A 98,552-nucleotide genomic window follows, 5' to 3' on the forward strand; every position below is an offset into this window, starting at 1 on the left:
TGGGTGTTCAGGTGGAACGCCACGCTCGCCATGCTGCCTTTGTGGCCTTCGCGCGGCCCGTAGACGTTGAAGTAGCGGAAGCCAACAACCTGGGAGTTTGCTTCTGGCAGGATCTGACGCACGTACTCGTCAAACAGGAACTTGGAGTAACCGTAAACGTTCAGCGGCTGCTCATATTCGCGGGATTCGATAAAATCTGAAGTGCGCCCACCATAGGTTGCCGCGGAAGAGGCGTACAGGAACGGAATTTCACGCTCCAGGCAGTAGTGCAGGAGCTCTTTGGAGTACTGATAGTTGTTATCCATCATGTACTTGCCGTCCCACTCGGTGGTGGAGGAGCACGCACCTTCGTGGAAGATGGCTTCGATCTCGCCGAACTCTTCACCCGCCATAATCTGGATAAGGAAGTCTTCTTTATCCATGTAGTCAGCGATGTTCAGATCCACCAGGTTAACGAACTTGGTGCCGTCTTTCAGGTTGTCCACCACCAGAATGTCGGTGATGCCTTTGTCATTGAGGGCCTTAACAATATTGCTGCCGATAAAGCCCGCGCCGCCAGTAACGATGATCATAACTGTAACCTTTGAAGTATGAGTCGGGGAATATCCCGAACGCTAATCTCTTTATCATATCATCACAATGCTCAGGCTTCAGCCATTCACCGATATGCAGCAGGGGTACGCGTGATTTATGCTGCAAAAACGAGAAGAGATACTGCGTCATCTCGTCATGAACTATTGGTTTGGGTAATATGTGCCAAAATTTGCCGAGTCTGGAGAATTGCAATGCGTGGTGATTTTTACAAACAGTTAAACAGCGACCTCGACACCGCACGTGCGGAAGGGTTGTTCAAAGAAGAGCGTATTATCACGTCTGCGCAGCAGGCGGACATCACCGTTGCCGACGGCAGCCATGTGATCAACTTTTGCGCGAACAACTATTTAGGTCTTGCGAATCACCCTGAGCTAATTGCCGCGGCGAAAAACGGCATGGACACCCACGGTTTCGGTATGGCCTCCGTTCGCTTTATCTGCGGTACGCAGGACAGCCACAAGCAGCTTGAGCAAAAGTTGGCGAACTTCCTCGGAATGGAAGACGCGATTCTGTACTCCTCCTGCTTCGACGCCAACGGCGGTCTGTTTGAGACCCTGCTCGGCGCAGAAGACGCGATTATCTCCGACGCCCTGAACCACGCCTCCATCATCGACGGCGTACGCCTGTGCAAAGCGAAGCGTTTCCGCTACGCCAACAACGACATGGTGGAGCTGGAAGCGCGCCTGAAAGAGGCCCGTGAAGCAGGGGCTCGCCACGTCCTGATCGCCACCGACGGCGTGTTCTCCATGGACGGTGTGATCGCCAACCTGAAGGGCGTGTGCGATCTGGCGGATAAATACGACGCGCTGGTGATGGTGGATGACTCTCACGCGGTCGGTTTTGTCGGCGAAAACGGTCGTGGCTCCCACGAATACTGCGACGTAATGGGCCGCGTGGATATCATCACCGGTACGCTGGGCAAAGCGCTCGGCGGCGCGTCTGGCGGCTACACCGCCGCGCGTAAAGAGGTGGTCGAGTGGCTGCGCCAGCGCTCCCGCCCGTATCTGTTCTCCAACTCCCTGGCGCCGGCGATTGTGTCTGCCTCCATCAAAGTGCTGGAGATGGTGGAGTCCGGCGCTGAACTGCGCGACCGCCTGTGGTCCAACGCCCGTCTGTTCCGTGAAAAAATGAGCGCCGCAGGCTTCACCCTCGCCGGTGCTGACCACGCCATCATTCCGGTGATGCTGGGGGATGCGGTTATCGCGCAGAACTTTGCCCGCGAACTGCAAAAAGAAGGGATTTACGTGACCGGGTTCTTCTTCCCGGTGGTACCAAAAGGTCAGGCGCGTATCCGCACCCAGATGTCTGCGGCGCACTCGCCTGAACAAATTGAACGTGCGGTGGAAGCCTTTACCCGCATCGGCAAACAGCTGGGCGTAATTGCCTGAGGACGTGTGATGAAAGCGTTATCCAAACTGAAAGCGGAAGAAGGGATTTGGATGACCGACGTGCCGGAGCCGGAAGTCGGTCATAACGATCTGCTGATCAAAATTCGTAAAACCGCCATCTGCGGTACTGACGTTCACATCTACAACTGGGACCAGTGGTCACAGAAAACCATTCCGGTACCGATGGTTGTCGGTCACGAATATGTCGGCGAAGTGGTTGGCATTGGTCAGGAAGTGAAAGGCTTCAACATTGGCGATCGCGTCTCCGGTGAAGGCCACATTACCTGCGGTCACTGCCGTAACTGTCGCGGTGGGCGCACCCACCTGTGCCGCAACACCGTCGGCGTGGGCGTGAACCGTCCGGGCTGCTTCGCGGAATACCTGGTGATCCCGGCGTTTAACGCGTTCAAAATCCCGGACAATATCTCTGACGATCTGGCCTCCATCTTCGATCCGTTCGGCAACGCGGTACACACGGCGCTCTCCTTCGACCTGGTGGGTGAAGACGTGCTGGTTTCCGGCGCGGGCCCAATCGGCATTATGGCGGCAGCCGTGGCGAAGCACGTGGGTGCGCGCAACGTAGTGATCACCGACGTGAACGAATACCGCCTGTCGCTGGCGCGCAAAATGGGCGTCACCCGCGCGGTGGATGTCTCGAAAGAGAGCCTGACCGACGTGATGGAAGAGCTGGGCATGACCGAAGGCTTTGACGTGGGTCTGGAGATGTCCGGCGCGCCACCGGCGTTCCGCACCATGCTCGACACCATGAACCACGGTGGCCGTATCGCGATGCTGGGTATTCCGCCGTCAGATATGTCCATTGACTGGAACAAAGTCATCTTCAAGGGGCTGTTCATTAAGGGCATCTATGGCCGTGAGATGTTCGAAACCTGGTACAAGATGGCCGCGCTGATCCAGTCCGGTCTGGATCTGTCCCCGATTATCACTCACCGTTTCTCCATCGATGAGTTCCAGCAGGGCTTTGACGCAATGCGGTCCGGCCAGTCAGGGAAAGTGATCCTGAGCTGGGATAAGTAATTAAAAAGGGGCCAGCGGCCCCTTTTTTTACTGATTCTTTTTCTCTTCGTCCGTCAGGTAACGCACCTTGCGGGTGTAATCCTGGCCTTTGAACAGCAGTTTGTTATCCGGCGATTCCAGATACTTCTGCCATTCGGAAAGCGGGAAACCACCGTGCGCGCCAATCACCTCTTTCGGCACAACGGCTTCCTGACCGCCGATCTTCTTGGAGACCGGCCAGTTCATCCAGTCGCCCAGGTTAACCGTTTTTACATCCAGCATGTCCAGCAGCGCAGCGAGCGGCAGCTGATCGGTCGGCGGCTGCGTATCGTCCATCAGCTCCCAGGTATCCTGGAACAGCGTCAGCCACAGCGGGCAGATACGGCGCCAGGTCTTTTTGGTGGCGGCAAGAAACGCGCCGTTAACGTGATCGACCAGATACGGACGCACCGTTTCTTTATAATATGCCGGCACTTTCTCCGCTGGCGCGCCGTCCAGCTTGGCAATCATTTTGCCCTGACGGAAGCTGGAGTAGATGTGCATATCCGCCATGTTGATCTCTGGCATTTTAAGCAGGTTGAGATCGGAGTCGATCATCAGCACACCTTCACCGCGCGACTGCAACGGAGCGTTAAGCTTCACCAGACGACTGAGGTAGATCTGCTTATAGCGGTAACCTTCTTCACGTTTTGGAAGCGTGAGGGTAACAACGCGGGTTTTTGGCGGCAGCTCGCCGAAAGCGGATTCTGGCTGATCGCTGACAATAACAATCTCGCTGACGTCGGTGGCATAACGCTCTGCAAAGGTCGCTGACAATAACGCCTCTTCGACGAAATCCGCGCCCGTACACGGGATCACAATGGAATCCACCGCAACGAGATCGCGCGTGACCGGAAGGGAAGCGTAAGGAATGTTATGACGCCCGGTAATGTGGCGGTAGCGAGCATTCAGGAATTTAAACATGTTCTTCTCGTTTGGTTATTGCGCGCCAAGAACGGCCTCGACACCGTTAACATAGCTTTCAATGGCATACATGTTGCAGACATTCTGGTGTGCGGCAGCGGCGAGCCGGGCGCGCAGAGCAGGATCCTGCCAGATATTATCCAGATGTTGAGCAAGTTGCGACACGTCGCTCCAGGGGAACAGCAGGCCGGTTGACTCATGAACGATCAATTCTGCCGTGCCGGTCACTTTTGAACCAATCACGGGAATATTCAGCAGCATCGCCTCCAGCACGACGCGCGGCAGGCCTTCGCTCTTCGAGGCCAGAATAAATGCGTCAAAGGTGGCGAGATAGTCAAAAGGCGTGTTCTGGAAACCGGTAAAAATGACGTGTTCAGCAATACCTGACGCATCAGCCTGTGCCGCCAGTGCGCCGCGCTCCGCCCCTTCACCGACCAGCACCATCTTCCATTTTGCCTGCGGGTGCCTCTGGCTGAACTGGGCCAGCGCCTCCAGCGTGTGGTGGTTGGCCTTGCGAGGGATTAGCGAGCCAATGCTGCCGAACACAAACGTGTCGTCATCAATGTTCAGGCGCTGGCGCATCGCGCGTCGGTCGGGCAAAGGCTGGTGGATGTCGATGGCGTTGTTGACCGTGGTACACAGCTCGGGCCGGACGCCATGCTGAAGTAGCACGCGTTCAACGCCGTGCGAGACGGCGATAATTTTTGTGGCATGGGTATTCACCAGCTTCACCAGCGGCGGGGTCAGCACCGGTTCAATCCGGCAGTGCTGGATTATCCGCGCATGCAGGTTTGCGCCCGCCAGATACCCTTCTTCGTTAGAGCCTGGCTGGTTGTTCATATACAGCGTATCGAAACCACCTTCTCTAAAAATAGTCTCGATCTTGCTGACGTTGGGGCGAATGCGCCACAGGGTATCGATATGCCGCGTAAATGCTTTGCGCGCCGAACGCGAGAAAAACAGCAGACCACGTCCCGCTTCTTTCAGGAGTTTTGCCCATGCCGGTTGCTTACGTTGAGGGATAACCAGTAGCGGGATCCCAATGCTATTGAGCACCTGGCCTATCGTTTCACCTTCAGCACGACTATAATCACTGTAAAAACAACAAGTAATGTCGAATTTGTCGCGGTTGATTCGCTTCAGAAGCTCAAGCATACTGTTGGTACCTCCCCCCCATTCTTTGCCCGTGTCCAGGAGGAGGATTTTACGTTTTTGCGGCATGTCTGAATCCGTATGCTACCCTTCATCTGACCGCATTATAGAGAATTTGTTGAAATAAAATAGATTTTTTGTATTTCTTTGTCTTTTTATAAGAAAACATTTTAAACACGCTTATTTTAAAAGTGTGATTTAAGACTTTAATCGCCTCTTCTCAATTAGATACTATTAGCGCAAAAATTTATGTTGTTATTGAGAGAGTGAGAATATGTTTAAAATAACGGTCTGCTTATTAACGTTTAACTCCGAAAGAACGTTGCACGATGTTATTCCTCCTCTTTTAAAAATAGCGGATGAATTCGTTGTAGTTGATTCCGGAAGTACAGACTCAACGATATATATTTGCCAGAGTTATGGATTGTCGCCCGTATTCAAAAAATATAGCTGGCACGGCGAGCAGATGAACCATGCCGTATCCCATGCGCACAACGACTGGGTGCTGTGCATGGACAGCGACGAAATACTCGATCAAGAAACCGTTGATGCTATTTTAAAATTAAAAATGGGCGATGAACCCGAACCGGATATGGCGTGGCGGATATGTCGTCACTGGTTTGTTCTGGGAGAAAATGTACGAACGATTTATCCCGTCTCATCACCGGATTATCCTGTGCGTCTTTTTAACCGTACGCAGTCGCGATTTAATAACCGGCCAGTAGACGATCAGGTTGAAGGTTTTCTCCGCTCTGAACGTATTCCAGGTTATGTCAGACATGATACGTTTCATTCGCTGCATGAACTTTTTAATAAATTAAACGGATATACCACTCGCCTGGTTCAATATCAGACGATACGTCCTTCTCTTGGCCGCGGAGCGATCAGCGCTATCGGCGCATTTTTCAAATGGTATCTGTTTAGCGGTGCCTGGCGTCAGGGAAAAGTGGGTGTGGTGACAGGGTTTTATGCCACGGCGTACAGTTTTTTGAAGTATTTCAAAGCCTGGTATCAGGATCGGGAAAAGAGAGAGTCCGTTGCAAAAGAGCAGTCGGACTCTTACATAGCAGAATAGGCGTTAGCCGATCAGGCTTTTTTTCCCCAACCCTGCCACTGTTGCTGGACGTATTTAACCAGCGTACTGCTGCTGATGCTTTCGCCAATCACCGTGAAGAAGCGGGTAGCATAGACCGGTTCAGGCGGCTTTTTCAGCGTGCAGTTCTTCACGCCGCGGAATGGATTGCGCGGCTGCGTTGCGGGTGGTTGCGCGCTACCCGGACGAGAAGTATCCACCTGAGGTTCATTGAGCAGATCGCTCGGACGCACCAGCGTGATATCGGCGGATAAGCCCGGCAACATTTGCTGCAAAACGCGAACGGTAGACGGATGCGGATGCCCAATGGCAATCGCCGAACCGTTACGGCGCGCCAGCTGAACCGCGCGGTTGAACTGCACGCGGATATCCGCTTCGTTCTGGGAGTCATCCAGGAATACTTTGCGCTTGATGACTTTCACGCCCGTCCCCTGAGCGGCACGCATCGCCTGGCTGTTGCCGATGGTCATGCTGTCGAGGAAATAGAGATTGTAACGCTCCAGCGCCTGCATCACTTTCAGCATACCGTACAGGCTGGAGGTCATCGCGCTGCCCATATGGTTATTCAGGCCCACGGCATACGGCACTTTATTGTACGCATCGCGGATGATGCGATCGATCTCGTCGCTGCTCATGTCCGGGCGCAGAGTATCTTTTTCCAGCGGCTGCTTGCTGAGGGGGGCCATCGGCAGATGGATGAGGACCTGATGGCCGCCATTGTGCGCTTTGGTCGCCATTTCATGCGCGTGAGGCGCATTAGGCAGGACGGCGACAGAGATGGCTGGCGGCATCGCCAGCACCTGATTTTCATAGTGTGGTCGGTAACCGAAGTCATCAATCACAATCGCGAGTTTGCCTGCATAAACCGGTACAGCCAGCGCCAGTGCGCTGACTACGGAAAAAACAATTCGACGAAATTGAAGCAAAACCTATCTTCCCAACCACGGCTGTGGATTGACCGCCTGACCCTGACGACGAATTTCGAAATAGAGTGACGGGCGGCCCTGACCGCCACTGCTGCCCACAAGGGCAATGGGTTGACCCGCGCGCACCTGAGTGCCCACGCTGACCAGCGCGCTCTGGTTGTAGCCGTAAAGACTCATGTCGCCTTTACCGTGTTCAACCACCACCACGAGCCCGTAACCCTGTAGCCAGTCGGCCAGGATCACGCGGCCATCGGCGATGGCTTTCACTTCGCTACCTTCAGACGCACCGATAACGATCCCCTTCCAACGTAGCTCACCCTGCAACTGTTCGCCATAGCGATGCAGGATCGTACCGCGAACGGGCCAGTAAGCCTGACCACGCGGGGAGCCGAGGCCGCCGGTACGCGACATCAGGGAACGTTCATTTTCAGTCGGTTTGTAGGTGGTGCCTTTCCGGGAGGCTTCCTGCTGCTTATTACGCACCGCCTGCGCTTCGCGCGCTTCTTTTTCGGCGCGCGCTTTGGCCGCGGCTTCTGCCCGGGCAATGCTGTTACGCAGTCTGGATTCGTTGGCGCGCATTTCGCTCAGCTGGCTTTGTCCTTCCTGGATAGAGGACTCCAGCCCGGCGAGCGTCTTCTTACGCTCATTGCGCGCCTGCTCAAGCTTCTCCTGCTGCGCCTGCTGATCGTAGAGCAGCGTTTGCTGCTGGCTCTGCTTCTCTTCCAGCTCGGCTTTTTGCGTGGTGACTTCTTCGCGCGTCTGTTTCAGCTGCGCAATGGTCTCCTGTCGCGCCTGGTTAAGATAGCCGAAATAGGCCTGTAAACGCTGACCTCGCTGGCTCTCTTCACCGCTGAGGATCAGCTGAAGGCCTGTGTGCTCACCCTGACGGAAAGCGGCATCAAGCTGTGCAGCAAGGTTCCGCTCCTGGGCATCGCGCTGACGCTCCAGTTTCGCAATCGACGCGTTCATTTCATCGATTTGCTTATTGAGCTGGGCAAGGGTGTTTTGTGTTTCACGCAGCTTACGCGCGGCGGCGGAAATGGCCTCTTCCTGCTTTTTAAGCTGGGCGAGCAGGGTGGCGCGCTGCTGTTGCTGCTGACGCACCGCACGCTCTTTGGCGGCGATATCGGCCTGAATGGATTTAAGCTGATCGCGGTCATCCGCGTGGGCGGATGCGGCGCACAGCAATACGCCAGCGCTGAGTGCGCTGGCGCAAAGCAGAGGTCTGACTGATAACCGAAGCGGCTTCACGACCCATGTGATTGAAAAAATCGCCTTTCCCCTCATGGGGAGCGATTATTCCACGATGAACAGCGGCTTGCCAGTCATCTCTTCAGGGATTTCCATACCCATCAGCGACAACATGGTTGGCGCGATGTCGGAAAGCTTGCCGCCTTCCACAGCTTTCACTGATTTATCACCCACATAAATCAGTGGAACAGGCAGGTTGGTATGGGCGGTATGCGCCTGACCGGTTGCCGGGTCACGCATCTGTTCTGCGTTACCGTGGTCAGCGGTGATCAGCAGTTGGCCGCCTACGGATTCAACCGCCTTCGCAACCTGCTCAACGCAGTGGTCCAGCGCTTCAACCGCTTTAACGGCTGCTTCCATCACGCCGGTGTGGCCCACCATGTCGCCATTCGGATAGTTACAGATGATGGTGTCGTATTTACCGCTTTCGATCGCGGCCACCAGTTTTTCGGTCAGCTCCGCAGAGCTCATTTCTGGCTGGAGATCGTAAGTGGCGACTTTCGGCGAGTTAATCAGGATGCGGTCTTCGCCTTCAAACGGCTCTTCTACGCCACCGTTAAAGAAGAAGGTCACGTGCGCATACTTCTCAGTTTCGGAGATGCGCAGCTGCGTTTTATCGTTTTTCGCCATCCACTCGCCGAAGGTATTTTCCAGGGAAGCGGGTGGATACGCGCATGGCGCTTTGATATCCGCTGCATATTCGGTCAACTGGATGAAATCGATCTTCGCCACTTTCTTACGGGCGAAACCGTCGAAATCGCTGTTGACGAAGGCGCGGGTGATTTCGCGCGCGCGGTCAGCACGGAAGTTCATGAAGATCAGCGCATCGCCATCTTCCATGGCGGCATCGGCCTGGCCTTCAGCGCGGATCACGGTTGCCTTCACAAATTCGTCGTTTTCATCACGCGCGTAAGCCGCTTCCAGGCCTTCAACGGCGGTCGGGAACTGGAACTCGCCTTTTGCCAGGGTCAGCAGATCATAGGCTTGCTCAACGCGGTCCCAGCGGTTGTCACGGTCCATGGCATAGTAACGGCCAATGATGGACGCCACGCGGCCTTTGCCCATTGCGGCAAATTTATCTTCAAACGCTTCAAGAGAACCTTTTGCGCTGCGTGGCGGCGTATCGCGACCATCCAGGAAGGCGTGCAGATAGATTTTTTCCGCACCGCGCTCGGCGGCCAGTTCTACCATCGCCATGATGTGATCTTCGTGGCTGTGAACGCCGCCCGCAGAGAGCAGACCCATAATGTGAACGGCCTTGCCTGCGGCAACGGCTTTATCAACCGCTCCGGTGAGCGTTGGGTTGGCAAAGAATGTACGTTCTTTGATTTCAACGTCCAGGCGCGTCAGGTCCTGATAAACGATACGGCCCGCACCCAGGTTAACGTGACCCACTTCAGAGTTGCCCATCTGACGATCCGGCAGACCCACTTCCAGGCCAGACGCATCAATCAGGGTGTGGGGACGTTTTGCCCATAGCGCATCCATAACCGGGGTTTTGGCGTTGAAAATGGCGTTATCCTGTTGATCTTCACGGTAGCCATAGCCATCCAGAATCACCAGTACCATAGGTTTTTTAGAAACCGACATTGCGACAACCTCATGCTCAAGAGACAAAAAATTTGCGTAATTTTACTACAGCTGAATCGATAAAATAGCCGCAGAAGATCAAAGAAAGCGCGGGGGCAATGCTGTTCTCAGGCCATTTTGAGGCTTTTTTTACGTGGCATGCCGCAGAAAATAGATTAGCTTTATGTCGCTGGCTGTATTTGCCACAGCGCACAGGTATACTCCTGTCCTGGTTTTTTTAATCACTTAGTCGGGAGTTGTTACCCCCCATGCAAGAAATTATGCAATTCGTTAGCCGCCACCCGGTTCTGAGCATCGCGTGGATTGGCCTGCTGGTCGCTGTACTGTTCACCACATTTAAGGGACTGACGTCTAAAATTAAGGTGATCACCCGCGGTGAAGCGACACGTCTGATCAACAAAGAGGACGCCGTGGTTGTCGATCTGCGTCAGCGCGACGATTTCCGCAAGGGCCACATCGCAGGTGCTATCAACCTGCTGCCAGCGGAAATTAAAGCGAACAACATTGGTGAGCTGGAGAAGCATAAAGCCCAGCCGATTATTGTTGTTGACGGCACTGGCATGCAGGCGCAGGAATCTGCCAACGCACTGCATAAAGCAGGCTTTGAAAACGTAATGGTGCTGAAAGAAGGCATCTCCGGATGGAGCGGGGAGAATCTTCCTTTAGTGCGCGGTAAATAAGGAGTTAAGTGATGGCCAATATTGAGATCTACACCAAAGCAACGTGCCCGTTCTGCCACCGAGCGAAAGCGCTGCTGTCCAGCAAAGGCGTAACGTTCAAGGAACTGCCGATCGATGGTGACGCGATTAAACGCGAAGAGATGATCCAACGCAGTGGTCGCACAACGGTTCCACAGATTTTTATTGATGCGCAGCACATTGGCGGCTGTGATGACTTGTATGCGCTCGACGCCCGTGGTGGACTCGATCCGCTGCTGAGCTAGAGACTTTAGGACAATTAAAAAGGGTTTTTCCATGTCAGAACAAAATAACACCGAGATGACTTTCCAGATCCAGCGCATCTACACCAAGGATGTCTCTTTCGAAGCGCCAAATGCGCCGCACGTTTTCCAGAAAGACTGGCAGCCAGAGGTTAAACTTGATCTGGATACCGCATCCACCCAGCTGGCGGATGATGTGTATGAAGTCGTACTGCGTGTCACCGTGACTGCCTCTCTGGGCGAAGAAACTGCATTCCTGTGCGAAGTTCAGCAGGGCGGTATCTTCTCCATCGGCGGCATCGAAGGCAACCAGATGGCACATTGCCTGGGTGCATACTGCCCGAACATCCTGTTCCCGTATGCGCGTGAATGCATTACCAGCCTGGTTTCTCGCGGTACATTCCCGCAACTGAACCTTGCGCCAGTAAACTTTGATGCGCTGTTCATGAACTATCTACAGCAGCAGGCTGGCGAAGGTGCCGAACAACATCAGGATGCCTGATGAGCACTGTTAATGCGTCAATGACTGTGATCGGTGCCGGCTCTTACGGCACCGCTCTTGCCATCACGCTGGCAAGAAATGGTCACGACGTGGTCCTGTGGGGCCACGATCCAAAACATATCGCGACGTTGCAACACGACCGCTGCAACGTGGCGTTTCTCCCGGACGTTCCGTTCCCTGACTCTCTGTATCTGGAAAGCGACCTCGCGACCGCGCTGGCGGCCAGCCGCAATATTTTGATTGTGGTGCCAAGCCACGTGTTTGGCGAAGTCCTGCGTCAGATTAAGCCGCTGATGCGTGCGGATGCGCGTATTGTATGGGCGACGAAGGGGCTGGAAGCGGAAACCGGACGTCTGTTGCAGGACGTTGCCCGCGAAGCGCTGGGAACCGCGATCCCGCTGGCGGTGATCTCGGGGCCGACGTTTGCCAAAGAGCTGGCTGCGGGCTTGCCGACGGCGATTTCGCTGGCGTCCACCGACCAGGCATTTTCCGACGATCTTCAGCAACTGCTGCACTGCGGCAAAAGCTTCCGCGTGTACAGCAACCCCGATTTTATCGGCGTGCAGCTGGGCGGCGCGGTGAAGAACGTCATTGCCATCGGGGCCGGGATGTCTGACGGCATCGGTTTCGGCGCGAATGCGCGTACTGCGCTGATCACCCGTGGCCTGACCGAAATGTCCCGCCTGGGCGAAGCGCTGGGTGCCGATCCGGCCACCTTTATGGGAATGGCAGGGCTGGGCGACCTGGTGCTGACCTGCACCGATAACCAGTCGCGTAACCGCCGCTTTGGCATGATGCTCGGACAGGGCAGCGATGTAAAAAGCGCGCAGGAGAAGATTGGTCAGGTGGTTGAAGGCTATCGCAATACCAAGGAAGTTCGCGAACTGGCGCACCGTTTCGGTGTTGAAATGCCAATAACCGAGGAAATTTATCAGGTATTGTATTGCGGAAAAAATGCGCGCGAGGCAGCATTGACCTTATTAGGTCGTGCGCGCAAGGACGAGCGCAGCAGCAATTAGCCGGGAAGTATCGTCACCTGAATGACCCAGCCAGCGCAGAACTGGCTGGTCATTAACTATCGTCTGGAGCAAGCAATGCCGTGTGAAGAACTGGATATCGTCTGGAATAATATTAAAGCCGAAGCCCGAGCTTTGGCCGACTGTGAGCCCATGCTGGCCAGTTTCTATCACGCGACGCTACTCAAGCACGAAAATCTCGGCAGCGCCCTGAGCTATATGCTCGCCAATAAACTGGCTTCCCCTATCATGCCTGCTATTGCCATTCGCGAGGTGGTGGAAGAGGCCTACGCCGCAGATCCGGAGATGATTGCTTCTGCCGCCTGCGACATCCAGGCCGTGCGCACGCGTGACCCGGCGGTGGATAAATATTCCACGCCGCTGCTGTATCTCAAAGGCTTCCATGCCTTACAGGCGTACCGCATCGGCCACTGGTTATGGAATGAGGGACGCCGCGCGCTGGCCATCTTCCTGCAAAACCAGGTGTCCGTGACCTTCCAGGTCGATATTCACCCGGCGGCGAAAATTGGCCGCGGGATCATGCTCGATCACGCCACCGGCATTGTTGTCGGGGAAACGGCGGTGATCGAAGATGACGTGTCGATCCTGCAATCCGTTACGCTGGGCGGTACCGGTAAAACCAGCGGCGATCGCCATCCGAAAATTCGTGAAGGGGTGATGATTGGCGCGGGTGCTAAAATCCTCGGCAATATTGAAGTCGGACGCGGCGCGAAGATTGGCGCGGGGTCGGTTGTGCTCCAGCCTGTACCGCCGCACACCACCGCCGCTGGCGTCCCGGCGCGCATCGTCGGTAAGCCAGACAGTGATAAGCCGTCGATGGATATGGATCAGCACTTCAACGGTATTCACCACACCTTCGAATACGGCGACGGTATCTGAACGCCGGAACACCTAAATAAAAAAGCCCGGTGAGTCAATGCACCGGGCTTTTGATTAGTTGCGGTATAACACTTTGATAATGTGATAGCCGAATTGTGTGTGCAGTGGGCCAGTTGGCTCCAGCACCGGGCAGGAGAAGACCACTTTATCAAACGCCGGGACCATCTGGCCCTGGCGGAACTCGCCTAAGTCACCACCGCGTTTGCCTGACGGGCAAATCGAGTGTTTCTTCGCCAGTTTGCCGAAGTCGGCGCCGTTTTTAATCTGTTCGAGCAGATCCTGTGCCAGTTTCTCTTCTTTAACAAGGATATGCAGTGCTGCTGCTGTTTTTGCCATGATCGTGCCTTGAGTCGACTAGTTTACGATCGGTATACTACCACGCGTTTTTCCTCCTCTCCCGACTTTCATTGAGTGACCATTTATGCGTTTAAACCCCGGACAACAACAAGCTGTCGAATTCGTCACCGGACCCTGCCTGGTGCTGGCGGGAGCGGGCTCCGGTAAAACACGCGTGATCACCAACAAAATCGCCCACTTAATTCGGGGTTGTGGATACCAGGCGCGCCATATCGCGGCGGTCACCTTTACCAACAAAGCGGCGCGTGAGATGAAAGAGCGCGTCGGCCAGACGCTGGGCCGTAAAGAGGCGCGCGGGCTGATGATCTCCACCTTCCACACGCTGGGTCTGGATATCATCAAGCGCGAATACGCGGCGCTGGGCATGAAGTCCAACTTTTCTCTCTTTGATGACACCGACCAGGTGGCGCTGCTTAAAGAGCTGACGGAAGGGCTGATCGAAGATGACAAAGTGCTGTTGCAACAGCTGATCTCGACGATCTCGAACTGGAAAAACGATCTGATGACGCCGGCCCAGGCAGCGGCAAGCGCTAAAGGCGAGCGCGACCGCATCTTTGCCCACTGCTACGGTCTGTACGACGCGCATATGAAAGCCTGCAACGTCCTGGATTTCGACGATCTGATCCTGCTGCCGACGCTACTGCTTCAGCGGAATGAAGAGGTGCGCGAGCGCTGGCAGAACAAAATTCGTTACCTGCTGGTGGATGAATACCAGGATACCAACACCAGCCAGTACGAGCTGGTGAAGCTGCTGGTAGGGCAGCGTGCACGCTTTACCGTCGTAGGCGATGACGATCAGTCGATTTACTCCTGGCGTGGCGCACGTCCGCAAAACCTGGTGCTGCTGAGCAAAGACTTCCCGGCGTTGCAGGTGATTAAACTGGAGCAGAACTACCGTTCCTCCGGGCGTATCCTGAAGGCGGCGAACATCCTGATTGCCAATAACCCGCACGTCTTTGAGAAGCGCCTGTTCTCCGAACTGGGTTACGGTACAGAGCTGAAAGTGCTCAGCGCCAACAACGAAGAGCACGAAGCGGAGCGCGTAACGGGCGAGCTGATTGCCCATCACTTCGTCAACAAAACTGAATACAAGGATTACGCGATCCTCTATCGCGGAAACCACCAGTCGCGCGTCTTTGAAAAGATGCTGATGCAGAACCGCATTCCCTACAAAATCTCCGGCGGTACGTCGTTCTTTTCGCGTCCGGAAATCAAGGATCTGCTGGCCTATCTGCGCGTGCTGACCAACCCGGATGACGACAGCGCTTTCCTGCGCATCGTGAATACGCCGAAACGTGAGATTGGCTCTGCGACGCTGCAAAAGCTGGGTGAATGGGCGATGACCCGCAACAAAAGCCTGTTCACCGCCAGCTTCGATATGGGGCTGAGCCAGACCCTGACCGGGCGCGGTTATGACGCCTTAACCCGCTTTACCCACTGGCTGGGTGAGGTGCAGCGTCTGGCTGAGCGCGAGCCGGTGGCAGCTGTGCGCGATCTGATCCACGGCATTGATTACGAATCCTGGTTGTATGAAACCTCCGCCAGCCCGAAAGCAGCCGAGATGCGCATGAAAAACGTTAACCAGCTCTTCAGCTGGATGACCGAAATGCTTGAAGGCTCTGAGATTGACGAGCCCATGACCCTGACGCAGGTGGTCACCCGCTTCACGCTGCGCGATATGATGGAGCGCGGCGAAAGCGAAGAAGAGGCCGATCAGGTTCAGCTGATGACGTTACATGCCTCGAAAGGGCTGGAGTTCCCCTATGTCTATCTGGTGGGGATGGAAGAGGGCCTATTGCCGCACCAGAGCAGCATTGATGAAGATAACGTCGACGAAGAGCGCCGTCTGGCCTACGTGGGGATCACCCGTGCGCAGAAAGAGCTGACGTTTACACTGTGCAAAGAGCGCCGTCAGTATGGTGAGCTGGTGCGCCCGGAGCCGAGCCGTTTTCTGCTTGAGTTGCCTCAGGACGATCTTATCTGGGAGCAGGAGCGTAAAGTCATTACCGCTGAAGAGCGTATGCACAAAGGGCAGGCAAACGTGGCAAACATTCGCGCGATGCTGGCAAAAGCCAAAGAGAAGGGATAACTATTTGCAGGCCGGGAAAGGCAAAGCCGCCACCCGGCACGCTTCAAAGGGTCACTTCACATCAAGCGCCCAGTGCACATAGCTCTGCCACTGGTACTCCTGCTCAATCAGTTCCGCCCCAAGCGGATGATCCTCAAGCCAGTTTTCCGGCAGCGTCAGCGTCAGTTTCTCATCGTCTGCCGCCAGCGTAATGGCGGGCAGCAAATCATCACGACGCCGACTGGCAAACAGGATCGCCAGCCGAAGCAGACGACACAGATGCTCCGCCACGCGCGGCGGCACAGCGTTCTGCTGGTGAAGGGAAGAGAGATCGACGGCGTTAGTCTGATTTAGCAGCAGGGTAGCCAGCAGCTTCTTCTGGGCGGGCGTATAGCCCGGCAAATCGAGATTACGCACCAGCCAGGCCGCGTGCAGCGGTGCCTGCTTGTACTCCACGCTGAGACCAATTTCATGTAGCGCACAGGCGCTTAGCAACAGATCGCGGCTTAACGGTTCAATATCCCAGCTTTTTTTCACCTGATCGGCAAACTGTGACGCCAGTTGACTCACTCTCTGTGCCTGGTCGGTATCCACAATAAAGCGGCGCTGAACGTTACGCAGCGTACGGCTACGGATGTCCTGATCGACCGACTGGTGCAGCATTCCGTAGACCAGACCTTCGCGCAACGCACCGCCTGCCAGAGTCATACACTGGATATTCAGTTCAGTAAAAATGGCGATCAGAATGGCGAGCCCACTGGGGAAAACCAGCGCGCGTTCGAGCGTCAGCCCTTCTATTTCAAGCTCTTCCAGACGACCACACTGGATGGCGCGCTGTTTAAGCTGCTGGAGTTTGGCAAGCGTGATCCGCTCGTCCATTCCCTGTGCCATCATGATTTCCTGCAACGCCTGAACGGTCCCGGACGCGCCGACACACACTTTCCAGCCGTGATAGCGCAGTTCGTCCATGACCGGGCGCAGGACCGCGCGCGCCGCGTTTTCCGCCTCGTCAAAATTCTCTTTGGCAAGGTTTCGATCGGTAAAGTAGCGTTCCAGCCAGGTCACACAGCCCATCGACAGGCTGAAGAGCGACGTCGCCTGCGCGCCTGTACCCGTGACCAGTTCGGTACTGGCACCACCGATATCGACCACCAGACGGCGATCGTCGCCGCCGGTCGTGTGCGCCACACCCTGATAAATCAGACGCGCTTCTTCTTCACCGCTGATGACCTGCACCGGACAGCCCAGAATTTCCTGTGCTCTGGCAATGAAATCGCCAGCGTTAACCGCCAGACGAAGGGTCGCCGTGGCAACAACGCGAATTTGACTGAGCGGGATATCCTGCAAACGTTCTGCAAACAGACGCAGACACTGCCAGCCACGTTCCATGGCTTCCGGGGAGAGGTGATTATCGCTGCTCAGGCCCGCCGCGAGGCGGACCTTGCGCTTAATGCGCGTCAGCGTTTGTATGCTTCCCGCCACCTCGCGCACAACCAGCATATGAAAACTATTCGAACCGAGATCAATTGCCGCATAAAGCGAGGTGGAGCTGAGCATATTTTTTAACCTGAACGACGACGATTACGCGGTGCACCGCCGGAACGACGCGGACCATTGCCGGAGCGTGGACGGGTAAGGCGCTTAGGTGGCGGCAGCTCGCTCAACAGCGCGTCCGGATTGTATTTGCTCTGTGGAATAGAGTGACCGATGTAGGTCTCAATGGCCGGAAGATTCAGCGCATACTCTTCACACGCAAGGCTGATGGAGTGACCGCTTGCGCCGGCACGACCGGTACGACCGATACGGTGTACATAGTCTTCACAGTCATCTGGCAGGTCATAGTTAAAGACGTGCGTCACGGCTGGAATGTGCAGGCCACGGGCCGCCACGTCGGTCGCGACCAGAATATCAAGGTCGCCACGAGTAAATTCGTCGAGAATGCGCAGGCGTTTTTTCTGCGCCACGTCGCCGGTCAGCAGGCCCACACGGTGACCATCTGCCGCCAGGTGACCCCAGATATCTTCACAGCGGTGTTTGGTGTTCGCGAAGATAATCGCGCGATCCGGCCACTCTTCTTCGATCAGGGTTTGCAGCAGGCGCATTTTCTCTTCATTAGAAGGATAGAAAAGCTCTTCTTTAATGCGGTGCCCGGTTTTCTGCTCCGGTTCTACTTCCACATATTCCGCATTGTTCATCTGCTCGAATGCGAGTTCACGTACGCGGTATGACAGGGTTGCGGAGAACAGCATGTTCAGACGCTGGTTTGCCGCAGGCATACGGCGGAACAGCCAGCGGATGTCTTTAATGAAGCCCAGATCGTACATGCGGTCTGCTTCATCCAGCACCACGACCTGGATTGCGCCGAGGTTGATATGGTTCTGTTTGGCGTAGTCGATAAGACGGCCGGTGGTCCCAATCAGGATATCGACGCCGCTTTCCAGCACTTTCAGCTGTTTATCGTAGCCGTCGCCGCCATAGGCCAGGCCAAGTTTCAGGCCGGTGGCTTGCGCCAGGGGCTCAGCGTCTGCGTGGATCTGTACCGCCAGTTCTCGCGTCGGGGCCATAATTAGCGCGCGCGGCTGGTTAACTTTGCGGTCTGCAATCGCCGGGTGAGAAAGTAAATAATGAAACGTTGACGTTAAAAACGCCATCGTTTTGCCAGTACCGGTTTGCGCCTGCCCTGCAACGTCGCGACCGGCCAGCGTCAGCGGCAGGGCGAGAGCCTGAATGGGCGTGCAGTTATGAAACCCTTTAGTTTCAAGGGCTTCGATCACCTTTGGGTGCAGGGCGAAGTCGGAAAACTTCTGTTCTGTTAAATGTGTTTTGCTCATAGTGTGGTAGAATATCAGCTTACTATTGCTTTACGAAAGCGTATCCGGTGAAATAAAGTCAACCTTTAGTTGGTTAATGCGACATCAACACGTCGTTGGTGGAGACAAAACCAACGTACCAGGCTTATTCCTGTGGAGTTATATATGAGCGATAAAATTATTCACCTGACTGACGACAGTTTTGACACGGACGTACTTAAAGCTGACGGGCTGATCCTCGTTGATTTCTGGGCTGAATGGTGTGGTCCTTGCAAAATGATCGCTCCGATTCTGGATGAAATCGCTGACGAATATCAGGGCAAACTGACCGTTGCCAAGCTGAACATCGACCAGAACCCGGGCACCGCGCCAAAATACGGTATCCGTGGCATCCCGACCCTGCTGCTGTTCAAGAACGGTGACGTGGCGGCGACCAAAGTGGGCGCACTGTCCAAAGGTCAACTGAAAGAGTTCCTGGACGCTAACCTGGCGTAAGGTTTCTCAGCTGAGCGTCCAGAGCGCCTAATTAACGGCGAGATCTGGACGCCCGGCTTTAGTCGTGCTAAGTTAGCTATGACTACGTTTTAAACATATCTTGTTGTTTGAATCTTGTTTTACCCGATACTTCCCGTTGTTAACTTAAACAGTGCGTGAAGTTGCTAGATTCCGGGCTTGTCACTCAATCCGTCTTGTCGTTTCAGTTCTGCGTTCTTTCCCTGTGACCAGACAGCGAACAGACATGAGGTGATGGCCGCTAAACAGGCATGGATGACCCTGCCATACCATTCACAACATTAAGTTCGAGAATCACCCCGAGTTTAAGAACCCACACCATTATGAATCTTACCGAATTAAAGAATACGCCGGTTTCTGAGCTGATCACTCTCGGCGAAAATATGGGACTGGAAAACCAGGCTCGTATGCGCAAGCAGGACATCATTTTCGCCATCCTGAAGCAGCACGCTAAGAGTGGCGAAGATATCTTTGGCGACGGTGTGCTGGAGATACTGCAAGACGGATTTGGTTTCCTCCGCTCCGCAGACAGCTCCTACCTCGCCGGCCCTGACGACATCTACGTATCCCCTAGCCAAATCCGCCGTTTCAACCTCCGCACTGGTGACACCATTTCAGGTAAGATTCGTCCTCCAAAAGAGGGTGAACGCTACTTTGCGCTGTTGAAGGTTAACGAAGTTAACTACGACAAACCGGAAAACTCCCGCAATAAGATCCTGTTCGAGAACTTAACGCCGCTGCACGCGAACTCTCGTCTGCGCATGGAGCGTGGTAACGGGTCTACTGAAGACTTAACTGCGCGTGTGCTGGATCTGGCATCGCCAATTGGTCGTGGCCAGCGTGGTCTGATTGTGGCGCCGCCAAAAGCCGGTAAAACCATGCTGCTGCAAAACATCGCGCAGAGCATTGCTTACAACCATCCAGACTGTGTGCTGATGGTGCTGCTGATTGACGAACGTCCGGAAGAAGTGACCGAGATGCAGCGTCTGGTGAAAGGGGAAGTGGTTGCGTCTACCTTCGACGAGCCTGCTTCTCGCCACGTTCAGGTTGCGGAAATGGTTATCGAGAAGGCAAAACGCCTGGTTGAGCACAAGAAAGACGTGATCATCCTGCTCGACTCCATCACCCGTCTGGCGCGTGCCTACAACACCGTGGTGCCAGCTTCCGGTAAAGTACTGACCGGTGGTGTGGATGCCAACGCCCTGCATCGTCCGAAGCGTTTCTTCGGTGCGGCGCGTAACGTGGAAGAGGGCGGTAGCCTGACCATTATCGCGACGGCGCTGATCGATACCGGCTCCAAAATGGACGAGGTTATCTACGAAGAGTTCAAAGGTACAGGCAACATGGAACTGCACCTTTCTCGTAAAATCGCAGAAAAACGCGTCTTCCCGGCGATCGACTACAACCGTTCCGGTACCCGTAAAGAAGAGCTGCTTACCACTCAGGAAGAGCTTCAGAAAATGTGGATCCTGCGTAAAATCATCCATCCAATGGGCGAAATCGACGCAATGGAATTCCTCATTAACAAACTGGCGATGACCAAAACGAACGACGATTTCTTCGACATGATGAAACGCTCGTAACGCAAATAATCCCAGTAAACGCCACGTTTTTACGTGGCGTTTTTTATTTATGGACTATACGCTATTACCATACACTCCCAATTTTGACCGGTCGGTGCGAGAATGAGATAATTCGCACAGTAAAAATATTAATAGCTTGAATAATAAACAAATGGGTCGCAAGAGGTATGCTTTATGCCTTCTGGCTTGATGCCATCATGGTTATACTTCTTTGACTAACATATGTTGAGAACATCCATTGTGAACCTATTCGATACGTTTGCTGAACTAACCAGTATTTTTTTGTTTACTACTTGCTTTCTTTTTTTCGCGCGCAAGGTGGCAAAGTATCTGGGGTTAGTGGATAAACCCAATTTTCGTAAACGGCATCAGGGTATGATCCCCTTGGTGGGTGGTATCTCCGTTTTTGCAGGTGTCTGTTTCACTTTTGCTATCGCTGATTACTATATCCCTCATGCAAGGTTATACCTCAGCTGCGCGGCGGTTCTGGTTATTGTGGGGGCACTGGATGATCGTTACGATATCAGTGTAAAAATTCGAGCTCTCGTACAGGCTGCTGTTGGTATTGCCATGATGGTGGCAGCAAAACTTCACTTGAGCAGCCTTGGTTACATTTTTGGTTCCTGGGAGATGGTGCTCGGACCATTTGGTTACTTCCTCACACTCTTTGCCGTATGGGTTTCAATCAATGCCTTTAATATGGTCGATGGGATAGATGGTTTATTGGGCGGATTATCTTGTGTCTCATTTGCTGCTATTGGCATTATCCTATGGTTTGATAGTCAATACAGCCTGGCAATGTGGTGTTTCGCCATGATTGCGGCCATTCTACCCTACATCCTGTTAAATCTTGGGGCGCTGGGCCGTCGCTATAAAGTCTTTATGGGCGACGCGGGTAGCACATTGATTGGTTTCACTATTATCTGGATCTTGTTGGAAACTACGCAGGGTAAAACTCACCCTATCAGCCCGGTAACGGCTCTCTGGATTATCGCCATCCCGCTGATGGACATGGTCGCTATTATGTACCGCCGTCTGCGTAAAGGGATGAGCCCGTTTTCTGCCGATAGGCAACATATTCATCACCTGATTATGCGCGCCGGCTTCACGTCTCGTCAGGCATTTGTGTTGATTACGCTTGCGGCTGCTATTCTGGCTGCGATTGGCGTTGCCGCGGAATACGCACATTTCATTCCTGAATGGGTAATGTTGGTATTATTCTTGCTAGCATTTTTCATGTACGGTTACTGCATCAAGCGTGCATGGAAAGTCGCGCGTTTTATTAAACGTTTAAAACGCAGGATGCGTCGGAACAGTGGCAAAAACACAACATTAACTAAGTAAAACCGGGACTATGATGACTCAACCGTTGGCGGGAGCGAAATCAGTGGGCACTGAGAACGAGCTGGATATTCGTGGTTTGTTTCGCGTGTTATGGCAGGGCAAACTGTGGATTGTGGGGATTGCCCTGGGGTTCGCGCTGTTAGCGCTTGCCTACACCTTCTTTGCAAAACAAGAGTGGAGCGCCACGGCGATCACAGACCGACCAACGGTGAATATGCTTGGAGGCTACTACTCCCAGCAGCAATTCCTGCGTAATCTTGATATCAAGGCCAATCTGGCGACCCCGGATCAGGCCTCGGTGATGGATGAATCCTACAAAGAGTTTGTGATGCAGCTGGCGTCGTGGGATACACGTCGCGATTTCTGGTCCCAGACGGACTATTACAAGCAGCGCATGGTCGGTAACAGCAAAGCGGATGCCGCGCTGCTGGATGACCTGATTAATAACATTCAGTTTATGCCTGGCGATGTGCTTCGTAACGTTAGCGACAGCGTGAAGCTGATTGCGGAAACGGCGCCGGACGCCAACAACCTGTTGCGTCAGTACGTTGCTTTTGCCAGCCAGCGCGCGGCCAGTCATCTGAATGACGAGCTGAAAGGCGCCTGGGCTGCGCGTACTATTCAGATGAAAGCGCAGGTCAAACGTCAGGAAGAGGTCGCTAAGGCCATCTTCGCCCGTCGCGTGCATAATATTGAGCAGGCGCTGAAGATTGCGGAACAGCACAATATTTCCCGTAGCGAAACGGATGTTCCGGCTGACGAACTCCCGGATTCAGAAATGTTCCTTCTTGGTCGCCCAATGCTTCAGGCGCGTCTGGAAAATATCCAGGCCGTTGGCCCTGACTTTGACCTTGATTACGACCAAAACCGCGCCATGCTCAATACGCTCAACGTCGGTCCAACGCTGGACCCGCGTTTTCAGACCTATCGTTATTTAAGAACGCCTGAAGAGCCTGTAAAACGCGATAGTCCGCGTCGCGCATTCCTGATGATCATGTGGGGGATTGTGGGCGCACTGACTGGCGCTGGCGTAGCGTTATTGCGTCGCCGCACAAACTAAGAACGCCGTCTACGATGAAGGCTGCGGCCTTCATCGTCTAATCGAAGAGAATCGATGTGAAAGTACTAACCGTATTTGGCACCAGGCCGGAGGCCATCAAGATGGCGCCTCTGGTTCATGCGCTGGCCAGAGATCCTGATATCGAAGCGAAAGTGTGCGTGACTGCCCAGCACCGTGAGATGCTCGATCAGGTCTTAACCCTCTTTTCTATCGTCCCGGATTACGATCTCAATATAATGAAACCGGGACAGGGACTGACGGAAATCACCTGCCGTATTCTGCAAGAATTAAAGCCTATTCTGGAGTCGTTCAAGCCGGATGTGGTGCTGGTGCACGGCGACACCACCACCACCGTGGCGACCAGCCTGGCTGCGTTCTATCAGCGTATCCCCGTTGGTCATATTGAAGCGGGTCTGCGTACCGGCAATCTCTATTCCCCGTGGCCGGAAGAGGCCAACCGTACGCTCACCGGTCACCTGGCGATGTACCATTTTGCGCCAACCGAGAACTCACGCCAAAACCTGCTGCGCGAAAATATCAGCGACAGCAAGATCTTTGTCACCGGCAATACGGTCATTGATGCGCTGATTTGGGTGCGTGACCGCGTGCTGGCTAACAGCGAGCTTCAGGCAGAACTCGCTGCGCGCTATCCGTTCCTGAACAACGGCAAGAAAACGATTCTGGTGACGGGCCACCGCCGCGAAAGCTTTGGCCGTGGCTTTGAGCAAATCTGCCACGCGCTGGCTGAAATCGCCGCGCAGAACGAGGATGTGCAGATTGTCTATCCGGTGCACCTCAACCCGAACGTCAGCGAACCGGTCAACCGTATCCTCGGCCACGTGGAAAACGTGCTCCTGATCGAGCCGCAGGATTATCTGCCCTTTGTCTGGCTGATGAACCACGCCTGGCTGATCCTGACCGATTCAGGCGGCATTCAGGAAGAGGCGCCTTCACTCGGTAAGCCGGTACTGGTGATGCGTGAAACCACCGAACGCCCGGAAGCGGTTACTGCCGGTACCGTGCGTCTGGTGGGAACGGATCCGCGTCGTATTGTCGAAGAGGTCACGCGCTTACTGCATGACGATGAAGAGTATCAGGCGATGAGCCGGGCCCACAATCCGTACGGTGACGGGCAGGCTTGTGGTCGTATTTTGCACGCACTTAAACACAATCGGGTAACGCTATGAGTTTTTCTACCATCTCTGTTGTTGGTCTTGGCTATATCGGGCTGCCTACTGCGGCGGCCTTTGCCTCTCGTCAAAAGCAGGTCGTTGGCGTAGATATCAACGCGCACGCGGTGGAAACCATCAATCGTGGCGAAATTCATATCGTGGAGCCCGATCTCGATCGCGTGGTGAAAAAGGCGGTGGACGGTGGCTTCCTGCGCGCCAGCACCACGCCGGTAGAAGCCGATGCGTACCTGATTGCGGTTCCTACGCCCTTTAAAGGCGATCATGAGCCTGACATGGTTTACGTCGAGGCGGCGGCAAAATCCATTGCGCCTGTGCTGAAGAAAGGGGCGCTGGTTATCCTTGAGTCCACTTCACCTGTTGGGGCTACCGAGCAGATGGCGCAGTGGCTGGCCGAGGCGCGTCCCGATCTCAGCTTCCCGCAGCAGGCGGGCGACCAGGCCGATATCAATATCGCCTACTGCCCTGAGCGCGTACTGCCCGGCCAGGTGATGGTGGAACTGATCAAAAATGACCGCGTGATTGGCGGCATGACGCCAGTCTGCTCCGCGCGCGCCAGCGAGCTGTATAAGATCTTCCTTGAAGGCGAATGTGTGGTGACTAACTCCCGCACCGCCGAGATGTGCAAACTGACCGAAAACAGCTTCCGCGACGTTAACATCGCGTTTGCGAATGAACTGTCGTTGATTTGCGCCGATCAGGGGATTAACGTCTGGGAACTTATTCGCCTTGCCAACCGTCACCCCCGCGTGAACATCCTTCAGCCGGGGCCGGGCGTGGGCGGGCACTGTATCGCGGTCGATCCGTGGTTTATCGTGGCGCAGAACCCGGAACAGGCACGCCTGATTCGTACCGCGCGCGAAGTAAACGACCACAAACCGCACTGGGTCATCAACCAGGTCAAAGCCACGGTCGCGGATTGCCTGGCCGACAGCGGCAAACGCGCCAGTGAGCTGAAAATTGCCTGCTTTGGTCTGGCATTCAAACCGAATATTGACGATCTGCGCGAAAGCCCGGCGATGGAAATTGCCGAAATGATCGCTGCCTGGCACAGCGGTGAAACGCTGGTGGTGGAACCGAATATTCATGCGCTGCCGGCAAAACTTGCCGGTCACTGCACCCTTACCGCCCTGGATGACGCGCTGGCGACGGCGGATGTGCTGGTGCTGCTGGTGGATCACAATGCGTTTAAAGCGGTCTCCGGTGATGCCGTACGTCAGCAGTATGTTGTTGATACCAAAGGCGTGTGGCGTTGAGTACCCTCAACGGCGTGCTGGAGTCCCTTGAGTGGGAAAGCGCATTCTTTGCGCGTCCCTCAGCGATAGTGCGTCTGCGCGACAATGCCCCTGCATTGCAGGAAGCAGACTTCAGCGCCTGGCAGCGCGTACAGGCTAAGATCCCGGCGGACCGCGCCGATCTGCTGGACGCCCTCCAGCAGCACGGATTCCGGCTGGTCGAGGGTGAGGTTGATCTCTCTGTTACCGTGGCTCTCCACGCCTCACCGGGCGCGGAAATTGCAACGGAGCAGGATATCTCCGTGCTGCGCAAGATGGCGGCGCTGGCCTTCGCTCAGAGCCGTTTCCGGGCGCCCTGGTATGCGCCTGATGACAGCGGTCGCTTTTATGCTCAGTGGATAGAGAATGCGGTCAAAGGCACGTTTGACCACGTCTGTCTGGTGTTCCGTACCGCCGGGGGGCAGATTCAGGGTTTTGTTTCGCTTCGCAGGCTCAACGAGCACGAGGCGCGCATCGGATTGTTAGCCGGGCGCGGCATGGGCGAGAAACTCATGCAGGCGGCGCTGCACTGGGCGGAGCAACAACAGGTATCGACGCTGCGGGTCGCAACCCAGATGGGCAACACCGCTGCGCTTAAACGTTATATTGCGAGTGGTGCCAGCATCGACGCCACCGCCTACTGGTTATACAGGTGACAAGATGATTCCATTTAACGCGCCTCCCGTTGTGGGCACTGAACTTGATTACATGCAGTCTGCTATGGGTAGCGGCAAGCTCTGTGGCGACGGCGGTTTTACCCGCCGCTGCCAGCAGTGGATGGAGCAACGTTTTCACAGTGCCAAGGTACTGCTGACGCCGTCCTGTACCGCATCGCTAGAGATGGCGGCGCTGCTGCTGGATATCCAGCCCGGCGATGAAGTGATCATGCCGAGCTACACCTTCGTCTCCACGGCGAACGCGTTTGTCCTGCGCGGGGCGAAAATCGTGTTTGTGGATATCCGTCCGGATACCATGAACATCGACGAAACGCTGATTGAAGCGGCGATCACCGATAAAACGCGGGCGATTGTGCCGGTACATTACGCGGGCGTAGCCTGTGAGATGGACACCATCATGGCCATCGCTAAAAAGCACAACCTGTTTGTGGTGGAAGACGCCGCGCAGGGCGTGATGTCCACCTACAAAGGACGCGCGCTGGGCACCATTGGTCATATCGGCTGCTTTAGCTTCCACGAAACCAAAAACTACACCGCAGGCGGCGAAGGCGGCGCGACGCTGATTAACGATCGTGCCCTGGTGGAGCGTGCGGAAGTGATCCGTGAAAAAGGGACCAACCGCAGCCAGTTCTTCCGCGGTCAGGTGGATAAGTACACCTGGCGCGATATCGGCTCAAGCTACCTGATGGCGGACTTGCAGGCCGCGTATCTCTGGGCGCAGCTGGAAGCGGCAGAGCGCATCAATCTGCAACGCCTCTCCCTGTGGCAAACCTACTACGACGCGCTGGAGCCGCTGGCAAAAGCCGGACGTATTGAACTGCCGACCATTCCGGCAGACTGCATCCACAACGCCCACATGTTCTACATCAAGCTGCGCGATAACGACGATCGCAGCAAGCTGATTGCCTGGCTGAAAGAGGCGGAAATTATGGCGGTATTCCACTATATTCCGCTGCACTCCAGCCCGGCGGGCGAAGCCTTCGGGATGTTTGCCGGTGAAGACCGCTACACCACCAAAGAGAGCGAACGTCTGCTCCGCCTGCCCCTGTTCTACAACCTCGCGCCGGTGAACCAGCGTACGGTGATCAATTCGCTTCTGAGTTATTTCGCCTGATATGTCTCTGGCAAAAGCGTCGGTGTGGACGGCAGCGTCCACGCTAGTAAAAATTGGCGCCGGGTTACTGGTCGTCAAGCTGCTGGCCGTCTCATTTGGTCCGTCAGGCGTTGGGCTGGCAGGGAACTTCCGCCAGCTGGTCACGGTGCTTGGCGTGCTGGCGGGGGCCGGGATATTCAATGGCGTCACCAAATACGTCGCGCAGTATCATGACGATGCCGAAAAGCTTCGCACGGTGGTGGGCACCTCCTCTGCTATGGTGCTGGGCTTCTCTACGTTGCTGGCCATCGTCTTTTTGCTGGCGGCGGCACCCATCAGCCAGGGGCTGTTCGGACACACGCATTATCAGGGGCTGGTGCGCCTGGTGGCGCTCGTTCAGATGGGGATCGCCTGGGCGAACCTGCTGCTGGCGCTGATGAAAGGCTTCCGTGATGCCGCCGGGAATGCGCTGGCGCTGATCCTCGGCAGCATCATCGGCGTTGTCGCCTATTACTTTTGCTATCGGCTGGGCGGCTATGAAGGCGCGCTGCTGGGGCTGGCGCTGGTGCCTGCGCTCGTTGTCATTCCGGCAGCGTTTATGCTGATGCGCAGAGGCAATGTCCCGCTGAGTTACCTGAAACCGCAGTGGGACAAGATGCTGGCGGGGCAGCTCGGTAAGTTCACCCTGATGGCGCTCATCACTTCGGTAACGCTTCCCGTTGCCTACGTGATGATGCGAAACCTGCTGGCAGCGCATTACAGCTGGGATGAAGTGGGGATCTGGCAGGGCGTGAGCAGCATTTCAGATGCTTACCTCCAATTTATTACGGCTTCCTTTAGCGTCTATTTGCTGCCAACCTTATCGCGCCTGACTTCCAGGCAGGATATTACCCGCGAGATTTTTCGCTCCCTGCGTTTTGTGTTGCCGGCGGTTGCGATCGCCAGCTTTACCGTCTGGTTACTGCGTGATTTCGCCATCTGGCTACTGTTTTCGGCGAAGTTTACCGCCATGCGCGATCTGTTTGCCTGGCAACTGGTCGGCGATGTGCTGAAAGTGGGGGCCTACGTTTTCGGCTATCTTGTGATTGCGAAGGCTTCGCTGCGGTTGTATATCCTGGCAGAGATCGGCCAGTTTGCGCTGCTGACGGCATTTTCTCACTGGCTGATCCCCACCCACGGTGCGCTGGGGGCGGCTCAGGCCTATATGGCAACTTATATCGTTTATTTCGCTGCCTGTTGCGGCGTATTTTTACTTTGGCGTAAACGCGCATGACTGCACTGATACACATACTGGGATCGGATATCCCGCATCACAACCAGACCGTTCTGCGGTTCTTCAACGATGAACTGGCGTCCGGCACGCCCGATGCGCGCGAGTTTATGGTCGTGGGACGCGATAACGGCCTGAGCGCGGCGTGTCCGGCATTGCACATCACCTTCTGGCCAGACAAAGCGGCCCTGACCAAAGCCGTTGTCGCGAAAGCCAAAGCGGACCGAAGCCAGCGTTTCTTCTTCCACGGACAATTCAATACCGGGCTGTGGCTGGCGCTGTTAAGCGGCGGGATAAAACCTTCCCAGTTCAGCTGGCATATCTGGGGAGCGGATCTCTACGAAGTCTCCCGTGGCTGGAAATTCCGTCTTTTCTATCCGCTGCGTCGTCTGGCGCAGGCGCGCGTGGGCTGCGTTTTTGCTACCCGTGGCGATCTCAACTATTTTGCTAAACAGCACCCGAAGGTTCGCGGGGAGCTGCTCTATTTCCCAACCCGTATGGATCCGGCGCTGAACACCCTGGCGAATGACGCGGTTCGTGAGGGCAAACTGACTATCCTGGTGGGAAATTCCGGCGATCGCAGTAACGAGCATGTCGCGGCGCTGCGGGCGGTGCATCAACAGTTTGGCGATACGGTGAACGTGGTGGTGCCGATGGGCTATCCCGCCAATAACGACGCCTACATCGATGAAGTTCGCCTGCAGGGGCTTGCGCTGTTTAGCGCGGAAAATCTGCACATTCTCAGCGATAAGCTGGAATTTGATGACTATCTCGCACTGCTGCGAAAATGCGATCTGGGCTATTTCATCTTTGCCCGTCAGCAGGGGATTGGTACGCTGTGTCTGCTGATTCAGGCGGGCGTGCCGTGCGTGCTCAACCGCGAAAACCCGTTCTGGCAGGACATGGCCGAACAGCATATTCCGGTGCTGTTTACCTCTGACACGCTTAATGTCGAGGTGGTGCGGGAAGCGCAGCGTCAGCTCACGCTGGTGGATAAAAACAGCATCGACTTTTTCAGCCCGAACTACCTCACGCCGTGGCACCGCGCGCTGCGTATTGCTTCAGGAGACAACGCATGAGCCAGTTGCAATTTAGCGGCTTGCTGGTGGTCTGGCTGCTGAGCACGCTGTTTATCGCCACGCTCACCTGGTTTGAGTTCCGGCGCGTACGTTTTAATTTCAACGTATTCTTCTCGCTGCTGTTTTTGCTGACCTTTTTCTTTGGCTTCCCGCTGACCAGCATCCTCGTGTTCCGCTTTGATGTGGGCGTCGCTCCGCCGGAAATCTTGTTGCAGGCGCTGCTCTCTGCGACCTGCTTCTACGCGGTGTACTACGTCACCTATAAAACGCGCCTGCGCGCGGCGAAAGATACCACACCCCGTCGTCCGCTGTTTACCATGAACCGGGTAGAAACCCATCTGACGTGGGTTATGCTGATGACTATCGCCCTCGTCAGCGTGGCGATTTTCTTCATGCATAACGGCTTTTTACTGTTTAAGTTGCAGTCCTATAGCCAGATTTTCTCCGCCGAAGTCTCCGGCGTCGCGCTCAAGCGTTTCTTCTATTTCTTCATTCCGGCGATGCTGGTGGTCTTTTTCCTGCGTCAGGACAGCAAAGCCTGGCTGTTCTTCCTGGTCAGCACCGTCGCATTTGGCATTCTGACCTACATGATCGTCGGCGGCACCCGCGCCAACATCATTATCGCCTTCGCGATTTTCCTGTTTATCGGCATTATTCGCGGCTGGATCTCGCTGTGGATGCTGGCGGCGGCAGGGGTCTTTGGCATTGTGGGGATGTTCTGGCTGGCGCTGAAGCGCTATGGGCTGAACGTGGCGGGCGACGAAGCGTTTTACACCTTCCTGTATCTGACGCGCGACACCTTCTCGCCGTGGGAAAACCTGGCATTACTGCTGCAAAACTACGACAAAATCGAATTCCAGGGGCTGGCGCCGATTGTTCGCGATTTCTATGTCTTTATACCGACGTGGCTGTGGCCCGATCGTCCCGGTATTGTCCTGAACACGGCGAACTACTTTACCTGGGAAGTGCTGAACAACCATTCGGGCCTGGCGATTTCCCCAACCCTGATTGGCTCGCTGGTAGTGATGGGCGGAACGTGGTTTATCCTGCCTGGCGCGATCGCGGTCGGGCTGATCATAAAATGGTTCGACTGGCTATATACGCTGGGTAACGAAGAGACCAACCGCTACAAAGCCGCTGTTTTGCACAGTTTCTGTTTCGGTGCCATTTTCAATATGATCGTTCTGGCGCGCGAGGGGCTGGATTCGTTCGTCTCACGCGTGGTGTTCTTTATGGTCGTTTTCGGTCTCTGTCTGCTGCTGGCAAAACTGCTGTACTGGTTGTTTGACAGTGCAGGGCTTGTGCACAGACGTGAGCCACAGGGCAGCACAACGCTGTCGCAAGTCTGAGTAGGGATTATCATGACGGATACAACTTCAGCCCCGCGTTACGCGCTGCGTGGGCTACAGCTTATTGGCTGGCGTGACATGCAACACGCGCTGGATTTCCTGTTCGCGGACGGGCAGATGAAATCGGGCACGCTGGTGGCCATCAACGCAGAAAAAATGCTGGCGGTTGAAGATAATGCGGAAGTGAAAAGCCTGATTGAAGCCGCGGAGTTTAAATACGCAGACGGTATTAGCGTGGTGCGTTCAATTCGTAAAAAGTTTCCAGGCGCTAATGTGTCTCGCGTGGCGGGAGCTGACCTCTGGGAACGGCTTATGGAACGCGCAGGCGCTGAAGGCACGCCGGTATTTTTGATCGGCGGCAAGCCAGAGGTGCTGGCGCAGACCGAACAAAAGCTGCGTAGCCAGTGGAATGTTAACATCGTGGGCAGTCAGGATGGCTATTTCAGGCCGGAAGATCGCCAGGCGTTATATGAGCGCGTGCGCGACAGCGGGGCGAAAATTGTCACTGTCGCCATGGGGTCGCCGCGCCAGGAAATTCTGATGCGCGATTGCCGTCTGGTCAGCCCGGATGCGCTCTATATGGGCGTTGGCGGCACCTACGACGTCTTTACCGGCCACGTTAAGCGTGCGCCCAAAGTCTGGCAAAACCTGGGGCTGGAGTGGCTCTACCGCCTGCTTTCTCAACCGACGCGTATCAAACGACAGATTCGTCTGCTGCGCTACCTCGCCTGGCACTACACCGGGAAAATGTAATCAATATGCAGCGCGTTCTGCTGTTCGCGCTGCAACGCCCCCTGCAAAGCTGCTGAATTTCTGTGCAATGCATTCATTTTTTTAATGCATTGTTTGCCATTTGCCAGAATTTAAGAAACCATTCGCTCCGTATTTCAGTACCCCTCAAAACAATACCCGGCAATAAGTCGGGAAACAGCAAACACAACCGAGGAATTATGGCAGAGAAAAAACCGGAGCTTCAGCGTGGGCTGGAAGCTCGACATATTGAATTGATCGCGCTGGGCGGGACTATTGGCGTTGGCCTGTTTATGGGCTCGGCAAGCACGCTGAAATGGGCGGGGCCTTCCGTTCTGCTGGCGTATATTATTGCCGGACTGTTCGTCTTTTTCATCATGCGCTCAATGGGCGAAATGCTGTTTCTGGAGCCGGTAACGGGCTCTTTCGCCGTTTACGCCCACCGTTATATGAGCCCGTTCTTTGGCTATCTCACGGCCTGGTCGTACTGGTTTATGTGGATGGCCGTCGGGATTTCGGAGATCACAGCCATCGGGGTCTACGTGCAGTTCTGGTTCCCGGACATGGCACAGTGGATACCCGCGCTCATCGCCGTAGGGCTGGTGGCGCTGGCGAACCTTGCCGCCGTTCGCCTTTACGGTGAAATCGAGTTCTGGTTTGCGATGATCAAAGTCACCACCATTATCGTGATGATTGTTGTGGGTCTGGGCGTCATCTTCTTTGGTTTCGGTAACGGCGGGCACGCGATTGGTTTCGGTAACCTGACCGGGCACGGCGGCTTCTTTGCCGGCGGCTGGAAAGGCTTCCTGACGGCGCTCTGTATCGTTGTCGCCTCCTATCAGGGCGTTGAGCTGATCGGCATTACCGCCGGTGAGGCGAAAAACCCGCAGGTCACGCTGCGTAGCGCGGTAGGCAAGGTGCTGTGGCGTATCCTGATTTTCTATGTGGGCGCGATCTTCGTTATCGTGACCATTTTCCCATGGAACGAGATCGGCACCACCGGCAGCCCGTTTGTCTTAACCTTCGCTAAGATTGGCATCACGGCGGCAGCCGCCATTATCAACTTTGTGGTGCTGACGGCGGCGCTCTCCGGCTGTAACAGCGGAATGTACAGCTGCGGGCGTATGCTTTACGCGCTCTCGCAAAACAAACAACTGCCGGCGGTGATGGGTAAAGTCTCCCGCGTGGGTGTACCGGTGGCGGGCGTAGCGGTGTCGATTGTGATTCTGCTGATTGGTTCTTGCCTGAACTACATCATTCCGAATCCGCAGCGCGTGTTTGTTTACGTCTATAGCGCCAGCGTGCTGCCGGGGATGGTACCGTGGTTTGTCATTTTAATTAGCCAGCTGCGTTTCCGACAGGCGCACAAAAAAGCGATCGCCAGCCATCCGTTCCGCTCCATTCTGTTCCCGTATGCGAACTATTTGACGATGGCGTTCCTGATTTGCGTATTAATTGGAATGTACTTTAATGAAGATACCCGCATGTCGCTGTTTGTCGGGATGATCTTCCTGGCTGCCGTCACAGCTGCATATAAACTTTTTGGCCTGGGCCGCCGTGGCTCCGCCCATAAAGTGGAGGAATAAGCGGCAAAATGTGCAAACCATAACCAAACGCGCATTTTTTTCAAAAAAGCACTAGACAGCGGGGACGGAGGTACGTAATATCCAGCCCCGCAACGGCGCTAAGCGCCCGTAGCTCAGCTGGATAGAGCGCTGCCCTCCGGAGGCAGAGGTCTCAGGTTCGAATCCTGTCGGGCGCGCCATTTTAGTCCCGGCGCTAGAGCTGCGGTGGTCTGAGAAGTAGTCAGAACCGCGTGAAAGAATACAGTGGTGGCTATAGCTCAGTTGGTAGAGCCCTGGATTGTGATTCCAGTTGTCGTGGGTTCGAATCCCATTAGCCACCCCATTATTGAAAGAGTTGTGAATTGCGAAGGTGGCGGAATTGGTAGACGCGCTAGCTTCAGGTGTTAGTGTTCTTACGGACGTGGGGGTTCAAGTCCCCCCCCTCGCACCACGACTTTTAATGAGTTGAACTAAAAATTCAAAAAAGCAGTACATCGGCGAGTAGCGCAGCTTGGTAGCGCAACTGGTTTGGGACCAGTGGGTCGGAGGTTCGAATCCTCTCTCGCCGACCAATTTTGAACCCCGCTTCGGCGGGGTTTTTTGTTTTCTGCGTTTTTTATCCTGTAGCCTTTCCCCGACAACACTCTATATCTTTGTCGCGATTCAGCGACATATAACCCGTTAATATTAAAGAATTTATTATTTTACCTCTTAACCTGTCTCCTGGTGACGACATATCGCCGCCTTCAGCGCGATGTTGTATGGCTTCAGGCGGTTCTTAAGAGCATAATTTCCTTTTATCTTAAAATGTTGCGCGATGTAAAAGTTCTGCGTGTAAACCTGGCACATTACATGCAATAATATGCGTGTAGATGCTCATTCCATCTCTTATGTTCGCCTTAAGGCCTCATAAACTCAGGAATGACGCAGAGCCGTTTACGGTGCTTATCGTCCACTGACAGATGTCGCTTCGGCCTCATCAGACACCATGGACACAACGTTGAGTGAAGCACCAAATATGTTGTCTTACAGACCTGTTTTAACGCCTGCTTTTATAGCAGGCGTTTTTTTATGGGCGTAAAAAAGGAGGCCATCTGGCCTCCTGTTAATTACTGCTGCGTTCCGTTATTTTGCAACGTCAATAACAGCCCATCACGGCGCATAGCTGCGGCCTCTTCCGGCTTGTGCTGCTTGTCCAGCGAATCAGCAAGCCAGGCGTAATCAAATGCGTCCGGGCGTTGCTTCAGCGCGGCGCGGAAGGCGAGACTCGCCTCCTGCCACTCGCCGTGTTTCATCAGAGACTGGCCCAGCGTACTCCACAGCAGCGGACGATCGCCCACGGTTTTGATCTGCTGGCGCAGTGCTTTTTCAATTTGTTCCGGATTATTGGTTTTCAGACGCGGGATAACCATCACCAGGCGGTCATCATACTGTCGCTTGAGGCCGTCGAGGAGGATCTCCTGCGCGGTGTCATGGTCGTCACACTCAATCAGATGTTCTGCCATCGCCACCTGAAGAGGAACCTGCTGGCGCGTTTTGCGGCTCTGGTTTTTCCACCAGGTTTTCAGGCCGTCGCTGCCGAGATCGGCGCGCGCCTGATCCATCAGGCCAATCCAGGCCAGACGCTGAAGTTCATCACGATGTTCATCATCGCCCACGTCGGCTTTCGCCATGGAAGGGATAATGTCCAGCAGCGAGCCCCAGGCACCGGTCCGAATATATGCCTGCTCAGCAAGACGCAGCACTTCCGGGTGACGAGGGGTAATTTCCAGCAGACGGTCAACGCCGTGACGTGCGGCATGGTTTTCATTGCGCGCCAGTTGCAGACGAACGCGGGTGATCTCAACCGGAATCGGATCCTTAGTAGAGAGCTCAGACGCGCGTTCAAGATGCTGATTGGCGCGGGCCTCATCGCCTCGCTGTTGCGCCGCTTCAGCGGCCAGCAGATAGTTAACAACCGGCTGTTCTGCATGGTCGGCATTTTTCGACATCAGCTTTTCAACCTGCTGATAGTCGCCTTCGGCCAGCTTCAGCAACGCCTGCTCGGTCTGCTTGCGGGCGCGACGGCGCTTACGGCCAACGAACCAGCCGCGCGTATGTACGCCGGTACGGAAAATACGACGCAGGAGCCACTCCACGGCCAGCAGAACGACCACACCCAGAATCAGGATAATCACCAGCCCTGTTACGCTGGTTTCGATGTTGTAGTTATCGGTCTGGATCAATACATAACCCTGGTGACCCGCGAGCATCGGCCCCAGTACAATCCCGGCGATCAGCAGGATGAAGAGTAAGAAGACTTTTAGCATCATTACTCTCCTTGCGGCGCGCTTTCAGGCGCTGGCGCGGCGGCAGGTGCTTCAGCCGGACGCTCTGCCGGTATGCCCGGCTGGGCCAGCAGGTTACGCACGCGCGTCTGCATGATCTTCTCCAGAATCGGCTGACTTTCCAGCTTGTCCGGCACGTTCATGGTGATGTTTTGCTGGCTCAGCTTGTCGATATCTTCAAGGAACGCGGTCGTGGTGGCGTCATTGGTATCGTAGTAAGCACGTACCCAGGTTGAAACGTTATCCAGCGCCTGTTTGTAGGTCTCTTCCTGGTGACGCGGCACGGCCTGGGCAGCCACCAGCAGGCGGGAGCGAATGTTTTCGCGCAGATAGACGTCCTGGTTCGGCGCCAGCAGCGGCACGGCAGTTTCATCGCGGCGGCGAATGGTAATAAAGCTGTCCATAAAGTTCTGCCAGCTCTTTTGCAGGTTGATACGCCATTCGCTCAGGGAGCTGGACAGCTCGGTGCCGTCAGAATCCATCGGGGAGTCATCGTCGTTGTTATCGGCCAGCTGAAGGTTATCAATCTGGTTGGAGAGCTGATTTACCTTAAGGATGATACCGTCGTAATCGACCTGAGAAACCGCGGACAGGCTGGCGATATCTTCCGTAATAGCGCGGCGAGCGTTGATGAGGCTCGGATCGTTCATGTCCGCCAGGCTTGCGTCGGCGCTTTTCAGCAGCGCGGCGGCGGTGGTGACATCCTGATCGCTCCAGAGCTTGCGCCCGGCCAGTTTCACCAGAAAATCGGCCTGTGAAAGTAGCCAGGTTTTGGCATCGGTTCCCGAAATTGTGGCGACTTTTTCCTGCACTTCGCTCAGCTGTTTGGTCAACTCTTCACGTTTGCTGTTCGCGTCGGCGAGGGCGGCAGCCTGCTGTTTGATCACGCCTTCCAGCTCAGCTTTTTGCGTCTCCTGCGCTTTCTGTAGGGCAGTGATTTGGTTAACCAGCGCGTCGCTGGTGGCCGTCTGGTTGGTGCCTTGTTTCTTCACCAGTCCGTAGAGTCCCACGCCTGCGGCCAGCGCAATCGCGATGGCAATCACGCTCAGCGTGAGGCTGGTTTTATTGCTGCCGTTTTTCTTCTCAACGGTTGTGTCTGTCGTCTCTGGCTGTGACGTGGTGTCCACAGTCTCCCTGGTCTCTTCAACCACGGCGGAGGATTTTTCGTGTTCCGTCATTATGGCTTCCCATTTGAGAGTTATTGTAATGCGCGCAGCAGCGCATCGTTGTCGGCGTTTTCAGCGATCCGAATATCCTGCCAGCCCAGTTCCCGGGCGTGGTTCGCCAGACGCTCACTGACGACCAGAAGCCGACAGCGGAGTAACCAGTTTTCGCGATACCAAAGCGGAATCAGCGACCAAAGCTGTTGTAACATTTCACCGCTGGTGACCACTAGCGTATTAATGCCGCGCGCGTGCCAGCGCATTGCTTCTTCCGCGCCATCATAGTGTTTCGCACAGCGCTGATAGCACTCCACAAACGTCACGTCTGCGCCGCGTTCGCGCAGCGTTTCGCCCAGCAGTTCGCGGCCACCGTTGCCGCGCAAAATGAGCGCGCGCTTTCCGGCAATGGTTTGTAATTCAGGTAATTGTAGCAAGACTTCGCTGATTTCCCGATCTAACGGGTAACGAACATCGATTCCGCTCGCGGTATGTAAGGCCAGCGCCGTGGTGCGCCCAATGGCGAAATAGCGGGGGGCGTGAGGCCAGGTAACGCCCTGTTGTTGCAGCTGCGCATGAGCAAATTCCACGGCATGCTGCGATAGCGCAAAGAGCAGATCCCCTTCCTGCAAGAGACGCATCTGGTCAGCGAGCGCAGGCAGCTCGCGACCGGGGGAGAATTCAATTAGCGGAAAACTCCAGGCCACCTGCCCCAGTGCGCGCAGACGGCTCACTAACTGCTCTCCTGCGGGAGAAGGGCGGGTGACAAGTATGCTCATGCAGGGGGCTCTCCGTTATAGACCTCGGCCAGAATTTCACGCGCGCCGTTATTCAGCAGCTCTTCCGCCAGCGATACGCCAAGCGCCTCGGCATCTTGCGGTTTGCCGCGACGTTCACCGCGAACCATCTGCGAGCCGTCCGGCGCGCCAACCAGCGCACGCAGCCACAGCTCACCGTCAGTTAATTCAGCATAGCTGCCAATTGGCACCTGACAGCCTCCTTCGAGGCGAGTATTCATCGCGCGCTCGGCTTTTACGCGAACGGCGGTATCGTCATGATTCAGCGGCGCGAGCAGTGCCTGAGTGCGCGCATCATCCAGACGACACTCAATGCCGACGGCGCCCTGGCCGACGGCGGGCAGCGACAGCTCCGGCGGCAACGCGACGCGAATACGTTCTTCCAGCCCCAGGCGTTTCAGGCCCGCAACCGCAAGAATAATGGCATCGTAGTCGCCGTTATCCAGCTTGCCAAGGCGTGTGCCGACGTTCCCGCGCAGTGAACGGATCACCAGATCCGGGCGACGTTCAGCCAGCTGACACTGGCGGCGTAAACTTGACGTGCCGACCACGCTGCCTGCCGGCAACGCATCGAGCGAGTCATAGCGATTAGAGACAAACGCATCGCGCGGATCCTCGCGCTCGCAGATGGTCACCAGCCCCAGCCCTTCCGGGAACTCAACGGGCACATCCTTCATCGAATGCACGGCGATATCGGCGCGGTTCTCAAGCAATGCCAGCTCCAGCTCTTTGACAAACAGACCCTTTCCGCCCACTTTGGCCAGCGGCGTATCCAGAATGACATCGCCACGCGTGACCATTGGCACCAGTTCAACGCGTAATCCGGTGTGGCAGGCTTCCAGGCGCTGCTTAACATAATGTGCCTGCCAGAGCGCAAGAGGACTTTGGCGTGTGGCAATTCTCAAAACATTGTCTAACATGCTTGTTACCGTCATTATCAATCGCTAACCATCCTAACATTGTTGACACTCGGATGGCAGTTTTACGGTTGATGAAGAGTGAGAGGGACAGGGCGGCGTATTCGTCAGCCATCGCCGTATTCAGGAATTTACACGTACAGAACGGTGCTACACTTGTATGTAGCGCATCTTTCTTTACGGTCAACCGGCAAGGTGTTAAATTGATCACGTTTTAGACCATTTTTTCGTCTGTACCACCAGAAAAGCAAAAGGCGAAAAAAGGGTAACGGTTATTTTTGAAATACTGCGGGTCCGCTGCTTTTTCTGTTCTGACTGGCGTGCGACACCCGGAAACATCAGGCGATACGTCTTGTACCTCTATATTGAGACTCTGAAACAGAGACTGGATGCCATCAATCAATTGCGTGTGGATCGCGCGCTTGCTGCCATGGGCCCTGCTTTCCAGCAGGTATACAGTCTACTGCCGACATTGTTGCACTATCACCATCCGCTAATGCCGGGTTACCTCGATGGTAACGTTCCCCAGGGCATTTGCCTCTTCACGCCTGATGAAACCCAACAGCACTACCTGACTGAACTTGAACTCTACCGTGGTATGCCGCCGCAGGATTCGCCGAAAGGCGAGCTGCCGATTACCGGGGTTTACTCTATGGGCAGCACGTCATCGGTTGGGCAAAGCTGCTCTTCTGACCTGGATATCTGGGTCTGTCATCAGTCCTGGCTCGACAATGAAGAGCGCCAGCTGTTGCAGCGTAAATGCAGCCTGCTGGAGAGCTGGGCGGCGTCGCTCGGCGTGGAAGTGAGCTTCTTCCTGATTGATGAAAACCGTTTCCGCCATAACGAAAGCGGCAGTCTGGGTGGTGAAGACTGCGGCTCGACTCAGCACATCCTGTTGCTGGATGAGTTTTACCGTACTGCCGTTCGCCTGGCCGGGAAACGTATTCTGTGGAATATGGTGCCGTGCGATGAAGAAGAGAATTATGACGACTACGTCATGTCGCTTTACTCGCAGGGTGTTCTGACGCCAAACGAGTGGCTGGATCTGGGCGGCCTGAGCTCCCTGTCCGCCGAAGAGTACTTTGGCGCAAGCCTCTGGCAGCTTTATAAAAGCATTGATTCACCGTACAAAGCGGTGCTGAAAACCCTGCTGCTGGAAGCCTACTCCTGGGAATACCCCACGCCGCGCCTGCTGGCGAAAGATATCAAACAGCGTCTGCACGACGGGGAGATCGTCTCCTACGGGCTTGATGCCTACTGCATGATGCTGGAGCGCGTCACCGAATACCTGACAGCCATTGAGGACGCCACGCGTCTTGACCTGGTGCGTCGATGTTTCTATCTCAAAGTCTGTGAAAAACTGAGCCGCGAACGCGCCTGCGTGGGCTGGCGTCGTGAAGTCGTCAGCCAGTTAGTCAAAGAGTGGGGATGGGACGAAGAGCGTCTCGCCATGCTCGACAACCGCGCCAACTGGAAGATCGATCAGGTGCGTGAGGCGCACAACGAACTGCTTGATGCGATGATGCAGAGCTACCGCAACCTGATCCGCTTTGCCCGCCGTAACAACCTTAGCGTTTCTGCCAGCCCACAGGATATCGGGGTGTTGACCCGTAAACTGTACGCCGCGTTTGAAGCGTTGCCGGGCAAGGTCACGCTGGTTAACCCACAGATTTCGCCTGACCTGTCTGAACCGAACCTGACCTTTATCTACGTGCCGCCGGGCCGCGCGAACCGCACCGGGTGGTATCTGTACAACCGTGCGCCAAGCATGGATTCGATCATCAGCCATCAGCCGCTGGAGTATAACCGCTACCTGAACAAGCTGGTGGCCTGGGCCTGGTTTAACGGCCTTCTCACCTCACGCACCCGGTTGTTTATCAAAGGCAACGAGGTGGTCGATTTAGCCAAGTTGCAGGAGATGGTGGCGGATGTCTCGCACCACTTCCCGCTGCGTCTGCCTGCGCCGACGCCAAAAGCGCTCTACAGCCCGTGTGAGATTCGCCATCTGGCGATCATCGTCAACCTGGAATACGACCCGACGGCGGCCTTCCGCAATCAGGTCGTTCACTTTGACTTCCGCAAGCTGGACGTCTTTAGCTTTGGCGAGCAGCAAAACTGCCTGGTGGGCAGCGTGGATCTGCTGTACCGCAACTCGTGGAACGAAGTGCGTACCCTGCACTTTAACGGCGAGCAGGCGATGATCGAGGCGCTGAAAACGATCCTCGGCAAGATGCACCAGGACGCCGCGCCGCCGGACAGCGTGGAGGTGTTCTGCTACAGCCAGCACCTGCGCGGCCTGATTCGTACCCGCGTGCAGCAGCTGGTGTCTGAGTGCATCGAACTGCGTCTTTCCAGCACCCGTCAGGAAACCGGGCGCTTTAAAGCGCTGCGCGTTTCCGGCCAGACCTGGGGGCTGTTCTTTGAGCGCCTGAACGTGTCGGTGCAGAAGCTGGAGAACGCCATTGAATTCTACGGCGCGATTTCACACAACAAACTGCATGGCCTGTCGGTTCAGGTGGAAACCAACCACGTTAAGCTGCCGCAGGTGGTGGATGGCTTTGCGAGTGAAGGGATTATTCAGTTCTTCTTCGAAGAGTCGGGCGATAACGCCGGGTTTAACATCTACATTCTGGATGAAACCAACCGTGCCGAGGTGTATCACCACTGCGAAGGCAGCAAAGAGGAGCTGGTGCGCGACGTCAGCCGCTTCTATTCGTCCTCGCACGATCGCTTTACCTACGGCTCAAGCTTTATCAACTTCAACCTGCCGCAGTTCTACCAGATTGTGAATGTGGATGGGCGAGCGCAGGTGATCCCGTTCCGTACGCAGGCGATTACCCCTGCGGCGCCTGCTAACCAGGAAACTGCGCCGCTGTTGCAGCAGTATTTCTCCTGAGGCTTTTCGACGGGTGGCGCTGACGCTTACCCGGCCTACGGTCCGAGCCGTTGTAGGCCCGGTAAGGCGTAGCCGCCACCGGGCAACGAAACTACCTGAAACTCACGTCCTCGCCCGCCTGTGCCGTCGCCGCCTGTTCCAGCAGATCCCAGAACGTTTCGCCGCTGCGATCGCAGACCCACTCGTCACCTTTCAGATCAAAGTGATAACCGCCCTGTTTCGCCGCCAGCCACACCTGGTGAAGCGGCTCCTGACGGTTAATAATAATCTTGCTGCCGTTTTCGAAGCTTAAGGTCAGGATCCCGCCGTTGATTTCACAATCGATATCGCTGTCGCCGTCCCAGTCGTCGATACGCTCTTCGATGGTCATCCACAGGGTATCGGCAAGGCGATGAAATTCACTGTCGTTCATGGTTTTATTCCTGTTTTTCGTGATGGCGGCAGTATAACGCTAAATAATTCCCGTTGCAGGAAAGCGGCAAACTCTTGCTTTTGTGTCTTCTCCTGCGATGATAGAAACAGATTTGAACTTACGGGCAACCTCTACATGAAAAACGTCTTCCGAACGCTTGTCGTTCTTGTCACTCTGTTTAGTCTGACCGGCTGTGGACTGAAGGGACCACTGTACTTCCCGCCAGAGGATAAAAACGCACCACCGCCGACAAAACCGGTGCAAAGTGGTATCGAGTCATCTACGCCGGATACCAACGATCGCGGCAATAACGGCGGCCCGACTCAGGTCAATCTCTGACAATTACGTTCTGTACCCGCGCAATGGAGCAAATGATGCAGTTCTCTAAAATGCATGGCCTTGGCAACGACTTTATGGTCGTCGACGCGGTAACGCAGAATGTCTTTTTCTCCCCGGAACTGATCCGTCGTCTGGCGGATCGACACGTGGGCGTGGGGTTTGACCAGCTGCTGGTGGTGGAGCCGCCTTACGATCCTGACCTGGACTTTCACTACCGCATTTTTAACGCCGACGGCAGCGAAGTTTCCCAGTGCGGCAACGGCGCGCGCTGTTTTGCCCGCTTTGTTCGGCTGAAAGGGCTGACCAACAAGCGCGATATCCGCGTCAGCACCGCCAATGGCCGGATGGTGCTCAGCGTCACCGACGACGAACTGGTGCGCGTGAACATGGGCGAGCCGAACTTCGACCCCTCTGCCGTGCCGTTTCGCGCCAACAAAGCGGAAAAGACCTATATTATGCGTGCCGCCGAGCAGACAGTATTGTGCGGCGTCGTCTCGATGGGTAACCCGCACTGCGTGATTCAGGTGGATGATGTGCAAACCGCGGCGGTTGAAACGCTCGGCCCGGTGCTGGAAAGCCACGAGCGCTTCCCGGAGCGGGCGAACATCGGTTTCATGCAGGTGGTGAAGCGTGAACACATTCGCCTGCGGGTTTACGAGCGCGGCGCGGGCGAAACCCAGGCCTGCGGAAGCGGTGCCTGTGCGGCGGTGGCCGTCGGTATCTCACAGGGGTTACTGGCAGAAGAGGTTCGCGTGGAATTACCGGGCGGTCGGCTTGATATCGCCTGGAAAGGAGCGGGTCATCCACTGTACATGACTGGCCCGGCGACACATGTTTATGACGGGTTTATCCATCTATGAAGCAACCAGGGGAAGAACTGCGGGAACCTGTAACGGAGCTGGACGACAGCGCCGTTGTGGATTACCTGCTGCACAATCCTGAGTTTTTTATCCGCAATGCACGCGTCGTCGAACGGATGCGCGTGCCGCATCCGGTTCGCGAGACCGTGTCGCTGGTTGAATGGCACATGGCGCGCTCGCGCAACCACATCAATCAGCTCGAAGAGAATATGACGCTGCTGATGGAGCAGGCCAGCAATAACGAAAGCCTGTTCTACCGTCTACTGCACCTTCAGGCGCGTCTGGCTTCCGCACACAGTCTCGAAGAGTTCCTCAACCGCTTCCACCGCTGGGCGCGCGAGCTGGGGCTGGCAGGCGCGACGATCCGTCTCTTCCCTGACCGCTGGCGCATTGGCGCGCCGTCCGGGTTTACCCATCTGGCGCTGAGCCGTCAGGCGTTCGAACCGCTGCGCATTCAGCGTCTGGGCCATGAGCACCACTATCTGGGGCCGCTTAACGGGCCAGAACTGCTGGTGGTGCTGCCGGAAGCCAAAGCTATCGGCTCGGTGGCGATGTCGCTGATGGGGCGCGATGGTGACCTGGGCGTGATGTTATTTACCAGCCGCGACGCGCATCATTATGAACAGGGGCAGGGCACGCAACTGTTGCAGGAGATCGCCCTGATGCTGCCTGAGCTGCTGGAGCGCTGGATTGAGCGCGTATGACGGACGGACTGCTCGCCACTGACGTCACCCGCTTTCTGCGCTATCTGGGCGTGGAACGCCAGCTCAGCCCTATTACGCTGCTCAACTATCAGCGTCAGCTTGATGCCATCATGCAGATTGCCGATGAAATCGGCCTGAAAAGCTGGCAACAATGTGACGCCGCCACGGTACGCGGGTTCGTCGTGCGTAGCCGTAAAAAAAATCTCAGCCCGGCGAGCCTGGCGCTCCGGCTCTCTGCCCTGCGCAGTTTCTTCGACTGGCTGGTCAGTCAGGGCGGTCTGAAAGCCAACCCGGCGAAAGGGATCGCCACGCCGAAAGCTCCGCGCCATCTGCCGAAAAATATCGACGTCGACGACGTAAACCGCCTGCTGGATATCGATCTTAACGATCCGCTGGCAGTGCGCGACCGCGCGATGCTGGAGGTGATGTACGGCGCGGGCCTGCGTCTCTCTGAGCTGGTGAACCTCGACTTAAAGCACCTCGATCTGGAATCCGGCGAGGTGTGGGTGATGGGCAAGGGCAGCAAAGAGCGCCGCCTGCCGATTGGCCGCAACGCGGTCTCCTGGATTGAGCACTGGCTGGACCTGCGCGGGCTGTTTGGCGCCGACGAAGATGCGCTGTTCCTGTCGAAACTCGGCAAGCGGATCTCGGCGCGTAACGTGCAGAAGCGCTTTGCGGAGTGGGGCATTAAGCAGGGGCTGAACAGCCACGTTCACCCCCACAAGCTGCGCCACTCCTTTGCGACGCACATGCTGGAATCAAGCGGCGACCTGCGCGGCGTACAGGAGCTGCTTGGTCACGCGAATCTGTCGACCACCCAAATCTATACCCACTTAGACTTCCAACACCTTGCCTCGGTGTATGACGCGGCGCATCCACGCGCCAAACGGGGGAAATAATGCGTTTTTACCGCCCACTTGGTCAGATCTCAGCCCTGACGTTTGATCTTGATGACACCCTTTACGACAATCGTCCGGTGATCCTGCGTACCGAGCAGGAGTCGCTGGCGTTTGTGCAGAACTACCATCCTGCGCTGAAAGCGATGCAGAACAAAGACTTCCAGCAGCTGCGTCAGTCCCTGCGGGAAACCGAACCGGAGATTTACCACGACGTGACCGAATGGCGCCGCCGTGCGGTTGAGCAGGCGATGCTCAATGCCGGCCTGAGCGCGCAGGACGCGGCCACGGGTGCCGAAGCGGCCATGGAAAACTTCGCCAAATGGCGCAGTCGGATCGACGTGCCGCAGGAGACCCACGACACGCTGGCGAAGCTCGCCGAAAAGTGGCCGCTGGTGGCCATCACCAACGGCAACGCTCAGCCTGAACTGTTTGGTCTGGGGAACTATTTTCAGTTCGTGCTGCGCGCGGGCCCGCACGGACGCTCGAAGCCGTTCAACGATATGTATCATCTGGCAGCGGAAAAACTGGATTTGCCGCTCGGTGAGATCCTGCACGTGGGCGACGACCTGACCACGGACGTCGCCGGGGCGATCCGCTGCGGCATGCAGGCCTGCTGGATCAAGCCGGAAAATGCCGATCTGATGACTACCCCGGATAGCCGTCTTCTGCCGCACGTGGAAATTTCACGGTTGGCATCCCTCACGACGCTGATATAATCATCAATTGTTCTGTATAAATTAACAGGGTTTTGGCGAATGGAAACATTTGCCTGCCCGCCATGACGTGACGGTGCCAATGGACGTTTCTTACCTGCTCGACAGCCTTAATGATAAACAGCGTGACGCGGTTGCCGCCTCGCGTACAAACCTGCTGGTACTGGCTGGAGCGGGCAGTGGTAAGACGCGCGTGCTGGTTCACCGTATCGCCTGGCTACAGAGCGTGGAGAACTGCTCGCCGTACTCGATTATGGCCGTGACGTTCACCAACAAGGCAGCGGCGGAGATGCGCCACCGTATCGCACAGCTGATGGGCACCAGCCAGGGCGGCATGTGGGTTGGCACCTTCCACGGCCTGGCGCACCGCCTGCTGCGCGCGCACCATATGGACGCTAACCTGCCGCAGGATTTCCAGATCCTCGACAGCGAAGATCAGCTGCGCTTGCTGAAACGCCTGATCAAGGCGATGAATCTCGACGAGAAGCAGTGGCCGCCGCGTCAGGCGATGTGGTACATCAACGGTCAGAAAGACGAAGGGCTGCGTCCGCATCATATTCAGAGCTTCGGTAACCCGGTCGAGCAGACCTGGCAGAACGTCTACAAGGCCTATCAGGAAGCGTGCGATCGCGCCGGTCTGGTGGATTTCGCCGAGCTGCTGCTGCGCGCCCACGAGCTGTGGCTGAACAAACCGCATATCCTGCAACACTACCGTGAACGCTTTACCAACATCCTGGTGGACGAATTCCAGGATACCAACAACATCCAGTACGCCTGGATCCGCCTGCTGGCCGGGGATACCGGCAAGGTGATGATCGTAGGCGATGACGACCAGTCTATCTACGGCTGGCGCGGCGCGCAGGTGGAGAACATCCAGCGCTTCCTCAACGATTTCCCCGGCGCGCAAACCATCCGTCTGGAGCAGAATTACCGTTCTACCAGCAACATTCTGAGCGCGGCCAACGCCCTGATTGAGAACAACAACGGGCGCCTGGGTAAAAAGCTGTGGACCGATGGCGTAGACGGCGAACCGATTTCGATTTACTGCGCCTTCAACGAGCTCGACGAAGCCCGCTTCGTGGTGAACCGCATTAAAACCTGGCAGGAGAACGGCGGCGCGCTGGAGCAGTGTGCCATTCTCTATCGCAGCAACGCCCAGTCGCGCGTGCTGGAAGAGGCGCTGTTGCAGGTGAGCATGCCGTACCGCATTTATGGCGGTATGCGCTTCTTCGAACGTCAGGAGATCAAAGATGCGCTCTCGTATTTGCGTCTGATTGCCAACCGTAACGACGATGCGGCGTTTGAGCGCGTGGTGAACACGCCGACGCGCGGCATCGGCGATCGTACGCTGGACGTGGTGCGTCAGGCCTCGCGCGATCGTCAGCTCACGTTGTGGCAGGCGTGCCGCGAGCTGTTACAGGAAAAAGCCCTCGCCGGGCGCGCCGCCAGCGCATTGCAGCGCTTCCTGGAGTTAATCGACGCGCTGGCGCAGGAAACGGCCGACATGCCGCTGCACGTCCAGACCGACCGGGTGATAAAAGATTCCGGCCTGCGCACCATGTACGAGCAGGAAAAAGGCGAGAAGGGCCAGACCCGTATTGAGAACTTAGAGGAACTGGTGACGGCAACGCGCCAGTTCAGCTACAACGAAGAAGACGAAGACCTGATGCCGTTGCAGGCATTCCTCTCTCACGCCGCGCTGGAGGCGGGTGAAGGGCAGGCCGATACCTGGCAGGATGCGGTTCAGCTGATGACCCTGCACTCCGCGAAAGGTCTGGAGTTCCCGCAGGTGTTCATCGTCGGGATGGAAGAGGGGATGTTCCCGAGCCAGATGTCGCTGGATGAAGGCGGGCGTCTGGAAGAGGAGCGTCGTCTGGCCTACGTGGGCGTGACCCGTGCGATGCAGAAACTGACCCTGACCTACGCAGAAACCCGCCGCCTGTACGGGAAAGAGGTGTATCACCGTCCGTCGCGCTTTATCGGCGAACTGCCGGAAGAGTGCGTGGAAGAGGTGCGCCTGCGCGCCAGCATCAGCCGTCCGGTCAGCCATCAGCGTATGGGCTCGCCGATCTCTGAAACCGACACCGGTTACAAGCTGGGCCAGCGCGTGCGCCACTCGAAGTTTGGCGAAGGCACCATCGTCAACCTGGAAGGCAGCGGCGAGCACAGCCGTTTGCAGGTAGCGTTCCAGGGGCAGGGGATCAAATGGCTGGTGGCAGCCTATGCCAAGCTGGAAAGTGTGTAACTTTCAGAAAAATATCACTATTTTGTAATAATCTGCTAGCCTTATACGTTGAAGGTCAATTAATGCCCTTCAGCGTTCCGTTGCGTGTTGACGCCACAGTTATTGCTGGCGTAACATGCGCGCACGATTACGCTAAGAGGACATTCGCCTTGGACACACCCAGTAGATACTGGCTCAATTCCCTGTCATCCAGGAACAACTCCTAAGGCTATCTCCTCTTGCTGATGGCCTTAGTGGTTGTCAGCGACTGCATCATTCCCGTCGCGCTGAGTCAGGCTGTTTAATGGTCTGAAACCCAATTTGTTTCTGTGTGCCCACCGAACTGTCCGATATTTTTTGCATTGGGAGTCCCGGTCATGTTGAGCGCATTTCAACTCGAAAATAACCGACTGACTCGGCTTGAAGCCGAAGAGTCACAGCCCCTCATTGATGCCGTATGGGTGGATCTGGTCGAGCCGGACGACGATGAGCGCCTTCGCGTACAATCTGAACTGGGGCAAAGCCTGGCGACACGCCCGGAACTGGAAGACATCGAAGCATCCGCCCGTTTTTTTGAAGACGAAGACGGCCTGCACATTCACTCCTTCTTCTTTTTCGAAGATGCCGAAGACCACGCGGGGAACTCTACCGTGGCGTTTACCATCCGCGATGGCCGCCTGTTCACCCTGCGCGAGCGCGAACTGCCTGCGTTTCGTCTCTACCGTATGCGCGCCCGCAGCCAGGCGATGATGGACGGCAACGCCTATGAGCTGCTGCTGGATCTGTTCGAAACCAAAATCGAACAGCTGGCGGATGAAATCGAAAACATCTACAGCGACCTGGAAAAGCTGAGCCGCGTGATCATGGAAGGCCATCAGGGCGATGAGTACGACGAAGCGTTGTCCACGCTGGCAGAGCTGGAAGATATCGGCTGGAAGGTGCGTTTGTGTCTGATGGATACCCAGCGCGCGCTGAACTTCCTGGTGCGCAAGGCACGTCTGCCGGGCGGTCAGCTGGAGCAGGCGCGTGAGATCTTACGCGATATCGAATCCCTGCTGCCGCACAACGAATCCCTGTTCCAGAAGGTCAACTTCCTGATGCAGGCGGCGATGGGCTTTATCAACATCGAGCAGAACCGCATCATCAAGATCTTCTCGGTGGTGTCCGTGGTGTTCCTGCCGCCGACGCTGGTGGCGTCCAGCTACGGGATGAACTTTGAGTTTATGCCGGAACTGAAGTGGAGCTTTGGCTACCCGGGGGCGATTATCTTTATGATCCTCGCCGGGCTGGCGCCGTACCTGTACTTTAAGCGGAAGAACTGGCTGTAAAAATCTGGCGGGTGGCGCTGCGCTTACCCGCCCTACGATCGAATTCCCTCTCCCTGTGGGAGAGGGTTAGGGTGAGGGCAACATCACAGCCCTTTGCGTACCCTGCGCTGGGTATAAATCGCATCCGCAACGAAAATCGCCAGCGCCACCCAGATAAAGGCGAACGTCACCATCTTATCCGCACCCGGCACCTCGCCGTAAAACACCACCGCCAGCAGGAACATCAGCGTCGGGCCAATGTACTGGAAGAAGCCCAGCGTGGAGAGGCGCAGACGCGTTGCCGCGCCGGTGAAGCACAGCAGGGGGATCGTCGTGACCACGCCCGCGGCCATCAGCATCAGGTTCAGCGACCATGGGTTGCTGCCCATATGGCTGGTTGGGCTGTCGGCGATGCCGAAGAGATAAATCGCCGCCACCGGCAGCAGCTACAGGGTTTCAAACAGCATTCCCGTCTGCGCTTCCACCGCAATCTTCTTACGCACCAGGCCGTAAAACGCAAAGCTGAACGCCAGCCCCAGGGCGATAACCGGCAGTGAGCCGAAGGTCCACAGCTGTACCAGCACGCCGCAGAAGGCCAGAATCACCGCCACCCACTGCATCCGGCGAAAGCGCTCGCCGAGGAAAATCATCCCCAGCAAAATATTGACCAGCGGGTTAATAAAGTAGCCCAGGCTGGCTTCGAGCATGTGATGGTTATTCACCGCCCAGATGAACAGCAGCCAGTTGCCGCCGATCAGCACCGCAGAGAGCGCCAGCAGGAAAACCTTTTTAGGGGTTTTTAGCAGCGTTTTGACGCCTGACCACTGACGGCTGATGCTCATCAGCGCGATCATAAAGAAGAACGACCAGATGACGCGGTGAGTGAGGATCTCGTCCGCCGGGACATAGGCGATAAGTTTGAAGTACGCCGGTGCGATACCCCAAATAAAATAAGCGGCAAGGGCGAGTAAAACGCCCTGCCGCGTCTGTTTAGCATCCATCGGGAAAATCCGTTACAAAAAAGTGAAGTAATTTTACCCGAATTTGCCGTCTCAACCCACCATATAAGTGGCGGTTGCGCTGGCGATATAAACCTGCTCTTCGTTATGCAGCTCAACGCGGGCGACGGCAACTTTATTCCCGGCGCGCAGCAGGCTGCTGGTGCAGGTGAAGCGGTTTCCGCGTCCCGGACGCAGGTAGTCGACGCGTAAATCGATGGTGCCCATGCGCGACAGGCGCTGGCGTAACTCATCTTCGTTGATGGTGTCATGGCGCGTCAGCGTGCTGCCCACGCACACCAGACCGGCCGCCACGTCCAGCGCGGAGGCAATCACCCCGCCGTGCAAAATGCTTTGCGCCCAGTTACCGACCATCATTGGCTGATTATTGAAACTCAGCTGAGCGAAGTCTTTTTCGTATCGCTCCAGCTCAAGACCCAGTGCACGGTTGAACGGCATGTGGTACACAAAAATCTCGCCCACGAGCTTTAAGGTTTCTTCGGCGGTGAGTGTCGCTGACATCTGACGTGGCATCCTTGTTGTTAACAAAATGTTGATTTTATGCTTCAGGATAAAGGAATGCCACTTTAAGAAACGAGGAAGCGGAAGTTATCGCAGAAGTCTGTAGAATGCCCGGACAAAACTATTCATTAAATGTCACCATTTCAGGAGAACACCACCGATGCGGACGTATCTGGGTTGGTTACTGGCGGCGGTTGCGCTGCCCCTCACAGCATATGCGCAGGAAGCGACGATCAAAGAGGTGCATGATAAACCTGCCGTTAAGGGCAGCATCATCGCCAATATGCTTCAGGAGCATGACAATCCGTTCACGCTGTACCCGTATGATACAAACTACGTGATCTACACCCAGACCAGCGATCTCAACAAAGAGGCGATAAGCTCCTATAACTGGTCTGATAATGCGCGTAAAGATGAGGTGAAGTTCCAGCTCAGCCTCGCCTTCCCGTTCTGGCGCGGCATCCTGGGGCCGAACTCGGTACTTGGCGCGTCTTACACGCAGAAGTCATGGTGGCAGCTCTCAAACAGCGGAGAATCTTCACCGTTCCGCGAAACCAACTATGAACCGCAGCTGTTCCTCGGTTTCGCCACCGATTATGAGTTTGCAGGCTGGACGCTGCGAGACGTGGAGGTGGGCTATAACCACGATTCCAACGGGCGTTCCGACCCAACCTCACGCAGCTGGAACCGCATCTATACGCGTCTGATGGCGCAGAACGGCAATTTCATGGTGGAAGTGAAGCCGTGGTACGTGGTGGGCAGCACCGATGACAACCCGGATATCACCAAATACATGGGCTACTATCAGCTTAAAGTGGGCTATCAGCTGGGTGACGCGGTGCTGAGCGCCAAAGGCCAGTACAACTGGAATACCGGCTACGGCGGCGCAGAGCTGGGCCTGAGCTACCCGGTGACGAAACACGTTCGTCTCTATACTCAGGTGTATAGCGGGTATGGCGAATCGCTGATCGACTACAACTTCAACCAGACCCGCGTTGGTGTGGGCGTGATGCTGAACGATATTTTCTAAGCTGCTCGAATGTTTTTGCGTTAAACGTTGAAGTTTCTCTCTCAGGCGCTGAAAATAGCGCCTGTTTCATTTCTGGCATATGGGGTTAACGTGGCGCAGGCGGAAGTATTGAATCAGGAATCGCTGGCTAAACAGGTTTTGCATGAAACCTTTGGCTACCAGCAGTTCCGCCCCGGCCAGGAAACCATCATTGAAACCGTGCTGGAAGGCCGCGATTGCCTGGTGGTCATGCCGACCGGCGGCGGTAAATCGCTCTGCTATCAGGTGCCCGCGCTGGTGCTTAATGGCCTGACGGTCGTGGTATCGCCTCTTATTTCCCTGATGAAAGACCAGGTCGACCAGCTGCTTGCCAACGGCGTGGCGGCGGCCTGCCTGAACTCGACGCAGACCCGCGAGCAACAGCAAGAGGTAATGGCCGGGTGCCGCACCGGGCAGATCCGCCTGCTGTATATCGCGCCAGAACGCCTGATGCTGGACAACTTCCTCGATCATCTGGCGCACTGGAATCCGGTGCTGCTGGCGGTGGATGAAGCGCACTGTATCTCCCAGTGGGGGCACGATTTCCGCCCGGAATATGCCGCCCTCGGCCAGCTTCGTCAGCGCTTCCCCGAACTGCCGTTTATGGCGCTTACCGCTACGGCAGACGACACCACGCGTCAGGACATCGTTCGCCTGCTGGGGCTGAACGACCCGTATATTCAGGTCAGCAGCTTCGACCGCCCGAACATCCGCTATATGCTGATGGAGAAGTTCAAGCCGCTGGATCAGCTCTTACGCTACGTGCAGGAGCAGCGCGGTAAGTCCGGCATCATCTACTGCAACAGCCGTGCGAAGGTGGAAGACACCGCCGCCCGTCTGCAAAACCGTGGCTTTAGCGCCGCGGCCTATCACGCCGGGCTGGAGAACCATATCCGCGCCGACGTGCAGGAGAAATTCCAGCGCGACGACCTGCAAATCGTGGTCGCAACGGTGGCGTTCGGGATGGGGATCAACAAGCCCAACGTGCGCTTTGTGGTGCATTTCGACATTCCGCGTAATATCGAATCCTACTATCAGGAAACCGGCCGCGCCGGGCGTGACGGCCTGCCAGCGGAAGCGATGCTGTTTTACGATCCGGCGGATATGGCGTGGCTGCGCCGCTGTCTCGAGGAGAAACCGCAGGGGCAGTTGCAGGATATCGAACGCCACAAGCTTAACGCGATGGGTGCCTTCGCCGAAGCGCAAACCTGCCGCCGTCTGGTGCTGCTCAACTACTTTGGTGAAGGGCGTCAGGCGCCGTGCGGCAACTGCGATATCTGCCTCGACCCGCCGAAGCAGTACGATGGCCTGATGGACGCGCGCAAAGCGCTCTCGACTATCGGACGCGTGAACCAGCGCTTCGGGATGGGCTACGTCGTTGAAGTGCTGCGTGGGGCTAACAACCAGCGCATCCGCGATATGGGTCACGACAAGCTGCCGGTTTATGGCATCGGGAAAGACCAGAGCCACGAGCACTGGGTGAGTATCATCCGCCAGCTGATCCATCTCGGCTTTGCCACGCAGAACATTGCCCAGCACTCTGCGCTTCAGCTGACCGAAGCGGCACGACCGGTCCTGCGTGGCGAGGTTGAACTGAAGCTCGCCGTTCCGCGCGTCGTCGCCCTGAAGCCGCGCGTGATGCAAAAATCCTACGGCGGCAACTACGACCGCAAGCTGTTCGCCAAGCTGCGTAAGCTGCGTAAAGCCATTGCGGATGAAGAGAACATCCCGCCATACGTGGTGTTCAACGACGCGACGCTGATCGAGATGGCCGAGCAAATGCCGCTCAGCGCCAGTGAGATGCTCAGCGTCAACGGCGTTGGCACGCGCAAGCTGGAGCGCTTCGGTAAAGAGTTTATGGCGCTCATCCGTTCCCACGCTGATGGTGATGATGAGGAGTAGTCAGCCGGGCGAAAAAGTGCCAGGATGGTGACTCACTGTATTATTTCCCCGCGAGCTAATTATGTTAATGCTATTTCTCACCGTGGCGTTAGTGCACATCGTTGCGCTGATGAGCCCTGGCCCTGACTTTTTCTTCGTGTCGCAAACGGCCGTCAGCCGCTCCCGTAAAGAGGCGATGATGGGTGTGCTCGGTATTACCATGGGCGTCATGGTCTGGGCGGCGGTTGCGCTGCTCGGTCTGAACCTGATCCTGGCGAAAATGGCGTGGCTGCATAACGTCATCATGGTCGGCGGCGGTCTGTACCTGTGCTGGATGGGCTACCAGATGCTGCGCGGGGCGCTGAAGAAAGAAGAGAAAAAGCCGGAAGAGCCAAAGGTTGAGCTGGCAACGGGCGGCCGTAGCTTTGTGAAAGGGCTGCTGACCAACCTGGCGAACCCGAAAGCGATTATCTACTTCGGCTCGGTATTCTCGCTGTTCGTGGGGGATAACGTCGGCGCGGGCGCGCGCTGGGGGATCTTCCTGCTGATCGTTGTTGAGACGTTCGCCTGGTTTACCGTTGTGGCAAGCCTGTTTGCCTTACCGGCGATGCGTCGCGGCTACCAGCGCATCGCGAAGTGGATCGACGGCTTTGCCGGCGCGCTGTTCGCCGGCTTCGGCATTCATCTCATCATTTCTCGCTAAGCATGACGCGCTGACGCAAGCAGCGCGCCAACCAGCATAAACAGCGAACCAAAGACTTTGTTCAGGGCCTTCATCTGCTTAGGCCCTTTGATCCACGCCGCAATTCGCTGCGCCAGCGTCGCGTAACCAATCATCACAATGATATCGACAATAATGGTGGTCGCGCCCAGCACCACGTACTGCATCACCTGTGGCTGATGCGGCACGATAAACTGCGGGAACAGGGCAGCGAGGAACACGATGCTTTTCGGATTGGTCAGGTTAACGAACACCGCGCGTTTAAACAGGTGGCCGCGCGTTTGCGCCCGGGAGAGCGTATTCAGGTCAATCGAGCCTGCGGCGCGCCACTGCTGAATACCCAGCCAGATAAGATACGCTGCGCCAGCCCATTTCAGCACCTCGAAGGCCAGCACCGAACGGGAGAACAGCGTGCCCAGACCAATCCCCACCAGCACAATATGAATGCCAAGCCCGGTCTGTAAACCGGCGATTGACGCCGCCGCGCCGCGATAGCCGTGATTAATGGAGGTGGTCATGGTGTTGATTGCGCCCGAGCCAGGTGAAAGGCTGAGGATGATGGATGTCAGCAGGTAGGCGAACCACCATTCGAAGGTCATTTGAAACTCCCGGATCGTCTGTTTTTATGCCACAATACGCTATTGTTGAGTCATTTTGTGACCGGTGACGAAAAAAACGATATTCCCTGAATTACGGGGGGTGGAAACCCAATGTTTCAGCAGAAAAAGGACTGGGAAACACGAGAAAACGCATTTGCTGCTTTCTCCATGGGGCCGCTGACCGATTTCTGGCGCCAGCGTGAGGAAGATGAGTTTATGGGCGTCGGGGAAATCCCGGTACGCTTCGTTCGTTTCCGTGATGAAAAAAATGACCGGGTGATTGTGGTCTGCCCCGGGCGCATCGAAAGCTATATCAAATATGCCGAGCTGGCGTATGACCTGTTCCATCTGGGCTTTGATGTGTTAATTATCGACCATCGCGGGCAGGGGCTTTCCGGCCGGATGTTGCCGGATACCCATCGCGGCCACGTGGATAACTTCAGCGATTACGTCGACGATCTGGCCGCGTTCTGGCAGCAGGAAGTGCAGCCCGGACCGTGGCGCAAGCGTTATATTCTTGCCCACTCCATGGGGGGCGCGATCTCGACGTTGTTTTTGCAGCGCCATAAGCACCAGTGCGACGCCATTGCGCTGACCGCGCCGATGTACGGCATTGTGATACGTTTTCCTGACTGGATGGTGCGCCATCTTCTCGACTGGGCTGAGGGCCATCAGCGCATTCGAGAAGGCTATGCCATCGGAACAGGACGCTGGCGGGCATTGCCGTTTGCCATCAACGTGTTAACCCACAGTCGGCAGCGTTATCGCCGCAACCTGCGTTTTTATGCCGATGAACCGCGTCTGCGGGTCGGCGGCCCCACCTGGCACTGGGTGCGGGAAGGTATTCATGCCGGTGAGCAGGTACTGGCGGGCGTAGGCGATGATGACACGCCGACGCTCCTGATCCAGGCGGAAGAAGAGCGTGTGGTGGATAACCGCATGCATGACCGCTATTGTGAACTTCGCGCCGCTGCGGGCCATCCCTGTGAAGGGGGTAAACCGCTGGTCATCAACGGTGCGTACCATGAGATCCTTTTTGAAAAGGACGCTATGCGCTCAGTCGCGCTCAACGCCATTGTTGAATTTTTCAACAGGCATAACTGATTATTGTTTTCCACCAGAGGTTGAAATCCCTATGTACCAGGTTGTTGCATCTGATTTAGATGGCACGCTGCTTTCCCCCGACCACACCCTGTCGCCTTATGCGAAAGAGACCTTAAAACTCCTGACTGCCCGTGGCGTGAACTTTGTCTTCGCCACTGGCCGCCACCACGTGGACGTGGGGCAGATCCGCGATAACCTGGAGATCAAGTCGTACATGATCACCTCCAACGGTGCGCGCGTACATGACACGGACGGCAACCTGATTTTTACCCACAATCTCGATCGCGACATCGCCACCGATTTGTTCGGCATTGTGCATAACAACCCGGATATCGTCACTAACGTTTACCGCGACGACGAGTGGTTTATGAACCGCCACCGCCCGGAAGAGATGCGCTTTTTCAAGGAAGCCGTATTCCAGTACTCACTGTACGAGCCGGGTCTGCTGGAGCCGGAAGGGATCAGTAAGGTGTTCTTCACCTGTGTAAATCATGAGGAGTTACTGCCGCTGGAGCAGGCGATCAACGCCCGCTGGGGCGACCGCGTGAACGTGAGCTTCTCCACGCTGACCTGTCTGGAAGTGATGGCGGGCGGGGTGTCCAAAGGTCACGCGCTGGAAGCGGTAGCGAAACGGCTGGGTTTTGATCTGAAAGACTGTATCGCCTTTGGCGATGGCATGAACGATGCCGAGATGCTCTCCATGGCGGGTAAAGGCTGCATCATGCAGAACGCGCATCAGCGCCTGAAAGATCTGCACCCGGAGCTGGAAGTGATCGGCACCAACGGCGATAACGCCGTGCCTAAGTATCTGCGCAAACTGTTCCTTGAATAATCTTCAATTGATTGTTTATTGTTCAGATGTCAACTAAAGAGTTCGCTACAATGCCTCTCCTTCTTTCTGAGAGACAAGCATTGTGGCGCTACTCATTATCACCACTATCCTGTGGGCCTTCTCCTTTAGCCTGATTGGCGAATACCTTGCCGGATCGGTCGACAGCTACTTCTCGGTGCTGATGCGCGTGGGGCTGGCGGCGCTGGTGTTCCTGCCGTTCCTGCGTACCCGCGGGCAGTCGCTAAAAACCATTCTGCTGTACATGCTGGTAGGCGCGATGCAGCTCGGCATCATGTACCTGTTCAGCTTCCGGGCCTACGTTTACCTGTCCGTCTCGGAATTTTTGCTCTTCACCGTGCTGACGCCGCTCTACATCACGCTGATTTATGACTTGCTCAGCAGGCGCCGCCTGCGCTGGGGATATCTGCTGAGCGCTGCGCTGGCAGTGATTGGCGCGGCGATTATTCGCTATGACAAGGTGAGCGATCACTTCTGGACCGGGCTGATGTTCGTCCAGCTCGCCAACATTAGTTTCGCCATCGGCATGGTGGGCTACAAACGCCTGATGGAGACCCGCCCTATGCCGCAGCATAACGCGTTTGCGTGGTTCTATATGGGCGCGGCGATTGTCGCGGTAGCGGCGTGGTTTCTGCTCGGTAATCCGCAAAAGCTGCCGACCACCCCCGTGCAGTGGAGCGTTCTGGTCTGGCTGGGCGTGGTGGCGTCGGGGCTGGGGTACTTCATGTGGAACTACGGCGCTACGCAGGTAGACGCCGGGACGCTGGGGATCATGAACAACGTGCATGTTCCGGCGGGGCTACTGGTGAACCTCGCCATCTGGCAGGAGCAGCCGCACTGGCCGAGCTTCCTTATTGGGGGAACGGTGATCCTGGCTTCGCTGTGGGTCCATCGCCGCTGGGTCGCTCCGCGCTCCGCACAAACGGAAGATGGTCGCACGCGTGGTTCCGCGCTGAGCGAATAAACGCTTCCGTAATCGGCTGACGCTGCTCGCCGTCGCGCACGGCGGCGTACAGTCGGCTCCACAGTCCTTCCCCCAGGGTTTTGGTGACCACCAGGCCCTGGCGTTCAACCGTCTCGACCACCCAGTGCGGCAGCGCCGCAATCCCCATTCTGGCCGCCACCATCTGAATTAACAGCAGCGTGTTATCCACGCTTTTCAGCTGTGGGCTGATGCCCGCGGGTTGCAGGAAATGGCGCCAGATATCCAGACGACTGCGCTGTACCGGGTAAATCAGCAGCGTCTCCGTTGCCAGATCCTCCGGCGTGATGCGCGTTTTGGCGGCCAGCGGATGGTCCGGAGCCAGCACCAGACGCACCTCAAAATCAAACATTGGCGAATAGTGCAGACCGCTGCGCGGCAGAATATCTGAGGTCATCACCAGATCCAGCTCACCCTGCTGAAGCGACGGCTGCGGATCAAACGTGACGCCGGATTTGAAGTCCATCTCCACCTGCGGCCACTTCTGGCGGAAGTTCTCAAGCGCGGGGGTCAGCCACTGAATACAGCTGTGACACTCAATGGCGATGCGCAGGGTGGTCTGCTGCGGCTCGTTGCAGGACTGCAACGCGCTGGCAATCTGCGGCAGCACCTGGTTCGCCAGCTGAAGCAAAATTTCGCCCTGCGGCGTAAAGCGCAAAGGCTGGCTCTTACGCACAAAAAGACGAAAGCCGAGGCGTTGTTCCAGATCGCTGAACTGGTGAGAAAGGGCAGACTGAGTCTGGTGCAGCGTGGCCGCTGCCGCCGCAAGAGAACCGCAATTCCGCAACGCTTGTAGCGTTTTCAGGTGTTTAATCTCGATCATGAAAGTCCTTCACTTCGGCATGAACATTTTGCGCTTGAGGAATATACAGTACCTGCCAATTATAGAAGTGTAAACATCTGGACGTCTAAATAACGAATTTCTACAAGGGGTATGCCATGACAATCCGCACTCACACTCTCGGTTTCCCTCGCGTTGGCCTGCGTCGCGAGCTGAAAAAAGCGCAAGAAAGCTACTGGGCGGGTAACGCCACCCGCGAAGAACTGCTGGCCGTGGGACGCGAGCTGCGCGCGCGTCACTGGGATCAGCAAAAACAGGCGGGCGTAGACCTGCTGCCGGTGGGCGATTTCGCCTGGTACGACCATGTTCTGACCACCAGCCTGCTGCTTGGCAACGTGCCGGCTCGTCATCAGAACAACGATGGATCGGTGGATATCGATACCCTGTTCCGCATCGGCCGTGGCCGCGCGCCAACGGGTGAGCCAGCGGCAGCGGCGGAAATGACCAAGTGGTTTAACACCAACTATCACTATATGGTGCCGGAGTTCGTTAAGGGCCAGCAGTTCAAACTGACCTGGACCCAGCTTCTGGATGAAGTGGACGAAGCGCTGGCGCTGGGTCACCAGGTGAAACCCGTGCTGCTGGGGCCGGTCAGCTACCTGTGGCTGGGCAAAGTGAAAGGTGAGCAGTTCGACCGCCTCAGCCTGCTGAACGCTATTCTGCCGGTTTATAAGCAGGTGCTGATTGAGCTGGGTAAGCGCGGTATTCAGTGGGTGCAAATCGATGAACCGGTGCTGGTGCTTGAGCTGCCGCAGGCGTGGCTGGATGCCTTCAAACCGGCGTATGACGCGCTCACGGGCCAGGTGAAGCTGCTGCTGACCACCTATTTCGAGGGCGTAACGCCTAACCTCGACACCATTACTGCGCTGCCAGTTCAGGGTCTGCACGTTGATCTCGTTCACGGCAAAGACGATGTGGCAGAGTTGCACAAGCGTCTGCCTGCGGAGTGGCTGCTCTCTGCCGGTCTGGTGAATGGTCGTAACGTCTGGCGTGCCGATCTCACTGAGAAATATGCACAAATTAAGGATATTGTCGGTAAACGTGAATTGTGGGTAGCCTCTTCCTGTTCCCTGCTGCACAGCCCGATCGACCTGAGCGTTGAGACCCGACTCGACCCTGAGGTGAAAAGCTGGTTTGCCTTTGCTCTGCAAAAGTGTGAGGAGCTGGCTCTGCTGCGCGACGCGCTAAACAGCGGCGACACGGCAGCGATTACCGACTGGAGCGCTCCGATCCAGGCGCGCCGTCACTCGACGCGCGTGCATAACCCGGCAGTGGAAAAACGTCTGGCGGCCATCACCGCCCGGGACAGCCAGCGCCAGAGCCCGTATGAAGTGCGCGCCGAAGCCCAGCGTGCGCGCTTTAACCTGCCCGCGTGGCCGACCACAACCATCGGCTCCTTCCCGCAGACTACCGAGATCCGCGGCCTGCGTCTGGACTTCAAAAAGGGCAATCTGGATGCGAATCACTACCGCACCGGCATTGCGGAACACATCAAACAGGCAATCGTCGAGCAGGAACGTCTGGGTCTGGACGTGCTGGTGCACGGCGAGGCCGAGCGTAACGATATGGTGGAATACTTCGGTGAACACCTGGACGGATTCGTCTTTACCCAGAACGGCTGGGTGCAAAGCTACGGTTCCCGCTGCGTGAAGCCGCCAGTGGTGATCGGCGACGTCAGCCGCCCGGAAGCGATCACCGTGGAGTGGGCGAAGTATGCCCAGTCTCTGACCGACAAACCGGTAAAAGGCATGCTGACGGGGCCGGTGACCATTCTCTGCTGGTCGTTCCCGCGTGAAGATGTATCCCGGGAAACCATCGCCAAACAGATCGCCCTGGCGCTGCGTGATGAAGTGGCGGATCTGGAAGCGGCGGGGATTGGCATCATTCAGATCGACGAACCGGCGCTGCGTGAAGGCTTGCCGCTGCGTCGCAGCGACTGGGATGCTTATCTGACGTGGGGTGTGGAGGCGTTCCGCCTCAACGCGGCCGTCGCGAAGGACGACACGCAGATCCACACCCACATGTGTTACTGCGAATTTAACGACATCATGGACGCCATTGCCGCGCTCGACGCCGATGTGATCACCATCGAGACCTCGCGTTCAGACATGGAGCTGCTGGAGTCGTTCGAAGAGTTCGACTACCCGAACGAAATCGGGCCGGGCGTGTATGACATTCACTCCCCTAACGTGCCGAGCGTGGAGTGGATTGAAGCGCTGCTGAGAAAAGCCGCCCGGCGCATCCCGGCGGAACGTCTGTGGGTAAACCCGGACTGCGGCCTGAAAACCCGCGGCTGGCCTGAAACCCGCGCGGCGCTGGCGAACATGGTGCAGGCGGCGCAGAATTTGCGTCAGGCGTAGTGGTGCTGGATTGCCCGGTTGGCGCAGCCGCCACCGGGCTTTTTGTATTACGCTTTCTTCCCGCCGTACTGGCTGAACCACGCCAGCATTCTTTGCCAGCCATCTTTCGCCGATTCTGCGTGATAGCTCGGACGATAATCGGCATTAAACGCGTGTCCCGCATCCGGGTACACCACGATTTCGGCCTTCGCGTTTGCCGCCCGCAGCGCGTGGCGCATGGTCTCGACGGTATCAAGCGGAATGCCGGTATCCTGGCCGCCATACAGCCCTAGCACCGGGGCATTTAAATCGGTGGCGATATCAACCGGATGTTTCGGCGAGTTCAGGGTCTTTTCACCCACCAGTTTGCCGTACCAGGCCACAGCGGCTTTCAGTTGCGGATTGTGCGCGGCATACAGCCAGCTAATGCGTCCACCCCAGCAGAAGCCGGTCACCATCAGACGGTGCGGGTCGCCACCGTTGCGCGCCGCCCAGCTGGCAACGTGGTCGAGATCGGCCAGCACCTGCGCGTCCGGCACTTTGCTGACCAGGTTGCTGAACAGCGTCGGGATGTCGCTGTAATCATTCGGATCGCCCTGACGGAAATAGAGTTCCGGCGCAACGGCCAGGTAACCTTCCAGCGCCAGTCGGCGGCAGAGGTCGCGAATATGTTCATGAACACCAAATATTTCCTGCACCACGATCACGATGGGCAGCGGGCCATCGGCAGATTTTGGCCGCGCGTGGTACGCTGGCATGTTCTCCCCCTGGGAGGGAATGGAGGTCTCGCCTGCGGTAATGGCTTCTTCAGGGGTTGAGACGATGGTTGAAGCGTGCGGGGCCGCAGCAGGTGCAAAACCGGTTTTTTCAGTCATGGCATTCTCCGTACCAATGAATGGATTAGCGCAAAGATAAATATAGACACCAGGTTAACAACCCACAGTGCCTTATAGCGTCTATCTTTTGTGCAGCACCCGGCGATATAACTTGTTAATGTGATGTGAATCACTATTTTATGGAAATTAACTGCAATCATTTTCATTCATGGTGAGGTGTGTCACGAAATAATGCACATTGCTTCTGTAAAGTACCGTTTTACTTCTTCTGACAAACCGACCCACAGAGGAGTCACCTATGTCTAAGTCTGATGTTTTTCATCTCGGCCTCACTAAAAACGATTTACAAGGGGCTACGCTTGCTATCGTCCCTGGCGATCCTGAGCGTGTGGAAAAGATCGCCGCGCTGATGGATAAGCCGGTCAAGCTGGCAGCCCATCGCGAATTCACCACCTGGCGCGCAGAGCTGGACGGTAAAGCGGTGATCGTGTGCTCTACCGGTATTGGTGGCCCGTCTACCTCTATCGCCGTTGAAGAGCTGGCGCAGCTGGGCATTCGTACTTTCCTGCGCATCGGCACCACCGGCGCCATTCAGCCGCACATCAACGTGGGCGACGTGCTGGTTACCACCGCATCCGTGCGTCTGGACGGTGCAAGCCTGCACTTTGCACCGATGGAATTCCCGGCAGTGGCCGATTTCGAATGCACCACCGCGCTGGTTGAAGCCGCGAAGTCCGTGGGCGCCACCACCCACGTGGGCGTGACTGCCTCTTCCGACACCTTCTACCCGGGCCAGGAGCGTTACGACACCTTCTCTGGTCGCGTGGTGAGCCGTTTCAAAGGCTCCATGGAAGAATGGCAGTCGATGGGCGTCATGAACTACGAAATGGAATCTGCGACGCTGCTGACCATGTGCGCAAGCCAGGGTCTGCGTGCCGGTATGGTGGCGGGCGTTATCGTCAACCGTACCCAGCAGGAGATCCCGAACGCTGAAACCATGAAGCAGACTGAAAGCCATGCGGTGAAAATCGTGGTTGAAGCGGCGCGCCGCCTGATCTAATTCTCTCTTCAGTGCTAAAAGGCCGACATGCTCGGCCTTTTCTTTTTTGCGTAACGCCTCGCAGGAAAACCCTTTCAAACTGGACGTTCATACAGCACAATTCTATTTTGTGCGGGTTAGACGTGGATGCAGGGGGCATTGTGGATATCTCAATCCTGGTTTATGCGGTAGTTGCGCTGGTGAGCGTGGGGATTGGCTGGCTCATTTCCGGCTACCAGCATGCGCAGCAGAAAGCCGAGCAACTGGCAGAGCGCGAAGAGATCGTCGCCGAACTCAGCGCGACGAAACAACAGCTTGCGCTGAGTGACCACTGGCGCGACGAGTGCGAACTGCTCAATAACGAACTGCGCAATCTGCGTGATATCAACACCTCGCTGGAGGCCGATCTCCGGGAAGTGACCACCCGTCTTGAGTCCACCCAACTGCACGCCGAAGACAAAATCCGTCAGATGATCAACAGCGAGCAGCGTCTTAGCGAGCAGTTTGAGAACCTCGCGAACCGCATTTTCGAGCACAGCAATCGCCGCGTGGATGAGCAGAACCGCCAGAGCCTGAACAGCCTGCTGACGCCGCTGCGTGAACAGCTGGATGGCTTTCGCCGTCAGGTACAGGACAGCTTTGGTCAGGAGGCCCGCGAGCGCCACACGCTGGCGCATGAAATTCGTAATCTCCAGCAGCTGAATGCACAGATGGCGCAGGAGGCGGTTAACCTGACGCGCGCACTGAAAGGTGATAACAAAGCGCAGGGAAACTGGGGCGAAGTGGTCATGACGCGCGTGCTGGAGGCCTCTGGTCTGCGCGAAGGATACGAATACGAAACGCAGGTCAGCATTGAGAACGATGCGCGCTCGCGGATGCAGCCGGATGTCATTGTTCGTCTGCCGCAGGGCAAAGATGTGGTTATCGACGCCAAAATGACGCTGGTGGCCTATGAGCGCTACTTCAACGCGGAAGATGACTACACCCGCGAAACAGCGTTGCAGGAGCACATCGCCTCCGTGCGTAACCATATCCGTCTGCTTGGCAGAAAAGATTATCAGCAGTTGCCGGGGCTGCGATCGCTGGATTATGTGCTGATGTTCATTCCGGTCGAGCCTGCGTTCCTGCTGGCGCTCGACAGACAGCCCGAGCTGATCACCGAAGCGCTGAAAAATAACATTATGCTGGTCAGCCCCACCACGCTGCTGGTGGCGTTACGTACCATTGCCAACCTGTGGCGCTATGAGCACCAAAGCCGTAACGCGCAGCAGATTGCCGATCGCGCCAGCAAGCTGTACGACAAAATGCGGCTGTTTGTGGACGATATGTCCTCGGTGGGGCAAAGCCTCGATCGCGCGCAGGATAACTACCGCCAGGCGATGAAAAAACTCTCCTCCGGGCGCGGCAATTTGCTGGCGCAGGCGGAGGCGTTTCGCAGCCTGGGGGTGGAAGTTAAACGCGAGATTAATCCGGAACTGGTGGAGCAGGCTACGGCTCAGGACGAAGAGTTTCGTCTGCGTGAAGGCGACGGTGAGCAAAATAGCCGCAATGAAGACAATGGTTTAGCGGCGAGTTTATCCCCCGAAGCACAGCCGGCGCGTTTCTTTCACGGTGGTTGAAACGTAGGGCAAATGCGCCCAATCTGTTACACTTCACGAACATTTGACTGATTAGCAGGCTCTGAGATGGTTGACGATTCACAAGACACAACGCACTTTGGCTTTCAGACTGTCGCCAAAGCGCAGAAAGCTGACATGGTGGCCCACGTATTTCATTCCGTGGCGGCGAAGTACGATGTGATGAATGATTTGATGTCATTCGGCATTCATCGCTTGTGGAAGCGCTTCACTATTGATTGCAGCGGCGTGCGCCGTGGACAAACGGTGCTGGATTTAGCCGGAGGCACAGGGGATCTTACCGCTAAATTCTCCCGTCTGGTTGGCGAAACCGGCCGCGTGGTGCTGGCAGATATCAACGACTCCATGCTGAAAATGGGACGCGAAAAGCTGCGTAACATCGGCGTGGTGGGCAACGTTGAATATGTTCAGGCCAACGCCGAAGCGCTGCCGTTCCCGGATAATATGTTCGACTGCATCACCATCTCTTTCGGTCTGCGTAACGTGACCGATAAAGATAAAGCGCTGCGCTCCATGTACCGCGTGCTGAAGCCGGGCGGCCGACTGCTGGTTCTCGAGTTTTCTAAACCGATTATCGACCCGCTGAGCAAAGCTTACGATGCCTATTCCTTCCACGTTCTGCCGCGCATCGGCGAGCTGGTGGCAAACGATGCAGAAAGTTACCGTTATCTGGCTGAGTCCATCCGAATGCACCCGGATCAGGACACGCTGAAAGCGATGATGCAGGATGCGGAGTTCGAAAACGTGGAATACTTCAATATGACGGCGGGTGTCGTCGCGCTGCATCGTGGTTACAAGTTCTGAGTGGAGGTTTCCCGTGCCCATTAAACCCTTAGTCACCGCAGGCATCGAGAATGTACTGAATGCCTTTCTGTATCGCGCTCCGGCGCTGAAAACCGCACGTCAGCGGCTTAACGGAAAGGTGCTGCGCATCGTTTTAAAGGAGTTCTCGACGCCGCTTGTGCTGGTCTTCAGCGAACGCCAGCTTGACGTTCTGGGGGAGTGGAAAGGCGAGGCGGACTGCTCGGTGATTACGCACATGAGCGTATTGCCAAAACTGCGTGACCGTCAGCAGATGACGGCGCTTATTCGCAGCGGTGAGCTGGAGGTCGAGGGCGATATTCAGGTGGTACAGAACTTCGTTGCTCTCAGCGATCAGGCTGAATTCGACCCGGCGGAACTGCTGGCGCCCTATATCGGCGACATCGCGGCTGAAGGTATAAGCAAAACGCTGCGCACGGGTTCCGCTTTCCTGCGTAAAGGTCTGCTCCGTCAACAGCGCTACGCTGCCGAGGTGCTGACCGAAGAGTGGCGTATGGCGCCGGGGCCTTTAGAAGTCGCCTGGTTTGCAGAAGAGACCGCGGCAGTTGAGCGCGCAGTTGATGCGTTAACCAAACGGCTGGAAAAACTGGAGGGCAAATGACGCCTGGTGAAATTCGGCGCCTCTATTTTATCGTTCGCACCTTTTTGAGCTACGGGCTCGACGAGCTTATCCCCAGAATGCGTATCACCCTGCCGCTTCGGCTTTGGCGTCGCACGCTGTTCTGGATGCCGAATCGCCATAAGGATCAGGAGCTGGGCGCACGCCTGCGTCTTGCGTTACAGGAGCTGGGCCCGGTCTGGATCAAGTTTGGACAGATGCTCTCAACACGTCGCGACCTTTTCCCACCGCAAATTGCCGATCAGCTCGCGCTATTGCAGGACCGCGTCGCTCCGTTTGACGGAGAGAGAGCGAAGAAACAAATCGAAGAAGCGATGGGCAATATCCCCATCGAGACCTGGTTTGATGATTTCGATATTCAGCCTCTGGCCTCTGCCTCTATTGCGCAGGTTCACACCGCGCGCCTGAAGGAAAATGGCAAAGAGGTGGTCATCAAAGTGATTCGTCCGGATATCCTGCCGGTTATCAAAGCAGACATGAAGCTGATTTATCGCCTGGCTCGCTGGGTGCCGCGTCTGTTGCCGGATGGCCGCCGTCTGCGTCCGCTGGAAGTGGTACGGGAATACGAAAAAACGCTGATTGACGAGCTTAACCTGCTGCGTGAATCGGCGAACGCCATTCAGCTGCGTCGAAACTTTGAAGACAGCCCGATGCTGTATGTTCCTGAAGTCTATTCTGACTATTGCAGTCAGAACATGATGGTGATGGAACGTATCTACGGTATTCCGGTCTCGGACGTGGCGGCGCTGGAAAAGCAGGGCACCAACATGAAGCTGCTGGCCGAACGTGGCGTGCAGGTCTTCTTTACTCAGGTTTTCCGCGACAGCTTCTTCCATGCAGACATGCATCCGGGCAACATTTTCGTCAGCTATGAGCACCCGGAAGATCCGAAATACATTGGTATCGACTGCGGTATTGTCGGCTCGCTGAATAAAGAGGATAAGCGTTATCTCGCCGAGAACTTTATCGCTTTCTTCAATCGCGACTACCGTAAGGTGGCCGAGCTGCACGTGGATTCAGGCTGGGTTCCACCAGATACTAACGTGGAAGAGTTTGAATTTGCGATCCGCACCGTCTGTGAGCCGATTTTTGAAAAGCCGCTCTCGGAGATCTCTTTCGGACACGTCCTGCTCAACCTGTTCAATACTGCACGCCGTTTCAATATGGAAGTGCAGCCGCAATTAGTTTTACTTCAGAAAACATTACTTTACGTTGAGGGCGTAGGCCGCCAGCTCTATCCTCAGTTAGACTTGTGGAAAACCGCGAAACCGTTCCTCGAATCCTGGATTAAGGATCAGGTCGGTATTCCAGCCCTGGTTCGCTCGCTTAAAGAGAAAGGCCCGTTCTGGATTGAAAAAATGCCTGAAATTCCTGAACTGGTTTACGACAGTTTGCGTCAGAGCAAGAACCTTCAGCACAGCATGGATAAAATCGCGCACGAGCTTCAATCCAGTCGCGTGCGTCAGGGGCAGTCCCGCTATCTCTTCGGAATTGGCGCGACGCTGCTGATAAGCGGCACGTTGCTGTTGATCAATCGTCCGGACTGGGAAATGATGCCAGCCTGGATTATGGCTGCCGGTGTGGTTGTCTGGCTTGCTGGCTGGAGAAAAACGCGCTGAATTAGCGTCGCTATCGAGGGATTGCATACGTATAATGCGATCTGACTAATTAATCATCTATCACTGGGGAACACGCATGGGTGGTATCAGTATCTGGCAGTTAGTGATCATTGCCGTCATCGTTGTGCTGCTGTTTGGCACGAAAAAACTCGGATCGATTGGTTCCGACCTGGGCGCGTCAATCAAAGGCTTCAAGAAAGCCATGAGCGATGATGAGAATAAGCAGGAAAAAACCAGTCAGGATGCTGATTTTACCGCTAAATCCATCGCCGATAAGCAGGACGAAGCCAAAAAGGAAGAGGCTAAACGTCACGATAAAGAGCAGGTGTAATTCGTGTTCGACATTGGTTTTGGTGAGTTACTGCTGGTCTTTGTGATTGGTCTGATTGTGTTGGGGCCGCAGCGTTTACCCGTTGCGGTGAAAACCGTCGTGGGCTGGGTGCGGGCGCTTCGCTCGCTGGCAACTACCGTGCAGAACGAGCTGGCGCAGGAGCTGAAGCTTCAGGAATTTCAGGACAGCCTGAAAAAAGTTGAAAAGGCGAGCATGGACAACCTGACGCCGGAGCTGAAAGCATCAATGGATGAGTTGCGCGAAGCGGCGGAATCCATGAAGCGCTCTTACAGCATTAACGATCCTGAGAAGGCGAGCGATGAAGCAAACACCATCCACAATCCGGTGGTGAAGGGTAGCGAAGAGCAGCGCGAGGGTGTAACGCCTTCCAGCGCGGAGCATCAGGCTGCTTCGCCAGAGCAATCGCCGCAGGAGCCCGAAGTGAAAAAGCAGGTGCCGCCGGAAGAGCCCGTGGTCAAAACGGCTGAGGTAAAACCCGCCGCGCCCGTTTCCGAATCATCCCCCTCGTCGAGTGATAAAGCGTAAACATGGCAGTAGATGATACTCAACCGCTTATTACGCACCTCATTGAGCTGCGTAAACGCCTGTTAAACTGCATTATTGCGGTTTTCCTCATTTTTTTATGTCTGGTCTATTTTGCCAACGATATCTATCAGGTGGTTTCCGCGCCGCTGATTAAACAGATGCCGCTGGGCGCGACGATGATTGCAACAGACGTTGCTTCGCCGTTCTTTACCCCGATCAAGCTGACCTTCTGGGTGTCGTTGATTGCCTCTGCGCCGGTCATTTTGTATCAGGTCTGGGCATTTGTGGCGCCCGCGCTGTACAAGCATGAACGCAAGCTGGTTATTCCGCTGCTGGTGTCCAGTTCGCTGCTGTTTTATATCGGCATGGCGTTCGCCTACTTCGTTGTCTTCCCGTTGGCCTTCGGTTTCCTGACGCATACCGCACCGGAAGGGGTACAGGTGTCGACGGACATCGCCAGCTACCTCAGCTTCGTGATGGCGCTGTTTATGGCCTTTGGCGTCGCCTTCGAGGTGCCCGTAGCAATTGTCCTGCTCTGCTGGGTGGGGGTGACCACGCCTGACGATCTGCGTAAGAAGCGCCCGTACATCCTGGTGGGGGCATTTGTTGTAGGTATGCTGTTAACGCCACCGGACGTCTTCTCGCAAACCTTACTGGCGATACCCATGTACTGCCTGTTTGAAGTCGGCGTGTTCTTCGCTCGTTTCTACGTCGGAAAGGGGCGTACCGGGGACGAAGAAGACGAGCCGTCTGAAGAGACCACTAAAGAATAAAACCAACCGCCCGTCAGGGCGGTTGTCATATGGGGATACGTATGTTTGATATCGGGCTTAACCTGACCAGCGCCCAGTTTGCGAAAGACCACGATGAGGTGGTGGCGCGCGCCTTTGCCGCTGGCGTGCGTGGGCTGTTACTGACGGGAACGAATCTGCATGAGAGTGAGCAGGCACGGCAGCTGGCGCAACGCTATCAACACTGCTGGTCCACCGCAGGCGTGCATCCTCATGACAGCAGTCAGTGGACGCATAAAAGCGCTGAGGTGCTACATCGTCTGGCACAAACGCCAGAAGTGGCTGCCATTGGCGAATGCGGACTTGATTTCAACCGTAACTTCTCGACGCCTGAAGAGCAGGAGAAGGCATTTACCGCCCAGCTTGCGCTGGCAGCAGAGCTGGAGATGCCGGTGTTTATGCACTGTCGCGATGCGCATGAACGTTTTATGGCGCTACTGGAACCCTGGCTGGAGAAACTGCCGGGCGCGGTGTTGCACTGCTTTACGGGCTCCCGTCAGGAAGCGCTGGACTGCCTGAACCGCGGGCTGTATTTGGGTATCACGGGCTGGGTCTGCGATGAGCGTCGTGGGCTGGAGCTGCGTGAGCTTTTACCTGTTATCCCGGCCGATCGTTTGCTGCTGGAAACGGATGCTCCGTATCTGTTGCCCCGGGATATGCAGCCCAAACCGCCATCACGACGTAATGAACCGGCCTACCTGGGGCATATTGCTGAGCGAGTGGCGCACTGGCGCGGAGAAGATGCGCAGTGGCTGGCAGCACAAACCGATGATAACGTGCGTCGTCTGTTCGGCGTGCAGTTCTAAACTTTGCGGAAATCGGTGTTTTTAACGCTCTGCAACACCTCTTTGTTCAGCAGGTTGAGCAGCAGCATGGAGCGCGCTTCACCGTCCGGCTCAGCGAAAATGGCCTGTAACCCTTCAAAGGCGCCTTCGGTGATCACCACGCTGTCGCCAGCATAAGGGGTTTCCGGATCGGTAATATCTTCAGGCTGCTGGTAGACAGAAAGCTGATGAATAACCGATGACGGTACTCTTGCCGGATGGGCGCCAAAACGCACAAAATGGCTGACGCCGCGCGTGGCGCTGATCGTCGTGGTGTGGATCACTTCGGGGTCGAACTCAACGAACAGGTAATTCGGGAACAGAGGCTCACTGACGGTCGTGCGTCTTCCACGCTGCATTTTTTCAAGCGTGATCACGGGTGTCAGGCAGTTAACAGACTGACGTTCAAGATGTTCCTGCGCGCGCTGAAGTTGCCCGCGTTTGCAATACAGTAAATACCAGGCCTGCATAATCACTCTTCCCATTGTTCGGGGCGCAAGCATATCAAAACCCTGGCGGGATCGCTAAGGTGATTATAATGGCGAAAAAGAGAGTAAGTCGTGGAAGTTCACGCTAATTTAACAAAATTACAGCATCACGCGGTCTTACGCCGTATAATGAAGCGCTTACAGAGAGGCCATGATTAACTGCATGAAATACCACGATCTACGCGACTTCCTGGCGCTGCTGGAAAAGCAGGGCGAACTCAAACGCATTACGCTTCCTGTTGATCCGTATCTGGAAATGACAGAAATCGCTGATCGCACCCTGCGCGCGGGCGGCCCGGCGTTGCTGTTTGAAAACCCAAAAGGCTACGCCATGCCGGTGCTGTGCAACCTGTTTGGCACACCTCGCCGCGTGGCGCTGGGGATGGGACAGGAAGATGTCACGGCGTTACGTGAAGTGGGCAAACTGCTGGCCTTTCTGAAAGAGCCGGAGCCGCCAAAAGGGTTCCGCGACCTGTTCGACAAGCTGCCGCAGTTTAAGCAGGTGCTGAACATGCCCACCAAACGCCTGCGCGGTGCGCCGTGCCAGCAAAAAGTGCTGGAAGGCGATGCGGTTGATCTGACCAAAATTCCCATCATGCAGTGCTGGCCTGACGATGCCGCACCGCTGATCACCTGGGGCCTCACCGTGACGCGTGGGCCGCATAAAGAGCGTCAAAACCTCGGCATTTACCGCCAGCAGCTGATTGGCAAGAACAAGCTCATCATGCGCTGGCTGTCCCATCGCGGTGGGGCGCTGGATTTCCAGGAGTGGTGCGCGGCCCATCCGGGCGAACGCTTCCCGGTTTCCGTCGCGCTGGGTGCCGATCCGGCAACCATTCTGGGCGCGGTGACGCCTGTTCCTGATACGCTGTCTGAATATGCCTTTGCAGGGCTGCTGCGCGGCACCAAAACCGAAGTGGTGAAGTGCATCTCCAATGACCTGGAAGTACCGGCCAGCGCAGAGATTGTGCTGGAAGGTTATATTGAACAGGGCGAGCTGGCGCCCGAAGGGCCGTACGGCGACCACACCGGCTATTACAACGAAGTGGATAACTTCCCGGTGTTTACCGTCACGCACATTACCCAGCGTGAAGATGCCATCTATCACTCCACCTATACCGGTCGTCCACCCGACGAACCGGCGGTGCTTGGCGTGGCGCTGAACGAAGTGTTCGTGCCGATCCTGCAAAAGCAGTTCCCGGAAATCGTTGATTTTTATCTGCCGCCGGAAGGGTGTTCGTATCGCCTGGCGGTGGTGACGATGAAGAAGCAGTATGCCGGTCACGCTAAGCGCGTGATGATGGGCGTATGGTCTTTCCTGCGCCAGTTTATGTATACCAAGTTTGTGATTGTCTGCGATGATGACGTCAATGCCCGCGACTGGAATGACGTCATCTGGGCCATCACCACGCGTATGGATCCGGCGCGTGATACGGTATTAGTGGAAAACACGCCGATTGATTACCTGGACTTTGCCTCGCCGGTTTCCGGCCTTGGCTCAAAAATGGGACTGGATGCCACGAACAAATGGCCTGGCGAAACCGACCGTGAATGGGGGCGCCCGATCGAAAAAGATCCTGCCGTGACCGCGCGAATTGACGCGATCTGGGACGAGCTGGCCATAATGAATAACGGTAAGGCAGAATAAGACCGTTTAGCCCTATAGACTTCCCGACAGAGAGAGCGAATGACAACCTTAAGCTGTAAAGTGACGTCGGTAGATGCTATTACCGACACCGTATATCGCGTCCGTTTGGTTCCTGAAGCGGCATTCTCATTCCGTGCCGGTCAGTACCTGATGGTCGTGATGGACGAGCGTGATAAGCGTCCTTTCTCTATGGCCTCAACGCCAGCAGAGAAGGAATTTATTGAGCTGCATATTGGTGCGTCTGAGCTTAACCTGTACGCGATGGCCGTGATGGACCGCATCCTGAAAGAGCGTGAAATAGTGGTCGATATTCCTCATGGCGAGGCCTGGCTGCGTGAAGACGAAGACCGTCCGCTGATCCTGATTGCCGGTGGCACGGGCTTCTCTTATGTCCGCTCTATTCTGCTGACCGCGCTGGCGCGTAATCCAAATCGCGATATCACCATCTACTGGGGCGGCCGTGAAGAGAAGCACCTTTACGATCTGTCTGAGCTGGAAGCGCTGAGCGTAAATCATCCAAACCTGCGCATTGAGCCGGTTGTCGAGCAGCCGGAAGAGGGCTGGCGCGGGCGTAGCGGTACGGTGCTGACTGCGGTATTGCAGGATCACGGGACGCTGGCCGGGCACGATATCTACATTGCCGGTCGCTTTGAAATGGCAAAAATTGCCCGCGACCTGTTCTGCAACGAGCGTGACGCGCGGGAAGATCGTCTGTTTGGCGATGCGTTTGCGTTTATCTGATTGAGAGACCCGCTTCGGCGGGTTTTTACGCTCGGGCAATAGCCTGGTGAAAATTTAACCTTGAAATGGGCGGCGCATTGCCGTTATTCTTGTTCCCGTTAAATTTCGCCCTCAGGAGCGCCCCCCAAAAATGAACAAACACGACTGATGAATTTCGATCCTTGCTCAACGCACCGCGTCGGCAGGGGATGTTTTGATTTCATTCAGGAGTGCTTATGGCTCATTTTGCGCAGTCCCCCTCTTTTATTTTGCATCAGGTCACCTGTCAGTTTGCGACGGGCGATATCCTTTTTGGTCCACTGAATCTTTCTCTGGATGCGTCAGTGTACGCGCTGGTTGGCCGCAACGGCAGCGGTAAAACACGCCTTCTGCGGCTGCTGGCAGGGGTTGATGAACCCGCCAGCGGTCATATTGAGCGCTTTGGTACACACGTCTATGTGGCGCAACAGCAGGATATTTCTGCGGATACCACGCTTGCCGGACTGCTTGGTTACGACGCGATCTTTGCGGCGCGCACGCGCATCGACAGCGGTCATTATGAACCCGACGATCTCGACACGCTCGACGGTTACTGGGATCTGGCTGAACGGCTGAGCCAGGCTTTTATCGCTGCAAAACTTCCCCCTTTTGACCCGAATAAACGCGCGGCAGAACTGAGCGGCGGCGAGCGCATTCGTGCTTTGCTGTGCAGCGCATTCACCGCAGATGCTGATTACCTGCTGCTGGACGAACCGACCAACCACCTCGACAGGCAAGGCCGCGTGTGGTTCTACGAGCAGCTTTCCCGGTATCAGGGCGGGGTACTGGTGGCCTCTCACGACCGTGAGTTGCTGGCCCAGGTACCGCGTATCCTTGAACTGAGCGCGTTGGGCTTGCGCAGCTACGGGGGGAATTATGCTGACTATCGAACCCAGCGTGATGCTGAGCAACTGGCTGCCCGCGCCGCGCTGGAGCATGCTGCCACCGAGCGCAAGCGTACCCGCGCCCGTATGCATAAAGAGCATGACGACAGCCTGCGGCGTTCAGCCAAAACGCTTCGCACGGTCGACAGCCTTAACATCGCCTCGTTTGAACGGGTCAAATACAAAGGGGCGGCGAAAGAGCGTATTGGTTCCTGGAAAAAACAGCATAGCGATCAAAATCATGCTCTGAACGCTGCGGTCAACCAGGCACGCGAGCGGGTTGAAGAGGATCACGTGGTGATGTTTACCCTGCCGGGCAGTGAAATCCCGGAAGGAAAACAGGTGCTGGTGCTGGAAGAACTGGTGCTTCCGCACGTGCCTGTCTCCCCGATAAACTGGCGAATGGATGGCCCGATGCGCGTGGCGCTACGCGGGCCGAACGGCTGTGGAAAATCCACGCTGTTGAAAGTGATGTTGGGCGAAACCGCCCCTGTTACGGGAACCTGTAAGGTCTCCGTCAGGTGTGCTTATCTCGATCAGCATCTTTCCCGGCTGGATCTGTCGCAGTCGGTGATGAAACACCTTAGCCTGGGCAATACGCCGCTCGAAGAGGGGGCGCTGCGTACCCGTTTAGCGCAGCTTCAGCTGGGCGCAGAGAAAGTGACACTACCACTGGCCGAACTGAGTGGCGGCGAGCGCCTGAAGGCCGCGCTGGCCTGCGTATTGTGGCGTGAAGCGGCAACGCAGCTGTTGCTTCTGGATGAGCCGACCAACCATCTTGATCTGGCCTCTGTTCAGGCCATTGAAGCGGCCTTAGCCGATTACCCCGGCGCGCTGCTGGTGGTGTCGCATGATGAAGCCTTTCTGGCAGGGCTGAAGCTGACGCATGAACTGGTATGGGAAGAGACGGGATGGCGATGTGAAAGCCTGTAAACACAAGCCCCCGCAAGGGCGGGGGCAAACAAACTTTATCAGGCTAACTGCTTGCGAAGGTCAGGGTTTGCCTGGATCAGGCGCATCAGCTTTAGCTCGGCTGGGGTAGGTTTTTCACGTTTTGACTCCCACTCCAGCACCATCGCTACGCTGACACCCATCGCTCTTGCGAATTCATCTGTTTTCAGGCCCGATCCTTTGCGTAAACGCTCAAATTCACTAAAAGGATTGGACTTTTGATTCAGGGTAACCGTCGGCGGTACATCTTTAAAAATAATCTGTTCCAGGCTGCTCAGCAGCTCAAACTCAGGATCTTTTAATTCCATTGAGAACTCCTCATAAATCACACATCGGGATCATGAACATCAGAGAGCCTGTTAAGAATAGTCCCTAAACCAGACACAGGATCGTCACGGCTGTGATTAATTGTGCGATAACGATCGCTTTACGCGTTTCAGCTATATGGATAGTTATGCTAATTACCTGATTAGTCATATGTAGGGATGCACAGGTATTTTTTTGTAAATAGTCAGTACAAAAACGGGAATACCCGTTTTGCATGAAAACTCTATCTTGCAAGGCTGACCTGGACTATCCTTGTCAGCGTTGGGCACGCGTGTGCCGGTGTGCGCTTTTTGGGTGAAAGGAGTAATAAAATGGCGACAGGAAAGTCCTGCTCTCGCTGGTTTGCGCCTATTGCGGCGTTGTTGATGGTTGTTAGCCTGAGTGGGTGTTTCGATAAAGAAGGCGATCAGCGCAAAGCGTTTATCGATTTTTTACAGAATACAGTGATGCGTAGCGGCGAGCGTTTACCAACGCTGACTGCGGATCAGAAAAAACAGTTTGGTCCATTCGTGTCGGATTACGCCATTCTGTATGGCTATTCACAGCAGGTAAGCCAGGCGATGGATTCCGGTATTCGCCCGGTAGTGGATAGCGTGAATGCTATTCGCGTTCCACAGGATTATATGACCCAGCGCGAACCGCTGCGCCAGTCAAATGGCGCGCTTGGGGTACTGAGCCAGCAGCTGCAAAATGCCAAAATGCAGGCTGATGCGTCGCGTTCCGCGTTGAAGCAGGGCGAGGATCTCAAACCGGTCTATGACCAGGTGTATGAGAAAGTCGTGACCAAGCCGTCAAACGCCTTGCAACCGCTGATCCCGGCGGCGCAGGTCTTTACTCAGCAGCTGGTTCAGGTGGGTGACTTTATTAGTGAACAAGGTACGCAGGTGAGCTTCGTCTCTAACGGTATCCAGTTCCCAACCTCCCAGCAGGCGAGCCAGTACAACACGCTGATCGGGCCGCTCGCGTCCCAGCATCAGGCCTTTAGCCAGGCCTGGAGCGCAGCGGTCGCTGCTACGGAATAAGAAAAACCCCCGCTTCGGCGGGGTTTTTTTTATGCTTGATGAAAATAACGCTTGTCATTCATCTACCACATCGGTATAACTATGTTCGTCGGTTTGTTACACAGACCTAAAGCAGTTTAGTAAAGCAGTCCAGATTGTTATCCATAGATACCCTTCGTAGTGACCCTTCCTTCATCGCTTAAAAATCTGTAACGCAATCCATCAAGCCGGAAGGCACAATATATTTGTTAATAAGGTAATTTCTATGTCTGCTAAAATGACTGGTCTGGTAAAATGGTTCAACGCTGATAAAGGTTTCGGCTTCATCACTCCTGACGATGGCTCTAAAGACGTGTTCGTACACTTCTCTGCTATCCAGAACGATGGCTACAAATCTCTGGATGAAGGTCAGAAAGTTTCCTTCACCATCGAAAGCGGCGCTAAAGGCCCAGCAGCTGGTAACGTTGTAAGCCTGTAAGCTTCCAGCCCAGTAGCACAAAATTCAAAAACCCGCCTTCTGGCGGGTTTTTTCGTTTCTACTGTTGTATCTGTGGGTTAACGCAGTTCTTATCCACTTTACCGCCGAGCGCGGCAATCAGGTTATCCACGGCGGTCGCCGCCATATTGTAGCGTGTTTCATGAGTGGCAGAGCCGATGTGGGGCAGGGCGACGACGTTCGGCATGGTCAGTAGCGGAGAATCCACCGGCAGCGGCTCCTGTTCAAACACGTCCAGACCGGCGGCGTGGATCTCACCGTTTTGCAGTGCCTCAATCAGCGCCTTCTCATCGACCACCGGACCACGACCCGCGTTAATGAAAATGGCCGATTTCTTCATCTTTTCAAACGCCGCTTTGCCGATGAGATGACGCGTTTCATCCGTCAGCGGCAGGATCAGGCAGACAAAGTCGGCTTCCCGCAACAGCGTATCAAGCTCGCAGTAGCGGGCGTTGAAACGTTCTTCAGCTTCACTGTGGTGACGGCGTGCGTTATACAGGATGGGCATGTTGAAGCCAAAATGGGCGCGCTGTGCCAGCGCCAGACCGATACGGCCCATCCCAACAATCCCCAGCGTTTTGCCATGAACGTCCACGCCGAACCAGTCCGGGCCAATGCTTTTCGTCCATTCGCCCGCTTTCACGCGCTCGGCCACTTCCACCACGCGACGCGCGGTGCTGAGCACCAGCGCCATCAGCGTGTCGGCGACGGTCTCCGTCAGGGCATGGGGCGTGTGCATCAGCAGGATGTTGCGCGCGTTTAGCGCATCCACGTCGAAATTGTCGTATCCCACCGAAACGGTTGAGGTAGCACGAAGCTTCGGCATTTTCTCCAGCAGCGCTGCATCCACCTTTTCGCTCGAACCCAGCAGGCCCTCGGCGCTGGCAAACGCGTCGGCGTGCTGCGCCACGGTTTCCGGGCTAAGGTTCTTGACCCGGGTAACGGTAAAGTGTTCCTCCAGGCGTTTTTGCAGATCTTCAGGCAGTGCTTTGTACAAAATGACGGACGGCTTCATGCTAATCTCCGTTGATTTTAAAAGGATTCAGGCGTGGCGTGCGCCGACGGGTAGCTGTTGATTATTAGCAGGCTTAACGATCAGAGTAAGCCATACCGAGGCAAAAAGCGCCACCCCCATAAAGATGTAAGAGGCCGACGGGCTGCCGGTGGCGCCGTTCAGATAGCCCACAAACCACGAGCCAAAGAACGAACCCAGCGCGCCCATACTGTTGATCAACGCCATCGCGCCCCCTGCGACGTTACGCGGCAGCATTTCCGGGATGATGGCAAAGAACGGACCATACGGGGCATACATGGCCGCACCCGCAATCACCAGCAGAGTGTACGAGACCCAGAAGTGGTTTGCGCCTACGGCCCAGGAGCCAATGAAGGCAAAAGCAGCGATCAGCAGCAGTGGCCAGACGAACAGCTTACGGTTTTGCAGCTTGTCCGATGCCCAGGAGACGATAATCATCGCGATGGTCGCAGCCAGGTAAGGCACGGATGACAGCCAGCCCACTTCCACCATGCCAAGGTTTTCACCGCCGCTGCGGATAATCGACGGCAGCCACAGCACAAAGCCGTACACGCCAATGCTCCAGGTAAAATACTGTGCGCACAGCAGGATGACATTCCGGGAGCGGAAGGCTTCGCCGTAGTTACGCACCGCTTTCAGCCCCTGCTGCTCTTTATCCAGCTGCGCCTGGAGTGCGGCTTTTTCGTCCTCAGAAAGCCATTTTGCCTGGGCTGGCTTATCTTTCACCAGCACCCACCAGCAGAAGGCCCAGATAATCGCGGGAACCCCTTCGATGATGAACATCTCGCGCCAGCCGAAGGACTGGATCAGATAGCCGGAAACCACCGACATCCACAGCACGGTGACCGGGTTACCGAGTATCAGGAACGTATTAGCACGTGAACGCTCAGATTTTGTGAACCAGTTGCTGATGTAAATCAGCATTGCTGGCATGACGGCCGCCTCAACCACGCCGAGAATAAAGCGAATGGCCGCCAGCGCAGGAATGTTATTCACCACGCCAGTAAGCGACGCACAGGCACCCCACAAGATCAGGCAGATGAAAATGAGCTTTCGCACGCTGCGGCGTTCAGCGTAAATCGCGCCGGGGATCTGGAAGAAGAAATAACCCAGGAAGAAGAGGGCACCCAGCAGGGAGGAGACCCCTTTGGTGATCCCAAGGTCTTCGTTGATCCCCGCGGCGGATGCGAAACTGAAGTTGGCACGATCCAGGTACGCCAGGCTGTACGTGATAAACACGATTGGCATGATGTACCACCAGCGTTTTACTGCATTGGTCGAACTGTTCATAGGCTTGCCTCTGTTGTTGAGGTTGTTGCCGCCGTTGTCTGTAGGGTACACGGTGGCTTAATTATCTGGTGCGGATTGCTGCCCTCACCCTGGTCCTCTCCCTGTGGGAGAGGGAATTTAGACGCCGAGCTCTGCTCGTGTTGGTAATCCTTCGCTGTCGCCCTGCACCTGAATCGCCAGCGAACCAATTTTGTTGCCTCGCGCCACGGCCTGCGACAGTGGTTTGCCCTCCAGCAGGGCGCTGATGACCCCGACGGCAAACCCATCGCCCGCGCCTACGGTATCGACCACGTTGTCGACTTTTACCGCAGCGACGGCGCCTTGCTCGCCGTCGGCAGTTTTGAACCATGCGCCGTCGGCACCGGTTTTCAGCACCACGGCTTTTACCCCTCTGTTGAGGTAAAAATCAGCAATGCCTTCGGGCGTGCTTTCGCCAGTGAGGATCATTCCCTCTTTTATGCCCGGCAGAACCCAGTCCGCCTGAAACGCCAGTCGGTTGAGTTTCTCAGCCATCTCCGCTTCGCTTTTCCACAGCACCGGGCGCAGGTTCGGATCAAAGGAGATCGTTTTGCCCTGCGCTTTCATTGCCGAAGCCGCATGATCTAGTAAATCGTACGAGCTGGCCGAGAGCGCCGCCGCCACGCCGCTCAGGTGCAGGTGGCGCGCGGAGGAGAAATACGCGGCGTGATAATCATCCACGGAGAGATGGCTTGCCGCTGAGCCTTTGCGGAAATACTCCACGATGGGATCGGTTCCATTTTCAACTTTAGATTTCAGCTGAAAGCCCGTCGGGAAGCGTCCGTCAAGGGTCACGCCTGCGGCATCAATGCCCTCTTTTTTCAGCGAGTCGAGAACGAAATGGCCAAAGCTGTCATTTCCCACGCGGCTTACCCAGCCGACATTCAGCCCCAGCCGCGCAAGTCCCGTCGCGACGTTCAGCTCTGCGCCCGCCACGCGTTTAATGAAGTGCTCCACTGCGCTCAGCTCGCCCGTTTCGGTGGCGACAAACATCGCCATGGCCTCGCCAATGGTGATGACGTCCAGCGTCTTGTGCATGGTTTACTCCTCGCGCAGCAGGTTGACGTAATGGCGGGTGACGGCGGTGAGATCCGTCCCTTCCAGCGGAAATTCGATGCCGCGTGGCGCATCGGCAGGCAGCTGATTAAGCAGATCCCGCCAGCGAGAATCGGCCTGATCCGGCGCGACGGCGCGGAACTGCGCCTTATGTGGGACTGCGACCTTCACATGAATATAGCTCACGGCGGGAGCCAGCTGACGTGCAGCCTCTTCCGGGGAGTCGCCAACCCACAGCCAGTTGCCCATATCGAACGTCAGCGTGACCGGCAGCGCCATTACCCGGCAGGCGGCTTTGAAGCGCTGCATCGGCGCGAGCTGCCCGCAGTCGGTCTGGTCGTTTTCCACCACCAGCGTCATGCCGCTTTCATCCAGCAGTGCGCGCAGGGCTTCAAGGGGTTGTTTGCCGCTGAAATGACCCAGCGAGACTTTAAGCCACAGCGCGTTCAGGGCGCTGGCTTCGCTAAGGTAGCGCGGGAGATCCGGGTTGAGGGTGCCATCGGGCATAAACAGGGGGGCCGGGGCGGAGTAGCACGCCAGTAAACCCAGCAGTTCAATGGACTCGCCGAGCGCAGGCAGGGCCATTAACTCGTCGTTGCTGAAGAGCTCGCGGCGGATTTCAACGCCATCAGCCCCTGCGCCGGCAATAACGGGAAGCATCGCCCGTTGACCGCCTGCCTGTCGCACCTGGTCCGCGCCATACGCGGCGGTGACCACCATAATTTTCCTGCTCATTTCCTGACTCCAGAGCGTAATCGATAGTATTACGCTAGATGGAACCGGTTCCAAAGAAAAGATCGGGATGCTGAATTTATGATCGCTGTCACGAAGGGGAAATTAACGGGCAGTAGAGCCGCGAACGATCAGTTCGCCGGAAAAAACCTGCTCGCGTACGGCGTCGCGGGTGCCTTCAATGCGGCGAACCACTTGTTCAACCGCGGCATAGCCGATCTGCCAGGTGGGTTGTTTGAGGGTGGTGATGCCTACGCCAGCCAGTTCTGCCCATTCCAGTTCATCAAAGCCGAGTAAGCCGATGTCGCTGCCCCAGTGCAGGCCAATGCGTTTAAGCGAGCGGGCAACCTGAAGCGTCAGCGCCCCGTTCGCGGAGATCACCGCTTTGCGCATTCCCCGATGGCGGGTATGGAACTGGCGCAGGGTATTATCCAGCTGCCCGGCTTCATGCAGGGGGATTTCGGCATTCTCGGCGATCACGCCCGGATATCGCGCCAGCGTGGCACGAAATGCAGCCAGGCGGTCGCGGCGGGTGTTAACCATGCCCAGCGGTTCGCTCAGGAACAGAATGGCTTCGAAGCCCTGTTCAATCAGGTGCTCTGTGGCGGTGGTGGCCGCCTGGGTGTTATCCAGCCCGACCACATCGCAGGCAAATTCCGGGATTTTGCGGTCAATAAGCACCATCGGCAGAGAAGATTGTTGCAGGCGATTTAGCCCCTCTTCGCGCATCCCGACGGCATTCACCACAATCCCTTCCACCTGATAGCTGCGCAGCAGATCGAGATAATGCAGCTCCTGATCAACCTCGTTATTGGTGTTACAGACCAGCGGGGTAAAGCCTTTCTCACGGCACGCCGCTTCGATGCCGCTGAGGACGTTAACGGAATAGGGGTTGGTGATATCGGCGATGATAAGGCCAATCAGACGAGTGCGACCCCGCTTGAGACCGCGCGCCATCAGGCTGGGACGGTAGTCGAGATCGGCAATGGCCTGTTCGATTCGCGCCAGCAGCGCATCGGAAAGCAGGTGTTTCTCGCCGTTGAGGTAGCGTGAAATGCTGGTTTTACCGGTTTTGGCGGCTTTCGCCACGTCGCTGATGGTGGCCCGGGTTGGTTTGATCATCGCTGATTTCCCTGAATTTAGTGAGAATACCTTAGCGGGAAAATCTGGCGAATCAAGCTATTTGCCGGGTGGCGGCTTCGCTTACCGGAGGTTGCGGTCTGATGCCTTCACCCCAACCCTCTCCCACGGGAGAGGGCGCAAACACTAAAAACGGCAACGGGGTTGCCGTTTTGCTTTTACCTACTGCAAAGGACTCAACGTAATCTCAACGCGGCGGTTCTGCGCTTTGCCTTCCGCCGTGCTGTTGCTGGCGATCGGGTTAGCCGGACCCATGCCGCTGGTGCGGATGCGGTTCGCTTCAACGCCCTGGGCGATCAGCGAGCTGGCCACGGAATCGGCGCGCTGCTGCGACAGACGCATGTTCAGATCCTGGCTGCCGGTACTGTCGGTGTAACCAATCACGTTCACGGCGGTTTTATTGTACTCTTTCAGCACCGCGGCCACGCCGGTCAGGGTGTTCGCGCCTGCGGGTTTCAGCGTCGCGCTGCTGCTGTCAAAGGTCACGTTGTTTGGCATGTTCAGGATGATGTTGTCACCGCTGCGCGTCACGCTCACGCCCGTACCTTTCATTTTGTCACGCAGTTTTGCTTCCTGCACATCCATGTAATAACCCACGCCGCCGCCCAGGGCTGCGCCTGCCGCTGCGCCAATCAGCGCACCTTTGCCGCGATCTTTCTTGGAGGAGGAGAGTACGCCAACGCCAGCGCCCACCAGGGAACCAATACCCGCGCCAATGCCGGATTTGCCCGCTTCGCGTTCGCCGGTGTAAGGGTTGGTTGTGCAGCCTGAAACAGCCAGTGCGCCGCTCACCAGAGCGGCAATAACGAGTACGCGTTTTTTCATCTTATTTCCTTAATCCTTTTTATTCTTTGCCACGACGGACGTGGCAGTGGATTATGACGTCCGGATACGGAGAAAATTCAGTGTATAACTCTGAAATTTGTCACAAACGATAAATTGCCTCAATGAAAGGCCGAAACACCTGCACGCAACCAGGAGCGCACGCTTTGAGCACCTCAACAAAAACCATTCTGACCGCCGCCCACTGGGGGCCGATGCTGGTCGAAACCGATGGCGACACTGTGCTGTCGTCTCGCGGGGCTTTGCCTTCGCGCCATCTCAACTCTTTACAGACCGTCGTTCGCGATCAGGTACACAGCAAAACCCGCGTCCGCTGGCCGATGGTGCGTAAAGGCTTTCTGGCGTCACCGGATAAGCCGCAGGGTATTCGCGGGCAGGATGAGTTCGTTCGCGTGAGCTGGGACGACGCGCTGGCGCTGATCCATACCCAGCATAAACGCATTCGCGCCAGCTATGGCCCGTCGTCTATTTTTGCCGGCTCCTATGGCTGGCGCTCGAACGGCGTGCTGCATAAGGCTTCCACCCTGCTGCAACGCTATATGAGCCTGGCCGGAGGATACACCGGCCATCTGGGTGATTATTCGACCGGCGCGGCGCAGGCGATCATGCCGTATGTGGTGGGCGGGAATGAGGTTTATCAGCAGCAGACCAGCTGGCCGCTGGTGCTGGAACATACGGAGGTGGTGGTGCTCTGGAGCGCCAACCCGCTCAACACCCTGAAAATTGCCTGGAATGCGTCCGACGAGCAGGGCGTTTCCTACTTTGATGCGCTGCGCAAAAGCGGCAAGCGCATCATCTGTATCGATCCGATGCGTTCTGAAACGCTGGATTTCTTCGGCGACAGCGCCGAGTGGATCGCGCCGCATATGGGCACCGACGTGGCGATGATGCTGGGTATCGCCCATACCCTGGTGGAGAACGGCTGGCACGATACGGAATTTCTGGCGCGCTGCACCACGGGCTTCGATAAATTTGCCGACTACCTGACGGGACAAACCGACGGTATCGCCAAAACCGCAGAGTGGGCTGCGGCGATTTGCGGCGTTGATGCCGTTAAAATCCGCGAACTGGCGACGTTATTCCATAGCCGTGTCACGATGCTCATGTCCGGCTGGGGGATGCAGCGCCAGCAGTTTGGCGAGCAGAAGCACTGGATGCTGGTGACGCTCGCCGCGATGCTCGGGCAGATTGGCACACCCGGCGGCGGTTTTGGGCTTTCCTATCACTTTGCTAACGGCGGCAACCCGACGCGAAAAGCGGCGGTGCTGGCGTCCATGCAGGGCTCAGTGCAGGGTGGCGTGGACGCGGTAGATAAAATTCCGGTGGCACGCATTGTTGAAGCCCTGGAGAACCCAGGCGGGTTTTATCAGCACAACGGCCAGGATCGGCATTTCCCGGATATTAAGTTTGTCTGGTGGGCGGGTGGGGCCAACTTCACCCATCACCAGGATACTAACCGCCTGATCCGCGCCTGGCAGAAACCGGAGCTGGTGGTGATCTCGGAGTGCTTCTGGACCGCGTCAGCGAAACATGCCGATATCGTTTTGCCCGCCACGACCTCGTTCGAGCGTAACGATCTCACCATGACGGGGGATTACAGTAATCAGCATATGGTGCCGATGAAGCGCGTCGTGGCTCCCCGGGATGAAGCGCGGGATGATTTTGATGTCTTTGCCGACCTGAGTGAAATGTGGGAAGCGGGCGGTCGGGAGCGTTTCACCGAGGGCAAAACCGATCTGCAATGGCTGGAAACGTTTTACCAGATTGCCAGCCAGCGTGGGGCTGCGCAGGGCGTGACGCTGCCGCCATTCGCTGAGTTCTGGGAGGCGAATCAACTCTTCGAAATGCCGGAAAGCGAGCAGAATGCGCGGTTTGTGCGCTTTGCTGACTTCCGTCGCGATCCGGAGAATCACCCGCTAAAAACCGAAAGCGGGAAGATTGTGATCTACAGCGAACGCATCGCCAGCTTTGGCTACGCGGACTGTCCGCCACATCCGGCGTGGCTGGAGCCGGACGAATGGCATGGCAATGCGCAGCCGGGGCAGCTTCAGCTGCTGTCTGCCCATCCCGCCCATCGTCTGCACAGCCAGCTCAACTATTCGGCTCTGCGCGAGCAGTATGCGGTGGCGGGTCGTGAGCCGATTGCGCTGAACAGCGATGACGCAAAGGCGCGGGGGATTAACCACGGCGACCTCGTTCGGGTCTGGAACGCGCGCGGGCAGGTGCTGGCAGGTGCCGTGGTGAGTGACGGGATCCGCCCTGGCGTTTTCTGCATTCATCAGGGCGCATGGCCTGATCTGGCGCTGGACGAGGGCGGTATTTGTAAGAACGGCGCCGTAAACGTGCTGACCAAAGATCTCCCCAGCTCGAAGCTGGGGAATGGCTGCGCGGGGAATACGGCGCTGGCATGGGTGGAGAAATATGAGGGACCGGCGCTTACCCTTACGGCGTTTGATCCGCCTGCCAGCTCATGATCCACGTCGGGTGTTGGGTATCATCCTGCCAGGCGCTGTCTTCGATGCGAAAACCCTGAGCATGATAGAAATTCACCGCCCGCACGTTTTTCTGATACACCTCCAGAGTTAAATACGGATAGTGCTGCTGAACGTGGTTCAGCAGCGCACGCCCGATCCCCTTTCCGATGAACGCCGGGGCGATAAACAACGCCCCCACGAACTGGAACTGCATGACGCTGATAAAACCGCACAGGGTACCGTTTTCTTCCCAGACCCAGGTCTCGGCGGCGGGAAGGTATTCATCCCGCACTACCGCTTCATTCGCTTGCCAGTAACTTGCGTCGATAAACGGATGCGCCTCGGTGGTGCTCTCCAGCCACAGACTCAAAAGCGGAGCAGTGTCCTCACTTTGCCATTTGCGGATCATGGTGGCCCTCCGGATGGCAGAAGCAGCCCGTAATGTGGTCATTGATCAGCCCGCAGGCCTGCATAAAGGAGTAACAGATGGTGGTGCCCACAAACTTAAAGCCGCGTTTTTTCAGCGCTTTCGACAGGGCATCTGAGGCGGGGGTCGACGTTGGGATCTCTGCAAGCGTGGCGGCCTGCGTCACCTTCGGCTCGTTATCCACAAACGACCAGACGAATGCTGAGAAGGGTTCGCCGTTTTGCTCCATCGCCAGATAAGCACGCGCGTTACCAATAATGGCCTGAATTTTACCGCGATGGCGGATGATACCGGTATCCAGAACCAGCCTTTCCACGTCTTCGTCGTTCATGGCGGCAACCGCTACCGGATCGAACTGGTGGAAGGCTTTGCGATAGTTCTCACGCTTTTTCAGAACGGTGATCCACGACAGTCCGGCCTGCTGGCCTTCAAGGCAAATCATTTCAAACAGTTTTTTACCGTCGGTTTCCGGTACGCCCCATTCCTTGTCGTGATAATCGATATAAAACTGATCCTGGCTTACCCAGCCGCAACGTTGCATAGGTCATCTCCCTTCCTGATACGGTAAACGCAAAAATTTCAATCTGCCCGGCTTGACGTGTCTGCTAAAGAGACAATAGTTAATACAGGGCTATACGCCCTAATACCTCTTCGAACAATGACATATATCGCCGAACTCGGCTCTTTCTGGAGTCGCTTTGATGATGATAAAAAAAATCAGTGGTCGCCATGCTGCTTCTGGCCTGGTGGGTGTTTCAGCCTGCCTGCTTTTTTGTAACACCGCTTTTGCGTGGCAACAGGAATATATCGTTTCAGATGCACAAAGTAATACGACGGAACGCTATACATGGGACGCCGATCACCAACCTCGTTATGAAGATATTCTCGCGGAGCGTATTAACCATTCGCAGAATGCTGCGGGGTTTGCCCTGAACGACCCATCCGGTTCAGATGCGGAAACCGTTCTGAGCGTTGGCTGGAATTTTCCCGTGGCGGGACATTTCACCACCGGGCCCGTCATGGCGTGGCGCACTGATGGCGCTCCCCCCGTACCGGTGAATGCGTTTGAGGATACAACCACCACGCAGTCGCTTACCGATCCACTCTGGCATGCCAGCGTGAACTCGTTGGGGTGGCGTGTCGATACGCAGTATGGTGATTTACATCCCTGGGCGAAGATCAGCTATAACCAACAAGCTGAAGAAGAATATTTATATACGCTGGGATTGAGCGCCAAATTTTAAAGGTTGTTATTTTTTTAAACGCTACGATAACATATTTTATACAATGATGACGGGGTCTGGAGCGATAGTACTCACTAACAGGACAGCGCTTCATTCTCCGGCAAGGTCATTCATTCCCGCTTCCAGGCATTTCATTCCGTTTCTCCTGCATTTCATGCCATTTTACCCCTGGCGTTATGGGGTTTTGTTTATCGTGTCCTCAGCGAATTTCCTTAATTTATCTTGCAGGACACTGCCATGAACACATCAACTTATAACCGCACGCGTTGGCTGACGCTATTCGGCACCATCGTTACCCAGTTCGCACTGGGATCGGTCTATACCTGGAGCCTGTTTAACAGCGCCCTGTCTGATAAGCTCGGCGCGCCAATAAGCCAGGTGGCGTTCTCCTTCGGCTTGCTGAGTCTTGGGTTAGCAATTTCCTCTTCCGTGGCGGGTAAACTTCAGGAGCGCTTCGGCGTGAAGCGTGTAACCATGGCCTCCGGGATCTTGCTGGGCGTGGGCTTCTTCCTGACGGCATATTCCGACAACCTGATGATGCTGTGGCTGAGCGCCGGGGTGCTGGTGGGGCTGGCGGACGGCGCAGGTTACCTGCTGACGCTGTCTAACTGCGTGAAGTGGTTCCCGGAGCGTAAAGGGCTTATCTCCGCGTTTGCCATTGGCTCATATGGCCTGGGCAGCCTCGGCTTCAAATTCATCGATGCGCATCTGCTGGCCTCGGTGGGGCTTGAGAAAACCTTTATGATCTGGGGCGTGATTGTGCTGGTGATGATCCTCTTCGGCGCAACGTTGATGAAAGACGCGCCGCAGCAGGAAGTGAAAACCGTTAACGGTGTGGTGGAGAATGATTTCACCCTTGCACAGTCCATGCGTAAACCGCAGTACTGGATGCTGGCGGTGATGTTCCTGACGGCCTGCATGAGCGGTCTGTATGTCATCGGCGTGGCGAAAGATATCGCGCAAGGGATGGTAAAACTGGACGCGGCGACGGCGGCGAACGCGGTAACGGTCATCTCCATTGCTAACCTCTCGGGTCGTCTGGTGCTCGGTATCCTGTCTGACAAAATCGCCCGCATCCGCGTGATTACGCTGGGGCAGGTCATCTCTCTGGTGGGCATGGCGGCGCTGCTGTTTGCACCGCTGAACGAAGCGACATTCTTTGCGGCGATAGCCTGCGTAGCCTTTAACTTTGGCGGTACCATTACCGTCTTCCCGTCGCTGGTGAGCGAGTTCTTCGGCCTGAACAATCTGGCGAAAAACTACGGTGTGATTTATCTCGGCTTCGGTATCGGCAGTATTTGCGGGTCGCTGATTGCCTCGCTGTTTGGTGGCTTCTACGTGACATTCTGCGTGATATTTGCCTTGCTGATTATTTCACTGGCACTGTCCACCACGATTCGTCAGCCGCAGCGCGAGGTATATAAAGAAGCGCATGCATGATTCGATAAAAAGGGGCCGCAGGGCCTCTTTTTTTATCGCAATATCACTTCCGGACTTGTTATTTTGTAAAAATTTTCATCGATTCACATTCTCTGCTGCCACTTTTCTTCCTCGCTGTGGTCTACTTATCGCGCTTGTAGACGTTTCTGATAACGGTTTATCTCGCACCTACTTACTCTGTCTGCTTTCTCAATGAGATTCGGCGGGTCTTTATACCCCTTCCCCCAGGGTTGTTTGCATGAAATATATCAGGTCTCTTACCCAGCAAAGATTGTGTCTGATGCTGGCTGTCTATATCGGTTTGTTTCTGAATGGCGCGGTGCTGTTCAGAAGAGTGGAAGGTTATTTTGAACACCTCACCGTAAGAAACGGAATTTTCGCCGCGATTGAAGTGTTTGGCTCAATTCTGGCAACCTTCTTCCTGCTACGTCTGCTCTCGCTTTTTGGCAGACGTACATGGCAGGTTCTGGCCTCGCTGGTGGTGATTATCTCTGCCGCCGCAAGCTATTACATGACATTCATGAACGTAGTCATTGGCTACGGTATTGTGGCCTCGGTGATGACCACGGACATCGACCTCTCGAAAGAGGTGGTGGGACAAGGGTTCATCATGTGGACGATTTTGACCTGCCTGATCCCGCTCTTCTTTATCTGGAGTAATACCTGTCGCTATACCCTGTTACGCCAGCTGCGTACCCGTGGGCAACGCATTCGTAACGTCGCCGTCGTTCTTCTGGCGGGTCTGCTGGTATGGGCGCCTATTCGTCTGATGGAAAAACAGCAAAAACGGATCGAAAAAGCGACAGGCGTAGATATGCCAAGCTATGGCGGCGTGGTGGCTAACTCGTATCTGCCGTCTAACTGGCTGTCGGCGTTAGGTCTTTATGCCTGGGCCCAGGCGGACGAATCCAGCGATGTGAAATCGCTGATTAACCCGACCAAAAAGTTCACCTACCAGGCTCCGGCTGACGGGCTGGATGATACTTACGTGGTCTTCGTTATCGGCGAAACGACGCGCTGGGATCATATGGGTATTCTCGGTTATGACCGCGATACCACCCCGAAACTGGCGCAGGAAAAGAACCTGGTGGCATACCGCGGCTACTCCTGCGATACCGCCACGAAGCTCTCGTTGCGCTGTATGTTTGTTCGTGAGGGCGGTGCGAGTGATAATCCTCAGCGCACTCTCAAAGAGCAAAACGTGTTTGCTGTTCTGAAGCAGCTTGGATTTAGCTCCGATCTGTTCGCCATGCAAAGTGAGATGTGGTTCTACACCAACACCATGGCGGATAACATCGCTTACCGCGAACAGATTGGCGCCGAGCCGCGTAACCGCGGAAAGAACGTTGATGACATGCTGCTGCTCTCTGAGATGGAACAGTCGCTGAAAAACCATCCGCAGGGTAAGCACCTTATTGTTCTGCATACCAAAGGGTCACATTACAGCTACTATCAGCGTTACACGCGCGATTTCGCTAAATGGACGCCTGAGTGCGTCGGCATTAACAAGAACTGTAGCAAGCAGGAGCTGATCAATGCCTATGATAACTCGATTCTGTATGTGGATACCTTCCTCAGCCGGGTGATCGACCAGCTTCGCGATAAGAAAGCGATTGTGATTTACGCGGCCGACCACGGCGAGTCCATCAACGAGAAAGAGCATTTACACGGCACGCCGCGTAAGCTGGCCCCGCCTGAGCAGTTCCGCGTGCCGATGATCATGTGGATGTCGGATAAGTATCTGGAAAACCCGGACAAAGCCAAAATGTTTGCCCATCTGAAACAGCAGGCAGAGATCAAGGTACCGCGCCGTCACGTTGAGCTGTACGACACCATTATGGGTTGTCTCGGCTATACCTCACCGAACGGTGGGATTAACGAAAACAACAACTGGTGTAAACTCCCTGATAACACCACAAAAGCCGCGCAGTAGCTGGTCTGGCGAGAATATCGCCAGTTGAATGGCTTTTTGAAAATAAGGGATTGACGGGGGCGCACCTCAGCAGTAAGATGCGCTCCGCATTCGGCGAGTAGCGCAGCTTGGTAGCGCAACTGGTTTGGGACCAGTGGGTCGGAGGTTCGAATCCTCTCTCGCCGACCACATTCTAAAAAGGGCTAACCGCAAGGTTAGCCCTTTTTGCATTAACGCGTTACCCCGCACGAGTCCTCAAAATACCCCTTAGCCCTGCTTCCCCCTGCCTGCTTGCGGTTTTGTGACATAATCCATTGTATTTTTTTATATATAGTTTGATCTTTTTTCGCGTTGCTTATGGATAACCTCAGCATTTTTCGCTGTGCGTTTTAACGTTCGCGGTATTTAGTGCTCAGATAATCACCATTCTGTAAGAAAATTTACCCATTCTGAATAAAACTTAATCACTGAGTGTTGCGAAATATGAAGATAATTGTGCTGCATCATGGCGAGTAGCATAAATTTCTCTGCTGAAAACTCACGGTCAGGGTTTTTTTAATCTTTGTTTGCGGTTTCTCACACTCCACGTAAATCCCCGCCACCTGTATTGACGTTTTCACATTCTGTTGACAGATTGTAGGGCACGAGGGGCATTTCAGGGAGGATCTGCGCTGCAACTCAAACGCTCTTCTGAAAGGATTCTCTATCCCTTTTAACGCCTTCGGGCATCACCGACCGGACCGGGTAAAAAATAAATAAAGGTCAGGCGGCGTAACACAACAAAGCAAAACATCACATTGGAGCACAATAATGAGTATTTCCTTGAAGAAGTCAGGGATGCTGAAGCTTGGTCTGAGCCTGGTGGCCATGACCGTTGCAGCAAGCGTACAGGCAAAAACCCTGGTTTACTGTTCTGAAGGCTCTCCGGAAGGCTTTAACCCACAGCTCTTTACCTCTGGTACGACTTACGACGCAAGCTCTGTACCGATCTATAACCGTCTGGTTGAATTTAAAACCGGCACCACGGAAGTAATTCCTGGCCTGGCTGAAAAGTGGGATATCAGCGAAGACGGTAAAACCTATACCTTCCACCTGCGCCAGGGCGTGAAGTGGCAGGACAGCAAAGAATTTAAACCTACGCGCGACTTTAACGCCGACGACGTTGTGTTCTCCTTCGACCGTCAGAAAAATGCCCAGAACCCGTACCATAAAGTGTCTGGCGGCAGCTATGAATACTTCGAAGGGATGGGTCTGCCAGACCTGATCGCTGAAGTGAAAAAAGTGGACGATAAAACCGTTCAGTTTGTACTGACGCGTCCGGAAGCGCCATTCCTGGCTGACCTGGCGATGGACTTCGCCTCGATTCTCTCTAAAGAGTACGCGGACAACATGCTGAAAGCCGGCACCCCGGAAAAAGTGGACCTGAACCCAATCGGTACCGGCCCGTTCCAGCTGCTTCAGTACCAGAAAGATTCCCGTATTCTGTATAAAGCCTTCCCGGGCTACTGGGGCACCAAGCCGCAGATCGACCGCCTGGTCTTCTCCATCACGCCTGACGCATCCGTGCGTTACGCAAAATTGCAGAAAAACGAATGTCAGGTGATGCCGTATCCAAACCCGGCTGACATCGCGCGCATGAAGCAGGACAAAAATATCAACCTGCTGGAGCAGGCGGGCCTGAACGTGGGTTATCTCTCCTTCAACACCGAGAAGAAACCGTTCGATGACGTGAAAGTGCGCCAGGCGCTGACTTACGCGGTGAACAAAGAAGCGATCATCAAAGCCGTTTACCAGGGCGCGGGCGTTGCGGCCAAGAACCTGATCCCACCAACCATGTGGGGCTATAACGACGACATTAAGGACTACACCTACGATCCTGAGAAAGCGAAAGCGCTGCTGAAAGAAGCGGGCCAGGACAAAGGCTTCACCGTCGAGCTGTGGGCGATGCCGGTACAGCGTCCTTACAACCCGAACGCACGTCGTATGGCGGAAATGGTTCAGGCTGACTGGGCGAAGATTGGCGTACAGGCCAAGATTGTGACCTACGAGTGGGGCGAGTACCTGAAGCGCGCCAAAGCGGGCGAACACCAGGCGGTCATGATGGGCTGGACCGGCGACAACGGGGATCCGGACAACTTCTTCGCGACCCTGTTCAGCTGTGCGGCAGCGAAAGACGGTTCCAACTACTCTCGCTGGTGCTACAAGCCGTTTGAAGATCTGATCCAGCCGGCGCGTGCGACCGACGATCACAACAAACGTATCGAACTGTACAAGCAAGCTCAGGTTGTCATGCACGATCAGGCTCCGGCGCTGATTGTTGCTCACTCCACCGTGTACGAGCCAGTGCGTAAAGAAGTGAAGGGCTACGTGGTCGATCCACTGGGCAAACACCACTTCGAAAACGTGTCTGTTGAATAATAAGTAGGGTGTTCTCCCTCTCCCTTTGGGAGAGGGCAGGGGTGAGGGTCGTGCATGCCCCCCCTCACCCTAACCCTCTTCCACAGGGAGAGGAAATTTACATTTGTGAGCAATACAGACGTCATGCCACTGGGCGTGCGTCATCAGAGAGAATCCGGGTTATGTTGCAGTTCATCCTCCGACGTCTGGGACTGGTTATCCCGACGTTTATCGGTATCACCCTTCTCACTTTTGCCTTCGTCCATATGATCCCGGGTGACCCGGTAATGATTATGGCAGGCGAGCGTGGTATCTCCCCTGAACGTCATGCGCAACTGCTGGCTGAACTCGGCCTTGATAAGCCGATGTGGCAGCAGTATCTCCACTATATCTGGGGCGTGTTGCACGGCGATTTAGGGATTTCACTGAAAAGCCGTCTTCCGGTGTGGGACGAGTTCGTGCCGCGCTTTAAAGCGACGCTGGAACTCGGTATCTGCGCCATGATCTTCGCGACCGCGGTAGGGATCCCCGTTGGCGTACTGGCTGCCGTTAAGCGTGGCTCTATTTTCGACCACACCGCTGTTGGCCTGGCACTGACCGGCTACTCCATGCCTATCTTCTGGTGGGGCATGATGCTGATCATGCTGGTCTCGGTGCAGTGGAACCTGACGCCGGTCTCCGGACGCGTCAGCGATATGGTTTTCCTTGACGACACCAACCCGTTAACCGGCTTTATGCTGATTGATACGGCGATCTGGGGCGAAGAGGGCAACTTCATTGATGCGGTTGCGCACATGATCCTGCCTGCAATGGTGCTGGGCACCATCCCTCTGGCGGTGATCGTGCGTATGACCCGTTCCTCCATGCTGGAAGTGCTGGGCGAGGATTATATTCGTACTGCCCGCGCTAAAGGCCTGACCCGTATGCGCGTCATCATCATTCATGCCCTGCGTAACGCTATGCTGCCGGTGGTGACCGTTATCGGTTTGCAGGTCGGTACGCTGCTGGCGGGGGCGATCCTGACCGAAACCATCTTCTCCTGGCCGGGTCTTGGACGCTGGCTGATTGATGCGCTGCAACGCCGTGACTATCCGGTTGTGCAGGGCGGTGTACTGCTGGTCGCGACGATGATTATCCTCGTCAACCTGCTGGTCGATTTGCTGTACGGCGTGGTGAACCCGCGTATTCGTCATAAGAAGTAAGGGGCCATCATGTCACAAGTTACTCAAAATAAAGTGGTCACCGCACCGGTGCCAATGACGCCGATGCAGGAGTTCTGGCACTACTTCAAGCGCAACAAAGGCGCGGTCGTCGGGCTGGTGTATGTTTCCATCATGATCCTGATTGCGGTGTTTGCGAACTTCCTTGCGCCGTATAACCCGGCTGATCAGTTCCGCGATGCGCTGCTGGCACCTCCTGCATGGCAGGACGGCGGAAGCCTGACGCACCTGCTGGGCACCGACGACGTGGGCCGCGATGTGCTGTCGCGCCTGATGTACGGCGCACGCCTGTCGCTGCTGGTTGGCTGCCTCGTTGTCGTACTGTCGCTGATCATGGGGATCGTACTCGGCCTGGTGGCAGGCTACTTCGGCGGCATTGTTGATAACATCATCATGCGCGTCGTCGACATTATGCTGGCATTGCCAAGCCTGCTGCTGGCGCTGGTGCTGGTGGCGATCTTTGGTCCGTCGATTGGTAACGCCGCGCTTGCGCTGACGTTTGTTGCGCTACCGCATTACGTGCGTCTGACCCGTGCGGCGGTGCTGGTGGAAGTGAACCGCGACTACGTTACCGCCTCTCGCGTGGCGGGTGCCGGTGCGATGCGTCAGATGTTTATCAATATCTTCCCAAACTGCCTTGCGCCGCTGATCGTTCAGGCGTCGCTCGGTTTCTCTAACGCCATTCTTGATATGGCCGCTCTTGGCTTCCTTGGCATGGGTGCGCAGCCGCCAACACCGGAGTGGGGCACCATGCTCTCCGACGTGTTGCAGTTCGCGCAAAGCGCCTGGTGGGTCGTCACCTTCCCGGGTCTGGCGATTCTGCTGACGGTGCTGGCATTTAACCTGATGGGTGACGGTCTGCGTGATGCACTTGATCCCAAACTGAAGCAGTAAGAGGCACGAGATGGCGTTATTAAATGTAGATAAATTATCCGTGCACTTTGGCGACGAAGGCACACCGTTTCGCGCCGTGGACCGCATCAGCTACAGCGTTAATCAGGGCGAAGTGGTCGGGATTGTAGGAGAGTCGGGCTCCGGTAAGTCAGTGAGTTCGCTGGCGATTATGGGGCTGATTGACTACCCCGGACGCGTGATGGCGGAAAATCTGGAGTTCAACGGTCAGGATCTGAAGCGCATTTCCGAAAAACAGCGCCGCCAGCTGGTGGGCGCGGAAGTGGCGATGATCTTCCAGGATCCCATGACCAGCCTGAACCCGTGCTACACCGTGGGTTTCCAGATTATGGAAGCCATTAAGGTGCATCAGGGTGGTAACAAGAAAACCCGTCGCCAGCGTGCTATCGATCTGCTGAACCAGGTGGGGATACCTGACCCGGCATCGCGTCTGGACGTTTACCCGCATCAGCTTTCCGGCGGCATGAGCCAGCGCGTGATGATCGCCATGGCGATTGCCTGTCGACCAAAACTGCTGATTGCGGATGAACCAACTACCGCGCTGGACGTGACCATCCAGGCGCAAATCATCGAGCTGCTGCTGGAGTTGCAGCAGAAAGAGAATATGGCGCTGGTGCTGATTACGCACGACCTGGCGCTGGTGGCGGAAGCGGCACACAAAATCATCGTGATGTACGCGGGTCAGGTGGTGGAGACCGGAAGTTCGCACGATATCTTCCGCGCGCCGCGTCATCCGTATACGCAGGCATTGCTGCGTGCGCTGCCGGAGTTTGCCCAGGACAAAGCGCGTCTGGCGTCGTTGCCGGGCGTGGTTCCGGGTAAATATGACCGTCCGCAGGGCTGCCTGCTGAATCCGCGCTGCCCGTATGCGACGGATAAATGCCGCGCCGAGGAGCCAGAGCTGAATCTGCTGGCCGATGGTCGGCAGTCAAAATGCCACTACCCACTCGATGATGCCGGGAGGCCAACACTATGAGTACGCACGAGGCCACCACGCAACAGCCGCTGTTGCAGGCTATCGACCTGAAAAAACATTACCCGGTGAAGAAGGGGATTTTTGCCCCCGAGCGCCTGGTAAAAGCGCTGGACGGCGTCTCCTTCAGCCTTGAACGCGGTAAAACGCTGGCGGTCGTCGGGGAGTCGGGCTGTGGGAAATCCACGCTGGGCCGTCTGCTGACGATGATCGAAACGCCAACCGGCGGCGAGCTTTACTATCAGGGACAGGATCTGCTCAAGCACGATCCGCAGGCGCAGAAGCTGCGCCGCCAGAAAATCCAGATCGTATTCCAGAACCCGTACGGCTCTCTGAATCCGCGGAAGAAAGTCGGGCAAATTCTGGAAGAGCCGCTGCTGATTAACAGTAATCTGAGCAAAGAGCAGCGTCGTGAAAAAGCGCTGGCGATGATGGCGAAAGTAGGGCTTAAAACCGAGCATTACGATCGCTACCCGCATATGTTCTCTGGCGGTCAGCGTCAGCGTATTGCCATCGCCCGTGGGTTGATGCTTGACCCGGACGTGGTGATTGCCGATGAGCCGGTCTCAGCGCTTGATGTGTCCGTTCGTGCGCAGGTGCTTAACCTGATGATGGATTTACAGCAGGATCTTGGGCTGTCGTACGTCTTCATCTCCCATGACCTGTCCGTGGTTGAGCACATTGCCGATGAGGTGATGGTGATGTATCTGGGACGCTGCGTGGAGAAGGGGACGAAAGATCAGATCTTTACTAACCCGCGTCATCCGTATACCCAGGCGCTGCTGTCTGCGACGCCGCGGCTGAACCCGGATGACCGCCGTGAGCGCATCAAGCTGACCGGCGAGTTGCCAAGCCCGCTGAACCCGCCGCCGGGATGTGCGTTCAACGCCCGCTGCCGTCGCCGCTTCGGTCCGTGCACGCAGTTGCAGCCACAACTGAAGGATTATGGCGGACAGCTGGTGGCCTGCTTCGCGGTCGATCAGGATGAAAACGGCGAAAAGCCGCAGGCATAAATAAAAAAACCGGCGCTAAGCCGGTTTTTTTACGTCTGAGATCTACTTCCGTAAACGAATCTGGTCGACGGCGTGTTTCTCACTCTTGGTGAGGATCAGGCTTGCACGTTCGCGAGTCGGCAGGATGTTCTCTTTGAGGTTGACGTAGTTGATCTCATTCCACAGCCCGGTCGCCACGCTGATAGCCTCTTCTTCAGAGAGCTGGGCGTAGTTGTGGAAGTAGGAATCCGGGTCGGTGAACGCCCCTTCGCGGAACTTCAGGAAGCGGTTGATATACCAGCGTTGCAGCAAATCTTCCGGCGCATCGACATAAATTGAGAAATCGACAAAGTCAGAGACAAACACATGATGCGGATCGTGAGGGTAATCCATCCCGCTTTGCAGGACGTTTAAGCCTTCCAGAATCAGGATGTCGGGCTGCACAACCGTTTTGTCGCCGTCCGGGATGCGGTCGTAGATCAGATGCGAGTAAACCGGCGCGGTGACGTGAGGTACGCCTGATTTTAAATCAGAGACAAACTTTACCAGGCGGTGCATATCATAAGAGAGCGGGAAGCCCTTCTTTTTCATCAGACCGCGTTCTTTTAACACCTCGTTGGGATGCAGGAAGCCGTCGGTGGTGATCAGCTCCACGCTGCGGTGTTCCGGCCAGCGGCTCAGCAGCGCCTGTAGCACGCGCGCGGTGGTACTTTTACCCACTGCCACGCTACCCGCAATACTGATGATATAAGGAATACGTTGACCGTTCGTGCCGAGGAATTGTTCCAGTACGGCCTGACGACGCAAATTGGAGCTGATATAGAAGTTAAGCAAGCGAGAGAGGGGGAGATAGATTTCTGCCACCTCTTCCAGGGAGAGATCTTCGTTTATCCCTTTTAGCCGTGCGATTTCACCTTCCGTCAGTGTCATAGGGACGGAGTCACGCAGGGCTGCCCACTGGCTACGGTTAAACTGAAGATAGGGCGTCATTAACGTTTGCTCTTTTTTGCTCATAAGCATGCTTCTGTGAACCATCACGAAACGGCGGGTGCGGGCTCATCACATAGTTAATTTTGGACAATGGGCAGGAGGTTAACACCAGATGAGAGGAATAATAAGAAAAAATATGGGAAAGCGATGCTTAACCGGGCAGGCATCACCTGGGGCTATAGCGTGCCGAAATCAGGCGTTCATGTTGAATTTTTAACCGTGAGCGGATGAATTTACAGCGGTTAGCCCTGGTTTCGAATAAAATGTGAGCGAAAGAACGTTTTATGCAATTTTTTAGTTGCATGACTGCGCAGGTCTCCATAGAATGCGCGCTACTTGATGCCGACTTAGCTCAGTAGGTAGAGCAACTGACTTGTAATCAGTAGGTCACCAGTTCGATTCCGGTAGTCGGCACCATCAAGTCCGGTGGGGTTCCCGAGCGGCCAAAGGGAGCAGACTGTAAATCTGCCGTCACAGACTTCGAAGGTTCGAATCCTTCCCCCACCACCACTTTCTGGCAGCGTCAACGCCGCCGGAGCTGGTTGGAAAAATTGACCAGCTCGAACAGAAAAGAGAGAAATCTCTTTTTTTGTTACAGAAAGAACTGGGTAGCCGAGTTTCAGGATGCGGGCATCGTATAATGGCTATTACCTCAGCCTTCCAAGCTGATGATGCGGGTTCGATTCCCGCTGCCCGCTCCAATACGTGCTGATATGGCTCAGTTGGTAGAGCGCACCCTTGGTAAGGGTGAGGTCCCCAGTTCGACTCTGGGTATCAGCACCACTTCACTTCTCCCTCCCTTTCTCTCTGTTTCAATGTAAATGTATTCAACAGTTCAGGCATTTTCGCCTGGTTGATGTGGTGATATCACCGATTTATCCGTGTCTTAGAGGGACAATCGATGTCTAAAGAAAAGTTTGAACGTACAAAACCGCACGTTAACGTCGGTACTATCGGCCACGTTGACCATGGTAAAACAACGCTGACCGCTGCAATCACTACCGTACTGGCTAAAACCTACGGCGGTGCTGCTCGTGCTTTCGACCAGATCGATAACGCACCAGAAGAAAAAGCTCGTGGTATCACC

The 98,552-nt window shown here is 55.9% G+C and carries 91 protein-coding genes, 9 tRNA genes and 1 pseudogene (1 of these 101 cut by a window edge); 71 read left to right on the forward strand and 30 right to left on the reverse strand.

Annotation, left to right across the window (positions count from 1 at the left end):
* Positions 1-572, reverse strand: partial view of an ADP-glyceromanno-heptose 6-epimerase gene (gene rfaD, locus ACNQ0W_RS04610; RefSeq protein ID WP_062933129.1) — the 5' portion only. 361 nt of this gene lie to the left of the window's left edge; the window shows 572 of its 933 coding nt (coding positions 1-572); the start codon lies at positions 570-572; its stop codon lies beyond the left edge, outside the window.
* A 213-nt stretch (positions 573-785) separates the two neighbouring features.
* Between rfaD and kbl the strand changes: the two genes are divergently transcribed.
* Complete coding sequence (kbl, locus tag ACNQ0W_RS04615) at positions 786-1,982, forward strand: glycine C-acetyltransferase (protein WP_062933130.1); 1,197 nt, start codon at positions 786-788, stop codon at positions 1,980-1,982.
* Positions 1,983-1,991: 9 nt separating this feature from the next.
* On the forward strand, positions 1,992-3,020 hold the full coding sequence (gene tdh, locus ACNQ0W_RS04620; RefSeq protein WP_017383610.1) for an L-threonine 3-dehydrogenase: 1,029 nt from the start codon (positions 1,992-1,994) through the stop codon (positions 3,018-3,020).
* A gap of 27 nt (positions 3,021-3,047) precedes the next feature.
* Here tdh and ACNQ0W_RS04625 read toward each other — a convergent pair whose 3' ends face one another.
* Positions 3,048-3,962: a hypothetical protein gene (locus ACNQ0W_RS04625; protein ID WP_062933131.1), complete on the reverse strand. Its 915-nt coding sequence runs from the start codon at positions 3,960-3,962 to the stop codon at positions 3,048-3,050.
* 15 nt (positions 3,963-3,977) lie between these two features.
* Positions 3,978-5,183, reverse strand: coding sequence for a glycosyltransferase (locus ACNQ0W_RS04630; protein WP_062933132.1), 1,206 nt, complete (start codon positions 5,181-5,183; stop codon positions 3,978-3,980).
* Between the two features lie 205 nt (positions 5,184-5,388).
* Here ACNQ0W_RS04630 and ACNQ0W_RS04635 point away from each other — a divergent pair, with 205 nt between their 5' ends.
* Entirely contained in the window at positions 5,389-6,189 is an 801-nt protein-coding gene (locus tag ACNQ0W_RS04635) for a glycosyltransferase family 2 protein (protein WP_047717031.1), read from the forward strand.
* 11 nt (positions 6,190-6,200) lie between these two features.
* Here the strand turns inward: ACNQ0W_RS04635 and ACNQ0W_RS04640 are convergent, their stop codons facing one another.
* The 3 genes from ACNQ0W_RS04640 to gpmM are packed head-to-tail and all read right to left on the reverse strand — an operon-like array spanning position 6,201 to position 9,974.
* Complete coding sequence (locus tag ACNQ0W_RS04640) at positions 6,201-7,133, reverse strand: divergent polysaccharide deacetylase family protein (protein ID WP_062933133.1); 933 nt, start codon at positions 7,131-7,133, stop codon at positions 6,201-6,203.
* Positions 7,134-7,136: 3 nt separating this feature from the next.
* A complete protein-coding gene (gene envC / locus ACNQ0W_RS04645) occupies positions 7,137-8,396 on the reverse strand; it encodes a murein hydrolase activator EnvC (protein ID WP_232961571.1) in 1,260 nt (419 codons plus the stop codon).
* Positions 8,397-8,429: 33 nt separating this feature from the next.
* Positions 8,430-9,974, reverse strand: a complete 1,545-nt coding sequence (gene gpmM / locus ACNQ0W_RS04650; RefSeq protein WP_062933135.1) for a 2,3-bisphosphoglycerate-independent phosphoglycerate mutase — start codon at positions 9,972-9,974, stop codon at positions 8,430-8,432.
* 248 nt (positions 9,975-10,222) lie between these two features.
* On the opposite strand from gpmM, the gene ACNQ0W_RS04655 reads away from it, so the two are divergent.
* From ACNQ0W_RS04655 to cysE, 5 genes are all read left to right on the forward strand, one after another.
* Positions 10,223-10,654, forward strand: a complete 432-nt coding sequence (locus ACNQ0W_RS04655; RefSeq protein ID WP_045349553.1) for a rhodanese-like domain-containing protein — start codon at positions 10,223-10,225, stop codon at positions 10,652-10,654.
* 11 nt (positions 10,655-10,665) lie between these two features.
* Positions 10,666-10,917 (forward strand): glutaredoxin 3, encoded by a 252-nt coding sequence (grxC, locus tag ACNQ0W_RS04660; protein ID WP_003860837.1) that lies wholly within the window; start codon positions 10,666-10,668, stop codon positions 10,915-10,917.
* A gap of 31 nt (positions 10,918-10,948) precedes the next feature.
* Complete coding sequence (secB, locus tag ACNQ0W_RS04665) at positions 10,949-11,416, forward strand: protein-export chaperone SecB (RefSeq protein WP_003860835.1); 468 nt, start codon at positions 10,949-10,951, stop codon at positions 11,414-11,416.
* Positions 11,416-12,435, forward strand: coding sequence for an NAD(P)H-dependent glycerol-3-phosphate dehydrogenase (gene gpsA, locus ACNQ0W_RS04670; protein WP_006812398.1), 1,020 nt, complete (start codon positions 11,416-11,418; stop codon positions 12,433-12,435). Before secB ends, gpsA begins: the two co-directional genes overlap by 1 nt.
* 75 nt (positions 12,436-12,510) lie before the next feature.
* The gene (gene cysE, locus ACNQ0W_RS04675; protein ID WP_022646641.1) at positions 12,511-13,332 is read left to right on the forward strand and encodes a serine O-acetyltransferase; all 822 of its coding nucleotides are present in this window, start codon (positions 12,511-12,513) and stop codon (positions 13,330-13,332) included.
* Positions 13,333-13,386: 54 nt separating this feature from the next.
* Here cysE and ppiC read toward each other — a convergent pair whose 3' ends face one another.
* Positions 13,387-13,668 (reverse strand): peptidylprolyl isomerase PpiC, encoded by a 282-nt coding sequence (gene ppiC / locus ACNQ0W_RS04680; RefSeq protein ID WP_006812396.1) that lies wholly within the window; start codon positions 13,666-13,668, stop codon positions 13,387-13,389.
* An 85-nt stretch (positions 13,669-13,753) separates the two neighbouring features.
* Between ppiC and rep the strand changes: the two genes are divergently transcribed.
* Positions 13,754-15,778 carry a DNA helicase Rep gene (gene rep, locus ACNQ0W_RS04685; protein WP_015570023.1) on the forward strand — a complete coding sequence of 675 codons (2,025 nt, stop codon included), beginning with the start codon at positions 13,754-13,756 and terminating at the stop codon, positions 15,776-15,778.
* A gap of 51 nt (positions 15,779-15,829) precedes the next feature.
* On the opposite strand, the gene gppA is transcribed toward rep, so the two are convergent.
* Together gppA and rhlB are read right to left on the reverse strand one after the other, a co-directional pair.
* Positions 15,830-17,314, reverse strand: a complete 1,485-nt coding sequence (gene gppA, locus ACNQ0W_RS04690; protein ID WP_003860828.1) for a guanosine-5'-triphosphate,3'-diphosphate diphosphatase — start codon at positions 17,312-17,314, stop codon at positions 15,830-15,832.
* Positions 17,315-17,319: 5 nt separating this feature from the next.
* Complete coding sequence (gene rhlB, locus ACNQ0W_RS04695) at positions 17,320-18,588, reverse strand: ATP-dependent RNA helicase RhlB (protein WP_006812393.1); 1,269 nt, start codon at positions 18,586-18,588, stop codon at positions 17,320-17,322.
* A gap of 144 nt (positions 18,589-18,732) precedes the next feature.
* Here rhlB and trxA point away from each other — a divergent pair, with 144 nt between their 5' ends.
* The 17 genes from trxA to ACNQ0W_RS04780 all read left to right on the forward strand — a co-directional run bounded on the left by trxA (position 18,733) and on the right by ACNQ0W_RS04780 (position 33,886).
* Positions 18,733-19,062: a thioredoxin TrxA gene (gene trxA / locus ACNQ0W_RS04700; RefSeq protein ID WP_006812392.1), complete on the forward strand. Its 330-nt coding sequence runs from the start codon at positions 18,733-18,735 to the stop codon at positions 19,060-19,062.
* Positions 19,063-19,403: 341 nt separating this feature from the next.
* On the forward strand, positions 19,404-20,663 hold the full coding sequence (gene rho, locus ACNQ0W_RS04705) for a transcription termination factor Rho (RefSeq protein WP_001054528.1): 1,260 nt from the start codon (positions 19,404-19,406) through the stop codon (positions 20,661-20,663).
* Positions 20,664-20,885: 222 nt separating this feature from the next.
* On the forward strand, positions 20,886-22,007 hold the full coding sequence (gene wecA, locus ACNQ0W_RS04710) for a UDP-N-acetylglucosamine--undecaprenyl-phosphate N-acetylglucosaminephosphotransferase (protein ID WP_045324788.1): 1,122 nt from the start codon (positions 20,886-20,888) through the stop codon (positions 22,005-22,007).
* Positions 22,008-22,020: 13 nt separating this feature from the next.
* Positions 22,021-23,067, forward strand: a complete 1,047-nt coding sequence (gene wzzE / locus ACNQ0W_RS04715; protein ID WP_017693953.1) for an ECA polysaccharide chain length modulation protein — start codon at positions 22,021-22,023, stop codon at positions 23,065-23,067.
* 56 nt (positions 23,068-23,123) lie between these two features.
* The gene (wecB, locus tag ACNQ0W_RS04720; protein WP_006812390.1) at positions 23,124-24,254 is read left to right on the forward strand and encodes a non-hydrolyzing UDP-N-acetylglucosamine 2-epimerase; all 1,131 of its coding nucleotides are present in this window, start codon (positions 23,124-23,126) and stop codon (positions 24,252-24,254) included.
* A complete protein-coding gene (gene wecC / locus ACNQ0W_RS04725; RefSeq protein ID WP_015570020.1) occupies positions 24,251-25,513 on the forward strand; it encodes a UDP-N-acetyl-D-mannosamine dehydrogenase in 1,263 nt (420 codons plus the stop codon). The genes wecB and wecC overlap by 4 nt, the downstream gene beginning before the upstream one ends.
* Positions 25,510-26,187: a dTDP-4-amino-4,6-dideoxy-D-galactose acyltransferase gene (gene rffC, locus ACNQ0W_RS04730; protein ID WP_062933136.1), complete on the forward strand. Its 678-nt coding sequence runs from the start codon at positions 25,510-25,512 to the stop codon at positions 26,185-26,187. The genes wecC and rffC overlap by 4 nt, the downstream gene beginning before the upstream one ends.
* A gap of 4 nt (positions 26,188-26,191) precedes the next feature.
* Positions 26,192-27,322, forward strand: a complete 1,131-nt coding sequence (gene rffA, locus ACNQ0W_RS04735; RefSeq protein ID WP_032608214.1) for a dTDP-4-amino-4,6-dideoxygalactose transaminase — start codon at positions 26,192-26,194, stop codon at positions 27,320-27,322.
* Between the two features lies 1 nt (position 27,323).
* A complete protein-coding gene (wzxE, locus tag ACNQ0W_RS04740) occupies positions 27,324-28,574 on the forward strand; it encodes a lipid III flippase WzxE (RefSeq protein WP_062933137.1) in 1,251 nt (416 codons plus the stop codon).
* Positions 28,571-29,650 carry a TDP-N-acetylfucosamine:lipid II N-acetylfucosaminyltransferase gene (locus tag ACNQ0W_RS04745; protein WP_062933138.1) on the forward strand — a complete coding sequence of 360 codons (1,080 nt, stop codon included), beginning with the start codon at positions 28,571-28,573 and terminating at the stop codon, positions 29,648-29,650. The genes wzxE and ACNQ0W_RS04745 overlap by 4 nt, the downstream gene beginning before the upstream one ends.
* Entirely contained in the window at positions 29,647-30,999 is a 1,353-nt protein-coding gene (wzyE, locus tag ACNQ0W_RS04750; RefSeq protein ID WP_017693948.1) for an ECA oligosaccharide polymerase, read from the forward strand. The genes ACNQ0W_RS04745 and wzyE overlap by 4 nt, the downstream gene beginning before the upstream one ends.
* Positions 31,000-31,011: 12 nt before the next feature.
* Complete coding sequence (gene wecG / locus ACNQ0W_RS04755) at positions 31,012-31,752, forward strand: lipopolysaccharide N-acetylmannosaminouronosyltransferase (protein ID WP_032104528.1); 741 nt, start codon at positions 31,012-31,014, stop codon at positions 31,750-31,752.
* A 197-nt stretch (positions 31,753-31,949) separates the two neighbouring features.
* Complete coding sequence (gene thrP / locus ACNQ0W_RS04760; protein WP_062933139.1) at positions 31,950-33,335, forward strand: bifunctional threonine/serine APC transporter ThrP; 1,386 nt, start codon at positions 31,950-31,952, stop codon at positions 33,333-33,335.
* Positions 33,336-33,437: 102 nt separating this feature from the next.
* Positions 33,438-33,514, forward strand: a tRNA-Arg gene (locus ACNQ0W_RS04765).
* A 67-nt stretch (positions 33,515-33,581) separates the two neighbouring features.
* Positions 33,582-33,657, forward strand: a tRNA-His gene (locus ACNQ0W_RS04770).
* 21 nt (positions 33,658-33,678) lie between these two features.
* Positions 33,679-33,765 (forward strand) — tRNA-Leu (locus ACNQ0W_RS04775).
* A gap of 44 nt (positions 33,766-33,809) precedes the next feature.
* Positions 33,810-33,886: transfer RNA gene (locus tag ACNQ0W_RS04780), tRNA-Pro, on the forward strand.
* A gap of 537 nt (positions 33,887-34,423) precedes the next feature.
* Here the strand turns inward: ACNQ0W_RS04780 and hemY are convergent.
* Genes hemY through hemC form a run of 4 tightly spaced genes read right to left on the reverse strand, consistent with a single transcriptional unit; the run spans position 34,424 to position 38,518 of the window.
* Positions 34,424-35,623, reverse strand: coding sequence for a protoheme IX biogenesis protein HemY (gene hemY, locus ACNQ0W_RS04785; RefSeq protein WP_026080629.1), 1,200 nt, complete (start codon positions 35,621-35,623; stop codon positions 34,424-34,426).
* A gap of 2 nt (positions 35,624-35,625) precedes the next feature.
* Complete coding sequence (hemX, locus tag ACNQ0W_RS04790; RefSeq protein ID WP_062933140.1) at positions 35,626-36,819, reverse strand: uroporphyrinogen-III C-methyltransferase; 1,194 nt, start codon at positions 36,817-36,819, stop codon at positions 35,626-35,628.
* A gap of 20 nt (positions 36,820-36,839) precedes the next feature.
* Entirely contained in the window at positions 36,840-37,580 is a 741-nt protein-coding gene (gene hemD / locus ACNQ0W_RS04795; RefSeq protein ID WP_062933141.1) for a uroporphyrinogen-III synthase, read from the reverse strand.
* A complete protein-coding gene (gene hemC / locus ACNQ0W_RS04800; protein ID WP_023305227.1) occupies positions 37,577-38,518 on the reverse strand; it encodes a hydroxymethylbilane synthase in 942 nt (313 codons plus the stop codon). The genes hemD and hemC overlap by 4 nt, the downstream gene beginning before the upstream one ends.
* Before the next feature lie 349 nt (positions 38,519-38,867).
* Between hemC and cyaA the strand changes: the two genes are divergently transcribed.
* Complete coding sequence (gene cyaA / locus ACNQ0W_RS04805; RefSeq protein ID WP_017383591.1) at positions 38,868-41,411, forward strand: class I adenylate cyclase; 2,544 nt, start codon at positions 38,868-38,870, stop codon at positions 41,409-41,411.
* A gap of 91 nt (positions 41,412-41,502) precedes the next feature.
* On the opposite strand, the gene cyaY is transcribed toward cyaA, so the two are convergent.
* Entirely contained in the window at positions 41,503-41,823 is a 321-nt protein-coding gene (gene cyaY, locus ACNQ0W_RS04810; RefSeq protein ID WP_003860816.1) for an iron donor protein CyaY, read from the reverse strand.
* 135 nt (positions 41,824-41,958) lie between these two features.
* On the opposite strand from cyaY, the gene lptM reads away from it, so the two are divergent.
* From lptM to corA, 8 genes are all read left to right on the forward strand, one after another.
* Positions 41,959-42,162, forward strand: coding sequence for an LPS translocon maturation chaperone LptM (gene lptM, locus ACNQ0W_RS04815; protein ID WP_003860815.1), 204 nt, complete (start codon positions 41,959-41,961; stop codon positions 42,160-42,162).
* Positions 42,163-42,197: 35 nt separating this feature from the next.
* Positions 42,198-43,022: a diaminopimelate epimerase gene (gene dapF / locus ACNQ0W_RS04820; RefSeq protein ID WP_017383590.1), complete on the forward strand. Its 825-nt coding sequence runs from the start codon at positions 42,198-42,200 to the stop codon at positions 43,020-43,022.
* On the forward strand, positions 43,019-43,726 hold the full coding sequence (locus ACNQ0W_RS04825; protein ID WP_023295731.1) for a DUF484 domain-containing protein: 708 nt from the start codon (positions 43,019-43,021) through the stop codon (positions 43,724-43,726). Before dapF ends, ACNQ0W_RS04825 begins: the two co-directional genes overlap by 4 nt.
* Positions 43,723-44,625, forward strand: coding sequence for a tyrosine recombinase XerC (gene xerC / locus ACNQ0W_RS04830; RefSeq protein ID WP_022650173.1), 903 nt, complete (start codon positions 43,723-43,725; stop codon positions 44,623-44,625). The genes ACNQ0W_RS04825 and xerC overlap by 4 nt, the downstream gene beginning before the upstream one ends.
* Positions 44,625-45,341 (forward strand): 5-amino-6-(5-phospho-D-ribitylamino)uracil phosphatase YigB, encoded by a 717-nt coding sequence (gene yigB / locus ACNQ0W_RS04835; RefSeq protein ID WP_017383587.1) that lies wholly within the window; start codon positions 44,625-44,627, stop codon positions 45,339-45,341. The genes xerC and yigB overlap by 1 nt, the downstream gene beginning before the upstream one ends.
* A gap of 79 nt (positions 45,342-45,420) precedes the next feature.
* The gene (gene uvrD / locus ACNQ0W_RS04840; RefSeq protein ID WP_017383586.1) at positions 45,421-47,583 is read left to right on the forward strand and encodes a DNA helicase II; all 2,163 of its coding nucleotides are present in this window, start codon (positions 45,421-45,423) and stop codon (positions 47,581-47,583) included.
* 149 nt (positions 47,584-47,732) lie between these two features.
* A complete protein-coding gene (ysgD, locus tag ACNQ0W_RS04845; RefSeq protein WP_212743980.1) occupies positions 47,733-47,789 on the forward strand; it encodes a YsgD/CorL family protein in 57 nt (18 codons plus the stop codon).
* A gap of 150 nt (positions 47,790-47,939) precedes the next feature.
* Positions 47,940-48,890: a magnesium/cobalt transporter CorA gene (corA, locus tag ACNQ0W_RS04850; RefSeq protein ID WP_003860807.1), complete on the forward strand. Its 951-nt coding sequence runs from the start codon at positions 47,940-47,942 to the stop codon at positions 48,888-48,890.
* Positions 48,891-48,973: 83 nt separating this feature from the next.
* Here corA and rarD read toward each other — a convergent pair.
* Positions 48,974-49,870: pseudogene (gene rarD / locus ACNQ0W_RS04855) on the reverse strand (EamA family transporter RarD).
* Positions 49,871-49,921: 51 nt separating this feature from the next.
* Positions 49,922-50,389: an acyl-CoA thioesterase YigI gene (gene yigI, locus ACNQ0W_RS04860; protein ID WP_006812366.1), complete on the reverse strand. Its 468-nt coding sequence runs from the start codon at positions 50,387-50,389 to the stop codon at positions 49,922-49,924.
* Positions 50,390-50,549: 160 nt separating this feature from the next.
* Here yigI and pldA point away from each other — a divergent pair, with 160 nt between their 5' ends.
* The 3 genes from pldA (at position 50,550) to rhtC (ending at position 54,021) form a co-directional block, all read left to right on the forward strand.
* A complete protein-coding gene (gene pldA / locus ACNQ0W_RS04865) occupies positions 50,550-51,419 on the forward strand; it encodes a phospholipase A (protein WP_003860803.1) in 870 nt (289 codons plus the stop codon).
* Positions 51,420-51,509: 90 nt separating this feature from the next.
* Positions 51,510-53,339 carry an ATP-dependent DNA helicase RecQ gene (recQ, locus tag ACNQ0W_RS04870; RefSeq protein ID WP_032646811.1) on the forward strand — a complete coding sequence of 610 codons (1,830 nt, stop codon included), beginning with the start codon at positions 51,510-51,512 and terminating at the stop codon, positions 53,337-53,339.
* Positions 53,340-53,400: 61 nt separating this feature from the next.
* The gene (gene rhtC, locus ACNQ0W_RS04875; RefSeq protein WP_062933143.1) at positions 53,401-54,021 is read left to right on the forward strand and encodes a threonine export protein RhtC; all 621 of its coding nucleotides are present in this window, start codon (positions 53,401-53,403) and stop codon (positions 54,019-54,021) included.
* On the opposite strand, the gene rhtB is transcribed toward rhtC, so the two are convergent.
* Positions 54,018-54,638, reverse strand: a complete 621-nt coding sequence (gene rhtB, locus ACNQ0W_RS04880) for a homoserine/homoserine lactone efflux protein (RefSeq protein WP_062933144.1) — start codon at positions 54,636-54,638, stop codon at positions 54,018-54,020. The two genes, rhtC and rhtB, sit on opposite strands and share 4 nt — an antisense overlap.
* A gap of 111 nt (positions 54,639-54,749) precedes the next feature.
* On the opposite strand from rhtB, the gene pldB reads away from it, so the two are divergent.
* The 3 genes from pldB to ACNQ0W_RS04895 all read left to right on the forward strand — a co-directional run bounded on the left by pldB (position 54,750) and on the right by ACNQ0W_RS04895 (position 57,556).
* A complete protein-coding gene (gene pldB, locus ACNQ0W_RS04885) occupies positions 54,750-55,742 on the forward strand; it encodes a lysophospholipase L2 (RefSeq protein WP_015570002.1) in 993 nt (330 codons plus the stop codon).
* 31 nt (positions 55,743-55,773) lie between these two features.
* Positions 55,774-56,574 carry a sugar/pyridoxal phosphate phosphatase YigL gene (yigL, locus tag ACNQ0W_RS04890; RefSeq protein ID WP_015570001.1) on the forward strand — a complete coding sequence of 267 codons (801 nt, stop codon included), beginning with the start codon at positions 55,774-55,776 and terminating at the stop codon, positions 56,572-56,574.
* A gap of 82 nt (positions 56,575-56,656) precedes the next feature.
* Positions 56,657-57,556: a carboxylate/amino acid/amine transporter gene (locus tag ACNQ0W_RS04895; protein ID WP_062933145.1), complete on the forward strand. Its 900-nt coding sequence runs from the start codon at positions 56,657-56,659 to the stop codon at positions 57,554-57,556.
* Here the strand turns inward: ACNQ0W_RS04895 and metR are convergent.
* A complete protein-coding gene (gene metR / locus ACNQ0W_RS04900; protein ID WP_045333508.1) occupies positions 57,444-58,397 on the reverse strand; it encodes an HTH-type transcriptional regulator MetR in 954 nt (317 codons plus the stop codon). The genes ACNQ0W_RS04895 and metR overlap by 113 nt on opposite strands.
* 116 nt (positions 58,398-58,513) lie before the next feature.
* Between metR and metE the strand changes: the two genes are divergently transcribed.
* Positions 58,514-60,775, forward strand: coding sequence for a 5-methyltetrahydropteroyltriglutamate--homocysteine S-methyltransferase (gene metE, locus ACNQ0W_RS04905; RefSeq protein WP_062933146.1), 2,262 nt, complete (start codon positions 58,514-58,516; stop codon positions 60,773-60,775).
* A gap of 47 nt (positions 60,776-60,822) precedes the next feature.
* Here the strand turns inward: metE and ACNQ0W_RS04910 are convergent, their stop codons facing one another.
* Positions 60,823-61,629, reverse strand: coding sequence for a dienelactone hydrolase family protein (locus ACNQ0W_RS04910; protein ID WP_003860793.1), 807 nt, complete (start codon positions 61,627-61,629; stop codon positions 60,823-60,825).
* A 259-nt stretch (positions 61,630-61,888) separates the two neighbouring features.
* Here ACNQ0W_RS04910 and udp point away from each other — a divergent pair, with 259 nt between their 5' ends.
* The 9 genes from udp (at position 61,889) to tatD (ending at position 69,800) form a co-directional block, all read left to right on the forward strand.
* Positions 61,889-62,650 (forward strand): uridine phosphorylase, encoded by a 762-nt coding sequence (gene udp, locus ACNQ0W_RS04915; protein ID WP_003860792.1) that lies wholly within the window; start codon positions 61,889-61,891, stop codon positions 62,648-62,650.
* Positions 62,651-62,790: 140 nt separating this feature from the next.
* Positions 62,791-64,248: a DNA recombination protein RmuC gene (rmuC, locus tag ACNQ0W_RS04920; protein WP_023315189.1), complete on the forward strand. Its 1,458-nt coding sequence runs from the start codon at positions 62,791-62,793 to the stop codon at positions 64,246-64,248.
* Between the two features lie 66 nt (positions 64,249-64,314).
* On the forward strand, positions 64,315-65,070 hold the full coding sequence (gene ubiE, locus ACNQ0W_RS04925; protein WP_062933147.1) for a bifunctional demethylmenaquinone methyltransferase/2-methoxy-6-polyprenyl-1,4-benzoquinol methylase UbiE: 756 nt from the start codon (positions 64,315-64,317) through the stop codon (positions 65,068-65,070).
* A 13-nt stretch (positions 65,071-65,083) separates the two neighbouring features.
* Entirely contained in the window at positions 65,084-65,689 is a 606-nt protein-coding gene (ubiJ, locus tag ACNQ0W_RS04930; protein WP_062933148.1) for a ubiquinone biosynthesis protein UbiJ, read from the forward strand.
* Positions 65,686-67,326 carry a ubiquinone biosynthesis regulatory protein kinase UbiB gene (ubiB, locus tag ACNQ0W_RS04935; RefSeq protein ID WP_017694740.1) on the forward strand — a complete coding sequence of 547 codons (1,641 nt, stop codon included), beginning with the start codon at positions 65,686-65,688 and terminating at the stop codon, positions 67,324-67,326. Before ubiJ ends, ubiB begins: the two co-directional genes overlap by 4 nt.
* A gap of 76 nt (positions 67,327-67,402) precedes the next feature.
* The gene (gene tatA, locus ACNQ0W_RS04940; protein ID WP_003860787.1) at positions 67,403-67,657 is read left to right on the forward strand and encodes a Sec-independent protein translocase subunit TatA; all 255 of its coding nucleotides are present in this window, start codon (positions 67,403-67,405) and stop codon (positions 67,655-67,657) included.
* Positions 67,658-67,660: 3 nt separating this feature from the next.
* Entirely contained in the window at positions 67,661-68,203 is a 543-nt protein-coding gene (gene tatB / locus ACNQ0W_RS04945; RefSeq protein ID WP_003860783.1) for a Sec-independent protein translocase protein TatB, read from the forward strand.
* Between the two features lie 2 nt (positions 68,204-68,205).
* Positions 68,206-68,976: a Sec-independent protein translocase subunit TatC gene (gene tatC / locus ACNQ0W_RS04950; RefSeq protein WP_032646822.1), complete on the forward strand. Its 771-nt coding sequence runs from the start codon at positions 68,206-68,208 to the stop codon at positions 68,974-68,976.
* Between the two features lie 41 nt (positions 68,977-69,017).
* A complete protein-coding gene (gene tatD, locus ACNQ0W_RS04955) occupies positions 69,018-69,800 on the forward strand; it encodes a 3'-5' ssDNA/RNA exonuclease TatD (protein WP_062933149.1) in 783 nt (260 codons plus the stop codon).
* Here tatD and rfaH read toward each other — a convergent pair.
* The gene (rfaH, locus tag ACNQ0W_RS04960; RefSeq protein WP_003860779.1) at positions 69,797-70,288 is read right to left on the reverse strand and encodes a transcription/translation regulatory transformer protein RfaH; all 492 of its coding nucleotides are present in this window, start codon (positions 70,286-70,288) and stop codon (positions 69,797-69,799) included. The two genes, tatD and rfaH, sit on opposite strands and share 4 nt — an antisense overlap.
* Positions 70,289-70,457: 169 nt before the next feature.
* On the opposite strand from rfaH, the gene ubiD reads away from it, so the two are divergent.
* From ubiD to ACNQ0W_RS04975, 3 genes are all read left to right on the forward strand, one after another.
* Positions 70,458-71,954, forward strand: coding sequence for a 4-hydroxy-3-polyprenylbenzoate decarboxylase (gene ubiD / locus ACNQ0W_RS04965; RefSeq protein WP_023295742.1), 1,497 nt, complete (start codon positions 70,458-70,460; stop codon positions 71,952-71,954).
* A 39-nt stretch (positions 71,955-71,993) separates the two neighbouring features.
* Entirely contained in the window at positions 71,994-72,695 is a 702-nt protein-coding gene (gene fre / locus ACNQ0W_RS04970; protein WP_003860778.1) for an NAD(P)H-flavin reductase, read from the forward strand.
* Between the two features lie 215 nt (positions 72,696-72,910).
* Positions 72,911-74,530 carry an ABC-F family ATP-binding cassette domain-containing protein gene (locus ACNQ0W_RS04975; protein ID WP_062933150.1) on the forward strand — a complete coding sequence of 540 codons (1,620 nt, stop codon included), beginning with the start codon at positions 72,911-72,913 and terminating at the stop codon, positions 74,528-74,530.
* A 38-nt stretch (positions 74,531-74,568) separates the two neighbouring features.
* Here the strand turns inward: ACNQ0W_RS04975 and ACNQ0W_RS04980 are convergent, their stop codons facing one another.
* The gene (locus tag ACNQ0W_RS04980) at positions 74,569-74,856 is read right to left on the reverse strand and encodes an HTH-type transcriptional regulator (protein ID WP_003860776.1); all 288 of its coding nucleotides are present in this window, start codon (positions 74,854-74,856) and stop codon (positions 74,569-74,571) included.
* 330 nt (positions 74,857-75,186) lie between these two features.
* Between ACNQ0W_RS04980 and ACNQ0W_RS04985 the strand changes: the two genes are divergently transcribed.
* Positions 75,187-75,897 (forward strand): DUF3053 domain-containing protein, encoded by a 711-nt coding sequence (locus tag ACNQ0W_RS04985; protein WP_062933151.1) that lies wholly within the window; start codon positions 75,187-75,189, stop codon positions 75,895-75,897.
* Between the two features lie 244 nt (positions 75,898-76,141).
* A complete protein-coding gene (gene cspA, locus ACNQ0W_RS04990) occupies positions 76,142-76,354 on the forward strand; it encodes an RNA chaperone/antiterminator CspA (protein ID WP_003860775.1) in 213 nt (70 codons plus the stop codon).
* A 58-nt stretch (positions 76,355-76,412) separates the two neighbouring features.
* On the opposite strand, the gene ghrB is transcribed toward cspA, so the two are convergent.
* From ghrB to ACNQ0W_RS05020, 6 genes are all read right to left on the reverse strand, one after another.
* Entirely contained in the window at positions 76,413-77,387 is a 975-nt protein-coding gene (gene ghrB, locus ACNQ0W_RS04995) for a glyoxylate/hydroxypyruvate reductase GhrB (protein WP_017694736.1), read from the reverse strand.
* Positions 77,388-77,414: 27 nt separating this feature from the next.
* The gene (locus ACNQ0W_RS05000; RefSeq protein ID WP_017694735.1) at positions 77,415-78,695 is read right to left on the reverse strand and encodes an MFS transporter; all 1,281 of its coding nucleotides are present in this window, start codon (positions 78,693-78,695) and stop codon (positions 77,415-77,417) included.
* Between the two features lie 117 nt (positions 78,696-78,812).
* The gene (locus tag ACNQ0W_RS05005; RefSeq protein ID WP_023315195.1) at positions 78,813-79,751 is read right to left on the reverse strand and encodes a sugar kinase; all 939 of its coding nucleotides are present in this window, start codon (positions 79,749-79,751) and stop codon (positions 78,813-78,815) included.
* A 3-nt stretch (positions 79,752-79,754) separates the two neighbouring features.
* Complete coding sequence (locus ACNQ0W_RS05010; protein ID WP_062933152.1) at positions 79,755-80,504, reverse strand: sugar phosphate isomerase/epimerase family protein; 750 nt, start codon at positions 80,502-80,504, stop codon at positions 79,755-79,757.
* Positions 80,505-80,606: 102 nt separating this feature from the next.
* On the reverse strand, positions 80,607-81,623 hold the full coding sequence (locus ACNQ0W_RS05015) for a LacI family DNA-binding transcriptional regulator (RefSeq protein WP_015569988.1): 1,017 nt from the start codon (positions 81,621-81,623) through the stop codon (positions 80,607-80,609).
* 180 nt (positions 81,624-81,803) lie between these two features.
* The gene (locus tag ACNQ0W_RS05020; protein ID WP_062933153.1) at positions 81,804-82,466 is read right to left on the reverse strand and encodes an OmpA family lipoprotein; all 663 of its coding nucleotides are present in this window, start codon (positions 82,464-82,466) and stop codon (positions 81,804-81,806) included.
* A gap of 122 nt (positions 82,467-82,588) precedes the next feature.
* On the opposite strand from ACNQ0W_RS05020, the gene ACNQ0W_RS05025 reads away from it, so the two are divergent.
* Complete coding sequence (locus tag ACNQ0W_RS05025; protein WP_062933154.1) at positions 82,589-84,958, forward strand: molybdopterin guanine dinucleotide-containing S/N-oxide reductase; 2,370 nt, start codon at positions 82,589-82,591, stop codon at positions 84,956-84,958.
* On the opposite strand, the gene ACNQ0W_RS05030 is transcribed toward ACNQ0W_RS05025, so the two are convergent.
* Together ACNQ0W_RS05030 and tag are read right to left on the reverse strand one after the other, a co-directional pair.
* Entirely contained in the window at positions 84,927-85,367 is a 441-nt protein-coding gene (locus ACNQ0W_RS05030; protein WP_015569985.1) for an N-acetyltransferase, read from the reverse strand. The two genes, ACNQ0W_RS05025 and ACNQ0W_RS05030, sit on opposite strands and share 32 nt — an antisense overlap.
* The gene (gene tag / locus ACNQ0W_RS05035) at positions 85,345-85,926 is read right to left on the reverse strand and encodes a DNA-3-methyladenine glycosylase I (RefSeq protein WP_062933155.1); all 582 of its coding nucleotides are present in this window, start codon (positions 85,924-85,926) and stop codon (positions 85,345-85,347) included. Before tag ends, ACNQ0W_RS05030 begins: the two co-directional genes overlap by 23 nt.
* Positions 85,927-86,086: 160 nt before the next feature.
* On the opposite strand from tag, the gene ACNQ0W_RS05040 reads away from it, so the two are divergent.
* The 9 genes from ACNQ0W_RS05040 (at position 86,087) to dppF (ending at position 96,496) form a co-directional block, all read left to right on the forward strand.
* Complete coding sequence (locus ACNQ0W_RS05040) at positions 86,087-86,629, forward strand: hypothetical protein (RefSeq protein ID WP_062933156.1); 543 nt, start codon at positions 86,087-86,089, stop codon at positions 86,627-86,629.
* A gap of 237 nt (positions 86,630-86,866) precedes the next feature.
* Positions 86,867-88,069 (forward strand): MFS transporter, encoded by a 1,203-nt coding sequence (locus tag ACNQ0W_RS05045; protein WP_023295746.1) that lies wholly within the window; start codon positions 86,867-86,869, stop codon positions 88,067-88,069.
* Positions 88,070-88,307: 238 nt separating this feature from the next.
* A complete protein-coding gene (gene eptB, locus ACNQ0W_RS05050) occupies positions 88,308-90,002 on the forward strand; it encodes a kdo(2)-lipid A phosphoethanolamine 7''-transferase (protein ID WP_017383570.1) in 1,695 nt (564 codons plus the stop codon).
* Between the two features lie 91 nt (positions 90,003-90,093).
* Positions 90,094-90,170: transfer RNA gene (locus tag ACNQ0W_RS05055), tRNA-Pro, on the forward strand.
* A 621-nt stretch (positions 90,171-90,791) separates the two neighbouring features.
* Positions 90,792-92,399 (forward strand): dipeptide ABC transporter periplasmic-binding protein DppA, encoded by a 1,608-nt coding sequence (gene dppA, locus ACNQ0W_RS05060; RefSeq protein ID WP_003860756.1) that lies wholly within the window; start codon positions 90,792-90,794, stop codon positions 92,397-92,399.
* Positions 92,400-92,560: 161 nt separating this feature from the next.
* Positions 92,561-93,580: a dipeptide ABC transporter permease DppB gene (gene dppB, locus ACNQ0W_RS05065; RefSeq protein ID WP_006810536.1), complete on the forward strand. Its 1,020-nt coding sequence runs from the start codon at positions 92,561-92,563 to the stop codon at positions 93,578-93,580.
* A 9-nt stretch (positions 93,581-93,589) separates the two neighbouring features.
* On the forward strand, positions 93,590-94,492 hold the full coding sequence (dppC, locus tag ACNQ0W_RS05070) for a dipeptide ABC transporter permease DppC (RefSeq protein WP_017383569.1): 903 nt from the start codon (positions 93,590-93,592) through the stop codon (positions 94,490-94,492).
* A 10-nt stretch (positions 94,493-94,502) separates the two neighbouring features.
* A complete protein-coding gene (gene dppD / locus ACNQ0W_RS05075) occupies positions 94,503-95,486 on the forward strand; it encodes a dipeptide ABC transporter ATP-binding protein (RefSeq protein WP_045333501.1) in 984 nt (327 codons plus the stop codon).
* Positions 95,483-96,496, forward strand: coding sequence for a dipeptide ABC transporter ATP-binding subunit DppF (gene dppF, locus ACNQ0W_RS05080; protein ID WP_017383568.1), 1,014 nt, complete (start codon positions 95,483-95,485; stop codon positions 96,494-96,496). The genes dppD and dppF overlap by 4 nt, the downstream gene beginning before the upstream one ends.
* A gap of 42 nt (positions 96,497-96,538) precedes the next feature.
* On the opposite strand, the gene coaA is transcribed toward dppF, so the two are convergent.
* Positions 96,539-97,489, reverse strand: a complete 951-nt coding sequence (gene coaA / locus ACNQ0W_RS05085; RefSeq protein WP_015569977.1) for a type I pantothenate kinase — start codon at positions 97,487-97,489, stop codon at positions 96,539-96,541.
* Positions 97,490-97,806: 317 nt separating this feature from the next.
* Between coaA and ACNQ0W_RS05090 the strand changes: the two genes are divergently transcribed.
* From ACNQ0W_RS05090 to ACNQ0W_RS05110, 5 genes are all read left to right on the forward strand, one after another.
* A tRNA-Thr gene (locus ACNQ0W_RS05090) sits at positions 97,807-97,882 on the forward strand.
* An 8-nt stretch (positions 97,883-97,890) separates the two neighbouring features.
* Positions 97,891-97,975, forward strand: a tRNA-Tyr gene (locus ACNQ0W_RS05095).
* A gap of 116 nt (positions 97,976-98,091) precedes the next feature.
* Positions 98,092-98,166, forward strand: a tRNA-Gly gene (locus ACNQ0W_RS05100).
* A gap of 6 nt (positions 98,167-98,172) precedes the next feature.
* Positions 98,173-98,248 (forward strand) — tRNA-Thr (locus tag ACNQ0W_RS05105).
* Between the two features lie 118 nt (positions 98,249-98,366).
* On the forward strand, positions 98,367-98,552 hold a 186-nt coding region (locus ACNQ0W_RS05110; RefSeq protein WP_016506124.1), incomplete at its 3' end, for a GTP-binding protein.

The organism is Enterobacter cloacae complex sp. 6730903 (genome assembly GCF_048283985.1).
GTDB lineage: Bacteria > Pseudomonadota > Gammaproteobacteria > Enterobacterales > Enterobacteriaceae > Enterobacter > Enterobacter hormaechei_C.

Coding starts and splice junctions, on each gene's coding strand:
- gppA (WP_003860828.1), bottom strand. CDS start 17,314: ATGCTCAGCTCCACCTCGCTTTATGCGGCAATTGATCTCGGTTCGAAT.
- xerC (WP_022650173.1), top strand. CDS start 43,723: ATGACGGACGGACTGCTCGCCACTGACGTCACCCGCTTTCTGCGCTAT.
- lptM (WP_003860815.1), top strand. CDS start 41,959: ATGAAAAACGTCTTCCGAACGCTTGTCGTTCTTGTCACTCTGTTTAGT.
- tatA (WP_003860787.1), top strand. CDS start 67,403: ATGGGTGGTATCAGTATCTGGCAGTTAGTGATCATTGCCGTCATCGTT.
- dppA (WP_003860756.1), top strand. CDS start 90,792: ATGAGTATTTCCTTGAAGAAGTCAGGGATGCTGAAGCTTGGTCTGAGC.
- rfaH (WP_003860779.1), bottom strand. CDS start 70,288: ATGCAGGCCTGGTATTTACTGTATTGCAAACGCGGGCAACTTCAGCGC.
- yigB (WP_017383587.1), top strand. CDS start 44,625: ATGCGTTTTTACCGCCCACTTGGTCAGATCTCAGCCCTGACGTTTGAT.
- ACNQ0W_RS05005 (WP_023315195.1), bottom strand. CDS start 79,751: ATGCACAAGACGCTGGACGTCATCACCATTGGCGAGGCCATGGCGATG.
- ACNQ0W_RS04625 (WP_062933131.1), bottom strand. CDS start 3,962: ATGTTTAAATTCCTGAATGCTCGCTACCGCCACATTACCGGGCGTCAT.
- hemX (WP_062933140.1), bottom strand. CDS start 36,819: ATGACGGAACACGAAAAATCCTCCGCCGTGGTTGAAGAGACCAGGGAG.
- wecA (WP_045324788.1), top strand. CDS start 20,886: ATGTTGAGAACATCCATTGTGAACCTATTCGATACGTTTGCTGAACTA.
- ACNQ0W_RS05025 (WP_062933154.1), top strand. CDS start 82,589: ATGAAAGGCCGAAACACCTGCACGCAACCAGGAGCGCACGCTTTGAGC.
- trxA (WP_006812392.1), top strand. CDS start 18,733: ATGAGCGATAAAATTATTCACCTGACTGACGACAGTTTTGACACGGAC.
- rhtC (WP_062933143.1), top strand. CDS start 53,401: ATGTTAATGCTATTTCTCACCGTGGCGTTAGTGCACATCGTTGCGCTG.
- ACNQ0W_RS05000 (WP_017694735.1), bottom strand. CDS start 78,695: ATGAACAGTTCGACCAATGCAGTAAAACGCTGGTGGTACATCATGCCA.
- rep (WP_015570023.1), top strand. CDS start 13,754: ATGCGTTTAAACCCCGGACAACAACAAGCTGTCGAATTCGTCACCGGA.
- dppD (WP_045333501.1), top strand. CDS start 94,503: ATGGCGTTATTAAATGTAGATAAATTATCCGTGCACTTTGGCGACGAA.
- ACNQ0W_RS04635 (WP_047717031.1), top strand. CDS start 5,389: ATGTTTAAAATAACGGTCTGCTTATTAACGTTTAACTCCGAAAGAACG.
- hemD (WP_062933141.1), bottom strand. CDS start 37,580: ATGAGCATACTTGTCACCCGCCCTTCTCCCGCAGGAGAGCAGTTAGTG.
- rffA (WP_032608214.1), top strand. CDS start 26,192: ATGATTCCATTTAACGCGCCTCCCGTTGTGGGCACTGAACTTGATTAC.
- wecC (WP_015570020.1), top strand. CDS start 24,251: ATGAGTTTTTCTACCATCTCTGTTGTTGGTCTTGGCTATATCGGGCTG.
- ACNQ0W_RS05040 (WP_062933156.1), top strand. CDS start 86,087: ATGATGATAAAAAAAATCAGTGGTCGCCATGCTGCTTCTGGCCTGGTG.
- ubiE (WP_062933147.1), top strand. CDS start 64,315: ATGGTTGACGATTCACAAGACACAACGCACTTTGGCTTTCAGACTGTC.
- ACNQ0W_RS05030 (WP_015569985.1), bottom strand. CDS start 85,367: ATGATCCGCAAATGGCAAAGTGAGGACACTGCTCCGCTTTTGAGTCTG.
- corA (WP_003860807.1), top strand. CDS start 47,940: ATGTTGAGCGCATTTCAACTCGAAAATAACCGACTGACTCGGCTTGAA.
- tag (WP_062933155.1), bottom strand. CDS start 85,926: ATGCAACGTTGCGGCTGGGTAAGCCAGGATCAGTTTTATATCGATTAT.
- dapF (WP_017383590.1), top strand. CDS start 42,198: ATGCAGTTCTCTAAAATGCATGGCCTTGGCAACGACTTTATGGTCGTC.
- dppC (WP_017383569.1), top strand. CDS start 93,590: ATGTCACAAGTTACTCAAAATAAAGTGGTCACCGCACCGGTGCCAATG.
- wzyE (WP_017693948.1), top strand. CDS start 29,647: ATGAGCCAGTTGCAATTTAGCGGCTTGCTGGTGGTCTGGCTGCTGAGC.
- ACNQ0W_RS05015 (WP_015569988.1), bottom strand. CDS start 81,623: ATGATCAAACCAACCCGGGCCACCATCAGCGACGTGGCGAAAGCCGCC.
- metE (WP_062933146.1), top strand. CDS start 58,514: ATGACAATCCGCACTCACACTCTCGGTTTCCCTCGCGTTGGCCTGCGT.
- wzzE (WP_017693953.1), top strand. CDS start 22,021: ATGACTCAACCGTTGGCGGGAGCGAAATCAGTGGGCACTGAGAACGAG.
- cyaY (WP_003860816.1), bottom strand. CDS start 41,823: ATGAACGACAGTGAATTTCATCGCCTTGCCGATACCCTGTGGATGACC.
- eptB (WP_017383570.1), top strand. CDS start 88,308: ATGAAATATATCAGGTCTCTTACCCAGCAAAGATTGTGTCTGATGCTG.
- ACNQ0W_RS04825 (WP_023295731.1), top strand. CDS start 43,019: ATGAAGCAACCAGGGGAAGAACTGCGGGAACCTGTAACGGAGCTGGAC.
- ACNQ0W_RS04975 (WP_062933150.1), top strand. CDS start 72,911: ATGGCTCATTTTGCGCAGTCCCCCTCTTTTATTTTGCATCAGGTCACC.
- ACNQ0W_RS04630 (WP_062933132.1), bottom strand. CDS start 5,183: ATGCCGCAAAAACGTAAAATCCTCCTCCTGGACACGGGCAAAGAATGG.
- cspA (WP_003860775.1), top strand. CDS start 76,142: ATGTCTGCTAAAATGACTGGTCTGGTAAAATGGTTCAACGCTGATAAA.
- rhtB (WP_062933144.1), bottom strand. CDS start 54,638: ATGACCTTCGAATGGTGGTTCGCCTACCTGCTGACATCCATCATCCTC.
- ACNQ0W_RS04745 (WP_062933138.1), top strand. CDS start 28,571: ATGACTGCACTGATACACATACTGGGATCGGATATCCCGCATCACAAC.
- ACNQ0W_RS04985 (WP_062933151.1), top strand. CDS start 75,187: ATGGCGACAGGAAAGTCCTGCTCTCGCTGGTTTGCGCCTATTGCGGCG.
- kbl (WP_062933130.1), top strand. CDS start 786: ATGCGTGGTGATTTTTACAAACAGTTAAACAGCGACCTCGACACCGCA.
- ubiB (WP_017694740.1), top strand. CDS start 65,686: ATGACGCCTGGTGAAATTCGGCGCCTCTATTTTATCGTTCGCACCTTT.
- yigI (WP_006812366.1), bottom strand. CDS start 50,389: ATGTCAGCGACACTCACCGCCGAAGAAACCTTAAAGCTCGTGGGCGAG.
- udp (WP_003860792.1), top strand. CDS start 61,889: ATGTCTAAGTCTGATGTTTTTCATCTCGGCCTCACTAAAAACGATTTA.
- rho (WP_001054528.1), top strand. CDS start 19,404: ATGAATCTTACCGAATTAAAGAATACGCCGGTTTCTGAGCTGATCACT.
- thrP (WP_062933139.1), top strand. CDS start 31,950: ATGGCAGAGAAAAAACCGGAGCTTCAGCGTGGGCTGGAAGCTCGACAT.
- tatC (WP_032646822.1), top strand. CDS start 68,206: ATGGCAGTAGATGATACTCAACCGCTTATTACGCACCTCATTGAGCTG.
- fre (WP_003860778.1), top strand. CDS start 71,994: ATGACAACCTTAAGCTGTAAAGTGACGTCGGTAGATGCTATTACCGAC.
- ACNQ0W_RS05010 (WP_062933152.1), bottom strand. CDS start 80,504: ATGAGCAGGAAAATTATGGTGGTCACCGCCGCGTATGGCGCGGACCAG.
- ACNQ0W_RS04980 (WP_003860776.1), bottom strand. CDS start 74,856: ATGGAATTAAAAGATCCTGAGTTTGAGCTGCTGAGCAGCCTGGAACAG.
- tdh (WP_017383610.1), top strand. CDS start 1,992: ATGAAAGCGTTATCCAAACTGAAAGCGGAAGAAGGGATTTGGATGACC.
- hemC (WP_023305227.1), bottom strand. CDS start 38,518: ATGTTAGACAATGTTTTGAGAATTGCCACACGCCAAAGTCCTCTTGCG.
- ACNQ0W_RS05045 (WP_023295746.1), top strand. CDS start 86,867: ATGAACACATCAACTTATAACCGCACGCGTTGGCTGACGCTATTCGGC.
- pldA (WP_003860803.1), top strand. CDS start 50,550: ATGCGGACGTATCTGGGTTGGTTACTGGCGGCGGTTGCGCTGCCCCTC.
- yigL (WP_015570001.1), top strand. CDS start 55,774: ATGTACCAGGTTGTTGCATCTGATTTAGATGGCACGCTGCTTTCCCCC.
- gpsA (WP_006812398.1), top strand. CDS start 11,416: ATGAGCACTGTTAATGCGTCAATGACTGTGATCGGTGCCGGCTCTTAC.
- cysE (WP_022646641.1), top strand. CDS start 12,511: ATGCCGTGTGAAGAACTGGATATCGTCTGGAATAATATTAAAGCCGAA.
- pldB (WP_015570002.1), top strand. CDS start 54,750: ATGTTTCAGCAGAAAAAGGACTGGGAAACACGAGAAAACGCATTTGCT.
- tatD (WP_062933149.1), top strand. CDS start 69,018: ATGTTTGATATCGGGCTTAACCTGACCAGCGCCCAGTTTGCGAAAGAC.
- ACNQ0W_RS04910 (WP_003860793.1), bottom strand. CDS start 61,629: ATGACTGAAAAAACCGGTTTTGCACCTGCTGCGGCCCCGCACGCTTCA.
- grxC (WP_003860837.1), top strand. CDS start 10,666: ATGGCCAATATTGAGATCTACACCAAAGCAACGTGCCCGTTCTGCCAC.
- rhlB (WP_006812393.1), bottom strand. CDS start 18,588: ATGAGCAAAACACATTTAACAGAACAGAAGTTTTCCGACTTCGCCCTG.
- wzxE (WP_062933137.1), top strand. CDS start 27,324: ATGTCTCTGGCAAAAGCGTCGGTGTGGACGGCAGCGTCCACGCTAGTA.
- secB (WP_003860835.1), top strand. CDS start 10,949: ATGTCAGAACAAAATAACACCGAGATGACTTTCCAGATCCAGCGCATC.
- ACNQ0W_RS04655 (WP_045349553.1), top strand. CDS start 10,223: ATGCAAGAAATTATGCAATTCGTTAGCCGCCACCCGGTTCTGAGCATC.
- ubiD (WP_023295742.1), top strand. CDS start 70,458: ATGATTAACTGCATGAAATACCACGATCTACGCGACTTCCTGGCGCTG.
- ghrB (WP_017694736.1), bottom strand. CDS start 77,387: ATGAAGCCGTCCGTCATTTTGTACAAAGCACTGCCTGAAGATCTGCAA.
- metR (WP_045333508.1), bottom strand. CDS start 58,397: ATGATCGAGATTAAACACCTGAAAACGCTACAAGCGTTGCGGAATTGC.
- ACNQ0W_RS05020 (WP_062933153.1), bottom strand. CDS start 82,466: ATGAAAAAACGCGTACTCGTTATTGCCGCTCTGGTGAGCGGCGCACTG.
- dppF (WP_017383568.1), top strand. CDS start 95,483: ATGAGTACGCACGAGGCCACCACGCAACAGCCGCTGTTGCAGGCTATC.
- coaA (WP_015569977.1), bottom strand. CDS start 97,489: ATGAGCAAAAAAGAGCAAACGTTAATGACGCCCTATCTTCAGTTTAAC.
- ppiC (WP_006812396.1), bottom strand. CDS start 13,668: ATGGCAAAAACAGCAGCAGCACTGCATATCCTTGTTAAAGAAGAGAAA.
- uvrD (WP_017383586.1), top strand. CDS start 45,421: ATGGACGTTTCTTACCTGCTCGACAGCCTTAATGATAAACAGCGTGAC.
- dppB (WP_006810536.1), top strand. CDS start 92,561: ATGTTGCAGTTCATCCTCCGACGTCTGGGACTGGTTATCCCGACGTTT.
- gpmM (WP_062933135.1), bottom strand. CDS start 9,974: ATGTCGGTTTCTAAAAAACCTATGGTACTGGTGATTCTGGATGGCTAT.
- wecG (WP_032104528.1), top strand. CDS start 31,012: ATGACGGATACAACTTCAGCCCCGCGTTACGCGCTGCGTGGGCTACAG.
- hemY (WP_026080629.1), bottom strand. CDS start 35,623: ATGCTAAAAGTCTTCTTACTCTTCATCCTGCTGATCGCCGGGATTGTA.